Raw genomic sequence first — 111178 nt, 5'->3', positions numbered from 1 at the left:
GGATGTTTACATCGTCAGACGAGGAGATGGCAAGCTGACCGAAGCGTTCTTGAACACCCTGAATCAAAAGGGCATTGCAGCTATGGCTGAGGTCACTAATTAATTCTTTGAAAATTAAATAGCAAAAACAATGGAGAAAATGCCGCGTAGGTGGCATGAAAGAGTCAAAAGAAAAAACGTTCAAGGCGAAATGCTTTGAACGTTTTTGCGTGGATGAGGGTTACGTATGTATCAAATCTACGAGCTTCTCCAAGCCTTCAAGGATGCGTGGTGAAGGCCTGCAATAAAGCCCTTCTTCAAGCAGATGAACCTGCTTGTTGCGGATTGCCGTCACTTGCTGCCATTCCGGTCGCTCCGTAATCATCTGGGGCTTGATTCGCTTAAGCTCTATCCCGCACCAAACCACACATATATGGTCGGGATCACGCTCGGCAACCATTTCCCGGGTCGCTTTGACATTCGCTACGGGATAATCAGCAAATACATTGATGGCACCCGCAATTTCACTTACATCCGTCAGCCAGTTTTCCTGACCTGGCGTGTAGATCGGGTTGGGCCACCATTCCCAGTACAGCTTTGGACGAGTCTGCAATTTCGCTGCCTTTTGCCGGATGGTTTCCACTCTTTCGTCAAAATGAGCAGCGAGCTGTTCTGCCTTTTTTTCCGTTCCAGTCGCTTCGCCAACCAGACGAATATCTGCTGCGATTTCATGGATACGGGATGGATTCAGAACGATATGCGGGATTCCGAGTGACTGGAGTGCCTCTACGTTTTTCTCCATACCAGGTACGCTAAGCGAGGCCACAACCAGATCAGGGATGAGAGCGGCTACACGATCCATATCGATAGTCAGATCAGGTCCTACCCGTGGCAAGTGCTGCCACTGGGGAGGCCAGTCCGAATGATCGTCCAAGCCTACGACGTGCTCATCCAGTCCCAGGTAATAAAGAATTTCTGTATTGCTCGGACAGATGGAAACGATGCGCATGTCTTTCCCCCCTGTGGAATAATCCATAGTCAGTTCTTCTCGCTACTAAAAAAACGGATGGACCAATAGGGCGATCATGATTCCCAGCCAACCGCCAATGAGTACCTCGATAGGTTGATGACCGAGCAGTTCTTTCAGCTTTTTTGCTTTTTCCTGGTTGGGACGAACCCTGAATGATTTCATGCCTTCCAGGAGATGATTGAATTCGTCAACCAATTTGTTCAAGACCACTGCTTGCATACCAGCATGGCGGCGCACCCCGGCAGCATCGAACATGACGATTACGCCCAAAATAGCGGAGATGGCAAACATGTTACTGGAAAATCCCTCGCGTAATCCAACGGCGGTGGAAAGAGCTGTCACGGCCGAGGAGTGGGAGCTAGGCATTCCGCCAGTGCTCAGCATCAAGGACCATTGCCAGGTTTTTGTGGCAAAAAAATGCAGAGGAATTTTGATGAATTGGGCAATTCCTATGGCAAGCAGCGCAGCCCATAAGGGGAAGTTTTCAAAAATATCCGCCACGGAAAATCCATTCCTTTCTACTGTACGCTTCTCTAATTTATTGTAACAGAAGGGCGATCTCTTAATCCGTGAAGTTTTCGTTTGGATTTAAAGTCATTGCCAATCTGTGTTACCATGAAGACGAAAGGTGTGAAACGGAGGCGTGCATCCATGGGATATCCCGGGCAGTATCTTCAGTTCATTGAAAAATTCAATGAAGGCGAGTACTACGAATGTCACGATCTGCTGGAAGACATCTGGATGGAAGACAAAACCGACAAGTTTCTGCAAGGCTTACTGCAGTTGTCAGTCGGACTGTACCATCAGGAGTACGGCAATATTAAAGGGGCTCGCTGGATGTTTGGCAACGCACGAAAGTACCTGACCCGTTACGAACCTGTTCATTGGGGGCTGGACGTGTCTGGTGTCCTTCAATACATAGAAGCCTGCGAGAAATCATTGCCGGAGACTGATGTCATTTCGTATGCAGAGGCTAAAGCCATGTCGTTTCCGTCCTTGCGTTTGCATGTAAACACATCGTGATAAACACAAATGTGCCCATAATTGTATCCTATCACAGAGAAAGAGGGAAGAGTATATGGAAGTAACAGTGGAAAAACGATATCAACTTGTAAATATTGCATGTGATGAATTGATTGTCCCCTTATGGAATGGTGAAGAGCTGGCGCAGGTTTACCCGGATCTCGAAGCTGCTTTTGGCGGGACATTGAGTGGCTTGCAAGCGGATAAAGAAATCAGCGGGGAAGCAAAAGCTATCGCTGTTGTCCATGGCATGGGAAAAGTAGCAGCTAAAAAGCTGATGGTAGTCGGTATGGGCGCGCCCGAGAAGTTTGATTTTGTCGCAGCACGTAATGCATGGGGACGTGCAGCGAAAACGGTTGCGTCCAAAGGAGCGGGCAAAACTGTTGTGATCGACTTGCCAACCACAGAGCATCTGGGAGCAGACAGATTGGCGCAAGCGGTTACAGAAGCATTTGGGCTGGCTGAATACAATTATGAGGGCTACCGTCTAAAAGCGAAGCGTGAATCCGATCCAATCGCAGCCGTACGGATTTTAGCAGCAGACGATGCCGTAGAGGTCGTTCAGTCAGGTGTACATGTAGGTAAGGCGCTGGTAACCGGAACGAATATGGCCCGTACGCTGGTGAACGAGCCTGCCAACTATTTGACCCCGTGTGCCTTGAAGGATGCAGCAGTTTCTGTGGCGAAGCGTTATGGCATGGGCATCGAGATACTGGAAAAAGCGAAGCTGGAAGAGCTGGGCATGGGCGGCGTTCTCTCTGTTGCCAAAGGCAGTGAGCTCGAGCCGTATGTGGTTGCGATTAAATATCAAGGAAAAGACTCATGGGACGATGTCATTGGATTGGTTGGCAAAGGGGTTACTTTTGATACAGGCGGAATTTCCATCAAGCCGGTTGCAGGCATGGAGGATATGAAGTCTGATATGGGTGGAGCTGCTGCCATGATCGGTGCTATGGAGGCACTGGGCCAGATGAAGCCAAAAGTAAACGTGCTGATGGTGATCGGAACGGTAGAAAATATGCCTTCTGGAACTGCGTTCCGACCAAGCGATGTCATCACGACGATGAGCGGCAAAACCGTTGAGATCATTACGACTGATGCAGAAGGTCGTCTGGTGCTTGCAGACTGCATCACATACGCCAAGGAGCAAGGGGTTTCGTGTATCGTTGATGCTGCTACCTTGACTGGTGGGATCGTGGTTGCTTTGGGACACTTCTGCTCTGGTGCCATGACCAATGACAAAGCGCTGATGGATGAGCTTTTGGCAGCAGCAGATGTTGCAGGCGAACGCTTGTGGCAGCTCCCGACATTCGATGAGTACCGCAGCCTGAACAAGAGCCGTTTTGCCGATCTGAAAAACTCCGGAGGCCGCTTTGGCCACGGCATCATCGGCGGCGTTTTCCTGCAGGAGTTCGTTGGCGAGACACCGTGGGTGCATCTCGATATCGCAGGTACAGCCTACACATCCAGCACAGGTGATATGCAGCCAGCAGGCGGTACAGGTGTCATGACCCGGACGATTGCCCAGTTTGTAGCGAGCCGCAGCCAATCCTAATTGAAAAAAGGAGAGTTGAATCATGGTCCAAAATCCAAGTAACGAAGCGCGGAAGCAAATCCTGGAGGAGTCCAAAATCATCGCAGTCGTAGGTCTCTCCAACAAACCGGATCGGACCAGCTACATGGTTTCCGCTGCCATGCAAAATGCAGGCTACCGGATTATCCCGGTCAACCCAGTGATTGCGGGTGAGACCGTTTTGGGTGAGAAAGTCTTGTCCAGCCTCTCTGAAATCGATGAGCAGGTAGATATCGTCAATGTGTTCCGCAAAAGCGAGGATATCGTTCCAGTAGCAGAAGACACGCTGAAAATGAAGCACAAGCCAAGAGTATTCTGGATGCAGCAAGGGATCGCAAACGATGAGGCAGCAAAGCTCGTTGGCGACACCGGCATTGAGGTTGTTAACGATATGTGCATCAAAGTCGATCATGCTCTTTTACGTATTGGCAAATAAGCAATTGCTGCGAGGAGTGGGCACATATGTTTTTCAATCAGCAGACAGACACCAAGCGTGACCGAATCCCCCCTAACCAAAAGCAGACGACAGGCTTCCCTGTTTTGCACTATGGAGATGTCCCTGAATATACCGATCTCGGAGCCGAGTGGAGCTTCCGCCTGTTTGGGCTGGTAGAAGAGGAGGTCACACTCTCCTACGAGCAGATGATGGCTCTCCCCAAAGGCGGCACGACCAACGATATTCACTGCGTGACAGGCTGGAGCAAGCTGGATAACGAGTGGGAAGGCATCCCGGTAGAAGAAGTGCTGAAGCTGATCAAAATCAAGCCGGAAGCCAAATATGTGATGCTGCATGCCGAGCATGACTGGACCGTAAACATTCCACTTGCTGACTTCATGAAGGCAGGCAATCTGTTTGCGAGCAAGCATAATGGCGAGGACTTGACTCCTGAGCACGGTTGGCCGCTGCGATTTGTCATCCCGCATCTGTATTTTTGGAAAAGCGCCAAGTGGGTGCGCGGCATCGAATTCATGGAGAAAGACAAGCAAGGCTTTTGGGAAAAGAACGGATATAATATGTACGGTGACCCTTGGAAGTCTCAACGTTTCGCTTGGGATTAACTGGGAATAAAAAGAGGCGGGTGACCGCCTCTTAATTCGTTTCAAACGATATGATCTTGCATGGTACTCTTCGACCAGGTCCACCAACAGCTTCCCCATAAGTATCTATGATGATTCTTTCAAACACGGTTTGCATAATCACTTTCTTATGTTCGAGTTCAAGATGATACCAGCTTTCCTTTATATTTTTTGCAAATGCCATCACATCTTGTTTAGTTAGTTTTGACAATGGTTTTTCCGCAAATGGTTCTGATATGAGTTGCGCTCTCACAATCTCTTCGCGTTCATTTTCTTCTTGCATACGAATTCTGAGGTCATCAAGGTTAATCACATCATTAGCAAAAGCCAATTGCCATTTCTTTTTTCGTTTTTGTATTTCATTTAGTTCACGTTCTAATTGAATATGATCAGGAGATTCTGTAGCGACTTGATTATCGTTAATGATATCGATTTCTTTTTGCCATGAACCATCTATAATAAAATCGATTTGTTCAAGCATGAGTTTTTCAACTGTGTCTTCTGCGATTAATGGTATGTCGCATATTCCTTGAGCAAATCTACCACTACAACGATAAAACCTGTAATTTTGAAGCTTTTGTTTTTTCTCGCCACCTTGGAGTGGACTTCCGCATCGGGCGCATTTTAAGATTCCAGTAAACGGAAAGCATACATTGGTCTTCTCACGATATATTAGGCGTTTCTTAGTAAGGATAGCAACAGCATTGAAATCTTCTTCGGAAATTATAGATTCATGATCTCCATCAATCATGATTTCTTGGTTTGTCTTCTTACCCCCGCCTTGTCTATACATCCATCTCATCTTACCCATATAAACCGGGTTTTCAAGAATGTACCTTACTGTATATCCAGCCCAAAGTGCATCATTTCTAGTCCTGAGACCTTCTTGATTAAAAATTCTACTAATCTCACGCTGTCCTTTAGTTTTATACAACTCGAATATGCGCTTGACTATTGCGGCTTCCGGTTCGTGAATAACCAGCTTTCCATCCTCTAAGCGATATCCATATGGAGGTTCGCCGCCATTCCAACCACCTTTTCTGAAGTTTTTCTCCATCCCCATCTTTACACGCTCTCCAAGGTTTTCACGCTCCCACTGGGCAATCGCAGCAACTAACGTGATGAAGAAACGCCCCATTGCAGACGTGGTGTCATACACTTCAGTAGCTGACTTAAACATTACGCTATGCTTGTCTAGGTGTTCCATAACGCTGTACAAATCGATTACGTTTCGTACCATACGGTCTAATCTATAAATTAGGAGAACATCGAATTTCTTTTGTTCACAATCCTTTAATAATCGTTGCATGGCCGGTCTATGCAAATCTTTGGCACTATACCCATCGTCTATGTAAACCTCGGCCACTTCCCAGCCCTGTGACCGTACATAATCGAGAAGTCGATCCTGTTGTGCGCCTATGGAGTGACCTTCCTTAGCTTGCTCCTCTGTAGAAACGCGGATGTATAAGGCAACGCGCATGACCATCTCAAATCCTTTCGTTGGAAACTATTGGATTTATTAAAAAGGTGAGCATAAATGTTATACTGTGTATGTCGTGATACCACGACAATTTGGTCGCGAGTAGGTAGTAATCCTACTCTTTACCTGCTCTCTTCTTCATCGTAGAAGATTTCATAAAGGGATTCAACCGGACGACCTGTCGCGAACGCCACTTTTAGAGCGGTAGGTAGTGACATCGTTACATACCTTTTCCTGCATATGTCTGCAATGTGGCTTCGAGAAATGCCTGTTTTATCAGCTAAATCTTGTTGGGTCCAGTTCAATTCTTTTAGAATTTCTGGGAGCAGGCATCGACCAATATGCATACGATGCCCTCCATATATACACTTTCCATTATCATACCATGATTTACCTTATACTACTCGATGAGGCAGACACCATGAAAGATACGAATACGAAACTTGGAAACTGCATCCGTCAAAAAAGGTTGAAAAAAGGATTCACTCTCGACCAGCTAAGCATTCGAAGCGGCGTGAATAAGGGACACATCAGCGATATCGAAAATGGAAAGGTTTCTATGAAGTTGGAGACTATGGATGCATTGATTAATGCACTCCAAACTGATTATCGCAATTTATATAATATATACTTGTCAAAAATTGGAACTGTCGAATCATGCAGACAGTTTATATTTCGTTGTATAGAAAGGAATGACCATATCATTGCGAAACGTGGATTGCATAAGCTTTTTTTCATGTCTTCAAAGGGTCGGATCACTACAAACTCAGTTGACGAGCTTGTTATTTTTTTCGACATATAATGTCATAAAATGATTTTTTGTAAGTTATTATGTCGAAAAGTTCGGCTGTATTACAAGTTGTCACGACAATTTGTTAAGCTCCGAACGACAAGTCTCCCATTTTGATGTAAGTTGTTAGAAAACATTGACAACAAAAAGAAGGGATGATAAATTATGACACAAGTAAACTTTCCAACAAAATACATTGCACGGATATACCGGGCAGAATCCCTTCGAAGCACGAAGATAACTTGTTATCGAGGGGTATTCTGCCCTTTTTATTTTTCGTGCTGGAGGGGAGAAGTAACACTATGGTAAAGAGAGATGATCTTAACTTAATTGAAGTAATACGAGATGAGTGCGAGCAATTAAGTATCGATCCTGGAGGCATTAATCACCTCTCATTGTGGAAAAACGTGATATTAAAATACCCTTTGGAAGTGTTGATTGAAATTGATAGAGACATGAACAACAATTTTTTGAGGAGCGATCTACCGGGACTTATGCACCAAGTAGTTAAAGAACGTATTAAATCTCTGGCCACTCAAAATTGTCATGAGTTGACAGTATCTGAGGACTAAATCCGTTTGCTGTACAGGGGCTCGGCTGAGAAGTTAGATAACGAGAGAAAATCTTTACAGCAAATACCGAGCCCGTAACTCATTGAATGCAACCTTTTTAGATATAATGGGCCAAACCTTGGTTATACATTCGACTTAAGAACCGGTCAAAACGCTGCTTGGCGGTGCGCTCAGGAACGCGAAATAGCTGAGAAAGATACATTGGAGCCTCGTAAAGAGTAATTTGGAACGCAAATCCCTCAAACATGTAGAATGGCATGAGCAGATGCTCAGCAAAGTGGTTCGCTTGAGATTCTTGCCACTCGATCATAAGATCAGAGCAATTTGGCTGGATACCTACATGTAAGAGTAAGTGACCAAATTCATGTGCAATTTTTAACCTTTGGACATTGGGATGAAGTGTTTTATCTATCGCCATCAAATACCATCCAGGCCGAGTCGGGTGAGGTTGGATACGACTTCTGCCATTGATATTAATGATTTCGACTCGATAACTTTCGCACATACTGTTTAAGTCGATTTGATCTGGTTTTTGAATACCGTGGAACTGCATTAATGAATACACTTGTTCTTCTAAACGTGTCTGTGGTTGGTAGAGTGCAGTCAGCATGCAATCAGCTCCAAACGTATGTTCTTTTTTGTATAAAAAAGAAATGCCCCAAGGGAGAGCATTAATTAATTATTTAGACTGTGATGTTTGTGAAGGGGTAGAAACTGTTGAGGTAGGCGGTAAACTGGCTTTTAGTGCTGCCCATAAAGCGACTCCAACAGCCAAAATTGCCAGTACAGTGGCAATCCTTCCCCAAAAGTTTGTTGTAACCATCGAATGGACATGCTTAGTGGTAGCATCAATCCGTTCCTCAGCTCGGTTTACTGATTGCTTAATATCCTCAAGTTCAGCTTTTGTTTCAGTTTTTAACTCGGTTATTGTTTGCAAGAGTCTTTCTTCGCGCTCTTTTGCATCGTCGCGTTGTTGTTTGATAGCAGCCAAAATACGCTCCTCACGTTCTTTGGCCTCGTCACGATAACGTTTTTCGTGCTCGTGCATTTCAGCTTGTATGCGTGCATCACGATCACGTACTTCTTGTTTATGGTCACGAATATCTTGATCTAATCGATCGATAAGATATTTAACGGTATTATCATTCATGATATTTGCACCATCCTCTTGTGAGGCTGCGGCTTGCTCAGTAATGCCACTTTTAACCTCATTATAGCCTTTAGGTAGTGCATCATCAATCATGACAGAACTGTAATTTTTTGTTGAATTTTCAGGATACGATTTTCCTTGTCCTGGAATCACAGCGAATTTTCTTCCTGTACTCATATTCATCTTCCTTTTGCATTACGATCGACAACCCTAAAAGTTTGATCTTGAAGCTGTGCACCGTCTAAAGAAGTTTTAATAGTGTAATCCCCAGACATTTGTAATCTTAAGGCACCAATTGTCAGGCCAAAGTGTCCTTGCGCATAATTATTTGCTTTTTCAACTTCTTCAAAAATCTCCTCGGAAGTTTCATATATTATTTCTCCGTTTGGATCGAAGATTTTTACATTTAGAATATTTTCGTTCATAAGGTAAAAATCCAAAAATCCAATTGAAATAACTGCTCTGAGAGTGAAAGGCAAATCTACCTCAAACATAGTAAGCGGATTAAATAAAATAACTTTAGTACCGTCGAAAGTACGTAAAGAATCAGCGTCTTCACTAATGATGATGAATAAAACTTTTTGTTCTTTCACTTTTGACATCTCATCATTCTCCTTAATAAAAAAATGACATGCACACTTAGAATTTGTATGCGTGTCATGGTGTCATTGGTTTACTGTTTCTATATTGTTTCGATTGATTTAACTTGTCTGCTGTTTCGATAACGGCACTTTTGATTAGAGGAATATCAGATGCTTGCTCTGTAAGCGTGGCTACATCTGATTTAAGTACTTTCAACTCATTAAGAATCTATTTGAGAAAATCTTCCACACATAAAATCGCAGTTATTTCTCGTTTTTCTTCTCAATATCCTTTGTTATCTCGAATAAAGACGGAGCTTCCGCAACCTTGATATCATGTGCTTCTCTATGCTTTTTTGCAAGATACCAACTGCGACGTATTTCCTTCTTTTCTTCCTCTGATGCTTGCAGGTATCCGTCTAGGAATAAGAAGTCATCTGGATCATCGACCATTTCCTGTAGCAACTCTTTTGCGCTCTTACTGCTTTGATGTTCGTTCTTATCTGCGGGTAGATTATCTGTACTTCCAGTTATTAAAAATCCAACTGTAACACCGTACATCTCCGCCATTTTTTGTAATGTCTCATTATCAGGTTCAGAATGGTTATTTTCATATTTTGAAATGGTGGAGTAATCGAGCCCAAGTTTTTTGGACACTTGTTCTTGTGTAAGCTTTGCATTTTTTCTTGATTGCTTTAATCGTTGTCCAAAAGACATAGTAATCACCCACTTTCCGACTTTATTATAAGGCATTTGAATAATCTTCAAAAGATATGTGAAAATACTTCAAGTTTTAGTTGACATCTTGAATATACTTCAAGTATTATAAAGTCATAACTTGAATAAACGTCAAGAAAGATGGTGAAGAAATATAATGCCAAATCCACAGGTTCTTGAAAAGTATCGAAAAAAACGAAATCTATCTGTGAAGCAACTAACTGAAAAAATGGGGAAAACTCCAGGCTGGTACTCAAAAATAAAACGGGGTCACTTTAATCTGCCAAGCTACCATATTCCTACAATGGCTGAAGTTCTTGGTGTTAAACCTGATGTACTTGCGAAGGAGTATTTTTCTGAAATCAAACTTGAAGAAACGTCAAGTTTTGGTTTGGAGAAACAAAAACCAGCCTAAAAGGAGTGCTTACAGTGAAAGGTTCATTAGAAGCCTCAATTAATGCACTTGCTGAAATAGTTTTCCTTGGCAAAATACTTGAGGGCATCTACTTGGTACTTCAAGAAATTGAAGACGATCCTACTGCGGCACTACAAAAAGTTGCCGACGATCTGGTGGCTATTGCTAGATTGATCACCGAGAGAATTGGAGAACGAAATATCTAACAGGAGGCGACTGATTTGTCAAAAAGCGAGCGAATTGTCCCTAGTCCACAAGCGACGAAAAAGCTTGTATGCGAAATACTGCCGAAAATCTTGCTAGACCTTCAACGCAAAGGAAAGTACCCATTCCCTTCTGATAAATCGGCTGAAAAGACCGGATGATCAAGGGTTGGTAGATATCACACAACTGCCAAGACTCGACGCTGTATGCAGTTGTGTGATGAAAGCAAGGTGAATGGAAGATGCAGATTGAACCCCAAAAAGTAACTGTAACGGTTGAAGTAAACGGTCGCGAACAGTTACAAGAAGTATTGGCGGAAGCCAGTCAAACTATTGTCAAACTTCAAGAGTAGGAATCAGTCTTGGATCGCGTTATCGCCAAATCAGAGAAGTTGAGGCGCACCACAGGATAGGTACAAATTTTCTAACGAGTTAGTTCTTTTCTTCTCCTGTGACGCTAGTAAAGTGAATATCCGAGCTGCAACTCGGACGTTCAGTCAAACCCCCTTCTAAAAAGACCATACAAAGCGAGGTGATATCAATGTCTGAAAACAATCAAGTGCCGTTTCCCGAACTTGACGAAGCAGTTGAAAAGTACGTAAGCGATCTTGCAGCAAAAAACATCGAGATTATCATGTTGAAAAATGAGGTTACTGCCCTCTCGAATGACCTTTACATAAAAAACGTACTACTTACGGAAGGATCAGAACTGATTAGTTACTCGCAAATATGTTCTGTATCCATGAAGCACTATACACCACTCGCTACCAACCGAATGAGCGAAAGAAGTATCAGGATGTTCGTAGACTTCTTAGATAAAAAGAACACCCCATCGTAAGCAACGAGGGGGAGTCTGGAAGATGAGCTAACTTCATATTACACCGTAGTGAATTACTTGTGTGTTCTCATACTTGCTCTTTTGTTCCGATTTGGAACATTCAATGAATGAAAGGAAGAAAGGAACTATGGAGTTCGGTGCGATTTTGAAAGCGTGCCGGGTACGGTCAAAGATGACCCAAGATCAACTAGCAGAAAAACTGCATATTGCCCGGAGCTGTGTGAGCAAATTGGAATCAGGAAAAAAATTACTCGACGTCCCTACGCTGGTTAAATGGGCAGAAGCTACAAGTTCAAGAGAGGTTGTTGTTGCTTGTTTATACGGTATGGACGGATTGTCAATTCTACAGAACGTTATGGGTATGATGTTCACATTTTGGTTGATCTAGAAAGGAGAGAAGAAAAATGACTGCATATCTGGGGCCAGAAACATTGTCACTGTTGTCAGTTGCAGATCGCGACATCGTACACACAGCTCTGATCGAAGAGGCAAGACGCGATGCACTTACACCTATTGATCTGTTGAAAGATAAAAGATGGATACTCGCAACCAAGTTAAAACGTCAAGAACCAGTCGATGAGGAAGAGCTGGGGTGGATTATCAGATCACTTCGAGAGCGAGCAGACAGAACCGAGCGCAGAGGTATGGCTTTGAATCCGATTTGTGATAGGAGAATTGCGGATAAGGTTACGGAGATTAAACAAGCTCGTGAACAAGCGATGATCAGTAGTATCGAAGCTCGATATAAAGGAAAAACCGCCTGCAGCGAACAGACGGCTTAGAAAAAACTTGTACTGGAAGAATACCACAACTTCATACGGGAGGACAAGTCATATGAAACCATCACATATACGCATCCAAGAGTTGAAAAAGGAAATTGAAAATCTGTCTGCTATGAAAATTGAAGCATTGGCAGAGCATAAAGAGGCTGACGATCTGCAACTTCATTATCGAAATAAGCGTGATGCCGCAGATGTCCGCGTGAATGAATTTCAAGACGAGATCGAATACCGCCTTGTCGAAATTACCGAATTGGAGGAGGGAATGAAAATTGAACGTGCAACTGCTTGATTTTCCTGAACATGTTGAACGGACCGAACCAATACGCCAAAGGCAACAAGAACTACTAGCGTTTGACGTATCCGATGAAGCGTTGGAGAGCGAGATCAAAAAGCTAATGCTCGAGCTGGAGGACATAACGGATGCAGCAGCATCAGAAATACGGAGCGAGCTGAATAGCATTTGGGAGTTCAAGGACGACTATTCTGTTCAAGATAACTGGGGTGCTGTACAAGAGCAGAAAATAGAAATGAAAAAACTTGCATGAATGCGGGCTTCGGCCCTGCTTGCAGAATCAGTTGAACTGGTTTTGCAAGGAGGCTCGAACCTCCCTGGAACAAGAACGCTCCAGAACAATATACAGCGAGGCAAATGGTGGCGCAGTCCTTGGAGCTGCAACAGTCGCGTAGAGGATGGGGCGCGGCAGCCTCGTGACCAAGAAAGGAGGCTAGAATGTGGGACGGCATAGACCTCTCAAACCAAAAAAGCGAAACGATCTGATTGGACAAGTTGGGACACTCAATCACAAGGTCACCATAGTTGATGCGAACGAGAGTTTTCATGGAGTGGATGTTCAGGTACGTGATTTTAGGGGAGAAATATTTTGGACAAGCCTTGAAAACGTCAACCTGGACAACAAAAAAGACCCCGCTGCAACGGAGTCTAGATGTAAAACTTAAAAGATTTAGATTGCTTCTAGCTTAGCGTGATTACCCCTAAAAAACAAGAGGGAGGCAAAGAGCATGCAAGCTTTACGCTTGGTTAACACACTAAACATGCAGCATGCAGACTGGCTTGAGTATCGCCGTTTAGGAATAGGTGGATCTGATGCTGCGGCCATTTGTGGAATGAGCCGATACAAATCCCCTATGGGAGTTTATCTAGAGAAATTAGGTGAGCTACCGCCAGTCGAGGACAATCCAAAAATGAAAGCAGGTCGTAAACTGGAGCCTGTTATCGCTGATTGGTTCGCGGAGGATACCGGATATAAGGTGTGGAGACAAAACGCCATATTCCAACATCCTGAGCATCCCTTCATGCTGGCAAACATTGATCGTTGGTTACCAGGACTAAATGCAGGGTTAGAGTGCAAGAACACGTCCGAATATTGCAAAGACGACTGGTCCGGTACACAGGCTCCTACAGAGTACATTCTCCAATGCAATCATTACATGGCTGTTACAGGTGCAGATAGGTGGTTTATCGTCGTTCTGATTGGAGGATGGGACCTCCAATGGAGAGTGATTGAACGTGATGAAGAGTTAATCAAGAATTTGATCACCATCGAAAAGGGATTCTGGGAAGATCATGTGATGGCAAAAATGCCTCCATCCTTTTCTCATCAGGACACGGAGTACCTCAAGACTACTTTCGCAGAATCAGCTACAGATTCCTCAATTGAGCTCCCAGAGGATGCATATCCGATCATCCAGGAATTACACCGAGCTAGGGCCGATAAAAGCATTGCTGAGCAACGAGAAGAAGCAGCCAAGAACCAAATCAAGGGCTACATGCAAACAAGTGAAAGAGCATACTTTCAGGGGGATCTTTGCTTCACATGGAAAACGGGAAAACGCGGACGTACATTCCGCGTGATTGGAGGCGATGAGTAATGTCGGAATCCAAGACAGTCAATCAGTCGAATTTAGCCGGGCAATTGGCTCAACGTACTATGACAAAAGCTGAAAATTTTAATGCTGTCATCAAAAAGGAGCTTGCCGATAACTTTCAAGCAATAAAATCACTCGTTCCTAAGCATATGACACCAGAGCGTTTAGCGCGTATCACATTAACCGCCATCAGTAGGACGCCATTACTTGCTGAATGCACGCCAGCATCTATTGTAGGAGCAGTTATGAACTGCGCAACCTTGGGGCTTGAGCCTAACCTAATCGGTCATGCCTATCTTGTTCCGTACAAAAATAAGCAAGGCTTCATTGAGTGTCAATTTCAGATCGGATACAAGGGGCAGATCGATTTAATACGACGGACTGGGGACGTATCCAAGATTTATGCAGAGACGGTCTACGAAAATGACTTGTTTATTTACCTCAAAGGAGAGGATAAGCGGCTCCTTCATGTTCCTTTCGATATGTTACCAAACCTTGAGAACTTCACTCCAAATAAAGATGACTTCATGGATATTATGATTGCACAAGCTTTATCGGTAATAAAAGAGCGTGGAGCAAAGGATGAGGGTAAGCCAGTTCGTTATTATGCTGCTTACCACTTAAAAGACAAGGCATTTGACTTTGTGACCATGACAGAAGAACAGTGCCTAAAGCATGCAAATAAACACTCCAAATCAAAATTCAACGGTCAATTAACTGGACCTTGGAAAGATCATCTTCAAAGTATGTGCAAGAAAACGTGCATCAAAGAAATGGCAAAATACATGCCGATTAGCATTGAGGTACAAGAGAAGCTTGCGACTGACGAAGCAGTGCTGAAACTCAGAAAAGACAATGGAATTGAGTCTGACAACATCTTTGATGTGGATTACAAGGTAGTAGAACAGGATCAAGAAGAACCTGAACAAGAGGTAGCTGAGAAATGATAGAACGATGGTTTCCCCTCCCGGACTTGTATCGGCTGTATGACGATCCAGAGACGTTAAAGCGGTTCGCGAAAGCATATATGGCACGGAATTATCCAGGATGGATACCAATCAAGATTAACCAATATAGAGTGCTTGCACAAAGGCAAGGTGATGAAAATGGGCATGTTTGATGAAGTTCGTTCAGTACAGAAACCAAATCATAAGCGTCGTGTGAAGAAGCAAAAAGAACGTGGAAAAATCACTGCTGATGTACTTGAGCAGGTATGGGAACGAGATAAAGCCTGCTGCGTGATTTGCAGGAAGTCAGCAAGGCAAGTTTGGACACTGGAGGCACACCACATCCTATTCAGAAGCCAGGGAGGTACTGGGGAGCCTTGGAACGTTGCGCTGGCATGCGGTCCAGTTACACAAACGGGAACGTGCCACTGGAAGGCTCACAATACGCGAGCTGGTCGACAAGCATTTGTGGAGTATCAACAAAATGTGCTCCTTCCTCTATATCGAGTAGGGGCATCATGACACAGACGGGAGGAGAAATGGATGGCAAGAGCGAGAAATATCAAGCCAGGGTTCTTTAAAAATGAAGACCTGTCAGACCTGACCCCATACACAAGGTTGCTTTTTGTAGGACTTTGGTGTTTGGCTGACCGAGATGGTTTGCTGGAGGATCGCCCCAAAAGAATCAAAGGTGAGCTTTTCCCTTATGAGAATGTAGATATCAACCAATGCCTGCAAGATTTACACGAAGCTGGATTTATTCTCAGGTACGAGGTTGATGGGGAACGATTCATCAGTATTCCAAAATTTTCAAATCATCAAAATCCACATCATAGAGAGGCAATAAGTAAAATACCGAAGCTTGATCAAGACAAGGGCAAGCAACAGGCTGATCCAAATCAAGGCGAGGTAATGCCTAAGAACAGCCTAGGGCTTTCCTCGGAATTTCCCGACCAAGGAGAGGACAAGCCTACTAAAAGCCGTGCTGATTCTCTGATTCCTGATTCTCTGATTCCTGATTCTCTGATTCCTGATTCTCTGATTCCCCTACCACCTATTACTGATTCCAAGGATTCGCACAAAAAAGTTGTGGTAGTCGGTGATAGGGACCTGCATGTTTTCAATAGCGTTATTGACCAGTACAAACACTATTTCAACTTTGACCCTAATCCAACAATCAGGCAGTTGCTACACAGCTATCTCGATGACGGAATACAGACAGACATGATTGCCTGGGTAATGCGCTATGCAGCCGAGAAAGGTAAAGCTTGGGACTATGCCAAAGGCACTCTTGAGAAAATGTTCGTCCAAGGTGTCAGAAACGCTGAACAATCGGAGCAAGCTCACCAAGAGTACCTTCGACAGCAAACAGCTAAGAAAGTAGTTCCTATCAGAGGTAGCCACCCAAGAGAGGATCAACTGCCTGCATCGGTCCAGAAGCAAAAAGAAATGGAGTCATCTGGAGCATTCGAGGCGAAAGGTAAGAAAATTGCTGATGACCCCGAGCTTTCAAAGATGCTTGCTAACTTAAATGGTCAAAGAGCTGCTGGCAAATAAACAACCAAAGGAGGCCATCATGACAAAACTTGTTTTCATAGAGAATGGACGAGCCGTAACAGACAGTCTGACAATCGCAGATGTATTCAATAAGGATCATCGCAATGTGCTACGGGATATAGAGATTCAAATCGAAAAGCTAAACGAAGCTGGCGAGAGACGGTGGGGGGTGCTCAACTTTGAGCAGACCCAGTATCAACACCCACAGAACAAGCAATGGTATCCAAAATTCAACATGACAGAAGATGCTTTTGCACTGATAGCGATGTCATATGTTACACCGGAAGCCATGAAAATGAAGATAATGTTCATTCATGAATTCAAAGCTATGCGGGAGCAGATCACCTCAAACATTGTGCCTTTGGATGAACGAAGAGTGAGGATGGAGCTATTCAAACAAGCTATCGAACATGAACAACGGCTGGACAGTGTAGAGCAAAAGATATTGGAAATCGACTACAAGGTTGAGACACAAATCACCCTGAATAGTCGTGAACAGCGGATTTTACGAAAGGCAGTTCAAAAGCGCGGTATGGAGCTCGCAGAACAAGTAACTTTTCGCCAACTGACAATGGTCCGGGATGGAATCGGAGAGGACATTCAAAAGATTCGATCGCAGTTATTCCGAGAGATCTACCGTGATCTATGGGACCGTTTTGGAGTAAGCAGCTACGCTGACGTTCTCAAGAAGGATTTGGATGCTGCACTGGGATATGTGAGCAATTGGATACCGCGCCAAGTGGCGTAAGAGTGGGGGGGAACGTCATGCAGCTGAAAACGAGCCAAGCCAATCGAGGCAAAGGATTTGAAGACCTTCTGAACTACGCGAATGAACAATATGAACGCGCTAGTGTTGCGCTCATCCATAAGCGGCCTACGCCGATCAAAGCAACCAAGACAAAAGGAAGTCGCATTCTATCAGGGTACTTCGAGGAGAAGTCAACCGTTGATTACGATGGAGTTTACCGTGGACGAGCTGTTTACTTTGAGGCGAAGAGCACCCGAGATCGAACAAGGTTTGACCTTGATAACATCAGCAAACACCAGATTGAGCACTTGGAGAAAACAGAAAAAATGGGTGCTGTATGCTTCCTCTTGATCGAGTTTTCAGCATTAAAAGCAACCTATTTTGTGTCGTTATCCTTCATCCGAATGGCAATGCTCCACGCTCAAAACGGTGGACGTAAAAGCATCCCCATCGAGGACTTTGACGTATATGGATGCCTGGTTACTCAAACGAAAAGAGCTGTACTGGATTATCTAGTCCATGTGGACAAGCTTATCGGCATAGACGCTGCGTAAGAGCAGAGAGGGGAAGTGTGGAAGATGAGCAGAGCAATACGTACCCCAAATAGATATGGTACGGATATGAGAGCAAGAAAAAGAGATGAACACATAAACCCACTTGTGAGTGAGTGTATTACAAGGCCAATGACAGAGGAAGAACGAGCCAGACTAGAATCACTGCCGAAGCCTCAACCAAAAGATAGGATTGTTGGGATTAATATCACGGTTGAGAAAGCGATGCGGAAAACGAGCTACTCCGGGTAGCGTAGCCCGTGACCGTTGAAAAGCTCACGTACATGGTTATAGACACGCACATTCAAGTCAGGAAAAACGATAGCAACTTCGCCGGGAGACAGCTGCAAACGGTCCGATGGCTGCTCAATCAAGTAAGGCACCTCGATAGCATCTAAAGCATCTTTCAGATAGCTAATTTCTCCCCAGTTGACCGAATAGTAAAACGACTTTTCCATACGAAACACACTCCTTTACCACATCATATCGCACCTGGGAGGGTATCGCATGAATATCGTTGAGCCAATCCGTAGAAAGAAGAAGCTAAAGCAGATGAAAAAAGTCTTGAAGTTCCAGTCTGCACGAGATGGGTTCATGTTCGTATTTGGGATAAATACGGGTCTGCGCATCTCGGATATATTACCGTTACGGGTTTGCGATGTAAGAAACAAGAGCCACATTCTGATTGCGGAGAAGAAGACGGGTAAGAGGAAGCAATTCTTGATCAATGACAAGCTGCGGAAAGAAGTTGACAAATATATCAAGTACAAGGATGACAGTGAATTCCTATTTGCTTCAGAACGGACAAGCAAGCCAATTACTAGAGTCAGAGCATACCAAATAATCAATGGTGCAGCGAAGAAAATTGGTCTAACAAGCATCGGGACACACACATTACGCAAAACCTTTGGGTATCACTTCTACCAACGTACGCGGGACATTGCGACTCTCCAAATGATTTTCAATCACTCGCATCCGAGCATCACTCTTCGCTACATCGGAATTAACCAGGACATGATGGATGATGCGGTGGACAAGTTCAGTCTATAGGTAACACAAGCTCAATTAAGTTAAATTGGCATCCAGAAGGGAGGCATTCGAGGTGAAAATGCCACGAATCCTGCACTACCCAGGAAGCAAATGGAATACCGCGCAATGGATTATTGAAAACATGCCAGCGCATGAGACATATCTGGAACCATATTTCGGTAGCGGAGCAGTTCTGTTCAACAAGCCGCGATCACCAATCGAAACAGTGAACGATCTAGATGATGACATAGTTAATCTGTTTGAGGTTATTCGGGATAGGAAAGCGGATTTGGCTGACTTGGTACGATGGACACCCTACTCCCGGGAGGAATATAACCGGGCTTATGAATACTCAGAGGACCCATTAGAACGAGCTCGTAGATTCTTGGCAAGATGTTGGATGGCCAGATGGGTAAAAACCACTCGAAAAACGGATTGGCGTCATGTAATTGACTTTGCAGCACGCCCTTCCTCACCGGCAATTGAGTGGACGACCTTACCAGATAAAATCATTGCTGCAGCAGAGCGCCTTAGTGGAGTGCAGATTGAAAAACAACCAGCGGCGAAGGTTATCACTAGGCATCGACGTTCAAATGTGTTGATTTACTGTGATCCTCCTTACCTATTAGATACCAGGCGAGGCCCGATGTACAAGTATGAAATGACGGTAGACGATCATATTGAACTGCTGGAGGTTCTGGAAAAACATACGGGTCCTGCAATCATATCCGGTTACTCTCATCCTCTCTACGATGAAAAGCTGAAGAAGTGGGAGCGCAAGACAATAGGAGTTACTGCAGAGGCTGGTGTAAGAAGAACGGAAGTAATCTGGATCAATCCAGTGGCAGCAGAGCACGGGCAGCAATCAATTTTCTCGCTGCCGGGGGTGGAAAGTCTATGAGGATGCTATCACTATTCGCTGGCATCGGCGGGATCGATTTAGCAGCTCATTGGGCCGGTATAGAAACGGTAGCGTTCTGTGAGATAGAGCCGTTTTGCCAGCAGGTTTTACAAAAGCATTGGCCAGGAGTGCCAATATTTGATGATGTGAGAACAATCAATAAGCAGCAGCTCATAGAAGAGGGGGTCATAGGTGATGAGCGAGCAATTGACATTATTTGCGGAGGATACCCTTGCCAGCCTTTCAGTAATTCCGGGCAACGCCTTGGCGAAGAAGACGACCGTCACCTCTGGCCAGAAATGCTTAGGCTTATCAGAGAACTCAGGCCCACTTGGGTCCTTGGAGAAAATGTTGATGGACACGTCACTTTGGGACTCGACACTGTGCTTGCTGACATGGACAAAGCGGGTTACACCGCAAGGGCGTTTGTTATTCCAGCTGCAGCCGTCGGTGCCCCGCACCAAAGAAAAAGGGTCTTCGTTGTGGGCTACTCCAAACGCAGCAGACGCAGTTGGGAGCCACGGAGGGGGACAGAGCAGATCACTGCGGACGGACATATCGAATTGGAAGAAGGGGTTTTGGCCGACGCCAAATGCCTCAGACAATCGAGACAGAGGAAACCTATCAAATCCTTGTATAAAACGCCGAATCGAGAAGGGGAAACAAGTGGAACTATCGATGTGCGTTTCAGAAGTAAGTGGTCAATTAAATCCAGAGTGGGTGGAGATCTTAATGGGCTTTCCGATTGGTTGGACAGATTAAAATGGCCGGCAGCCAAAGGAGAAGAACAGCATGACTGGGAGCCACCACGCGTAATTTCAGGTTTGGAGAGTAAAGTCCGGGAAGCACGTTTGAAGGCGCTTGGTAACGCTGTGAATCCTGCTCAAGTGTTCCCGGTGCTTTGGGGGATAAAGCAAATAAGCTTACAGGCTAACGCCTAATTCGGCCCTTATGATTTTAAGCAATTGTCTCGCTGAATCTTCATTAAGCTGAATTGTTTGACTCACCTTTTGGGTAGGACGGTTCTCAGAACCATATGTATTGATTTGGATGTACTTTTGACCATCTTGAACAACGACGTTGTAGTCTGCTTTCACTTCTTCATGAACTCTTGCATTAATAACTCGTTTTTCAAGATTGCGAATGAGTGCCATGTTAACTCTCTCCCAACATTTGTATATAGTTCGATCTTACTACAAATCTTGGGGAAATGTTGGTAATAGATTCACTTAACACAATGCTCAGGGAGATAAGAAACTTGAGGCAAAATAATAAAAACTCCCCCGGGATCGGAGGAGACTTGCATCTTACTATATTGGTGCAACACGAAACATTCCTGTTAAAGCAGGGTACTGCTTAAATTCGTATTTCTCATAAAGTTTCTTACCTTCCGTAGAAGAAAAGAGACCAATGAAAGCTTGGTCGGGAGCATTCTCTTTTAGATAGGACATGAGTTTGTCCATAATCATTGTACCAATCCCCATTTTTTGAAACGTCGGAAGTACAACAATATCTTGAAGGTAAAAATAAATGTACCCATCGCCGATAATTCGGCCCATACCAATTATTTTACTTTCGAAGAGTACAACAACTGAATACAAAGAATTTTCAAGTGAGTCTTGGATCACTTTGAAATTCATCATCTTTTCCCAACCAACTGAAACGCACAATTGATGAAACTCTTCATGAGTAGGGGTTCGTTCTTTAATCTCAAATGACATATAACTCCTCGCTTTCAATTTTTCTATGTCTGAGGATATAACTTCATTTGAGACACCCCCTAAGTGTTGATTATCAAAATATTACCATTTTCCGCTTTATAAACTCAAGTATTTGGACTCTCATAAAGAGCAATTTATCAAAATGTGTAGGGAGGAAATAGGGATATGAAAGTTTGGAGTAGCTTCTCCAGCGAGTCGCGCAAATGTCGTGGTTGCGATGTGAAAACCGGAAATTACAAGGTATACGATCAATCAGAAATTGCAATTCGCATTCCATTGTGTGATGACTGCTACGGAAAAGTGGATGTAGAAAAGCTGAGCAAGCCGTTTTTAACAACGTTGAGAAAAGCAATCGGCATCCAAGTGAATGGGGATTTATCACAATAGTTAGGGAAGAAAGGGGGCGAGATCCTAATGTCCAAAACGAATTTCAACCAAGGTGTCTTCTTTAATCCAGAAACGGTTACGAATGTTTGGGAAACGCCCCAGGACCTGTTCGATAAGTTGAATGAAATATTTCGCTTCACCACTGACGTTTGCGCGCTACCGGATAATGCAAAATGCCCGCAGTTTTTCACACCGGATCAGGACGGACTAAAGCAGGAATGGACAGGAACCTGCTGGATGAACCCACCTTACGGCAGAGAGATCAGCAAGTGGGTTCAGAAAGCATACGAGGCAGCGCAGCAGGGTGCCACGGTGGTTTGCCTGGTACCAGCGAGAACGTGCTCAGAATGGTGGCACAGGTACTGCATGCAGGGAGAAATTTGGTTCATAAGGCATCGGTTGAAGTTTGGCGGCAGTAAGATTAACGCGCCATTTCCGAATGCAGTCGTGATCTTTAGAGCAGGAACAGACGGTCATTCATACAAAGCAATCGACAGGCATGGGAACTTTATCTCAGCTTGATTTAACACTTCGGTAATTTTGATTAGAAGGAGGGATAGATGGTGATAGCAGTAAACATGAATGAACGGTGCAGCGTGCGGTTGACGGGATATGGGATGGAAGTGCTTAAGATGCATTACGGGCGGTTCATAAGCGGAAAGGAACTTGAAACTCAAATTTCTCCTGATCCACTTGGATATAACTACTTTCAGCTATGGGAAATAATGCAGATTTTCGGGGCATCAATGTTTAACGGAATGAATGAAGTTCCGTTCGAAGACAACGTATTCTATTTCAATTAGCAAACACTTTATCACATCACACGATTGTTAGATAGGAGGGAAGGATTTATGGATTGGAAAGAAATTGAACGGATTGGTCGTGAAACCTACAACCTGTCGGAAGAATGGGTCTTATGTGCTGCTGATGCATCCGATCCTCACGTCATGAAAATTGAGTTCGGAAAGAAAGGGCCGCGTGGAGGTTGGCTCAAAGGCATGGAAAACAGATTTCGCGGGTACATCAGCAACTACAGGCAATATATGTCTGCTTAACAAACCACACGATGTGATAAAAAAGAGATTCTAAATGCCGTAGTCCCGACACAAAAAATACCCTCGGGATATCCCGAGGGCCGTTGATGGCTGTCTAAAATTCGCTACTGAATGGCGTTTCATAAGTAATATTTCCACTCATATCTTTTACAGCACCTGAAACAAATTTGACTTTATAAGTAAATCCAGTGTGCCATGTTTCAGGGTTATAACCCATGTGAATTTTAAGAACAGGGTTTCCGGGGTTACTAGTATCCCATTCAATACTTTGATTAATCGCAGGATTTTTGAGGTTCGCTCCATTTTGATTGCTAATGTGGGTGATTAACTGATTGATATCATTGATCGTTAAAGTATCATCTGATAATTCTTCATTGAAGCTAATCAGTAAAATGCTCGCATTCAAAAGAGTGATTGTCCCAACTGCTGGCGTTTCATCAATGCTATTCTCGACTTATTCCCTTCTCTTTTTGAGGGTTTTCGTTCGAGCCTACACCGTGCGGGCGATTTTCATCGCACACGGCGTTCCATCAACAGATAAGAAAGATAGTTTAACAATGGGCAAACGTAAGGTTACACCATCCCAGTTTTAATGTCTGCTAACTAAAGTTATAAGTTTCTGTGATCCTGTTTTCAAAAAGCTGATTTAACAAAACATTACTTGAATAAAAAAAGCAGCCTAAAGGCTGCCTCTGCTTACAAATCAGGTCTAGTAGTCTTTCCGATTACTATAAATCCGCGTCGCTCCCAATGAGGGATAAATTTTAAAGTAGCTTTTACTTCTGCACCGAACTTTGGGTTCCACAGCTTGAACCAGTCTTCAGTCGTTGTGTTTCTTGACATAAGGAACACGTTCCTCAAATTGTTGAGTATCGACGCATCTCAGCTCAAAGTGAGCGTCTCCATTGTCGCTTCGATCTAAAAAAATTATAGCATTTGGATTATGCATTTTCAAATTATCGAGGTTTTCGCGATTGACTGAAACAAATTCTGACGAATGCACTCAGGGAGGGTAACGGGATGCAAGCAGGACGTGAGATGAAGTTACTGGCGTGGGATAAAGAACAAAACATAATGATTGGCCCAAACTTTGACAAAGAGCAATACGCCATCGTTTCTTATAACGGATTGGCTTTGCTGGATATAACCAGGGAAGATGAAGATGGATACGACTACGAGATGGATGTTGAGTGGCTACAATACGTAGGCCATCGTGACATTAACGGGAAAGAGATATATGAGGGCTATATCACCAGAAATAAACGCGGAGCAATCGGTGTAGTGAGATTCCACAACTACTGGGGAGGATTTTACTTCGCTACAGTGTTTGGACACGACGAAGATGGAGAATTGGTTCGCAGCACTAGTTCGGTACCAATGTGGAATGAGTGGGGTACCTTAGAAGTCATCGGCAACATCTACGAGAACCGCGAGCTGATGGAGGTGGGCAAGTAATGGAGGCAGGGCGTGAGTTGGATGCGAAAGTGGCGGAGGCGTTGGGGTGGATGGAACGAATTGGTGGTTGGATAAAATTCACTGATAACGGGCCGAGATTCATTGAAGATAAGCATTTTAGACCATCAACGACTTGGAGCGGCATTGGTGTACTGGTGGAGGAAGCAGAAAAGCAAGGCATTTACCTCAATTTCGAGCACTTTCGGGAAGGTAGATACTTGGGACGAGCTTATAAGTTCTGCGAAGCCTCTCAGGAGTGGGTGAGAGTTCCTAGTGGCATTGATGGTAAACCACCAATCGCGGGAACAGTGTCCCATGCGGTCAGCCTAGCCTTCTTGAAGGTGAAAGGAATCGCAATTTAACAAAAGAGAAATTGTGATAATCTGAGGGAAATATCCTTCAGGAGTGGTTCCTTTGCAAATGATAACAGTAAATTGGTATGGTCCATACAGTTTGGACGAATTTGACCAGTACGAAATCTCCTTAAGAAAAGGTATTTATGCAATCTATAGAGTCTATGGCGGTAAAGAGAAACTGATCTATATTGGAAAAACAACAAGAAGTTTCTATCAAAGAATGAGAGAACATAAAAGAGACTGGCTTTGGAATATCAGAGGTCAGTTACAGGTGAGAGTTGGTTTACTTGAGTTCGTTGAAAAGCAAAGATACTCGGATCGTAAGCTTGCAGATGTTGAGGCTTTATTAATTGTAACGCACGCACCACCCGAAAACACAACGAATGCACAATATTATTATGGTCGTGAGAAATTGAGAGTTGTAAGTAAGGGGAAAAGGGGAGAGATAAGAAGGTTAGTAAGTACAGAAGTTCATCTTGAGGGTGTTTAGCAAGATGTACGTAATTTTACTTAATATTTCGGGAGTAAAAAAGAAAAACCACGCTTCAATTAGAAACGTAGTTACGAGGATTAGTTGCTTTTTGCCATGAAGCACATAGCTAGTAAAGTCATTGTACCAATTATTCCAATAATGGCTATGTCACTTATCTCAGGAGTCAAAGGAATTACGGGCATAGCATTACCTCCTAAAAAATAGCCCCCAGCCGGGAGCCCGAATATGCGTTCGACAACCATATTATACCACGGGCAACCGGACAGGGGGAACGGAAGATGAGCGTAGTTATAGAGAAAAGCATGTTGATTGAAAAGGTATGCGAGAAATGCCCTGCAACACGCTGGGGACAAAAAGCAATCTGCAGTGTCCATAGCCTCCACATCGGTGAAATTGAATGCTGCCCAGAGTGGGACAAGCATATGGTCAATGAACAAGGATTAAAGGAGCATGATGGTCAGATTGCTTTCATGGACCTGGAACCGGCAATGGAATGGGTGCAACGGACAGAAGAAGAGCTGAGAGACTACCACTTCATGTTAAGAGAGATAGATAGACTACAAGGATACCTGGAAGACGCAGGCGAAGGCACAGTCGGAGCGTATGGGATTGATGCCTCTATGCCAAAAGGAAAGGGCAAGAACGGCGATAAAACACACGCTGAGGTAGTAAGAAGGGAAAGAAAGTGGAAACGCCTAGAGAAGCTACAGGATGCCGTAGAACGCATTGAACGTGCAGCTGAGAGCATAACTGACGAAAAGGAAAAGACTGTCCTTGACGCTATCATGGACGGGGAGAAAAACAATTTCATTGCCCGCCAGATTGGGGTAAGCAGACAGCGATACTACGAGATCAAGAGGTCAGTCATCATTCAAATGGCGTGGCTAATGTATGGCAACAACGAAGCAGCTTGAAAGGTTGACACTTTAGACAAAACAGACACTTTTTACACTTTCAGCAGGCTTCAAATCAAGCGTGATACAATCGCATCAGGGATCGGAGTTAATCCGGTCGAAAACGCAGCCACTCGGAAACGGGTGGCTTTTTGTATGGGGTGAAACGAATGGGAATGACTCTGGTCAAGATCACGATGCCAACAACTCAAGACGGAGATCTAGTGCACTGGGAAGCTTGTATTCAGGCTTACCGAGAAAAAGAAAAGCGCAAGTGGCAACGAAAACTTGAAGGTTATCCTGTCCAGCGAATCCGCAAAAAGTGAGCAGCATCGGACAGGGGATTACATGCGAGACCTACGGTTCCGGCCCCTCGCCCCTTGTCCAGTACTTCTCATTACCGAAATAGAGAACGGAGACCTCCCAGTGTGCAAGGATGGAACTAAAGATAACTGGAAGAGCTACCAAAAAGTTAGGGCAGAATAACTGATGAAGATGAGACATAGGGAGAGAAGTAAATGCGCTGAAAGAGGAGGGAGGATTAATTTGGAAACGGGAGAATTGACTGCTTATTGCTACATGGTACATAGGGGAAAGCCTGCGGCAATGATGCCATTCCAAGAAAGGTTTCGTGAAGATGTCATCACTTTCGTGACTAATCAAGAACTAAAAGTATATACCGAGCCTTTGGCAGAGGGCTGGTTTACCTTGTGGATTTATAAACATCCACATATTCTTGATGTCATACAAAGCGTGCCGCAGGTCCCTACGTCTGTCTTTGATCACTGGATACTTGGAAAGCTGTTTGGTTACGAAGAGTCAGCAATCCAAGAATTTTTGACTAAGACTTAACGATATTCTGTCCCATTGCATTTAGGGCATGGAGGCAGCGTATCTGTGTGATCGTCAAGAGTAACAGATTGACCACAACTTTTGCAGATGTAAGTACCTTTTCCAGGTTTTTCACCGGTAGTTGGCATATATGTCACCTCCTTTATGATACACAATTGGATAATGTGGGTATTATATCCTTCTGAATGTCGGTAATTGTCGGACGAAAGATGTAGGAAAATAGCCATAAGTGACGAATTTATGTCGTTGGAGGAGGATGATACATTGATTGAATTGGATTATAACCTTTGGCCATTTACCCGCTTGTTAATTGCAATGTTGATATGTATGACCATTTCTGTCGTTATAGTTATGTTTATTACAAGGAGATTACCTAATGCATTATCACGACCATTAACGTACATATCACCGTTTGCAGGTGCTTATGTATTTTTCAAATACGTTTCTCCACTAATTAACTAAGAGAGCATTCCCGAACAAGGGAGTGCTTTTTTCTTTTGCAAAACAACTCAAACAATGGTGGTGGTGATCATGTAGTGGCAAGAGCACGTAGTCCGAATCGAGAACGAGCAGAAGCACTTTACTTGGAGAGCAGAGGTAAGCTGCTGTTAAAGGATATAGCTGAACAACTTGGAGTAAGCGACTCCCAAATTCGTAAGTGGAAGAATCAAGACAAATGGGACGATAAATTGAATGGTAACGTTACTATTCGAAAAGGTAACGTTACTAATGAAACAGCCAAATCAAAAGTAACAAAGAAGACGCCAGTTGAAGCCGAACCGGAGACATCCGAATTAAGCGATAAACAACGTCTTTTTGTTATGGAATATATGCGAGACTTCAACGCTACTCGAGCTGCAATGGCAGTTGGCTACAGCAAGAAGACAGCTTACGCAATTGGCTGGGAGAACTTGAGAAAACCTCAGATTCAAGCAGAGATTAAGCGACAGAAAGAAGCGATAGTCGATGACCTTGGAGTTGGCGTTCAGCGAGTCATTGCGGAATACATGAAGATAGCTTTCGCTGACATATCTGAGTACGTGGAGTTTGGGCAGCAAGAGGTGCCGATGTTCACCGAAGAAGGCATGCCTATTAACGATCCAAAGACAGGCGAACAGATGACCTACAAACGCAATTTTGTTGCAATCAGGGATAGTGGAGAGGTCGACGGAACGCTAATCAACGAAGTGAAACAAGGCAAGGACGGCGTAAGCATCAAGTTACACGACAAGATGAAGGCGCTGGAGAAGCTTGAAAAGTACATTGGTTTCATGACCGAAGAGCAGCGTTTGAAGCTTGAGAAGCTGAAAGCTGAGATCAAGGAAATTGAAAATAAAGGCGGCGACAACGATGGTGGCGGCAATATTGATCAGCTCGCGGAAACAATCGCCAAAAGCGCTGCTTTGATTAAGGGTGATTCCTGATGGAATTTCAACTGTTTGGCGAGAAGATAACAAGATTTATCCTGAGTCCAATCGAGAATGACGCCAGGATAAACATTTTGGAAGGCTCAGTCCGTAGCGGCAAAACGGTTGGGATGATTCCGAAATGGATCAATTACATCAAAAATGGTCCTAAAGGATTGTTGGTCATTACCGGCATATCGAAAGAGACCATCTTTGATAACGTACTTCAGGATTTGTTTGATACGGTTGGATCTGCTAATTATAAATACAATCATCAAACGGGTCTCATTCAGATGTTTGGACGGAAGATTAAGGTGATTGGGGCCAAGGATGAGGGATCAGAGAAGTACCTTCGTGGTAAGACGTTAGCAGGAGCTTATTGTGATGAGCTTACGCTGATGCCAGAGAAGTTTTTCAAGCAGTTACTGAACAGGCTTTCGGTTAAAGGTGCGAAGCTCTATGCTACGACAAACCCGGATCACCCGTACCATTACCTATATACTGAGTACATCACAGATGAGAAAAAGCTCAAAAGCGGTATGGTCAAGGTCTACCACTTTGAATTAGACGACAATCCCAATCTAGATGATGAGTACAAAACATTTATCCGTGGCGCGTACACGGGTTTTTGGTATTTGCGCATGATCGAGGGCAAGTGGGTTGTTGCTCAGGGCGCGATCTATGATATGTGGGACAAAGAACAGAACACTTTCGTGGATGAAGACCTGATACCCGGATTCAAGAGCCTGGCACAGCGCTATATCGCGATCGACTACGGTAGCCAGAACCCTACCGTCTTCCTTGATTGTTGGGATGACGGTGATACGGTGTGGGTATTGGATGAGTACTATTACGATGGTCGAAAAAAAGGGGAGCAAAAGGAAAACTCTGAATACGCGGATGATCTGGAAAAATTCATTGGCAAGGACTATCCGATATATGTCATCGTCGACCCGTCTGCTGCTGCCTTTAAGACTACGTTAAGAAATCGAGGTCTTCGGATCAAAGATGCAGATAACGAAGTGTTAGAAGGCATTCGGATGACATCAACTATGATAAAAAAGCGGAAATTCAAGGTGCACCGAGAGCGATGTCCTAACTTCCTGAAAGAAGTATCAAGTTACGTATGGGATGAAAAGGCAGTCATGCGCGGAGTAGAGCAACCGCTAAAGCATGCAGATCACTGTATGGACGCTGGAAGGTATTTTGTAAAAACGATCATTAAGCCAAGAAGGTTAGAGTCTTGATGAAAGGAGGATGACGATTGAGTAGACGTAAACGGAAGTTTGCAAAGGACGCGCGGCAACCTCCGGCTAAGAAGCCCAAAAATACCGCTGCAAAGATGCCCCCTGGCCTGACAACGGACGCATTCTCGAATGTGCTTGCGCGCCTGGGTAGCGGAACACCAAACCTGATGGAAGGAACCGAGTATACACTGACGCGGTTATCCAAGAACTATCAGTTATTGAATACTCTGTACCGCGAACACTGGATCATTCGGAAGATAATTGACGCTATACCAGAGGACATGACTCGTAACTGGATTACGATTACTTCAACGATGGAGCCCGACAGAATCAGAAAGCTTGAGAAACTGTGGCGTGTACGCCGGGTTAAGTCAAAGATTCTTGAAGGTCTCAAGTGGGGACGCTTATATGGCGGTGCAGTCGGTCTGATCATGATCGATGGACACGACGATATGCTGCACCAACCGTTAGATTTCGATTTGATCATGCCAGGCTCGTTTAAAGGCTTGATGATTCTTGATCGCTGGTCCGGTGTGTATCCAAACGGTGACTTGGTAAGCAATATTGATGATGTGGAGTTTGGCTTGCCAGAGTCCTATCAGGTAACCATGGATGCTGGACAAACCTTGCAGGTCCATCACAGCCGCATTCTCCGATTCTCTGGTCGTCAGCTACCATATTGGGAAAAGATCGCAGAGACCTATTGGGGCGCTTCTGAGGTCGAGGTCGTGTTTGATGAGCTGAAGAAACGAGACAATACCAGTTGGAACATTGCGCAGCTCATTTTTCTTGCGAATCTCCGCGTGATGAAGAGCGAGGATTTGGGTGAAATGCTTGCCATCGGAGACCAGCGGATGCAAACGGATATCTACAATACTATCCAGGCTCAAAACTGGCTGATGAGTAATATGGGAATGCATTTAATCGGGAAGAATGATGAGTTTCAAACACATCAGTATTCCTTCTCTGGGCTAAACGACATCTACGAAAGTTTCATGCTCGACATTGCGGGAGCAAGCCAGATACCCGTTACCAAGCTCTTTGGCAGGTCACCAGCTGGTATGAATGCGACAGGCGAAAGCGACATGCAAAACTACTATGAGGTAGTCCAGCAGCAGCAAGAGAGCACTCTGGGACCGATCCTTGATAAGCTCCTACCGATCATGTGCATGTCCGAATTTGGTGTTATCCCTGACGATCTGGATTACACCTTCAATCCGATCAGGACGCCTGATGATGAAGAAGTAGCAGAACTGGCTGACAAGAAAACGAAGTCCATTGTTGAGGTTTATAACGCTGGTCTCATCAGCCAGAAGATTGCACTCAAGGAATTGAAACAACTGTCTGATTCTACAGGTATGTTTAGTAATATCTCTGATGAAGACATTGAGAAAGCAGACGAAAGCACCCATCAAGGCGAGCTTGGATTTGGTGGTGAATTAGGATATGGCGACGAAATCGAAAACCCTTTGGGCGCCGAAACGCCGTATAGAGCAGGCTTACCGCAAGGCGATTCAAGCGGCTTTGAAAAGTTTAAGCGAGTCTTTGACCAATTTAGAAGACGTCGAAGAAATTCTTAGCCGTATCAGGAGCTTCACCTACGATCCGAAGTTTATGGAATACGCTAATGCCGAAGCCTTGAAAATGGTGACGCACCTATTCAGTGATTCGGGGAAAACATGGCGGCAGGCTGCAAGAACGAATAGCAGAGGACGCCTAATCTATCAGGCACTCCAAAAGGAACTACAGGGACCGATTGGTGCAGACCTACGCTTCCAAGCTGAGAGAAATGCATCTCTAATCAAGTCGTTGCCACTCGATATAGCCAAACAGGTTAATGAACACGTACTCCGTGAGGCAATGAAAGGAACGCGGTCCAGCGAGATTGCGCAGCAGATAAAGGAGTTCTTTCCAGAAGCATCACAAGCAAAGGCGAACCTGATCGCTAGGACAGAGGTAAGCAAGACTTCTACAGCATTGACTCGGGCGCGCTGTCACTTTGTTGGAGCTGATTGGTATGTATGGAGGACAAGCGAGGATTCACGCGTTCGTAGCTCCCATGAAATCATGGACGGTGTGATCGTCAAATGGAGCAATCCTCCAAGTCCCGAAAGCCTGGACGGAGAGACCCGGACAAATGGATATTACCACGCTGGTGAAATCTTCAACTGCCGATGCTATGCCGAGCCTGTCATTGATCTGGATTTGATCACCTGGCCTGCAAAGGTGTACCACGGCGGGCGTATGCAGCGCATGACGCGGAAACAATTTGAAAAGATTGTGTGAGGTGAATTCGAAATGAAATACAGTCCCGGTGATGAAGTGGTCATTGTCGATGACCCTCTAAACTTTGGATTGCCTTTGGACCACCATGCAATTGTGATGAGAGTAGATTTAAATACATTAGAATTGCGTAGGTACCTTATCCGTGTTCCATTGGAAAGAAAGGAATATTGGGTATCTGAAGGTTGTATCGGTTTAGCTTCAGAAGTTAACGCAAAATGTGCCGAGGATGCTTTACGAAACCATATGGTGAATATTTCTTTGGACAAAAGGGACAAGTCTTTATTCGAGCATGCGATAAACCTTGATAGAAAATAACCGAACGTAGAGGCCAAATGCAAAGGCTTCTTTTTTATTGCCTGAGAGGGGGTGAGAAACATTAGAAGAGCATATTACGGTTCACGGTTTAGTAAGAACATGACGGCAACGCCAGAGGGCTTCCTGATCTGCCACAACGTGCCCATTGCCCGTACTGGATGGTATGACTACCTGGGGAAAGAAATAGGAGCAGAAGACAAACGCGATGAGCTAGTGAAGGTGTATCGAAGCCCGGAAGAGGTATTTAGCCCGGCGGCTATTGCTAGTTTCGAGGGGAAAGTCCTAACGGATGAGCATCCAAACGAAGCCGTGACGCCAATAAACGCAGTACGGTACACCAAAGGAGTCATCCAAAACGTACGACGAGGTTCAGGCGCAGATGATGACCTCCTGCTGGCTGATCTGGTCGTGTATGAGCAAAACCTTATCGACGAGATACAGGAAGGCAAACGGGAGGTCTCATGCGGCTACGATTGCGTGTACGAGGCTATGGAAGATGGCACATACCATCAACGGCAAATTTGCGGGAATCATGTCGCTGTCGTACATAGCGGCAGAGCTGGTGACCGCGTTGCAATACAAGATTCAAAATCCCAATCGCTTGGGAATACTCAGAATCCGAAAGGAGATACAAGCATGCCAGGTACAGATCAAAAGATCGTTTTACCAAAGAAAACACAATCACTTTCACGTATCACTGATTTACTTGCAGCAGTCGGCTTGAAGCACTTTGCAAAAGATGCTGAACCACAAGAAATCAAGGAGGCAGTAGATGCCCTCGTTGAGGAAAGGGGTGCCGAGGATAACGAGCCAACCGAGCCAACAAGCCCGCCAACATCTGACAACCAAGACCCTGCTGTTGCTGCCCTGGCCGATCAAGTAGCCAAGCTCACCGAACTCGTCACAGGGCTTGTGCAAAGCAATGCAAATAAAGACGAGAAGCCAGAGGATGCAATCGACAACGCCATTGCAGAACTCGAAAAGGCTAGTGGTTCCGAGGCAGCTGACGATGAAGAAGAGAGCCACACCATCCCAGTGGAAAACATGGACGAAGAAGGTCCTATCTCTGATCCAGAAGACCGACCAAAGAGTGCTCTGACTGCGGATAATGCGCTTAAGATTGAAGCCTTGAAAGCCATTAAGCCGATTATCGCTGCTATCCCTGATGCAGCAGAGCGCAAGCGAGCAACTGATGCAGCTATTGCTAGCATTAATAAGAAAAGACCAGGAAAGAGCTCCTATGCTGCCATTCAACAGAGAAAGCCTACAGCTGATAAAAAAGCAGAAGACCGTCAGCAAAAAATCGCAGGGCTTGGTCAGGACCTCGCCAAACAATATAACCCACATTACAAGAACCGTTCTTAATATGAGCGGTAAGGAAGGATGGATAAATAATGCCAGGTAAAGTAGTTGGAAAATCTCTCAACCTTGGATATCCCGGTACTGTTTCACGAAGTGCCGATGCCATTATAACGGCACGCTTGGTACGTGATACGGATAAAGAACCAATCTCTTTTGGTGATGCGGTCGTTTTAAACGGGGACAATTCTTATTCGAAGTTCGGTGAAGATGGTACAGCAGATGCATTTGTTGGTGTTGCGGTACGAGAAGTAAAGCAGAGTACAGATTACTTCTCTGAACAAGTTTCCTATAAGCCTGGTCAACCGTGTGACGTACTTGAGCGTGGTTCAATTACGGTCCTTTGCAATGCAGGAACGCCAACAGCTGGGGGCGCTGTATACCTTCGTATAACAGCGAACGCATCGATTCCTACTGGTGTGGTTGGTGGTTTTGAGGCAGCAGCAGACGGTGCAAACACCATCAAGCTGCCAGGGGTTAAATGGAAAACAGGCAAACTCGACACAAACAAGGTCGCTGAAATCACAATTCTGTCGCGGAATAATCCGTAAGAGGGGGATAAACGTACATGAATGCATCTATGGGAAGAAAAATCCACACGATTGATAATCTTGGACCATCCATGTTGATGACTGATGCTGCTGCAATTGGCTCCGGCATGGCGTTTTTAGTTGGAGAATTAGAGAAGCGAGATCCAAGACTATTAGAGCCATTGAGCAGCTTTACTTGGATGCGGGATATCGTGTCTATAACTGGCGGTGGCTGGGTTGACTACGTTTCCAATCAATTCGTAGATTATGCCACGACAGGTGGTAACGAGGACGGGATTATCGGCGGTGCGACAAATGATATTCCTGTCATGCAGGCCAATACTTCAAAAGATGTATTCCAGGTTTTCAACTTCGGAAACATTTTGAAGGTTCCATTCATTGATCAGCAAAAGCTACAAAAGATTGGTCGTAGTCTCGATGACATTTTGGATAAAGGTATTCGCCTGAACTACAACAAGTCAATCGACAATATCGTATATACTGGCGTGCCTCGTGCAGGTGTTTACGGCCTTGTTAACAATCCAAATATTACGGCAGCGGCAGTAGCTACTGGAGCAGCTGGACAAACCAAGTGGAACAAGAAGACTCCAGATGAAATTCTGGCAGACGTTAACGCGATCATTACAGCGACTTGGGAAGCATCTGAATACGACCTAACTGGTATGGCGAATCACATCCTGATTCCACCCCAACAGTTTGCACACCTGGTTGGTACCAAAGTAAGCGAAGCAGGTAACGTATCTATCCTGAAATTCTTGGAAGATAACAATATCGGAAAGAACCAAGGAATTGACCTGGCGATTGTTCCGTCTCGCTGGTGCTCAGGTGCAGGTACGGGTGGCACTGATCGAATGGTAGCGTACGTCAACGATGAAGACCGCGTTAACTTCGATCTGACAGTCCCACTTAGTCGGGTAATGACGCAACAGTCGGTAACGGAAATGGCTTATCTGACTGGATACGCAGCTCAAATTGGTCAAGTTAAATTTCTTTATACCCAGTGCGCTCGCTATGGCGACGGCATTTAAGGAGGAGTTTTACGATGCTTATTATGTCTAAGAAATCATTCCAATTTGATCACCCGGCAGGACAAGAACCTGTCGTAGTAGTGCGAGCGCATGAATTTGTTGAGGTACCAGAATGGGTGAAACAATCTTCAATGTTTAAGCTTGCAAGTCAAGCAGGAGACGTCACAGTAACGGAAACCAAGCAGGCCGTAAAAGATGCAGAGACAGGGAACAAAACCAAGTCAGCAGCACAGCTAAAGGCAGAAGAGAAAGCCTTGAAAGAAGCCGAAGAAAAAGCGAAGGCTGCTGCGGAAGCTGGTCAAGAACAATAAAGCAGGTGAGCAATTATGTCGATTGCTAATGATCGCAACTTGAGCGCTGCTGGACTCATAGGGGCTGCTTCCAACATCAGAACTGGGAGCAACCCTACTTTTGCTTTCGAAGACTTCATTGCTGTATATCCGCAGTTTGGACCAAATGCAGAGGGTGCGTACGTGATTCCGCAGCTTGTTGTGCAAATGTACATTGATTTAGCGAGCGCCAGCATCCAGGAGGCAAGATGGCATTCCTACTGGACAGTTGCTATGGGGTGGTTTATCGCCCATTTTTGCACGTTGTATCTGCAAGGCACTGCCGATCCAAACAGTGGAGCTGCCGGCGTGTTAAAAGCCGGACAAACTCGCGGGCTGGCAACCTCGAAGTCGGTTGCTGACGTTTCTGTGAGTACCGACTACTCCGCGATTGCTCAGGACCTTGACGGCTGGGCAGCGTGGAAGCTGACGATTTACGGGCAACAGCTGGCGACCATTGGCAGGATTGTAGGCAAAGGCGGTATGTACGTGTACTAAGGGGGTAAGGGCATGTTCAACCTCTTTGGACAAGTCACTACTGGGATTGATAAAACAAACGAGATTAAGAAAATTATTGATGACCTGGCAAACAGGCAAGTGTACGTGGGGATTCCGGAAGGAGAGTCAAGTCAAAGAGGACAGGGTGATCCTATTTCCAATGCTGAGCTGCTATACGCCCATACTCATGGTATCCGTCAAAAGGCTATGCGTGATGAGATGAACCCAAGGGTTGAAAGCGGCGAAATGACGTACAGCAAAGCGTATGAATTATGGATACAGACGCATGGCTCACCTCTTTGGCGTTCGCCGCCACGTCCCGTACTCGAACCAGCGATTGAGCACAACAAAGAAGCTATCGCCAAGCAGTTGGGGAAGGTATCAGAGGTTGCGTTGGATGGTGGCGATCCAGAACCCGAACTACATAGGGCAGGTCTGATGGGACAAAATTTTGCCCGAGGCTGGTTCACCGATCCACAGAACAACTGGGCGCCAAACTCTCCAATCACAGAAGAGAGAAAAGGCAGTGACAGACCACTCATTGATAAGGGCGAGCTCCGCAAGGCTATCACGTATGTTGTGAAGTAGGAAGGATGAGTACATGTGATCGATGTTAGCGAAGTGATTACCGACCCTGATTTTGCGCAGCCATTCACTGTTCATCGAAAAGGTGGTGACTGGGTAAAAGGACGTTGGGTATCCTCAGACGTACCACCAATCAGGATGACAGGCGTGGTCATTGTAGCAGACGCAAAGACACTTGAGCAGTTGCCAGAGGGTGACCGCGTTACCGGGCTGATGAGTTTTTACTCGACTCAAGAACTGTTTGAGACCCGGGAAGAAGGTACGTCGGATCAAATTGAGTGGCGCGGCGAGCGCTACCGAGTCAAGCGTGTTTTCCCGTATGTCGACTATGGATACTACAAAGCAGTCGCAGAAAGGGTGAAAGGTAAGTAGATGTCAGATATTGCACTTTCCCTTACAGCGATCGAAGATATTTTTCAAGCTTGCACGCTTAACATTCTTGGTCTTGATCCTGAAGCAGAAGAGAATCAAAACCGCATTCGCATTGGTTACCCGGCAGATGGTGCCCCCGCATGGGAGCGTACCGATGATGTCGGGTTTATTATTGTCTCGCCTGCAAATGACCCATACGCACAACCAGTAGAGCGAAGCTATTCCCAGACAAGCGAGACAACTGCCGATAATGTATCGAGCTATACCCGTGTCCATCAAGTGCAATGGACGTTCTACGGACCGAGCAGCTTTGATGATGCAGACAGAGTACGCGCGGGCCTGTTCAGGAGTCCGCTGCTATTCTCGCCCATGCATCTTGTAACCGATGTGCCTACTCCCGTTCGATTGCCTGAACTGTTTGGCGGGCAATGGTGGGAGCGAACGTCATTTACAGCCAGATTCAATGAAAAGGTTGTCCGTAGTTCTACTGTTCATTACATTGAGGCAGCAGAAATAAAAGTAGTTCCAGATAGATAAGAAAGGCAGGTGTTTTGATTGGCACTTTCTCTTGATGAAATTGTACGCGTGAATGTCATAGTGTCACCCATGGCGCAGAGCGCTGGAACCTTCGACATCGGTTTGATCGTGGGGAAATCGACAAACATTCCCGTAGAAGATCGGGTCAAGATATATTCTAGCCTCTCAGACATGAAGTCGGACGGATGGAAAGAATCTGATCCTGAATGCGCAGCTGCTACCATTTATTTCAGCCAAGACCCAACTCCGGTTAAATTGGTAGTCGGTAGGTGGGATGATGCTAATGCTGAAACGGCGGTTGAAGCAATCACAGCTTGCCGAGCAGCTAACAATGATTGGTATAGCTCCTACATCGTGAATACAACATCAGCGGAAATCGAGGCAGTAGCAGCAACCGTTGAAGCAATGGAACCAGCGTCCACGTACTTTTACACGACCGATGATGAAGCCGTAAAAGCAGGAACCACGGGAAACATCATGGAGATTTTGAAAAACAAATCGTATAAACGAACGTTTGGTCAATATAGCACCACTCCGCATGCAGCCGTAGCAGCAATGGGTTATGCGATGGGCGCTAACACGGGTGGTGCAAACTCGGCATATACACTGGCTTACAAAACACAAGTCGGGGTTACACCTGAGAAGCTATCCACTACAGAAGCTTTGAAAATTCGTGAGCTAAACGGGAACGTGTATACCAATTTTGGACCAAAATTCAAGCTGCTTACACAAGGAAAGATGGCAAGCGGTGTTTCCTTCGACGAGGTATTGAATCTCGATATGCTCCAAGCAGAAATCCAGATTGGGGCAGTCAATGCCTTGGTCATGGCAAAGAAAATCCCGCAAACAGAGGATGGACTGTCTCTCTTGGTGAGTGCAATTTCAGAGCAGTGTGATAAATCAGTGATCCGCGGTGCGATTGCTCCTGGCGTGTGGAAGGGCTCTCCGATCCTCACCCTTCAAAGGGGAGATACGCTGTCCAAGGGCTATTTGGTTCTTGCGGAAAGAATCGCAGATCAAACACAAGACGAACGAGATAAGCGAGTTGCACCGCCTATTTACGTTCCAGTCAAGATGGCTGGGGCTATTGAGCATGTTGTTGTTAACGTGACGGTGAATCGCTAGAGGAAGGAGGGAATGTAAGTGTACTCTACTTATAGCTTTGCTGACCTTGCAGGGGTACTTGCACACCCAGCTGTGGGTCAGTATGTAGCGACAGGCGAAGGTACTGGTAGCATTTCGGTATCTATGACGACCGATCGTTCCGCTCATGACGTTGCTGCTGATGGTGCTGTCATGGTATCGAAAATCAAAGGGCGAAATGGCACGATTACGATTTCGGTACAACAGACATCTGCCCTGAATAAGTGGCTGTTGAAATTGTACAACTACCTGGAGCAAGCCCCTTCATCGGAATGGGCTGGTATTTCGATCACGCTTCGTTCATCCACGATGCAAGATTTGATTCGAGCAACAGGAGTCTCTTTTCAAAAGCTACCGGACAAGCCATTCCAAGCACAAGGGCAGCAGGTTTCTTGGGTGTTCATGGCGGCAGATATCGATCAGTCAGTGGCTTAATTGAATAACACAAATACGGGGAGCTGAGGGGCTCTTTTTTTAATGGGGAGGTTCAATCATGCAAGCACCAGTTAAGCATAAAGACGTGGAAATCGGCGGTCGGAAGTTCCGTATTCGGAAGTTTCCGGCCAGATCGGGTTCTTTCATCCTGATCAAATTAACGACAATCCTGATGCCTATTTTCACATCATTAATGCCACTGTTCAAAAGTGGATTAATGAAGGATGCAAAGGAGGGCTCCTTCGATGATTTCAAAGTTGATGACAAAGTAATCTCGGCAGTAATGAGCCAACTTGGAAATATCGCTGAGCAAGACTTTGCCTACATTCAGGACCAAGCGTTGAAGGTTTGCTACGAGTCACTGTCAGCGGGTCTAGCCCCTGTACTAAATGAGAATGGCACATTTGGTGTTGCAGATCTGGAGGACGACACAATGTTGGTAATGGGGCTTACCATCCATGCACTTGTGTTTAATCTGACAAGTTTTTTTCAAGGCAGCGGCCTGGGTGGAATCGTTCCGGGCCTGATTTCGTCCCGGCAAGACTAGAAAACGTTGACGAGTTTCTATTCGCTCCCGTTCTTGCTGGAATGTGGGACCATCGCGACGTGGTTCAAGATGTATACGACCTCGACGACTTGCTCGACGCTCACGAAATCCTTGACGTGAAACAAGAGAATAAACGCAGAGCAGACGAAATTGCCGACCTGCGCCAGAGGGGGTTAATCGGATGATTGATGTCATCAAAGAGTATCTGGTCTCTCTCGGCATGAAGGTGGACAAGGATTCTTTCCAAGAGGCATCCGATACAATGCAGGCTGTTGAAAATGGAGCCAAAAAGTTCATCGGTACTGCATCAAAAGGATTTGCTATCGCAGGCACAGCAATCGTCACTTCGATGGTTGCTGCAAACGCTGGTATCTATTCCTTTCTTAGCAGTTTGGCAACGGCTGACCTCGAAACGGAAAAGTTTGCTCGGAAAATGTGGATGTCCAAAGATGCAGCTTCTGAGTTACAGAGCACGCTCAAAGCAATGGGTGCTACGATTGAGGACCTATACTTGAGCCCTGAACTAATGGGCGACTTCAAGTCTTTACGAGCAACGATTAAAGATATGAAGCCCCCTGCGGAGTTTGCAGACCAAATGAAATTCATTCGGGGCATTCAATTTGAGTTCCAACAACTTAAATTGTCTGGCAGCTACGCCCTCCAGTGGATTGGTTACTATCTGTTCAAGTACATGGAGGGTCCTTTAAAGCGAACCAAAAATACCCTTCAGGACATCAACAAGAAGATCATCAAGGACATGCCGCACTGGACAAAAAATGTGGCGCAGGCCATAAGCTGGGTAGGCCGGCTAGGGTTCACGATTGTAAAGGCTGGTACGGATATATACAGGTTATTTTCTAAATTGGGTGAGAAAATTCCGCAGGAAATCAAGGTAATTGGAGCAGCGTTACTGGGCTTAGGGTTAATTTTACGAACCGGGCCGCTGGGGATTGCCTTTACTCTTCTAACGAGCATCCTTTTGCTACTTGATGACTTCTATACCTACCTTGAAGGTGGCGAAAGTGCTTTTGGTCCCTTCTGGAAAAAGCTTATGGATTTCATCAATTTGCTAAAGAACAACGGGACGATCAAACGATTCGGGGAAGCCATCCAAGAAGTATTCGGCAAGATTGGAACAGGTGTACTTGATGCAATTGGATGGATCGAACGGCTCTACAAAAAGTTCGAAGAAGACGGGACGATAGATAATTTCAAAGAAGGTATCCTAACCAACCTATCCACGGCTACTGAAGCTTTTAAAGACTTCGGTTCATGGGTTGGGGAAGTCTTTGAAAATATAAACGAAGAAGGTCATTTAACTGGGCTGATTAACTCCCTAGCTGATTTAGGTAGAGAACTTTCCTATATATACTCCGAGCTTTATAAAGGGGTATCAAAGTTCGTGAACGAGCTGTACGGGCTTGAGGAAACGAAACAAGTGCTGACGTGGATCGGTGATTTCTTAGAGGGACAGCTGAAATTTGCTCTTCAAACCATTAACGAGACTATCAAGGCAGTCACATTTTCTCTCAAGTCAGCCAGGGCATTCATCACAGGCGATGATGCGCTAATGGAAGAGGCAAAAAGGGACTTTTTCGGGGAAGATGAGAATCCCGCAGCACCTGAGAGTGGCTCCACCGGATACAAACGGCTGCCGAGGGAAGCGCTACGGGAAGCAAAGGAACAGGGATCGAAAACGCAGGATACCCGCCTTGAATCGAGCATTAACAGTTTGCCGCGGGGATTGGAACCGTCATTCAAAAAAGCGTTGAATGATTCCGATCTAGTGAAAGGTTTCCGCAATTTCAACCAGGACCTAAACGAGGGTTTCACTCGAATGGCTATGATGATTAACCCCGAGGCATTCCAACAATACGAGGCCATGGCGAGCGGAATGTATGCCAATAGCTACATGTACAACACAACCTCGTCGTCTAAACAAACGCTCGTCTACAACACCAACAACCCCGTATTCAACATCGCCAGCTCACAGCCAGGGGAAGTTGCACGAGAGGTAAACAATCAATGGTCAGACTACAATCTTAATCAACGTTCTATGCGAAATCCTTACTAATGCGGAGGTAGAAAGATGGCACAGAATCCTATTCTTGATCTTAATTCGCCTCCCATATCGTCGCTTGTCTATTTGAAAACCAACATTGGCGGCTGGTTCTTCGACGCATTCTTGCGATCGACGCACACTAGCCGCCTTAAAATTACAGATCACCCTGTTCAAACTGGAGCTGCACTTACAGATCACTCTTACCTTGAGCCACAAGAACTGACGATGGAGATCGGTATGTCGGATGCGGCAACGAGCCTGATACCTGGGCAGTTTACTGGCGGTTGGAGCCGATCTGTTCAGGCGTTCAAGGTGTTGCAGGAGTTACAAGCTATCCGGGTGCCGATCCAAGTCCATTCAAGGCTTAGGCTTTATCAAAACATGCTGATCGAAGAAATATCAGCTCCAGACGATTTCACCACTCTGAATGCTCTACGCTGTACGGTCACATTGCGCGAGATTACCGTCTCACAAGTACGAACGGTCAAGATTAGCAGTAAGCCAGCTGTGACAGATCGGGCTAATAGAGGTAAGGGAGAGCCAATAAGAGATCAAAGCGTGGCTCATCAGATCAAACAAAAGCTATTAGGACAATAGAGGTGATAACATGGCATATACCATTTTACCCATCGCACCTTCTATTAATCAGAATTTTACTTGTACACTACCTATAGGTTCACAGAACGTCACTTTGGACTTCTCACTGACATATAACACTCCAGGAGGTTACTGGTTCATGTCGATTTCTAATCATGATTCGGGCGAGAAATTGATCGATGCTCTTCCACTTCTCCCTGGAGAATACCCGTCAGCGAACCTGTTAGGACAGCATAGTTATCTCAAAATTGGCAGTGCTGTAATCATATCTGTTTCAGGAAACAGCCTCATTCCTACTTTTGATTCATTAGGAAAAGATCATTTAGTAGTATGGAGTGACAATGCAAATTAGACGTTACCCCTTCGGTGACGTCTCTTCTGCCTTTCTATTGGCTATCATAATTTCAAGCAATCTACAGAATTCGACAAACTATTGAAGACCATATGTGTTAGCATCAATTTATTAAAATTAAGTCGGAGGTGTTTTGATGAAGAGTAAAATATTACTCCTTCTTATTGCACTGATTTTTTCTGTCTCATTCGGGACAAACACATTGGCAGCCACTACACCGGTAGCGAGTAATACTCAAAAGATTCCTCCAAATGTTAAGACGCTTGACGATCTTCTAAATCACCTGATAAGTAACGGTGTCATCAAGAATATGGAAGACGCAAGGAACTACATGGAAAATAATAAGCAAGTGATTTTAAATATAAAACCTAATATTATTGATTTCGGATACACAGTAAGACTTTACGAAGAAATCAACTCTGCTGCACGCAAAGATGGCTTGAAAAAATTAGTTTATGGAAATAAAGAGATACAACAGTGGACAATACCTGTTGTGGTGATGAATCATGATTCTCAACCACAAGAAATTAGCAAAGAAAATTTCGCACTGGTTCCTAATTTACTTCCAAAGGACAATGAATTATACGTACTGGCATTAGACGCAGAATACATAACAGATGACTCATCTGGAAAAACTCTCGATAAAGTAATTATTCAGCCAGATAAAGAGGTTTATCTCAATGTAACGTTTTATGTCTCCCCCATGACATTTATGCAGAATGTGAAGTTAAGGATGTATGATGGCAAAGATCATACAGATATAAAAATTACGAAGTAATGCCTAGTTTCATATTTTCTGTTAAAACGCTCCTGATTGGGGCGTTTTTTATTTTGGGTCATCCAGATGGGGAGGTGGTAGATATGGGGGATATTCGAAGTATTGCTATTTACGAAGCCCAAACGCAAGGCGTCGACGTTAACATTGTGCTGGCAACAATTGAAGCGGAGACGAATTTTACTAATAAGACTGGAGACCAAGGGCGTTCATTAGGACCCGGACAAGTTCAACCACGATGGCACAACGATGATTTCGTATGGGCAGCAAATCGGTTTAGACTTAATTGGCCATCTACTCTACAAGAACAGACAAATCTAGTACTTAGCAATGATCAGTTTGCTGTAGCTGTAGCAGTACGAGTAATCGGTAAGACGTGGCGTGCATCTAAACAGAACTTTCGAGAATTCTCATTGATCTACGTTGGGAAGAAGATACCGGATAGTGATTACTTGCGCCGTCTTAAGATTTACCAAAAATATGCTGGTGGGGGCGCAGGTGGTTCGTGGACCCCTTCTGCTTCCGCACCAAGTGGTGCAATAGGAGGACTCGGAGGTGGAGGGCAATCCGCGAATCTCATCAATGATATTACTTTGCCATCCACTAACTATGGTATCGTCGCAAATAGTCAGAAGGCCGGTAATGTTCTGTACGGGCGAAGATATCGAGTGCTCATTTCTAACGGTAAAAGTACTGCGTTGGACGTTTCTGACTTGAGATGTGTGTTTGATATCAAAAAAACGCTCACGCCGCAACCGAACTTTTCAACGGTCACCATCTACAACTTGAATACAGAGACAGAAAACCAAGTCATCAACGAAGGAGATACCGTCATTGTGGAGGCTGGATACGAAGGCGAGCAATACGGACTCATCTTTCGTGGTGATGTGATTCAAGCGATACGTGGGAAAGAAGATGGTGTCGATTACAAGTTAATTCTTAACTCTGTGGATGGCGATCGATTCTTTAATAATGGAATGGTCAATATTTCGGTTGCCAAAGGACAGACAGCGCGTAGTCAAATTGGTATTGTTACCAGTCAGGCAAAAGTGCCCACGCAACAAGGTACCATTTCGAATTATTTACAGCCTGCAGCTCTTACAAGAGGGAAAGTGTTTTTCGGGTTGGGTAAAGATTACTTGCGACAGATTGCTCAATCAAACGCAGCTACGTTTTACCTCGAAGATGGCAAGGTGAATATCATCACAGCTCAGGACTACCCACCAAACGAGATTGTCGATCTTGCACCAGAGTCTGGATTGATCGGTACTCCGATGCAAACGGACTTTGGAGTGAGTTTTAAGTGTCTTCTTAATCCGCGATTGAAAATAAATTCGCTTGTTCGGATCGATAACAGTCAAATACAGGCGCAGACCTTTCAATTCGGACAAATTCAGCGAGGGTTGGATGCTGCCGGTATCTATCGCATCATTGGCATTCGGCAGAATGGTGATACGCGTGGAGATGCCTGGTATACAGAGTGCGATACAGTGTCGCAGGCAGGTGGCGTCATTCCAAGTCTGATGCCATCCGGTGGAGCAAATATTTGGAGGTGATCACATGGGGGTTTCCGTACCCGAACGGCTAAAGGAAAACGACGTCGATTTTTATCACACGATGATGGATAAGATTTTCAGTACAATGAGGGTCAGCGTTCCCGGGATCATCAAGAAATTTGATGCTGATAAGCAGACGGCCGAGGTTCAGGTTGCACTGAGAGAACATGTGCAAAAAGAGAACATGGAGTATGAATGGGTGGAGATTGACGTCTTGCTAGATGTCCCAGTAATGTTCCCGCGCGGCGGAGGCTACGTCCTTACCTTTCCAGTTCAGAAGGGTGACGAGTGTCTTGTCGTTTTCTCTGATATGTGTATTGATGCATGGTTTTCGCTCGGTGACATTCAAAACCAGATAGAGAAGAGGCGGCATGACCTTTCAGATGGGATTGCGATCCTTGGTCTGTGGAGCCAGCCGAAGAAGCTGGAGGACTTCTCAGAGAAACATGTGGAGCTCCGCAATGAGGACCGGAGTGAATTCATCCGTATGAAGCCAGGTGCCATTGACCTTGTTGCTCCTGCTGTTCGTGTGAACGGTGTAAATATGACCACGCAGGAAAGGTATAACGAGTGGATCGGTGGGGGAGGGAGAGTGGACACATGAGGTACAGAGAAATGGTCGGCGGTGACTATACGATGGGCAGGCCGTTTCTGACGAAGGCAGCAGCGGTCGGACAGGCAATCTATACCCGGTTGAAACTCTTCATGGAGGAATGGTGGGAGCAGCTGGACGATGGCTTGCCACTCTTTCAAAACATCCTAGGGACGATAGGTCATCCAGATAACATAAAAGGTGTGGACCTGTTGGTACAAGCAAGGATCATTGAGACGCCACATGTAAGCCAGATCACAAATTTCCAGAGCACATATGAAGATCGAACCTACAAGTTCCAATGCACGGCTGAAACAGATTTTGGCGAGGCCATTCCGATTACAATGGCGTTCGGAGGGAGGGAGATTTAATAAATGGCATACTTTGCGCCGTACATTGATGAAACGGGTTATCATATGCCCTCCTATACAGACATTAGAGATGACCTGATCAGTCAAGCGAAACAGATTTTTGGGCAAGACATTTATCTCGGAAATGACAGTCAGGATTATCAGTTCATATCTGCCTTTGCCAATAAGTTATATGACTCCTATCTGATTTGCCAAGCCGTGTACAACAGTCGAGGACCAGCTACCGCGATGGGGCCAGGTTTGGACGTGATCGTTGGAATCAACGGCATTAAACGATTAGGGGATGCGTATTCAAAAGCACCTGCAGTCGTCGGCGGGACTCCGGGTACGGTTATAAAGGATGGCATTGTTTCTGATAATGCTGGGAACTTCTGGTCCCTTCCTTCGTCTATCACGATTGGATCAGATGGGATCTATGCCACGACCGCAACCTGTCAGACGCCAGGACCCATTGAAGCAGAAGCCAATACGATTACAGGAATCGTCACTCCTACATTAGGATGGACCAGTGTCACAAACCCGGAAGCCGCCGTCCCTGGTAAATATACCGAGAGTGACCCTCAGCTGAAAGCACGCCAAGCCATTAGTACAGCCAATCCAAGCCGAACGGTGCTAGAAGGCATAAAAGGTGCTATCGCCGGACTGAGTGGCGTAACAAGGTACGTCGTATACGAGAATGACACAGGCCAAACGAACGAGCTGGAACATCCTCCGCACTCTATCACAGCAGTAGTTGAAGGTGGCGACGATCAGGAGATTGCACAAACCATTGCCAAGCGCAAAACGCCCGGAGGTTATACGAACGGAACCACAACTAAAATGGTGACGGATATGTACGACGAACCCACACCCATTCGTTTTTATCGTCCTACCTATGTAGAGATAGCTGTCGCTGTACAGGTGAAGCGACTCAGTGGATTTACCACTCAGACCGAGGATGACATTAAGAGTTATGTTGCCGACTTTATTAATAGTGTGTTCCTAGGTAACACGACTCTGGTCATTTCGAGTTTGTGGGGAGCTGCTTTGCAAGCCAATAGGGTACTGACGAGCCCCACCTTTTCCATTACAAGTTTGACAGCGGCACGTCTGGGAGAAGCTCAATCATCAGCAGATATCCCCTTGAAGTTTTATGAAGCTGTTCGGGGATCCAAAGTCAATGTCACCGTGAATGTAGTGGGGTGATCAAAAGATGGCGATAGAACCGTATCGTGATTTAATCACTTCACAACACTGGAATAAAGACAAATTCATGCGCTGGCTAACCGTCATGTTAGAGAAAGAGGATGAAGCCGTAAAAGTAGCCGAAAACATACCGGAAGCCTTCTCGGTTGAAAAGGCAGTCGGTGTCCAACTCGATACAGTAGGAGATTTGGTGGGCAGGTCAAGGTACCTGCCTTTTCAATTGGAAGATGGAACCTCACCTGTCATGGCTGACGACATATACCGTATCGCGCTGAAAGCAAAAATCGCCCAGAACCAGTGGGACGGGACGCTTCCGCAAATATATGAGATGTGGGACAATCTGTTTCCAACAGCGCGCCTTAAAATGAACGACAATCAGGACATGACCATGAAAGCAATCATTCGCGGAGACTTAGGGTTGAATAGCGTATTGCTTGTCACGGTGGGATACATCATTCCTAAACCGTCCACCGTCCGAATTAACATTGCATGGCAATCAGAAGTGGAACGAATGGATTACGTAGGCATGCTGGTGACGGGTAAAGACATTACCACGATTGAATCTGAAATGCCCCAAGAGTGGTGGTTCTCCGAAGCGAACAGAATGGATCATGTCGGAGGGATCGTGTCGGGTAAGGATTGGGTAACGATTAAATCAGAAGCTTTATAAGGAGGGGAGAACTGAAATGGCACTTTATCCTATTATGGTCATTACACAACAAGGAAAGAATCTATACGCAAAAGCCCAGTCAGGCATTGCGATCAATTACACGCGTATGCGGATTGGATCGGGTTCATACAGCGGTGATCCAGCTGTTCTGAACGATCTGGTACAGCCTATTGGTTGGGTACCGATCTATGGATTTAGCAGAACGGGCGCGACCGCCCATGTCAAAGGTCGCTTTGAAAACACAGATATTAAACAATCTACGTACTCGTGCGAGATTGGTATTTATGCGCAAGACCCGGATTTGGGAGAAATCCTGTACGGATATACAAATGCGGGAACAAAGGGTGATTACATCCCACCCATTTCAGCTGGACCATTTTCACGAGAGTTTCAGGTAAACATCGCTGTAGGTAGCGCGAGTCAAGTAACGGCTGTCATTTCGCCAAGTGGATTTGTGACGTATGAAGAATTTGAGGACCATATTAAGAACACCGTCAAACATTCGTTATACGGAGTGACGTCCGGATTACCTAATACCAATAGGTATACTATCTCTTTTCCCGTAACACTATCCTATGTCGATGGAATGCAAATCGTTCTGAGGCTACATGCAGATTCAAATGGAACGTCAACAATCAACGTCAATAATCTTGGAGAAAAGTCACTGAAAAAGGCAAACGGACAATTTGCGTTAAATTTAAAGGCGAATGGAATTTATACTTTCCGGTACAATGCGACAACGGGAAATTTTATCTTACAGGGTGAAGGGGGGGCAGGAAATGCAACGCCAGGCGATATTTTGAGTGGAAAAACAGCATCAACGGATGAGGGAGACATCGTTGGTACATTAACGCTAACAGGAACAGCAACAGACGCCGATGTGCTGGCGAGTAAGACTTATTACAATACCGACGCCAAAACAAAACGTACAGGTACAATGGTCAACCAAGGCGCTAAAGGCGTAATCATGCCAACGACTACAAGGCAAAATTTCGGAACTGGTTATTATCAGGCGTTTTCTGTCGAGGGTGACATCAATTTGAATTCAGCAAACATTTTGTTTGGTAAATCTATTTTTGGAGTAACAGGTAACCAAAAACCATACCCAACCAAAGTGCGGAACGTCAAATTAGGTGATCCAATTTGGACAAAAGCATATTCCTGGACTGGACCAGGAAACGTGGAATCACGGATATATATCCCTGATAAATTTGACGCTTATATTTACATGACGAGTGATACCGCCAATAAGGTACTTGAAAAGAGGGCACAAAGCAACGGTGTGCTTGCATGGAGCAGCACTTTGCCTGAATTCATCCAGGATGCAGTGTTAGATTCGCAGGATAATTNTAGCAGTACAACGGCAAAACTTATCGATAAAGGCGTAGTTACGAAGGATGGAACCATTTATTCCGGAAGTGGAGGATACTTTTACAAGACGGATAAAGACTTACTCAGTTTTGTGCAAGTATCGGGGTTCAGATATGCAACGGCTCTTGTAAAGGACGAAAACGACAACTTGTATGCCGCGGACGATAACGCTACTAATGGCATTGTTATTGCGCTAAATAGAGACTTATCAAGACGGACAACGTATGTTGTTGCCGGAGCAACTGCAAGCCCAAGAGGATTTGGGATAACCAAAAATGGTCGTCTAATTTTCAATGCGCGAAGCGAAATGCAATTCTATGATTTAGAATGGCCTATATTTGAATAAAAGAGAGGGGTTGTAATTATGATTTATATTCAATTTGAGAAGGAAACGGAAACAAGGGCGTTAGTCACCTTCATCCATTACAATCCACTTGATCCCAGCGAAGGATTAGGTAAAACAGCAGATGAGCTTTCAGTAACAGGTATATTAATCGAGTCGTTGCCACAAGCAGAAAGAAAAGAAGGCAAGGACGCAAAACTTTATTTCAACCCACAGACGAAAGAAGCCTGGTATGAATATGTAGACCATCCACGTCCAGAAGCAGACAGAATTACTCAGGTAGAAATTGCGACAGAGGAAAACAAAAAAGCAAACTTAGATACACAAGAAGCTGTTTTACAACTATACGAAATGGTAACCGGACCACTGACATAAGCCCACATAGAAGGAGGCGCGCGACATGCTTCAACGACTATGGATATGGCTTATTTTTTTATGCTTGAAAGGAGGTGAAAAAACAATGGTATTGGTATGCGTTAGCTTGATTATCAATGGTCGCCGTACATTTGACCAGATTCCTGCAAACCTGAAGGATGCTGTACAAACTGACCTGGAGTCTATGGGTCTGGGTACAGACGGTAAGCCTTTGGCGTAACGCTCTTTCCAAACAGGAAGGGCGTTTTTAGGGGGCTCGGCACTCCATTAGAAGTTTCCTTGTTTATTCTTTGTTGATTGTAGCTTGATAGAATGGACATGCCCATTGTAAATCTTCAACTTTTTATTCGTTGATGGAACGCCGTGTGCGATGAAAGTCGCCTGCACGGTGTAGGCTCGAACGAAAACCCTCATTAAGAGAAGGGTATAAGTCGAGAATAGCGAACTGCCAGCACCAGATATTAATGCGATAGGAACCCTCAGTAGAGACGTGGCATTCTTTTTCAGCGCGGATGCCGATGGAGAGGCTTGGAGAACAAATATCACTGGTATTTTTTTAGGCGGTACTGATTATTTTCAGTATTTTACGATTAATACTGCTGGAATCATAGCGACTGACAACCTGGGATGGTCAGCAGGATCAACATTTACATTTACTATAAAGTCCAATGGTTATAATGATGTTGTAAAAACTGTGACCATTCCGTCAGTTTAATTAATTGCAGTGTTCATCAACGATCCCTTGGGAGAAATCTCAGGGGATTTTTCTTTATACACAAGGACCATGAAGCCAGCCTCGATCCGATCGGGGCTATTTTTGTTGCCCCGAGGGGGTGAGGAAGGTGAGCAGAGTATATGAACGCTGAATTATTGGCACTCATTTCTGTAGTATCAGCACTAACTGGTATTGCACTAGGTTGGCTAGGTCGGGCGAGAACGATTCGACAGGATGCAGCCCAGCAAGCCGGGACTGACGCAATGCAGCGAGCAGACGTGGATTACCTTAAACGTGGGGTAGATGATATCAGGCTTGAACAGCGCGCGCAAGGGCAAAAGTTCGATGCGCTATCTGAACGTGTTACTCGTGTAGAGGAATCTGCAAAACAAGCACACCACAGACTGAACCGTTTAGACGGAAGAAAGGAAGATGGAGAATGATCGAAATTGGATTGGTAATCGCAGTTGTAATGGCAATTGGTAGCTGGCTGAAGACCCAAGAGTGGTACCCTAATAGTTTCATTCCGTTGGCGATCGTCTTCTTGGCGGTCGCTTTTAATTTGGGCAACGCATTTTTATTCCACGGAGACTTTCTGGAAGCTGGCAAGCTGGCCTTTATTGAAGCGCTTGGGGCAATTGGAATTCACAGCGGCATGAAAAATACATTCCAGTGGCGGGAGAGTGATCAAAAGTGATTCCTGCAATGCAAGAGTACCGAGTAACATCGCCGTTCGGCTGGCGTTCAGGCCCGATCAATGGAAATCGTGAATTTCATACAGGCATCGATTTGGTCAAAAGTCACCAAGCACCTATAAACGCTTTCGTAGCCGGAGAAGTCATTCATGCAAAGGAAGGTGTCGCAGGGAGTGGTTTCGGCGGTTACGGGATTGTAGTGGCAATTTGCGATCCAGAAACGGGCCATTTGCACTGCTATGCCCACCTGGACAGTGTTGCTGTAAAAGTGGGTGATAAAGTAAAACAGGGACAATTGATCGGGCGCCAAGGTAACACTGGGCAGAGCACTGGAAGCCATCTACACTATGAGATTCGTAAAAGCTCATCGCCACAATACGGATGGATCGCGGATCGCGAAAAAAATTGCTTCGAGCCTGTAAAGTACCTGGATGATTACTTTACCAAAGTACAAAATAATCCCAAACCTGTTGTTAAACCTGTGAATAAACAACCAGACGAGAAGACAAAAGAGGCGTTGAAGGTGCTTCAAAGCGAACAAGTCATTCAGTCACCGGCATATTGGCTAGAAAATGCATTTGAAGGCGGGACAGTACGGGGAGACTATGCGGCTTTGCTCATTCAAAACATGGCGAAGAAGCTGGCGACATCAGTACCGGAGACACCGATACCAGAGCAACCGAAGCCAAAACCGGAACCAGAAAAGCCAGATAAGCAGCCGAAGTCATGGGCAGAAATTGAAAAGCTCACTCAGGCTGCAAGTGTTCATGTGGATGTAGGTGGTGGCGGCACAGGGGTACTGTTAAAAGGCGGACTACTGCTTACAGCCAAGCACGTATCTAAAGGCAGGGAGTCCATCCGGTTTAAGACAAATTCACGTCATTGGTATACTGCTGCTCTGGTTTCTGAGCATCCGGGAGTCGGAAAGGATGCAGTGGATCTAGCCTTGTATCGGATCGAGAATGCCCCGGCAAACCTACCGTATCTGCCAGTGAATACAGAACCACTTATCACAGGACAAAAACTTTTGACTGTGCAAGCAGAGTACACAGAATGGATAACACGTAGCGGACAGTTATGCCAAATCAGTACAGAAAAGGAACCATGGGAATTTGACTGTTCCATTCCTGCTCAACACGGTAACAGTGGTGGAGCTGCGGTTAATGAATATGGCGAGGTAATTGGAGTCATAGTCAATTTGGCTTCTGTGGGAATCCAAAAAGGAAGCGTGAGGGAAAGTGTTCCCGGATGCGAGGCCGTAAATTTGATTTATCCAGCAGTAGTAGGATGGTTGAAAAAATACATGTAAATGGCGATGCCCTCTTTCCAAAATACCCGGTGGGAGGGCTTTTCTATTTTTTGGTATGAGGCGTGAAGTTCAGCTTACATTTACTTACAGAAGTTTACGCTTACAGATTTTCCTATAAAAAATCTGTCTATCTGGTAGACTATAGACACATCAGGAACAGTGGCGGACACGGGAATGTCCAATATAGTTGCAAAAAGGTTAAAGTATCATTTGTGAAGGGCTGTGACTCTCCTATCGGAATACCGGAGGAGGGCTTTTTTCGTTGATGTAGAGTTATCTTTTTTAGATAAATAGGAAAAAAGTAATGACCGCTCTAGGAAAATTGTGTAAAATTTACTGGTATTGGACAAGATGAATAGGAGGCCTAGACTGATGGCGTCAGTACCAGTACCTCGTATTGAAGTTAACGCATTCTTAAAACAGCTCGGACAAGGCGTTAGCGCACCTGTACTCATCCTTGGAAGCGATTCAAAAAAGTACATATTGAAGACTCAACATGTAGTAGAAAATGGTGTTCGTAAAGAATATAACTGTATGTTCTTTAATGAGATGCTGGTATATCAAATTGCCAAATATCTGAATGTTCCTATTCCAGATGTTGCTATAGCAAACGTGGAGAAAGAACATTTAGATCATGGTCCATCCCTTTTGTTTGTGCATCGTTTTCATGAGGGGCTCTTATTTGCTTCAAAAGAGGTTGAAGGAAATGAGTCTAACCTTCTAGAAGGATATCAAAAATTAATCATGATGAACAAGCCATATGTCCGTCGTTCATGGAATGCTTTTTTCTCTAGAATAACGAATGGCGCAGACATTCCAAAAATCATTGCGATGGATCTCTTAATAGCTAACTTTGATCGTTTTAGTAATGATGGAAACCTATTAGTTGCATCAAATTCAAGTGGGCGTAGAGTATTTGTAATTGATCATGGTCACGCTTTTTTTGGTCCTACATGGGAAATCCATAAGAGAAACATACTAAGGGGAGTAAACGATTACAGATCATATTTGCCTTTCCATCTGAATACTTTCTTAGAAGTTAGTGACGATGGGGGACAAATTTTCAGTGGACTAGGTGAAATCTTCAAGTCTATTGAGGGATATGTTGATCTGACAGACCCAGAAGCCCATTCCTTTCTTGATGTAGTTGACCAAATTGAAGCGATAAATGAGGGTCTTATCGATAGTTGGTTCGAACAAATACCGGATTCATGGTTCGTAAATAAAAGAGAACAGGTAGCGGAGCACAAGAACTATCTTCTCAAACAAAAAGATTATGTTAGAATTTTAATACAGCAACTTGCTTCATCCAGAGCGTTTAACAACTATCGAGGAGGTGTATTGCAATGGAACGGAAGGAATGCTGGTACAGTGTAATTCGATACTGTAGTGATCCTACTGCTGGAGAAATTATTAATGTGGGTCTTATTCTCCATTCTTCCTCTGACATGCATATTCTCCGGCATAGGTTACTGGATGAGAATAACGTAAAAATTAAAGGTATTGCTAACACTAAAGTTGATCTGGACATGTACAAGATATCCAAAGAGTATATTGAGTACCTGCTGGAGACAACTACTTCAAAGTTATTCATTCAAGATGAGTCGCAGGAAGAGTATAATTCAGCATTTGAACGCTATTATCTACATGGATTGTACAAGTCCTTAGATGGCGAAAAGATGTTTATTTCCGAGCCGACATTTGCTAAAACAGGAGATGTAGATCAACTATTTGATTCCTTATTTGCAACGTATGTGGGATCAAAGTTCATGATAGCCGAACATCGAGAGATGAATGTTAAGAAATACTTGCGGAATACTTTTGAAGAAAAGCACCTCATGAAAAAAATACGTAAAGATTTCACGGTCAAACCTATCATAGGCCTTGATGACGTGATTAAGGTCCCTATTGATTTTGGATTTAAAAATGGTGTTTGGAACTTTATGCAAGTAGTTTCCCTAAAACATTCAGGTGGTACTCGGAATACAGATTGGTTTGCAAAAACAAAGCTATTAATTGATACGTATGCTGATGATATGAAGCTCTATTTAATGTTTCAGACAACTCAGGATATCGAATCAAATATTGAGACTGTACAAGTCGTTGATTTCTTCCGTAAATCTGATGAACGGGTAGTTCCTTTAGACATCACCGATCAATTCAAACTTGATCTGCTGTGCCAACGAATTGAAAATGAAGCGCATGATTTAACGGAGCTTGTTTCCTAATATGGTACGTTTTGCTGTTTCAAGAAACATTTAAACGATAAAAGTGAGGTGGTAAAATGTTACACCAATCTTTCAATCTTAGAGTAGAATGTCCAAATCAGATGATGATTTTAATAGAAGATGGACCAGGATGGTTTTTTGATGCAGGTGAACGTGGTTTTCCTCTTAGCTTTGAGATCGGTGAAAGAGGGCAAAGCAATCAAGTAGATGGCGGTCCAGGATGGCATTTCTGCGGACCTCCTGATGGATGGGGAAATCTCATAGTTGGACCTCCAGAAGGCTGCGGAGGAATCGTGCTCCACTAAAAAGTGGGGCTTTTTTATTTGTCTGTTCGCATGTTGTTCGCATATAATACGACTAACGATTTGTGAGCAGAAAGGATGCTTTCATTGGAACCGAATGATCTTGTAAAGGAATGGCTGATATGGCATCAAGCAGTCAAGTATATACAAAATGATCTTTCTCACCTTGAGTCTGTGTCCATGACATTCCCCGAGCTGGGTACTAGTATTTTACGGCATCTTGGCAGCCAAATGTATAAGCAGAAGAAGCTTGCAGCAAACGAGCTCCAAAAGAACGGAATAAGAGTCATTAAGGAAAAAGAAGAAGCAAACGAGGTTTTAATTGTGTGGTCACAGCGCGGTCAGGTGGACATTCTGCGGGAACATGAGCTGACCTTACGCTTAGAAGTACAAAAGAGATTAAAAGAGACTAAGCAAAAGTTTATAGATGAGAGAACGGACATACAGCCACTGTCGCTGGAGTCCGTGATACACGAAGTATTTACCAGCGTTCGCAAGCGACTCAATTGATACAATTAAATCGGTGATGCTATATGGAATTTATATACCCGATGCTGCTTGAACAGATAGATAAGCCGTTTTCAGATGGTCGCTACGTCTTCGAACCAAAAATAGATGGCCATAGATTAGAGTTATCTCGAAGTAACGGAAAGACTCGCTTGTTCACCCGGCACAACAACGATGTAACATTGAAATACCCTGAGCTGGTCACCGATGGTCCGGATCTTATTCTCGATGGCGAACTTGTAGTAATGGACCCGGAAACGGGATTGCCGGATTTTGAATTAACGATGTCACGCTTCCAGTCGAAGAAATCGCGGTTGCCAATTTCCTACGTCGTGTTTGATATATTGCAGTATGATGGAGCTGATCTGCGTGATCAGTCATTGATGGAACGCAAGGCGATTCTCGATAGGGCGATCACGGATACGTCAACAATGAGCAAAATTGCTTATATTGATGGGCGTGGTGAGGACCTTTACGACCTGATCGTAAAACGTAATATGGAAGGCGTAGTCGCAAAAAGAAAAGACAGTCGCTACCATGCCGGAAAACGTACAGACGATTTCGTAAAGATCATCAACTATTCGTATGCAGATGTCAGTATTGCGGGCTGGCGTAAGGGTGACTTTGGGTGGCTGGCGCATGTGAACGGACGACCTGCAGGTGTGATCGAGCTTGGAGTACCACCCACTCATAAGAAGGCATTTTATGGAGTAGCAAAACCTCTGATTACAGGAGAAGATCGCGATTATGTATTCGTTCAGCCGCTTATCAAAGCCCGTGTCAAATTCCGTAATTGGACTAAAAGCGGTATGCTGCGGTCACCAGTATTCGTCGAATTTATTCTTAATGCATAAAGTGAGCCTATAACTACAGCGGTGTTTAAAAATTTGAGGCACCTTCCAATTGTGTGGGAAGGTGCCTCATCTCATTATTTGCTGTATTCCATTACTTCAAATGATTGAATCTTGCTGAAAGCTACATAATCTTTTCGAGCAGTAAAAGGTCCTTTGTTAAAGTCTTTTTCAAACATGTATGCCTCTTTACCACGACCATCTGCACGGTTGTTGTACCAGTCAATAAAGTCCTCCACCTCAGAGGAAGTCAAGTCAAATTCTTTCTCGAGCCCACTTATCATTTTGATAACCAGCAGCGAGTTATCGCTTTCTGGGCCAGGGTCTGTACCAGGATCAGTACCAGGGTCTGTTGAGTTTGATTTTTCCATCATTTCTAAGTGTGTGATACTAAGATTATTAGTGTCAAATCCTTTAGATATATTGAGTCTATATTTTTTAAATGAAGAGCTGTTTGAAAATGTAAATTCTTTCTTCGCACTTGCATTAAAGAGCACAGAAGTCTGAGTATCTAATGTAATCCAATTCGAACCATCCCAAGCTTCGAAGGTCCAATCTTTTGGTGCAAGATGGTTAGACTTAGGAAGGATACTATATTTTTGAATTTTTTTTGGCGTTTCAAACTCATACTCTAGCCAAACTGGAATTTTATCTGAGAAAAAGTGGTTATAATATTTCCTGTCAAACGCATAATAAGCCGGGAAATCTCCATAAACATTGCTCGCGGATGCTTTTCCGCTAGGAGAAGTATCGCTTGTCATTTCAGGAATTACATTCTCAGAAAACTGCTCCTCTGCAAAAACAATGTTCTGTCCAGTTAGAAGAACAGAAAAAGCTAGGACTAGACTAAATACTAACTTATAGAACTTCATGACTACCTCCAAAAATGAAAGATTTAGGAAAAACTTACTACTAAAATATAGCGAAGGTATCAGGATTACACAAAACATTAATTACAAGTTTTTACATTTATAGATGTAAATCTCCATCGTTATAAAAAAATAAATTTCGCCAAAATTCGACGTGTGCAAAGATTTAACTGAGTGTATACAAGAAATAGCAGCAGACCCGTCCCTTTTTTAAATAGAGACGGGTTTTCTTCATTATAAATATCTGTCCATGTAGTCTGATGTATAAACAAACTGCTTTCCCCCGGACAACATGTAACGTTTCAATTTCTCTCTAAACGATCGATCCGCAAGAGCCAGTTCCACGATGAATGCCTGCGCGCTGCCAAGTGACCTATTTCGTTTCGCTCGCCCGTTGAATATTGGATTCCGGAAGTCCAAGTTATCAGCGACTTTGATCAGGTTTCCGTACATCGTCCTCGAATGTGTCGATGTTACCCGCGGCAATTCTTCGTGTGTCTCCCCTATGTCCATACTCTCTCCCCTTCACGCAACAATTTCAAATCGTCAGAATTTACCCTTGGTTCAAAAACATCATTCAGCACACTGCACACTAAGAGGCTCTTTCTTTTTGAGCAGAGGATATGTAACGCAACATAGCACCATTAACGGCGAATGACATCTCCACGCTTGATCGATCCGTCCAGAGCTGCTTTGACAAGTTTCTGATCATCAAAGCTTACCCGTTTCCCTGTCCCGACTTCTTCCGCATGCAGTCGACCGCGGCTTACTGATACCACCCGATATCGGTCATTAGATGATAGTGGAGCTGCTGGAGTGTACAGAGAATGAGCGATGGAAAGCATAACGCCGAAGCTCAGCACAGCCAGCATCCCCCACGACACTTTAGATACCGTTCTGTCCAGATCCTCCGGCTCGTCATCGTCATCTTCCCATTCCTCTTCGTCTCTGTATACGGGACGTCGCCGTTCCTCTCGGTAGTACCTACGTTGACGGGGCATCTGCAGCCACCACCCTCCGGACAGGTACGGGAACGCCAACTCTCTTAAGCTCTTTGTTAGCATGGCGTTCAGCGATCCGGGCTAAGGCAATAGGTTTAAGATGCCCTTTTGCCCAGGCGCTAAAGTTCAAGGTCTTGGATATCTCCCACATTTCCTTTTCCAGCGGATCATTTACATTGAAGCAAACAGGCTTTCTTTCCGTTGCCATCACAGCACCTCCAGGATGGTGTTATGCATCGCAGCGTTGTGTAAGGCTGCGTGCTGTTGTGTTACTAAGTGATGCGCAACGGATTGTCCAATATTCGGCTTTCTCCGAATATTTTTTCACAACCTTGTCCAGACTGTGGATGAGGTGAGGATTATGTCTGGATTGAATAAACCTAGGACAAAGGCAGGGAAATATATTGACCTTCATGAAATTAGTCATACATATATCGCTCAAGAGACAGGTCTGAGCATGGATACTTTGACGAGGATTTTTACAATTGGTAAAAAGACACAAAATCCTACCCGATCTACACGCAAATTGATTCTTGATGCAGTGAAAAAGAAAAAGCCAGATGCTAATCCATCTGACCTTTGGTAATAAAACGGTTACACAGTAATATGTACGGTGATCCCTGGAAAGAGCAGCGCTTTGCCTGGGATTAAATTAGGAATGAAAAGGGGCGGACAACCGCCTCTTTTTGTTGTGCCTTAAGGGCCAAAATACATAACTTTAGTTAGAGGAAATACTTACACACTTTTTGTTACACTAACATCGCCCATTGTAGTAGAAGCCTCGCTTTTCATCCGTTGATGGAACGCCGTGTGCGATGAAAGTCGCCTGCACGGTGTAGGCTCGTTATAAGTCCATAGAGAGATAGAGGAATAAGACGAGAATAGCAATCATGCACCGAGAGTGAATGCAAATGCTTTTACAGGTGAGCTTCAGTACTTTGCTGTGAACACTCCTGGGATGTATATGGTGGTAGGAATCGACCAAAAGCCGGAACAAAGCTGGTTCATCGACGATGATGGTGACAGCTTAACTTACACAGTTACTTCCAGTAAGTCTGACGTTGTGGACGTAATGATTGGACATGAGAGTTATACAGATATTTTTGGCCAATTATTGACGGATACAAGGATTTTGGTCACAGCAAAGACAGTTGGTACTTCAGTCATAACGCTTACCGCAGATGATGGTAAAGGAGGGATAAAATCTGTGACGTTTGATATAGAAGTAATATAGCCTTAGATCTTCAGCGTTCTACACGTACATCTGATTTTAACCTCACCTTTTGGGTGAGGTTCTTTTTTTGAGGAGATATCAAGGATAGATTGTTAGTGAAGCGTGCTGCCTATAAAAGAATGAGGCTCCTTCCGTTTTAATAGAAGGGGCCTCATCGAATTATTTGCTGTATTCCATTACCTCGAAAGATTGGATTTTGCTAAATGCTACATAATCCTTTCGAGCAGTAAAAGGGCCTTTCATGTCTTTTTCAAACATATAGGTCTCTTTACCACGACCGTCAGCTCGGTTGTTGTACCAGTCAATGAATGTATCTACCTCAGTTGAAGTTAAGTCAAATTCTTTTTCCAATCCACTAATCATTTTAATAACAAGAAGTGTATGATCACCAGTTGGCTCTGGCTCTGGTTCTGGCTCCGGCTCGGGACTAGTCACTTCTCCCAATAATTCCATTTCTCCGATTCCGATGGTGGTAAGTGGAGCCCATGAATGATAACTATCAAGAATATTAATTCTATAGAAAGAATAGGCATTTTCAGTTTTGATTTGATACGTATTCTTAGCATCATCTGGTGGATTTATGTCAGACGAAAGTAGCTCCCAATTCTGATCGTCATTTGATCCATAGAGCTTCCAATTCTTAATAGATGCACCCGTTTTATTTGAGTGAATATAAAAGCTTTTCAAAGAGATTGCATCAATTTTTTTAACGGCTCCAAGATTAATTTTCAGAAAGTGACCACCTTCAGGTTGAGGTCTACCTTCTACGTACCATCCAGAGGTTGTTTTATTATCAAATGCATACCAGCCATAGGATTCCTTACTAACAGCACTAACTGTTATTTCGAACGGTGCAGGCGTATTGTATCCAAGCATTTCAGGGACGATATCCTGTAGATTTTCTTGGTTCGCTGATACAGGCTTAATCTCAGAGTAAAACGCAGTAAGAAGGATTGCGAAACACAGTATATACTTACTATACTTCATCATATATTTCATGAATGATCTCCTTTAGAAAAAATTCTCGATATAGGCCCATATCCATTTAGAAATATATTACAATTAATCCAGTGGTGCAAAACAGTAAATGGGATAAATTGAATTTAAAGGATGTGAATGGGATGAAAAATGAAAGAGGAGACGGGAAAACTGCCTCCTCATTTATTTCAAAGGAACCACTTATCTGGTGAACGATATACGTTTCTAAGAATTCTAGCACCTGAATCAGTCTGACAAAGCATGTTTTTGCTGCATGCTTTTTTGTCTTGCCTCTTTCTTTATCCATGAAAATAATAAGAACGAAGCGGCGACTGCAACTGCCACACCGACCATCCCGAACCATGTGATCGATGACAAGGAAACCCGATCCACGGCGAGACCGCCGATTCCCGCTCCTGCGGCCATCGATAATTGCATCGTAGACTGGTTGAGCCCAAGCATGATTCCCGAATATTTCGGTTCAATTCGGATCAAATTATATTGCTGGGTAGGACCGGACGACCATGCTGCAAATGACCATAATACGAGGACGACGACAATGATTCCCCAAGAACTCGTTAGACCAACAGTAACAGAAAGTAACAGGAAGGCCGCGATGTGCAGGAGCATTCCACCGATTAACGTGAAAGAAACTCCCCATTTATCCGTACTGTAGCCGCCAAATTTGGAACCGATTAAGCTGGCCAAACCGAACGCCAACAATACTCCGCTGAGCACTCCTTCATTTAAACCCGCAACCGTGAGCAGATAAGGAGAAATATAGGTATATGCGATTGAGTAGCCGCCGAGCCAAAAGAACGTGATCGCCAGACCAAGAGCGACTTTTTTGTTTTTGAGTAGAGCTAGTTGTTTGGTTAAAGGTACGGGAGCATCCCCGATTACTCGCGGGATTGTTCGATAGAGAACAAAAATAGCCAGAAGTCCCAGGATAGCAATGAAACCGAACACCGATTTCCAGCCGTATGCCTCAGCAATCATGCGTCCGAGCGGAACCCCGATAATTAAGGAGGTAGTAAATCCCATCACTACGGTTGCAATCGAGCTGGCCTGTTTCCCTTCGGGTGCGATTTTCGCTGCTATATCCAGTGCGGTAACAACAACCATTCCTGCGCCTAAAGCCATCAGCACGCGCGAAAACACAAAAAGTCCAAAGCCCGGCAAAACAAAAGACATTATGTTAGCTAACACGAAAATCCCCAGTGCACCAACGAGCAGCTTTTGTCTCTCGATTTTTGCCGTCAGAGCCATCAAGATAGGAGTACAAATGGCATATACGAAGGAAAAAATGGTCACAAACTGCCCAGCCGAAGTAATGGAGATCCCCAACGTATCCGAGATCTTGTCTAAAATACCCGAAATAACATACTCGGATGTCCCGACTAAAAAACTAACAATCGCTAAAAAATATACCCTCCAACTGCTCGTATTCAATTTCACCACTCCTAATTTTTTCACATCTATATATTATAAATTATCGATGTGTATTGCTTTAAAAAAATCTACACATTGCAATATATCGATGTGTAGATTTGAAGCAAACCGAATCCTCAGAAGAGCATTCAGCTTGTACTTCTTACATTTCGTTATTGAAAAACGCACCGATTTCGCGTATCGCTTCTTCGTTTCTTTTGAAATACGTATACTTTCCGATCCGTTCCGCTGTGACCAGACCTGCCCGCTGGAGTATCGATAAATATTGGGAAGTTGTGGACTGTGTCATCTTCAGCGTATCCGTGATTTGACAAACACATACCCCGATTTTCCTCATATCAATCCCTTCGTGGGGCGTGAAATGTTTTTCCGGATCCTTTAACCAATGCAAAATTTGCAATCTAGACTCGTTGGACAGCGCTTTAAAAATTTCAATTGGTTCCATACACATTATAATATCGGAAAATGTCGATGTGTCAAGCGCTCTGAATTCGAGAAAATTGTCTTGGAGAAAATATCGCCTTCATTGGAAAGAGCATTGTGTCATCTCTATGAACGATACCTTTGCCCATATTCCCTCGCGACGAAAGGCCCGCCCATAAGCAGTTCTTCCACCGGATCGTCAGTAGCGTTTGTAAGGTGATTTCTTGTGATTTCGGCGGCAAAAGCTTCGGCATTATCGCGGGGCTTATAGCCCAAGCGTTCAGCATCAGGGTTAACAAACCATGATCGTTCGTTGTCAGATACGCCGTACAAAATGGAAAACCCAACCGATTCGGCTAGAATGCAACGGCGAAAAAGCTGGACCGCATCGTCATGGCTGAGCCAGGTACTGAGGTGGCGAAGGTCTTGTGGCCGTTCTTCGAAGCTGCAGATGCGAATGCAAACAGACTCTACGCAGTGTTTGTCAAAGTACAGCCGTGCAAGATTTTCGCCAAATGCTTTGCTTACACCGTACAACGTATCGGGCCGAGGCATGACGGACGAGTCAATGGTCTCACTCCGCGAATAAAATCCGACGGCATGTATGCTGCTGGCAAAAATGATCCGCTGAACTCGGGCCTTTCTTGCAGCCTCGAAGACATTGTATGTACCAGCAATATTCACCTGAAGAATATGGGCGAACTCGCTTTCGTCAGGAATTCCGCCCAAATGAACCACAGTATCAATTCCTTGCATGGCAGCTTCCAATCCGTCTACATCAGCCAGGTCCAAGCGAATAAAATCCTCATCCGTCTGCAAATCTTGAATTGAATGAATGTCGGTTAGCCGCAAACGGAATTCATCCCGTAAACGGATTCGCAAAACGGTGCCAATACGCCCAGCTGCTCCTGTAATCAATACCCGTTTCATCCAAATTCCTCCTAAAATCATTTTCAACTACTATTCTTGGATGACTTGCGGAAAACCTTTTTCATGCTACTTACCATTGGTGAATGATGGTGTAGTTTTCATGACAAGCTCAATTTCCACATCAAAAGATGATTTGTAAAATATGTTTTTTGATATATGATTATAAAGTAATGGGATAATTTGTAATTTGTTGAATGGGATTAAATCCGTAATGATCGGATGAATGATTAAGGAACAAAGATAGGAGGCAGATGTGTATGAAGAAAAGGGGTCGGAAAGGATTTTGGAGCAGAATGTCGATTCTCATGCTTTCATCCGTATTGGCACTAGGCATTATTGAAGATGGGGGAACTCTGGTACAGGCAGCTGAGCAACAATCAGATAAAATTCTATCAGAACAAGAGGCTATCAAATTCGCGAAAAAATGGATGGCTGTTCCCGCACGTTTTGAGTATAACTATGGACAATACGTCGAGCCATATGAAGTGTTACGTACACCTTATGGAGCATGGGGCCTTTCTTGGACTCATCCAAATCGATCATTTATCACTTATAAAATTCATCCTGTCTCGGGGAGATTGCTGGGGTACAATTATCATGACGAATATAGCGAAGGCAATGGTCCTAATGGCCCTGCAATAATGAATAGTAAACTTGCACTTGAGGGAGCGATGCAGTTTCTCACAAAGGTTTTGCCTCCTGAGGAACTAGCTAATCTGACAAAGCCAGAAGTATATGTCTACCAAAGTAAAGGGTATTATTTTGAGTTTCAGAGGAAAGAGAATGGCATTCCTTTTGAGAAAAATTGGATATCTGTGATCACAAGAGGAGACGGTAAAGTTCTGAATTTCAAGCGGATATGGTCTGAAGGAGAGATGCCTGACACAACCAAAATGATTTCTGAAAAGAAGGCACGCGAGCTGTTGGAGCAAAACACGCAGCCAACCATGAATTATGCACGTGTTTACAGCGGAAAAGATGAATGGAAATACATGTTGGTTTATAATTATCTACCCACTGATCCGCAATTTGTAGATGCGATCTCAGGCGAGATGATTGATGGCGAAGGTAGGGTGGCGAAACCCAGACCGATCAAGAGCTTGAAGGAAATGCCCCCTGTGGCAGCCCCAACAGAGGGGAAAGGGTTTAGCGGTGTCTTTACCTATGAGCAAGCAAAGGAAAGCGCAATCCATCACTTGCAAACGACGTACCCTGATCTGCAAGCAGATATTTATATGCTTGATTCACAATCAGATGATATAGATTCGTACGATGGCAAACCGCGTTGGCAGGACTATTTTGTAGATTTTGGATGGTTGAAAAATGGTAATCTGATTGGGGATCGAGATACAAATTTTACCTTATATATCACTCCGCGAACTGGTGAAAGTGGATTGAGGAATGGCCCACTTACTCCACCATTGATTGAGGATAACAACAAGCAGATCGTAGACATGGCATCTGCCAAAAAAACGGAGCAGGCCATGAAAAAATCACTTGAACTTTACTACATTCAGCCAGAGAGAGACGTAAACGAGGTCGTAGAGCCAAAACCGCGGCTTGTATACCGCCTCAGCGGAGCCTTTGGAGTCGTCGACGCGCATACAGGGAAATGGATCGGTAATTAATGAAAACGGCAGGAATGCAGCTACAATTACGTTTATACAAAAAAAGCAAAGCTACACAACGCTTTGCTTTGCTCTAAACATGTTAATGAAGTAATCTATGACGAGTCCAGCTAATAGGAAAGTACCAAAGTGTATGAGGTAGGCAGGGAATTGCAAGCTGATGAACACGCTACTTTCCACCCATTTGGTACTTTCCGCATCTACCATCCAATTTGTAAATGGCTCTTTAAAAATAATCATATCGATAACGGGATTCAGTCTTACAAGAACGATGTTTGCCAAGGTACTTCCCCAATAATCGCTTAGACAAATCAAAACACTCATCATGGCGAGACCATAGGAACATTTATTCAAGCGAAATATGATTGCCACCTCCCAATCAACTCTATATTTTGCGAATAACAATTTTTCGATACATACCGTTAAATAAGCTGGGGGAATCTTCCTCTATGACAATACTTTTCGCATAAGGCATAACAATTTGTTCAAATCGTCGCCCAATATCTGTGCCCAGCATCCCTATGATGGGACGCAAGATTTTCATGATAAGGGACAACTCTTGATTCAAAGGGACAAACTTATCAAAAATAACGATCTTCCCCCCAGAGCGGGTCACGCGTATCATTTCTCTAAAGCATTGATCCGGATCAGGGACTACCGACAGAATAAGATTGGCGATAACGAAATCAAACGATTCAGATGGAAACTCCAGGTCTTGAGCATCCATGATCTTGAACGTGATCGACGGCGATTCATATTTTTCCTTGGCTTGGTCAAGCATCTCGGGTGACAAGTCGATTGCAGTGATAGAAACAACTTTCTCTATCACGAACGGCAAGTCTGCGCCTGTCCCGACGCCCACCAGAAGAATCTGACTGTTTGTTGGAAAGGTAAGGTCCTCAAAAATCTTTTTCCTAGCCTTTAGAAAAGACCCGGAATTAAAGAAAGTATCATAGAAGGGCGCCCACACCTGATAAATCACTTTATTCCAAGGGTTATTCATAGGTAATCAATTCCCTTTCAATCCAATTGAATATGGTATATGGGGTATATTACCATATTAAGTTACTTGATTTAACACAATATTCTTACGGGGACACTTCCTAGAGGTCTCCACTTAAAAGATAATTTATGGAATATGTTTCTTGATATATAATTAGAAAATAATGGAACAGATTGAATTTATTTATTGCAGTTACGCCCATAATAGTCAGCTAAACGAATAGGGAACAAAGATAGGAGGCAGATGTGTATGAAGAAAAGTGACCGAAAACGGTTTTGGAAAGGGCCGTCGATTTTTTTGCTTTCATCCACCCTGGCACTAGGCATTATTGAAAATGGGGGAACATGGGTACAGGCGGCTGAGCAAAAATCAGATAAAATACTTTCAGAACAAGAGGCTATCAAATTTGCAAAAAAATGGATGGATGTTCCCGCCCGTTTTGAGTATGGCTATGGACAATACATTGAGCCGTATGGAGCGATACGTACACCCTATGGAGCATGGAGCCTTTATTGGTCTCATCCAAATCAAGCATCTATCGGATATAAAATTCATCCTGTCACAGGAAGATTGCTGGGATACAGTTATCAAGACGAATATAGCCAAGCCAATAATCCTGCAATCATGGATAGTAAGCTTGCACTTGAGGGAGCAATGAAGTTTCTCACAAAGATTTTGAGCCCAGAGGAACTACTGGAGCTGGCGGAGCCAGAAGAGGATGTGTACGAGAGTAAAGGGTATTACTTTAAATTTATGAGAGTAAAGAATACGATTCCTTTTGAGAGGAATTGGATCTCTGTGATTACAAGAGGAGATGGGAAAGTTCTGCATTTCGAGCGGGTATGGTCTGACGGAGAGATGCCCGATACAAGCAAAATCATTTCGGAAAAGAAGGCACGCGAGCTGTTGGAGCAAAACACGCAGCCAACCATGCAATATAAGCGTGTTTATACTGGAAAAGATGAATCGAAATACATGCTGGTTTATGATTATCTTCCTACCGATCCACAATTTGTAGATGCGATCACAGGCGAGATGATTGATGCCAAAGGAAGGGTGGCGAAACCCAGCCCGATCAAGGGATTGAAGGAAATGCCCCTTGTCTCAGCTCCAACCGCGGGGAAGGGGATGAACGGGGTGCTTACTCTTGAGCAGGCAGAGGCAAGCGCAATCTATTTCCTACAAACGACGTACCCTGATCGGCTAGCAGATATTTATATGCTTGATTCGCAACCATATTATGTAGAGTCGTACAATGGGAGCCAACGCTGGGAGGACCATCATGTCAATTTTGGATGGTTAAAAAATGGCATTCTAATCGGGGATAGGGATTCAAATTTTTCTCTATATGTTAACCCACGAACAGGTGAAAGTGGTTACGGGAAAGACCCACTTGCTCCACCAGTAATTGACGACAATGACAAGCAGAGAGTTGACATGGCAACTGCCAAAAAAACGGAGCAAGCCATGAAAAAATCACTCGAACTCTACTATTTTCAACCAGAAAATGACGTATATGAGGACGAGGAGCCAAAACCACGGCTTGTATACCGCCTCAGCGGAGCCTATGGAGTCGTCGACGCGCATACGGGGAAATGGATCAGCTCTCAATGATTGCGGATAGACAATGAGTCATCTTGACAGTAGTGAGGTAGATTTTACCAAAACAGAAGGAAAGGTTGGGCCAGTGCCCAACTTTTTTCGTTGCAGAATTTTGTAAAAGTTTTTCCAAAATTCAGGGGAAAAGTAGATGGACTCAGGAAAAATGACTACTATAATGGAAATAACAGACATACATAGAACCACACTATCGGATGTGAATCTGAATCAGTTTTAGTAGAAAATCAGTTTGAGGAGGAAGCCTGTGGGAAGATCATTCGCAAATTTGCACATCAAGTCGGAAAACCTTGAGAAGTCAGTCGAAGCATTAAGGGAGCTAAGTGCAGAGCACCCCGAAGTATTAGGCAACCCAACCATAGCTGTTATGTACGTAAGCCAAAGCAACGAGAACTGGATTAGCGTGCTCAACGAATTTTTGGTATGGGGCACTGTGAAAAAGGTCGGCAAAACATTATCCCGGCTGATCGAGGAACCAGTGATGACGGCAGGTTATATCAATGAGGAAATATTTGAGTTGTCGATTTTTGAAAATGGAGCCATTCAAGCCGAAAGAATCTTTTGCGCGGAGTGGACGAGAGATGAGTATGGTCTCAAGGAAGAGCGGCTTCAAGATGACTGTTTTCGAGAAGTCTTGGCTATTAGTGCGGAGGATTTTGACGACTTCATAGGGATTACGAGCCCGTGGCAAGCCGTAGACAAGCTGTCGGAACTCGTAAGGATATCGATTTGGAGTGATTCGGAGTGGATCCCACATGACGAAAATCTCCGAAATCGCTTTGGGAAATATGAATTTCATTTTGAAAATACTTGAGCCCGCCAGTGATGGCATGCTTAAGATGAAAAATAGGAAGAATGGTGGTGAACCAGGAATGGCGAGAGAAGTCTGGGACAACATTTTAAAACAAATCCAAACGATATCACAACCGATTTTTTCTACGGTTAATCCTCCTGCGACAGAGGATGAAATTAACCTCTTGGAAAACACATTGAGCGTTCACTTACCGATTTATTTTCGGAATTATCTGTCTGTTTGTAATGGACAACAAGAGCAAGTGCCTTTTATCGGGTACAACTCCTTTTTGTCTATTCCAGCTATCATCGAAACATGGTCCATGATGAATGATTTGTTTGAGGAAGAAGAACAGGTGGATTGGATCAATGAAGACCGTATCAAGCCTCTAATCTGGAGCAAAAAATGGATTCCGTTTACCGATTTTGAAGGGTCCACACATCTGATTCTGGATGTAGATCCGGGGAAAAACGGCGTCTCAGGACAGATTTTTAAATATCACTCGGGGATGAGTTATCAAAAGGTGATTGCAAACTCATTCGAAGAGTTTTCCCATGAAATTTTCAAGAGGCTCCAAGCCAACCAAATTTCGTATTCGGATGGTGTGATTGCGTTTGAAGATCTGTACTTTGTTTAAAATGTCCCGCTTTATTGGCTAAGGAGGCATAGATGAATCTAGCCTTTTTACTGAATACATATGGAACGTGTGTAGGCAAAGCCCTATCATATAATTGACAAAGGCTGTGAAATACTAGAGGAACCATAGTAGCGAAAAGAGGCGGGAGACCGCCTCTTTCTTTTTACATGATACTATTTCAAAAAGGTACCCGTTTATCAGTAATTTTGCAGTTAACGAGCTATGCTAGCTGACCACAATCGTAAACTTAGATCAAGTAAAAACAGGTCATCTGTATCAACCAAAGATCGATTGGTTAGCGTTTCGATTTTCTTCAATCGATAAAGTAAAGTATGTCGATGTAAATTTAATGCCCGTGCGGTTTGACTGACATTCCCTTGATTTTGAATATACGCTTTCAACGTTGTAATCAGATTGAGTCCGCGTTGTTCTTCGTATTTAATCAGAGAACCGATAGTCAAGTAGGTAATCTCCTGTATTTCCGAATTGTTGGCAAGCGTGAGCAGCGCCCGATAAAAACTGGTGCTGGAATAAGTGCTTCGATGACCAGGCCCTTTTTGACGAGAACCGATATCAAGCGCATTTCTGGCATCAATAAAGCTTTCGTGAAATGTTTTGACACCAGCATGATTTTCACCAATCCCCCAAGACAAAACGAGGCCAGGTACAGCTTGTGTAAGCTTACTTTCGATACAATCGAGAAATTGCTTCACATAATGCTCTACTTGTAGATTGGACACCTCGAAAAAAATGATAAAGCGTTCTTGCTGATACGTCTTCATTGTTGCACGCTTTAAGAAATTTCCAGCAAGTGATATTTGTTCTTCGACTGAATTGATTAACGAATACAACCATTGTTCATACGAGGTTTCGAGTGTTTTTTTCTCACGGTTCTCGTACAATTTCTCGGCATTTTCAATCGCACCAATCATACAAACATACGGGAGAGCCAGGTTGTAACCCATTGATTTCGCACGTGAAAAAACGGTGTCCCACGAATCGATTTCTCCTTTTGCAAGACTCCATACAAAATCGTCTCGAAGGCGCATTTCCACTTCCTGTACAGCATGTTCCCTTTGAAACCACAGGGTGAGTGTTGCAATGATATTACTCATCATGTTTATTTTTTCGTTACTAGTATGGTTTGTTGTTTCATGATCCAGGGACATCAGTAAATAACCGAACAGCCTGTCAGCGGATTGAATTTTGTACTGAATAATAGATGGATCAGAAAGGTCTGGTTGAACAAGATGTTCTGAGTTTTTGCTCTTCCCCTTCACTACACCCTCGTGATTGACGATAACAATCGGAATCCCCGAATCCTGATAGATAAATGCTGCGGCATCGGAAAGCGGGGAACCGTTAATAAATAGATGGAGCAGCTGCTTCTGCAATTCTTCAAATTGCTGAAATTTCGTTTGCCGCCAATTGTGCACTTCGGTTAACACCGCTTCCGTAATATCAGCAAAACGGATTTCCCAAGGGATTTCAATGATCGGGAAGTGATGTTGTTCGGCCAATTGAAGGATTTCCTCCGGTATTACTTTTATATAACGACCTGTCGCAATCGCCAAGGCAACTGCTTCTGATTCGATGATATCTTGAACGAATTCCTTTAAAGTCCCTGAGTCATTACAGCCGATTGCTGTGGTTAAGACCAATTCGTTTTTACGTATGAAATCTTCGACTGGAAGCTCGATTACCGATATCGTTTCGATTGAACGCGAGGTCAGAGACGAAGAGGCCGTTCGAACATTTGCTTGTTGCATGACGGGGATATGCAATAGATCGATTAAGGTTAACGGCATTATGACCTCCTGATTTTCAAGTAGGAATGAGTGGATATTGACTCAAAGAGGTACGTTAAACTTGATAATAATCTGCTACGTGGACTATTTCTTGTTTCGATTTGACACAGAACATTATAATTGATCCTTTTAAAAAAGAGTTAACTGTTTTTTGAATTATCTATTTTATCCATAAAAACGGAATCAAACTTCATACAGGTTGTTGGATGTTATCACCTCCAAACCTCACTAAGATAATCATATGGATTCTATCCTAAAACTCTTAGTTAAGGAGATGACAGTCTTGAGTAATCAAAATTTTAACGATATTCAAATTGGGACAAAAACAGTTTGGGCAGGGGAAAAAGAAGTACTCGTACATGGTGCATCACAAGTGCCTGTTGTGGTGAGCGTCGCCTACACATACGACGATATGGATGCATGGTTTGATGTCGCAATAGGAAAAAGACCTGGACATATTTACGGGCGAAATACGAATCCGACGGTACAGGCATTCGAGGACAAAGTCCGCGTACTCGAAAATGCTGAAGCGGCTACAAGCTTCTCCACGGGAATGGCTGCCATTAGTAACGTTTTGCATACTTTCTTAAAGCCTGGAGATCGGGTTGTCACGATCAAGGATACGTATGGTGGAACGAACAAAATTTTTTCGGAGTTTCTACCTAAGCTAAACATTGAAGTGACACTGTGCAATACTGGCAACCATGAAGAGATGGAGGCTGAAATTGCCAAAGGATGTACAATCGTCTATCTGGAAACGCCAACAAATCCTACTGTAAAAATTACCGATATTGAGCGCATGGCAAAAGCGGGAAAAGCCGTTGGAGCATTGGTGGTCGTTGATAATACTTTCGCCACACCAATTAATCAAAATCCTTTGCAGCTGGGGGCAGACCTGGTTCTACACAGTGCAACGAAATTTTTGGGTGGACATGCCGATGCATTGGGTGGCGTTGTATGCGGTTCAAATGAATTAGTAGAGCAAATATACCATTATCGTGAAATTAACGGAGCGACAATGGATCCTTGGGCTGCTTATCTTCTGCTAAGGGGAATGAAGACGTTAAAGCTACGTGTAGAGCAACAAGCGAAGAACGCTATGGCCATCGCCAAATATTTGGAGCAGCATGAGCTCGTCGAACAGGTATTCTATCCAGGGCTGGAAACACATGTACATCACGATATTGCAAAAAAACAGATGAGAGGATTTGGCGGCATGCTAAGCTTTTCACTTAAAGGTGGCATGGATACGGTACGGGTAGTTCTTCCCAAATTGAAATACGCCAATCGTGCTGCAAACCTCGGAGCAGTTGAAACGACTTATGGACCTGCGCGTACAACGAGCCACGTGGAATGCACGGTAGAAGAAAGAAAAGCACTGGGAATACCAGAAGGTCTTGTGCGTTTGTCTGCTGGTATCGAGGATACGGAAGATTTAATTGCCGATTTGGAACAAGCCTTCCAGTCTCTTTCACAAGCATCTTTAAGAAGCTAAGGAGAGCTTAATGCTTTACAAAGATATTCGCTAAACAAATTGGGTAGTCAATTGACTACCTACTTTATTTCTCTAGTTGGGAGTGCTAAAGATGGCAACGAGAATTGCACTACTTGGTCTTGGAGTAGTTGGGCAAGGTTTGTTAGAGATTTTAAAGGACAAAGGAGATGCGCTGCGAAACGGTATCGGGTTTGATGCCAAAATCGTTGCCATCTCCGACGTGATGAAGGGTTCGATTTATAACCCCGACGGACTCGATATTTCAGAGGTGCTTCGGGTTGTGAAAGAGACGGGGAAGCTAGACGGTTATCCGGAAAGCCCTAGTCTGATTAGAGGGTGGGATAGCTTTCAGACGATTCGAGAAAGCAACGCTGACACCATCATTGAAATTACATTTACCGATGTGAACACGGGCCAGCCCGCTATTGACCACTGCAAGACTGCATTTGAATGCGGGAAGAATGTCGTGATGAGCAATAAAGGACCTGTTGCATTAGCTTTCCATGAATTAAGTAAGCTTGCATCTAAAAATGGAGTGCGCTGGGGATTCGAGGGTTCTGTCATGAGCGGTACTCCCGCTATCAGAATGCCGCTCACTAGCCTTGCCGGAAACGAGATTCGAGAGATTAGAGAGATCTTGAATGGTACGACCAACTTCATTCTTTCTCAAATGGAAGAAGGGTTATCCTACCAGGAAGCACTAACCCAAGCGAAAGCACTTGGATATGCAGAGGCAGATCCGACAAGTGATGTGGACGGTTTTGACGCATTGTATAAAATTGTCATTTTAGCCAATGTTGTCATGAATGCTCCGCTGGTCAGAGAGGATGTCGCAAGAGAGGGAATTCGCAATGTAACTCTTGAGCAAATTCAACAAGCGAAGCAGGAAGGAAAACGCTGGAAGCTGATTGCCAAAGCAAAAAGGGTGGGTAATCAGGTCGAAGCCCAGGTCGGACTCGAGGCAATACCAATGACGGATGCCTTGGCCGGTGTTTCAGGAGCGATGAATGCTGTTACCTTCGATTGCGACCTTGCCGGACCTATTACATTGATCGGTGCAGGAGCAGGGCGGACCGAGACTGGATTTTCCATTCTCATCGATTTGTTAAATATGAGCCGGAGCCAATTGTAGAACGGATCATTGAAGTTCGACACAGAGATTATGGAGACGGAGGGCTACCGTTGTGATGACGAAAACTTTCATGAAGAACAAGATGTTTTTAGCTGGACAGTGGGTTTCTCGGGAAAATGAAATGAATGTTTATAATCCGCAAGACAATAGCATGATTGGTACGGTTCCAGCCGCAAGTGAGCATGATGTACAGTTTGCCATTGAAGAGGCGAAAAGTGGCCAAATGATCGCAGCATCACTCCCGGTTCATGAGCGTATGGCCATACTCAATCGTGCAGCTAATTGGATTTACGAGCATAAAGAACAATACGCGACCGTCATCGCACTAGAAAGTAGTAAAACGATTCGGGAAGCAAGAAAAGAAGTAAGGCGTTGCATAGAAACGCTCCGAATTAGTGCGGAGGAAGTCAGGAGAATGAATGGGGAAACCATTTCATTTGATCAAATGCCAGGCAGTGAAAACCGTGTGGGCTATTATTATCGCTTTCCGATCGGAATCATCTCAGCGATTACTCCTTTCAATGATCCGCTTAATCTTGTCGCACATAAAGTGGGCCCAGCGATTGCAGCAGGGAATGCAATTCTAGTAAAACCGGCACCAGCGACACCGTTGAGTGCGCTATTGCTAGCGGAAGCGTTTGATAAGGCGGGACTGCCACCAAAGATACTCTCTGTTATTACCGGACATACGAGTGACATAGGGGATGCATTGATTACACATCCAGCGATTCGAATGATCTCGTTTACCGGTGGGCTAGCAACAGGAGAAATGATCATGAAAAAAGCCGGTTTAAAGAAAATGAGCATGGAATTGGGCTCGAACTCCCCTGTCATCGTTATGAAGGATGCCGATTTGGAATTAGCTATAGACTCCTCGGTATCGGGGGCGTTTTGGGCAGCAGGACAAAATTGTCTTGGTGTACAGCGGATTTATGCGCAAAATGAAATATTTGAGGAATTTGTAGAGCGGTTCGTCAAGCGTACGAAACAATACCGGGTAGGAAACAAATTATCAGAAGAAACAGATATGGGACCAATGATATCTGAAAATGAAGCAAAACGAGTGGAGTCATGGGTGAACGAAGCGGTTCAAAAAGGAGCGACCTTGCTTTGTGGTGGAAAACGAACGGGTGCCTATTATGAACCGACCGTATTGATTCATGTACCTTCAGACTGCAAAATCTCGAAAGAAGAAGTATTTGGTCCAGTGGTTTCCATCTTTAAGGTTTCAGATTTGGACACAGCGATTCATGAAGCCAATCATGTCCCTTTTGGGCTGCAAGCGGGGATTTTCACGCAAGATTTGGATAAAGCATTCCAGGCAATCCAAAAGCTTGATGTTGGCGGTGTAATGATTAACGATAGTTCAGATTACCGTATCGATGCGATGCCGTTCGGGGGAGTAAAGGGATCGGGCATTGGTCGCGAGGGAATTTCCTTTGCTATTCAGGAGATGACGGAGCCTAAAGTGGTATGCTTTAAGCTTTCTATGCAATAAATACCTTATCCAATCTATTTGAATCCATCACGAAGATGATTTCGTTTACTGATCCATGAATCATACCAGGGGGCATAAAAAGATGAGGATAGCAAGGAAGAAAAGTCTCGAAAGCATCAGGAACGAATCGGAGCAAAGTAAATTAAAAAAGAGCTTGAGGGCCAAGGACTTGGCGCTTTTAGGTATGGGGAGTGTGATTGGAACAGGAATTTTTGTTGCTACTGGACAAGGGGCACATATGGCAGGTCCAGGCATCATCCTATCCTTTATCATAACTGCGATCATAAGCGGGTTATGCTGTCTCATGTACTCAGAGCTTGCTACCATGTTTCCGGTTTCGGGAAGTACCTATTCATACTCATATATTGCCTTCGGTGAATTCACTGCCTGGATAGTCGGATGGGATCTGATTTTAGCCTATTTAATTAATGCGAGTGCAGTAGGAGCAGGATGGTCTGCAACTTTTGTTGGATTACTACATTCGATAGGAATAGACCTTCCCAAAGCGCTAACCGTATCACGAATTGCTGATCCACAAGGATTTGTTGATCTTCCCGCCATTTGCATAACATTGCTAGTTACGTATATTTTGTTTATTGGTATTTCGGAAAGTGCAAAGATGAATAATCTTATCGTCGTTATAAAAGTAGCTGTGATTCTTCTATTCATTGGTTTAGGCGTAAGCCACATCAACCTCTCAAACTTACAGCCAATGATGCCTTTTGGATGGACGGGAATTATGTCTGGCGCAGCCATTGTTTTTTATGCCTATACAGGTTTCGATTCCATTTCCACAGCTGCTGAAGAGTCAGTGAATCCTGCAAGAGATGTCCCACTCGGACTGATTATTTGTCTGGGGACAGTGAGTGCTTTATATATTGCTGTGGCATTAGTTCTAACGGGAATGGTTCCTTTTAATAAAATCAATATACTGGAAGCACTTCCAGCAGCACTCTCGAGTGTGGGGATTCACTGGGGTTCTGACGGTTACAGGTTCAGTAATTTGAATACCGACACTCATGTAGAATCGATTAAAGAATAGCAGTCTTATTTATGAAGGACTCTTGTGAGAATTTTGTGAGACGCATTTGATAGCATGAAAATGCCCATTGTAAGATTCTTGAAGAAAGGAGTCCTTTTCCGTTGATGGCACGCCGTATGCGATGAAAGTCGCTCGTACGGTGTAGGCTCGTTATAAAACCCCGAGAGGAATAAGACGAGAATAGCGTAACGCCGATTTCTGATTTAGCGGCTACACTAGAAGGTGGGCTCATTTATAAACTCACCTTCAGTAAGCCAGTAGGTGCAACATCCGTAACGTTAATGCAGTCCGTTGACAATGGTAGTACATGGGTTCCATTTCCGGCTCCACTAACTGCTGATTCTACTTCAGTTTCTGTTGCAGCGATATTTATAGGAACCATAAAGTACAAATTGATTGTAGTAGGTGGAAGTCTGGCAGGCGACTCGAACGAAATTGATGTCGTAGGAACAATTCCACCGCCGCCAGCACCTTAAATTCAATGCCCCAAGGATTCTTCCTTGGGGTTTTTCCAGGCTTGCAATATAGGAAAAAATAAGTAATAACTAATTTTAGTTAGATAATCTAATTAGTGTGCAAAGGTGATGTCATGGCAAAAAACGACGAATGGGAGCATCGAAAAAAGGTTGGCAGTGGGAAGATCATTTTTTTGTTAAAGTAATTAGATAAACTTATTATATTTGAAAGAAAGTCAGGTGATGAGATGAAATCCGGTTCCCAACGTTATCTATTGTTTTCGGAAATGTTCAGGGAGGTGTTTTTTCAAGCAAGAGGGCAATGGAAGTTTATTTTGATAGCAGCTCTCTCTATTTTAGTGATTTCAGCTCTTGAATTTATCATTCCGCAGTGGACGAAAGTGGTCATTGATCAGGTTATTGTCGATCAACAATTTGCTGCATTGTTTGAGCTAGGGGCATTGATCATAGGGGCAGCATTACTTTTGGGGGTGTTTCGGTTTATTAGCAGCTTTGTGATGACAATTGTTAGCCAAGGAGCTATTTCACAGCTGAGGAATAAGCTGTACCGACGTACCGTGAACCTGGATTTGAACTTTTTCGATCGCAACCGTACCGGCGATCTCATGTCCAGATTGACGAGTGATGTCAATCAGTTGCAGGATTTGGTTTCTGCTGACACGTTATCGATTGTGGCTGATTTCTTCACGTTTATTGCAATATGCGCTTATTTATTCTATGTCGACTGGCAATTGGCGCTTTTACTAGTGAGCACATTTCCCTTTCTGTTCTTTACTTCGCGGTTTTTCATTGGGCGAATCAAGTCTCTCTATCGAACAGTACGTCAATCTTCTGCGGAAATAAGCAATCATTTACAGGATTCGCTATCAGGGATTCGAGGATTAAACCATCTGCCAGCGAGAACGATGAAATAAATAGATTCGCTGGATTAACCGAGAACAATCGGGCTGCAACAGTGAAAGCTTCCCGGCTGTCGGCTTCCTTCCCGCCGATTATTGAATGGATCAATTACATTGGAATGACGCTCGTACTGCTTTTTGGTGCGTGGCAGGCGATGCAGAATCAAATGACGGTAGGAGACATTGTCGCTTACTTGGCATACTTACGTTTACTGCAGGGTCCTATTCGTTCCTTCAGTAGAATGGTTAGTAAAATTCAACAAGCTTCTGCGGCGTATGAACGAATCCATGAAGTGTTGGAGACAGTGCCAGTGGTTCGGAACAAAAAGAGAGCAATCAACTTACCACCTTTGCAAGGAGATGTTCTCTTTGACAATGTTGATTTCGCATATGAAAAAGGCGTGCCAGTCCTGCAAAATTTTTATTTGCGCATAGAGCCCAAACAAGTTACCGCACTGGTTGGCTCGTCTGGTTCCGGGAAGTCCACCATCGCCCATTTGATTGCCCGTCTGTATGATGTGCAAAAAGGAGCAGTCTTCGTGGATGGTTATCCATTAACAGATGTCACGCTAGAATCACTTCGCACGCAAATAGGCATTGTATCGGCGTTGCTGATTCATCGGGAAACTCCTGTAGAAACAGTAGTAGCCGGGAAGTAAGTACAGGAAATACAAGAATGGTAAACATAAAAGGAGTGCAGGAGAACATGAATCCTGTACTCCTTTTGTATTACAATGGAGGAGAAATTGTGGAATTTTACCATAAGTGACATACCGGCAAACTATGATTGAAGCGAGGCATACATGGTGAAAATCGACGTTAATCAGTTAGCAGAACATTTCGCACACATTCCTTTTCAAGTAGAAGGAGTATATCGATATGCCAGAAATCCTGGAGTGCCTCACGCTGACTATACAGATTCTTTTCCTGGATTTGTGTTTCCACCTACAGGGAAGGTGCAATTTCAATTTAACGGTACGCCGTATATTTTTTCCCCAGGAAAAGTGGTACATGGCGGTGCAAAAATGACTCTGGCTCAAAAAATGTTTGGTAAAACCAACTGGGAATATATTCTTGTCCAATATCGGATATGCAACGCAGAACTGGAAGAGTCTAGCTTTTCTCATCAGCATTTTGAATTATTAACAGGACAATCCCCTCGTCTGATTGAATTAATCATGCGTCTTTGGCATGTCTATAATCAGCCTGGAGGCCTTTCGAAGTTTCAGACCGAAATGCTGTTTCGAGATGTACTGAATGAAGCCTTAGTATGTGTTGCGAGTAGGCAAAATAGCAGTGAATCACATGCTTTGTTCGAGCGAGTCTCTCATTATATTCATGAATACTATGATCAAAGTCTTACAATAGCATCGCTTGCAGAGCAATATGACGTGAATCGAAATCGACTTTCTTATGTATTCAGAAGACATGCAGGTATGGGACCAGCAGAATATTTATTAAAATATCGGATCAACAGGGCGCAAGAAATGCTATTCACAAGTGATGTGCCCGTACAGCAAATTGCGCAAACGGTTGGAATTGCAGATCCCTTTTATTTTAGTAGAGTGTTCAAGAAACAATTAGGCATTTCTCCGACTGAGTATCGAGAGAAGTTCATCAATAATCCATGCTAATTTCAACAGGCATCCATTCTCTTCAAAAAATGGCTTTACTATACTAATGGCAAGCCAAAGAAATCATCATGTCGGAGGAATTGCCTATGCAAAAGATGAAAGGCTTGCTAATCTCCATGCTATTATTAGCAGGCATTCTAGCAGGTTGTAATGGAACACCTGCTGAAAATAAAGGCACAACTACAGAACGTGCATCTACACCAGAAGGGAATGTAGAGGCACCTGGTTGGCCAAGAACATTTAAGGATTCATTAGGGAAAGAAATTGTGATCGAGAAAAAACCGGAAAAATTGGCCGCACTCTGGTACTTTTATCCTGAAATATTAGTTGCATTAGGGGAACCACCTGCTGCTTCTACTGAAAAAGAGTATCTGTCCTCTTTATCTTATTTAAAAGGAAAGCTGGATTCTGCTGAAGAATTGGGAGATAAAGTGTCTCCTAGTATCGAGAAGATTCTTTCTATAAATCAAAGTAATGTCTGGAATAATCTGAATGCCGTGAAGAAAGGCCACGTCTATTTAATGGATAGTTCCGCTATTACTGGTGGCCCATTAGCGATTGAATACGCTTTGCAAAATATAACAGGTGCCTTGCGCAAGCCCTAAAAATAAGGAGGGATTCATATAAATTACCAAGCGATTAATCTGAATGAGCAGCTATCTAAATTCAACGATCTCTGGTCTCCAAAAGTCATTGGTGAAATAAATGACTATCAAATAAAGATTGTTAAGATTGCCGGGGATTTTGAATGGCACGAGCATCAAGGTGCCGATAAGATATTTATGGTGCTAGAAGGCGAGATGTTCATAGATTTTCGTGATGGTCAGGTGAAAATTTCCAAGGGGGAGATATTTATTGTCCCAGGGGAAGCCGTTCAAAAGCCCTTCGCCGAAAAGGAATGCCATATCATGATAGTGGAGCCGAAAGAGTAGAAATTAACAGCAGCCAATGATAGTTGGATCTAGGAGCGGTTCGGCATTTTGTTGCAGCAATTCCTTAAATCACGATTGAATCGACTACCCCTGGGAGAATTCCTGGGGGTTTTTTCTTTCAAATGACGCAGCGTGCCTTCAGCTCTTGGATTTGTTCGATATGTCGCTGTTCATGTACATACAACAGCTCCACCCATTGATCTAAAGGAAGGTGACCTAAAACTGGGTGCGTTACCGCTACTGTTTTCAAAATCGCTCTGTCTTCTACTTTACTCAAGACATCCAAAAAATTTTGCCTGGAGTCATGGAGCATTTGAATGATTTGCTGGACTTGAAAAGGCTCGGAGCTTGGCTCTGTTATTTCAGGTGCCTGGATCTTATTGGATCGGTCTGCCACAAATTCAATGGGAACAAATTCTGTGTTGGTTGGATTCATTCGCTTGAGCCCATGCACGATTGCTTTTGCGAACAACGTGTCGATAATGACCAAGTGATGACAGACCTGTGCAATGCTCCACTTATCCTGTTCAAGTCGCCGATTGAAATCCTCAGCACGTACAGAGGAAATTTCAAGTAGTAGCTGTTCTCTGGTTTTCGATAAGTTCTCTTCATAGTGATCCATTAAGACCCCTCCTGCAAATTCAAGTATCTTCCATTTATTATAACAAAATTCCGAATAGAAAGTACTTTCGGATCATGAAATCGTAAAGGCATACAAAGGGAAAATCCAATATTTACAAAATACAAAAATAAACTTATTATATAAATAAGTTTATTAAATATACAAAGAAGAGAGGCGAGACCAGATGATCAGAGGCTTGTACGAGGCTCATTTACCTGTTAAAAATTTGGAGGCTTCAATCGAGTTTTATCAAAGGCTTGGGTTAAAATTTGCCTGGAGAGATGATGAGACTGCTTTCTTTTGGATGGAGGAAGGAAAGAGCTGGCTGGGTATATGGGAAGGAAAAGAGCATGAGACCCCTTACCATCCTTCCTTGCGACATATTGCCTTTCAGGTAACCTATGACGATTTGAAGCGATCCCTGCAATGGTTGGAATCGATTCAAGTACAGGCAGTTCCCTTTGGCAGAAGAGACTCGGCTGCTCCATTTATTCGCCCTCATCAAGGGAACGCGTCCGTGTATTTTAACGATCCAGATGGAAACAGCTTGGAATTGATGTGCGCAGTGGAAGTGCCTGATGATCTCAGACATCTTACAAATAAAATGTCCTTCGAAGAGTGGGAAGTACTGTTGGCTAAACACAAGACAAAATCTAATTAATGATGATACTCTCGAGAGTTCCCCTTTTTATCAACAAGCAATGAACCATCTTCCTGGAGTTCAGCATAAAAAACTTCATGTAACGAATATACACCATGCTTTTCGAGCTCTTGGAAAAGCCATTCCTTGGTCAAGCCAAACTCCTTCAGATTTTTCTCAACAATGTTGCTATCCACGATAAGCTCTGAGGGAAAAACATTTGTTGCTGGTTTTTGAATGTGCAAGTCGTCCCGTGATACACTTTCGGCACCTTTTTTTTCATCACACTTAACTGTCCATTTGGCTCAAGAATCGCGTAAGCAACATCTTTGATTGAAAAAACGTCTTCTTTCCGCAGCATCATGCTCAAGTCATCCATATTCAGTCTGCATTGAGCTAAAGCTTCTTCTAATATTTCTCCTTTTTTTATAACAAGGGTTGGTTGACCGTCCAGTAAAACTCTAGCCTTACTCGATTTCAGACTCAAAAATTCTACAAGCACAGTTAAGATCGCCCATAAAGCAAGCGAAACAAGTCCTTCGAAAAAATTGGTATCTGGTTCAATCACCATAGAGGCTGTAAGGGACCCAATGGTAATTCCGGTTACGTAGGTAAAGAAAGTGACGTTGCTGAGCTGCTTTTTGCCAAGCATTCTTGTCAGCAGCAAGATTACCACAAACCCACAAAGTGTTTTCACTGTGATTTCAAGGAAGTGAAAATCGGTCCCCATCGAATTTCCTCCATATGGAAGTTTTCATTAGTATTACCGTCTTCAAAAGGGATCTATCCAGAGATAGTGGCTTTTTCCGCTGTACTGGCACGTGTTTGTTATCCGAGGAATAGGCTCATAATGGGCGTTTTTTGACGGTACTTGCCCAAAAGAAAAGGGTCCACATTCCGTTTATTCCAGCTCGGAAAGGAATTGTATGCATGGTTTTCTCGGACAAAATGAACGGGCTTCATAGCAGATCAGCCATATTTCTGGCGGCCATGTGTTATCAGACGTATCTCCTCTATTTTGAAGGAAAACTAATTCTGCCAAAGGGGTTTAGACTTCGATCAATCATCCGTGCCTTTGCGAACGTAGAGAATCCTACGGAAAATGTGTATGGATTCATAGCGGAGTCAAAAGATCAAATCATCATCGCTTTTAGAGGCTACGCGGCTTATCCAGCGGACCTGTTGGCAGCCTATGACATTCTCCAAGTATCCTATCCTTTTGTGCCGGATGGGGGCAAAACCTCTCGTGGATTTACCTGTCTTTATCAATCAACAAGAAATGAACTGCTTAGAAAATTGAGCCATCTATCTGCTTCGAAAAAGCTGTTTATTACTGGCGACAACTACGGTGGAGCTTTGGCAACATTAGCTGCTTTAGATATTGCGGTAAATACAAAGTTTGAAGAGCCGTTTATCTTTACGTATGGCAGCCCACGGATTGGAGACCCTGTTTTTGCCCACAGGTTCAATCAGTTGGCAAAAAATAGTTTCCGCATTGTAAATATTCATGATCCATTTCCGACGTTTCCAGATAAAAAATATCCGCCTCCTTTTACGGAGAAGGGAATTGCGTATGAGCATATAAACACCAAGTACTCGATCGCTTTTCAACTAAACAACACGCCCCGAAACAATGCCATTTCCTGCTATTTTAAAAGTCTCAGTCAATTAGACCCAGATTTCTCACAAGTGTTATGCGCTGAAAATCCGGGCTTTTGTCCTGATACGGAAATGTGCTTCCCCTTTCAAGGTGGATGCAAGTATCCGAAGGCTTGAGGATAAGGGGGAGGCCAATATGGAAGGATCAAGCGTAGATCGGATTTTTAAGAGCGAAGACGCGATATTGCTTTCAGCCATGATCTATCAGTCATACCAGCTGTTTGAAACGGAATCGCTTGCTTTGCCAGTGGGGTACAGCCTTCGACATATCATACGAGCATGTGCTGGGGTAGAGGAGCCGGAGCTGGAGGTATTCGGTTTTATCGCGGAGTCGCATGATAAGATCGTCGTAGCTTTTCGAGGAACCCGAACATTTCAGGATAATGAGTCGGACCAGGATTTATTTCAGGTGCGGTATCCTTTTGTCAAAAATAGTGGAAAAACTCATCGAGGGTTTACGTGCATTTATCAATCGGCCAGAAATGAGCTGATCACTGCTTTAAACCAGCTATCCAAATCGAAAAGAATCTTTATCGCCGGACACAGCCTGGGTGGAGGACTCGCAGTACTAGCTGCTTTTGATATTGCAGTGAATACGAAGTTTAAAAAGCCTTTCGTCTATACGTATGGCAGCCCTCGTGTTGGAAGCCCTGTATTTGCTTCCCGATTCGACGAAACGGTAAAGAAAAGCGTTCGAATTGCAAATGTGCATGATATCATTCCTACTTTACCTGCTAAAGCGTATCCGCCTCCTTTTACAAAGCTGGGATTATTCTATCAGCATGTTCGTACCAAATATTTATTGTCATTCCAGTTGAACAGCGTAGCCGCACGAAATCACGAGATTGTTTGCTATTTTAAGTACTTGAGCAAGCAAAATCCGGATTTTACAAGCGCCTTGTGTGAAGAGAACCCGGATTTTTGTCCTGATACAGCATTATGTGTGCCGTTTTTAGGAGGATGCGGTGAGAGTAAGTAATAAGTCTAAATCCTGGATATAATGGAGGGGAAAAGCGCGAAGAAAGGATGTGGTTCCATATGGCAGCCTCGAATAAAGAAAGAAGAACTTGTAGCAAAGGACACGAATATTTGAAAAGCAGCGATTGTCCTACCTGCCCGATCTGCGAGCAAGAACGTAAGCCTGGTAGTGGGTTTCTGTCCCTTCTTTCGGCACCTGCCAGACGAGCGTTGGAACACAATGGAATCATTACCTTGGAGCAGCTCTCTACTTATAGTGAAAAAGAAATTCTGCAATATCATGGTATGGGACCAGCGTCTTTACCGAAGCTCAGAGCTGTTTTGCAGGAAGCGGGATTATCGTTCAAGAACTGAAATAGGGGTAATCTGTTGGTGCAATGTCTCATGGAACAGATTGGAAAATCGCCAGACTTTTTTCGCAAAGCACGTAAGTAAGTAGGAATATTCGGGCATACTAGCTCTCATACACTGTTAACAACCTTTTTCAACCCTCACGAAATAGTGGGGGACTTTTTCATTTTCAGTGGGAAAACAGTTGAGGTGAGAGCAATGTGTGGACGCTTTACGATCGTTTTTGATTCCGACGAGCTCATAGAAAGGTTTGAAGTAGAAGAGGTTCCGTACGAGTGGAAAAAACAATACAACATTGCCCCGGGGCAGCTTATTCCTGCCATCATTGAGGATCGGGGTCAGCGGCGGCTGGGACGACTAAAATGGGGACTTGTTCCTTACTGGGCGAAAGATGAGAAAAGCGCCTATAAGCTGATCAATGCCAAGTCTGAAACGATTCAGGAGAAGCCTGCCTTTAAACAATTGTTTGTTCGCAAGCGATGCATCATCCCGGCAGATGGTTTTTATGAGTGGAGAAAGGTAGGAAGTGAGAAACAGCCGATGCGGATCATGATGAAGACAGGGGAGCCTTTTGCCTTCGCGGGCTTGTTCGATACGTGGACAAATCCGGCAGGGGAAAAGCTGCATACGTGCACGATCATCACGACAAAGCCCAATCAGATTGTCACGGATATCCATGACAGAATGCCGGTCATTTTGCAAAAACAAGACGAAGCGATCTGGCTGGATCGTCAAAGCTTTGATGCAGATCGCTTGCAATCTTTGCTTGTTCCATATGATTCAGAAAAGATGAGAGCCTATCCCGTACCCTCTATTGTCGGCAGTCCTAAAAATGACATGCCTGAATGCATTGAGGAAATAGCTGCGCCGTACCTCTTTGAATAGAAGATTGAGAGGACTAACAACGCTCATCTCTCCAACGAATAAAAACAGTCATTCACTAGCCTGCCATTGATTTCAGTGCACTCGGAAGCAATCTCATCGAGGGTCATCCCGGCCTTTTCCAATACACGGCGTGACGCGATATGCTCCTCGGAACAAACAGCGGTGAATCTATGGAATCCGTGTGTATCGATGGCGAAATGAATGACTCGTTTAATTGCTTCCGTTGCATACCCCTTCCCTTGGGATGCTTCCAGCAAAATAAAGCCAATTTCCGCAGTGAGTTTTTCTCGATTGCGGGTACAGATGCTGATTAAGCCAACTTCGTTATCAGAAGCTGTTTCACGGATGATCCAGGTGAGCCAATGGGTAGATTCCAGGCTCCAGGGAGCGAGCTCCTTGTCAAAGTTGCGGCGAATGGCATCCTCGCTCATCGTTGATCCGATGTGATTCATGAGTGCCGGGTTGGTGTAGATAGAGCGGATGAGTTCCCAATCATGTGAAGCCAGTTTTGTGAGTGTCAGGCGGTCGCTAAACAGTTGGCTGTTCATCGTATTCTCCTTTAAAAACAGGATGGTTGGGAACGGGTAAAATGAATGAGATGGATGGAGCTTATCAAAAAATATATCGAAACGAATGGCGTATGGCTACAAAAATTTCCAGGAAGTAAAAAAGAAATGCACCCCCGATTGGGTGCATGAACAGCCTGCCTTTATTTTTTTATGCGGATGATGGTTCCCGAAAGCACAAAGCTACTGACAAGAATACCGATGATGGCGATTAGCCGTATAAAACCATTTGAAACGGATGTGAATACGACAACAAGTGCAATGATGGCAATCACCCACAGAACAACCTTCTGCAATGACATGAGCGATCATCTCCTTTTTGGCTCCATCTTAACGCTATGAGCCAGATGTTCGGGAAATACCCATGGTCAATGCCTAACCAAGCAAGGGCAGTGAATGTGACGAAACAAGCTGTTACGGAGCGAACCCGTAAAACAGGAGAATAAAAATAAACATTAGAACATAACCAATCGTTGCTGCAAATAAAAGGTACAGGATGCCGAGCAACGAGCTTAGAAAGAGCGAGAGACCCTTGCGTCTAAAAAAGCGGATGACGGCAAGCAAACCGATAATCATCAGAGGTACGATGAAAAAATAAGAAGAAAAGCTAACCCAACTAAATAACCGCTGAAATGCTTCCTGAGGAACTGGTCCCTCACTCATTTTGTACATATTCATAATGTAGGATCGACCACTTAAAAAGACGATCGTCAGAATCACATAGTAAATAATGACGGTTTTCATTTTGAACATAAGATTCACTCCAAATGTATTTTTCTAGCCTATCTACATTAAAAGTGAAATTGGAAATAACAAAAAGTACCAACTTTCATTGGTACCCTCCCTGTATTTTTAGGGACTGATGCCCCTCATAAAAAAAGAGGCATCAGCCTTGGCGTAACTGCTAGTTTTGACGAGACACGCCATCTGCACCAAAGAAACGCTTCAAGATGGTACGTCTCTTCGCAGATACACGTTCAAATACAAACGCGACCTGTTTATCATGTGGCTGCAAATGATAGTGTGTTATGCCAAGCTGCGAAAGCCCATGACTGAACCGCAGTGCATCATTGAGACTTACGATAAAGTACAGATGCTCTGTCATAGAAATCACCCCCTTCCGCAACTAACCGTAGCAGAAAGGGGAAGCCAACAAAAAGAAATAGCCCTTGTTCGGGAAGGAGAGTGTAGCAAGGCAGCACATTCTACGTCTTTTGATCGGATTATTTATTGCAGGTGGTATGATAGGATATAGTGAATAGAGCAGCTACAGTTATGCCTAATGGGGAGAAGGAGAATAGACGAATATGCAAAAAGCAACTTTTGCTGGTGGATGCTTCTGGTGCATGGTAACGCCTTTTGATCAATTGCCTGGAATTGGAGGCATTGTATCAGGATATATAGGGGGAACGACGCCTAACCCAACTTACGAAGAGGTCAAAAAAGGTACAACTGGGCACGTTGAAGCTGTAGAAATCACGTTTGATCCTGAACTGTTTCCGTATGAAAAATTGTTGGAGCTTTATTGGCAACAAATTGATCCAACGGACGCTGAAGGACAATTCCAAGATCGCGGAGCTCAGTATCGAACGGTCATTTTTACACACAATGAAAAACAGTATGAATTGGCGCTCCAATCAAAAAAGGAGATGGAAGCAAGTGGTCGCTTTACCAAACCGATTGTAACGGAAATCGTATCTGCCAGCTTCCCTTTCTATCCTGCAGAAGACTACCATCAAGACTACCATAAGAAAAATCCAAAGCATTACAAGGAAGATCGTGAAAAGTCTGGTAGAGATCAGTTTATTAACGAGCATTGGGAAAAGTAACACGGTCATAGAAAAAGGGCAACGAATGCGTTGCCCTTACCCATTAAAAATGATTGCGTGCCGATCTCATAAGGCATAATGAAAGATCAATTCCTCGCCATACTCTCCTTCATATCTCAGTCCTTTATCCAGAAAGCCAGCCTTCAGATACAAGTGCCTTGCGGGAGCATTGGTGTGATGCACGGTTAACACAATCTCGTTTTTATCGGGAAAATACTGTTTTGTCAGGTCAGGCAATGCTCGTAAGGTTTCGAGGGCGTGTCCTCTTTTTTGATAACGAGCGTCAATCGAGAATGATTTTAGTAGAAGAGCATGCGGATTTTCGATGCCATACATGTGTGCCTGACGAGTATGGAGGGCAAAGCATCCCACCAGATTGTCCCTGGCATAAACAACAAAAGGTAGATTATTTTCATCCCGTGAAAATGTCTCGATAATAATTTGTGGCATAGACGTATAAATCGCTTGTTCTTCTGGTAATTGGTAGCTGAGAATTTGTGCATAATCCTCTTCTGCATATGCCCTGACCTGTAATGAAATCCAATCTGCCAAACGTTTCACACCCCAGTTCTTTCATCCATTTCGATGAAAATGATGATACACCAACTATACTCACGAGCACAGCCCGATAAAAAGAAAACCTGGTTTTTCAACCAAGTTTTTGACGGGTCCGACGAACATACAGTTTTTCTGCAAAAAAGCTGACAACTAATCCGACAATCAACGGGAGAAGTGAACCAGTTGTCATCATGAAGCCATTTTGGCTGGTAGTGAATTCGTGGTGAAACATGAGCGACGGGATCGTGAACCAATGTCCAATGAAGTAAAGCACTCCTGTGGTAGCTACCAGTGAGAAAAAGGTTACGACAAAGCTCTTTGCGTTCATCGCCAGCACCTCATTACCGTTATTTTTATAGGAATGTATATATTGGCTAATACGTAAAGCAGGGGGAAAAGGTAACAAAAAAGCCCCCATCGTAAAAAGCACAGCGGCTTCGATGGAGGCGGACTTTCTTAATATCCCTTTGTTTTTGTTTTTGCTGGTAAAACGGCACGCTCTGCTTTTTCATACAGCTCCAAGCATACTTGGACAATGCGTAGATTTGGAACGAGCATATAGACAGCCAAGGCAGAACCGATACTAATGAGGGCTCCCACCAGGACATCTGCCGGATAATGGACCCCTACCCAGATACGAGAAATGCCTACAAAAATGGCCAACAGTAACCACAAGATTCCTTTTTTCTTCTGAAATAGCAGGAACGAGATGCAAAAAGAAAAGAACAGGATGGTATGATCGCTGGGAAATGAATTGTCTACTGCTTTGAATACCAATTGATTTACATCCGCCAGCTCTGCAAATGGCTGAGCATTGTAGTGAAAGGTACCCGCAATTTTCCCCAGGATTTCAGCAAGAACAAACGTGATTGTCGCGCATATCACCATGATCCGGTTTTCATGCTTTCTGGTAAACCAATACAGCAAAGCAATCAAAGCCAAAAGGTACACGGTGTATTCCGCGATGAAGAAAAACACAGGATTAAGCGCTGGATATTGTTTACCCAGGTCATTAATCATACGGAAATAATGAATGTTCATCTCCATTCCGTTCATAATTTGTCAGCCCCTTTTTATATGTAGCTATGGCACAATAACACGAAAACGAGGTCTGTCAGTGAGCAGACCACGGTCGTTTTTTATATATAAAGTGTATCTTAGTCGATCTGGCGTAAATTTAAAAGGGATTTATCTTACACCAGATTACAATTTTGTAAGGTTAGCGAGTGCTTATATGTAACGATGAAAGCCTCACAGTCTCAAGTTTGTCTCAATGTTGCTCAAAACTATTTCGCGTGGAGAAATAGTACTTTATACTTAGGAAGCCCATTGTAAAAACAGTCTTTTCCGTTGATAGAACGCCGTGTGCGATGAAAGTCGCCCGCACGGTGTAGGCTTGACGAAATCCTTTGGGAGAAGGATAGTCAGGAATAGCTCAGTTTTAACTATTGCTCTTCAGAACCCACCATATGGTTTTATCACAATTAATAACGCAACAGACGATGATTCGGACCATTATTTTATTAAGGATTCGATTGGCAAACCAAGTGGCAGCAATGCTGGCGCAAAAGATCTCTCCGGATTAATCACTGTTACTAGCGATGCACAGGCAGCCACATTTGAATACGATGAAAATGAGGATCGCTATGATGTTGTTGACAATCATGCTGATACCGTCGGACATGTGACACTATCGAGGAATGCAGGGGAATTCGATCTTATCGATGGAGCTATTATTAACCCGAATGCAAACTTCACATCGGGATCAACAGGCAGCATCAAGGCAAAACTAACGAATCTAAATGGACAAGTAGTAGACTCCGTTCTAATTGACGTGAAGCGTAATTAAACACGTCAAACGTCAAGGTTTTATTTCATACCAGACATGCTTCGTGTCTGGTATTCTTTTTTTCCTTTACTATGGAGAGATGACACAGGATGGAGGAAGGCTATGAATATCAATTTGGAAAACGCAGCACGTTCGCTCGATAAATATAGAGCAATGATGTCACCGAATCATGTCCATCTGATTACACAAGAGAATAGCGACTACTTCGCTTTTGGAGCCGGTACTAATGCGACTGCCGTAGGCTATATATTGGTGAGAACGATACCCAAAGAATCGATGTCAAATGTGATTGCACTGGAAATTGACCAGAAGCTTGCCGGAATAGGGCTTGAGGAAGTTCTGCTAGATGCCGTAGAGAAAAAGTTGCGTGAAAAGAACTATCACACGCTTACCTTCGATTGTATCTTTCAGGAAAATGAGCCTGTGAGTAAAGCGTTCCTTAGCCCACAGGAAGGATGGGGAAAGGGGGAATTACTTTCCCATATTTATACTGGCAATCTTCAAGGAATAAGTCGTGCGCCATGGGTTACCAAACAGCGATTACCAAAAGGCTTTGAATTTTTTAGCTGGGATGAATTGACGACAGGCGAAAGGGAATACATCGCAACGGGCGGCGATCAATGGTATCCTTCCAAACTATCGCCACTGCAAGAAGCGCATTTGATGAACGCTCAGTTAAGTGTGGGGCTTCGTTATCAGGGAAGTATAGTTGGATGGAAGATTGTGCAAAGAACAGCGAGAAATATGGTTCTGTTCAAAACACAGTTTATTCGCGATGAATACAGGAGTCTGGGCAGAGGAGTTTTGCTTATTGCAGAAGGCATAAGAAAAACAATCCGAGTAGAAGGTATGGAATACGGCATGTTTGTTGTAGAAAAAGAGAATAATGACATGCTCCAGTTTACGAACCGACATTTTGCTCCTTATATCATCCGCCGAAAATCGCTGTTTTCATTTCGGAAAGTACTTGCCTGAATCATACAAAATAAACAAATGGCTGTCTTTGTCACGTCTCTTTTTGACCCAACAAGGAATAGCCATTTTCCTTTTTCCTACAGCTTTCGCGTTTGAAATTTTATTTTAATCCCGTTTTTTGTTATTGATATTTTATTTCAAACCGACATAGACATGTAATAAATTAACACTTGTTGAAAACGCTTTAATCACGGATGTAAAGGGGGGAATGAGGTGTTAAATGGCGGTTTGCTGCGTATCCGTGAATCGATGCACTTAATCAAACCGTCAGAGCAAAATGCGGCACGCTACATTCTGGCCAAACCGGAGGAGGTCATTCGTCTTTCCATAAAAGAGCTGGCGGAAAGAAGCGAGTCTAGTCAAGCTGCCATCATCCGTCTGTGCAAACGAATCGGTGTAGAGGGTATCCAAGAGCTGAAAATGCGGATTGCCGGCGATATTCAGTCCACGACCGAACAAGATGAATTCAAAGAAATTCGTCCGGACGCGGATATTCCCACATTGATTGAGTCTGTTTCGTATAACAACATTCATTCTTTGCGTGAAACGATCAAAATTCTTGAGCCGGATACAGTGGAGAAGGCGATTGAGGCATTGCATCAAGCGAATCGAATCGATTTTTTCGGGGTAGGCGCTTCGCAGCTAGTGGCACAGGACGCCCATCATAAATTTTTGCGGATCAATAAAATGTGCACGGCGCACTCGGATTCGCACTTGCAGCTTACCTCTGCGGTCACACTTGCAGCAGGGGATGCAGCAGTCGGCATTTCCAATTCGGGTGAAACCTCGCAAATCATCACGACGATGAAGCAAGCACGCAAATCGGGAGCGACCACGATAGGGATTACCAAATACGGTCATAATTCATTGGCTGAGGTTGTTGATATTCACTTAACCACGTTTACGACAGAGGCAGGAGAGCGGAGTGCCGCCACTTCCTCTCGAATCGCGCAGCTCAATGTGATTGATATTTTATTTCGTGGTGTCGCCGCCAGAAATTATGATATCTCTTCTGTTTACTTGCGTGAGACACGCAGAGCAGTCCGTGAGCAGTACAAATAGGCAACGGATAAATCCTTTTACCAGAGGGAGGTTTTCCATGAAAAAGAGAGGGTTATTGTCAACGATCGGTATTCTCGGCTTACTAACGGCCGTCCTATTTACAGGCTGTAGCAGCCAGCCATCGACAACAGAGGGTGGTCAAGTAGAGCTGTTTCTCGGCTATAGCTCCGATCCACCTACGAAGAAAAAGATGGAGGAAATTATCGCGAAATTCCAAACGTCACATCCGAATATCAAGATCAAAACAGAAACGGCTCCGTACGAGGACTTTTATCAAAAGCTGACCACACAAATTGCAGCAGGTACTGCGCCTGACATCTGGCAGAGCGATGGAACCAAAGTATTCGGGTTTGCCCAACGGGGAGCGATTCGCGACATTACCGATTATGTGACGAAAGAAGTCAACAAGGATGAGGTAAACGGCCTGGAATTCAATAAGGACGCGGACGGAAAATATTGGGGCGTGCCGCAGGGCATTCAGGTCGGGGCTCTTTTCTACAACAAGGATTTGTTTGACAAAGCAGGGGTGAGCTATCCGACAGCGGACTGGACCTGGGATGATCTGAAAGCTGCCGCAGCCAAGCTGACACTGGATGCAAACGGGAAAAATGCTGACGATCCTGCCTTTGATAAAAATTCGGTGAAGCAGTTTGGGTTTACCTTTTTCGGTAGCTCCCGCGGTGCCTTCAACATTTTGAAAGCATATGGTGGCGGTGTGCTCGATCCTACGATGACCAAATCGATCATTAACTCACCCGAGAATAAAAAAGCGGTCGAGTGGATGGCAGATGGTATGAAGCGGAGGCTTTTCCCCAACCCAGCTGATTTAAAAGCATTCCAAAGCAACTTCAAGGTATTCCTGAGCGGTGCCTCCGCCATGCAAATTGATATATACGCAGCGACAACCGCGATGAATGGTGCCGAGCTGAACTACGATGTTGCTCCGCTGCCAAAAGGACCGGATGGAAAGCGTTTCGCTCCGGTGATTGCCAACTCCTGGGTGATCAACAAAAAAGCAAACGAGCAAAAGGTGAAAGCAGCGCAGGAATGGATTACGTACTGGACGACCTCCGATGAAGCGCAAGTAGAGTGGACACAGGTAGGAGAAGCCATTCCAGTGAAAAAATCGGTAGCAAACTCCGACAAGTTCCTGACCAATAACACGAAGCCAGAGAACAAAAAGGTATTTCTCGACAGCCTGGAGTTTGCTGGTACAATCGACACCAACGCCGTCTTTGCCGAATGGGTAAAGGTATTTACGGATAATCTCTCCGATTTGTTCATGGACAAATACGGGGTGGATGAATATATCTCGAAAACAGATCAGGGGATTCAAAAAGTTCTGGATGATTTCTTCAAAAAGTAGGAAAGAATCCACCAGTGAGGATGTGTGATAGGCCATGCTGGAGCTGGAGAAGCAGCAACAGGCGCAGCCAAAAGCGAAGAAGCGAAAATGGTTGAATGGCGAGGGGAGATGGGGACTGCTCCTCGTCTCTCCCTATCTTGTTCACTTTATTGTGTTTGTAGTAGGAACCTCCCTCGCGTCACTCTATTTCAGCTTTTCCGACTACGATATCTTAAATCCGCCAAAATGGACCGGACTGGACAACTACGAAAAGCTGTTCCAGGACCCTCTATTTTATCGGGCTCTATGGAATACCGTTTACTTTACGCTGTTGTATGTTCCGGCCAAAACCTTTTTGGCGCTGCTTCTGGCGGTAGCGCTGAATCAAAAACTAAAAGGACTGAAATTGTTCAGGATGATCCATTTTTTGCCGGTGATTTCCTCCTGGACGGTGATTGCTTATGTGGCCGACGCTATTTTTAATCAGCGAATCGGGTTCGCCAATGCCGTTTTGGCCAAGTTTGGCATCGCTCCACAAAGCTGGCTGATCGACGAGGGCTGGGTCATTCCCGTTCTGGTGGTCGTCGCAATCTGGAAGAGTGTCGGGTATATGATGATTATATTTCTGGCAGGCTTGCAGGGGATTTCATCGGAGCTGTACGAAGCCGCATCCATTGATGGCGCCAACGCCTGGCAAAAATTTTGGCGGGTAACGGTGCCAATGATTTCGGGAACCACATTTCTTGTCGTGATTTTAAATACGATCTACTCGTTCCAAAACTTTGAGCAAATCTTTGTTATGACAGGTGGCTCTACGGAAGCAGGCTCGACGGGAGGTACAAACAATGCCAGTCTGGTTCTCATGCTTCTGATGTTCCGCCAAGGGTTCAGCTTCTACAAAATGGGCTATGCCTCAGCAATTGCTTGGGTGTTATTCCTGATTTTGCTTGCCATCACCTTGATTCAATTCAAGCTGCAAAAGAAATGGGTTCATTATGATTGAATTTGATAGAGAGAAGAGGAAAAGGAGGTAGCCATGCAAAGACGTTTTCCTCTGAGTAAAATCGCAGGTTATTTGTTTGTCATCATTAGTTCGTTGATCATGTTTGTCCCGTTTTTGACCACGATCTTTAACTCGCTGAAAACCTACAAGCAATACATGCAGTTTCCCCCGGAATGGCTGCCTGATCCAGTGAAATGGAGCAACTACACACAAGTGTGGGAGCAGGCCAATTTCAACAGCTACACGATGAACAGCGTGATTGTCGCCGTGCTCTCTGTTGTGGGAACGCTTTTATCTAGCTCCATGATTGCCTTTGCCTTTGCGCGTCTGCGGTTTCCTTTTCGGGATACGCTGTTCATGATCGTGCTGGGAACGATGATGATCCCCGGAATTGTGACGATTATTCCGCAATTTATCATTTTCAAAAATCTGGGACTGCTCGATTCACTGGCGCCGCTCTGGCTATTGGAGTGGCTGGGCCAGCCGTTTGCCATCTTCTTGATGAGGCAGGCTTTTTTGAGTATCCCCAAGGATTACGAGGAAGCGGCCAAGCTGGATGGCTGCAATCCGCTGCAAATTTATTGGAAGGTGTTTTTGCCGATGTGCAAGCCTTCTCTTGCGACGCTGGCCGTGTTTACCTTCATGGGAAAATGGAATGAAATTTTGGCCCCCGTTATTTACCTGATCTCAGAGGAAAATTTTACCCTTCCAATCGGGATTTTGTCCCTGCGCGGACAGTACAAAACGGATGACCAGCTCTTAGTGGCAGGGGCTCTGATCAGCTTGATTCCGATTTTGATCGTCTTCCTTTTTGCGGAGAAGTATTTTGTAGAGGGCTCGAAAACGTCTGGACTGAAGTAAGGCGATAGGAGGCAATGTAGAGTCATGCGCTATTTGCCCTGGGATGCTTCCTATCTGGAGGCGCTGTGTGAGCTGTGGAATCGGGAGCTGGGTGAGCGTTTTCCCATGAGACCTGAGCTTTTTCGGCAAAACAGCTTTGCTGACGAAAATGTACTGGATGCGGGATCATGGATTGCCTGTGATCCCGAAACACTGCGGCCGGTCGGATTCGTGGTGGCAAAATGCTGGCAGGAAAAGCTGGAGCTGCAGCTCGGGAATGGAGCGGGTTGGATACAGGTGCTGCTCGTCGCAAACGAATATCGCGGGCGAGGGATCGGAAGTGAATTGCTAGCAAGGGCAGAAGAAGCGTTGCGACGGCAAGGTGCTCAAAGCATCCTGCTGGGACGTGATCCGTACCATTATTTTCCTGGTATTCCCGAGGAGTCGCAAGAGGTGAAGGTGTGGTTTGCACAGCGCGGATATGTGGAGCTTGAACCTTTGGAAAATGACCTGCTCTGCCACTATCCGGATTCGGCCAAAGCAGAGCTTCCCCATGTGTCGGATGGTTGTTTTCGCCTGTTGACCGTAGCAGATAAGGAGGCCTTTCTTGCCTTTTTGCATCGCTGCTTTCCGGGGAGATGGGAATACGAAGCGATTCATTATTTCAGGCGCGGGGGCGAGGGAAGAGAGTTTGTCGTCTTGGAAAAACAGGGGGAGATCATCGGCTTTTGCCGCATGAATGATAGCAGGTCACCATTTATCGCACAAAACGTTTACTGGGCGCCGTTTTTTCATGACGAACTGGGGGGAATTGGCCCATTGGGAGTGGATTCAGCGCACAGGGGACAGGGCTTTGGTCTGGCGATGGTGGAAGCAGGCATCACCATGCTGCGAAAGCGCGGGATCAAACAAATCGTCATCGACTGGACAACACTTGTCGACTTTTATGCCAAACTCGGGTATCACAGCTGGAAGCAGTACGCCAAGTTCAGGAAAGACTTCGGCTGAAGGGAGGATTCCATGAGAGCCGAGCAGATGAGCGTAGAGCAAAAAGTAGGGCAAATTCTCATGATTGGCTACCAAACGATGGATATTCCTGCCGAGATGGAAGCATGGATCAAGCAGCACCAGATCGGCAATGTGATTCTGTTTAGCCGCAATATCAGTACCCCTGAAGAGACGTATGAACGAATGCGCGTGCTGCAAGTCTGGGCCAGAGAAGCAGAGCAACCGTATCCGCTGTTTATCGCGACTGATCAGGAGAACGGTGTCGTGACGAGGCTGCAAAAAGGAGCGACCCGTTTTCCTGGAGCGATGGCAATCGCGGCAACAGGAACTCCAGACAATGCTAGGCACGTCTATCAGGCAACAGGCGAGGAGCTGCGAGCATCAGGGATCTCGGTCAATTTTGCTCCTACGATTGATGTGAATCTCAATCCGCTGAATCCGGTGATCGGGGTGCGTTCGTTTGGAGAAGCTCCTGAATACGTCGCCCAGTTTGGCAAGGCTGCGGTCCAAGGATTGCTCTGTAGTGGTGTCGTTCCTGCTGTTAAGCATTTTCCTGGGCATGGTGACACGAGTACCGACTCCCACGAAGAGATGCCGATTCTCAGGCATGATCGTAGACGGCTGATGGAAGCGGAGCTGGTGCCGTTTCAGCATTGTATCAAGGCTGGTGTGCCGATGGTGATGATCGGCCACATTAGCTTACCTCTAATTGATGCAAGTGGATCGCCTGCATCGACCTCAACCGAAATTGTAACAGGAATCCTGCGCGATACGCTTGGATTTCAGGGGGTGGCTATCACCGATTGTCTGGAAATGTCCGCTATTGCTGGTTCCATCGGTGTACCCGAAGCGGCTGTGCGAGCCATACAGGCAGGGATTGATATGGTTCTCGTTTCTCATTCACAGGATATTCAGCAAAAGACATGGGCAAGGCTGATGCAGGCGATTCAACATGGAGAAATCTCGCTCCAAAGAGTGAATGAAGCCGTAGCTCGCGTGGCTCAGTTGAAAAAGCGATTTTTGTCATGGGAAGGTTGTCTGGCAGCGAAGGGACCATCCTTTGATCGAGAACGGCATGAAAAAATGGCGGAGGATATCCTGTCGCAAGCGGTTACCCTGGTGAAAAACGAGAATCAGCTTCTACCGTTGGCGAAAAATACGCATCCACTCGGAGTGGTTTTCCCGGGAGTCACGAATCTTACCTCGGCGGAGGAAAAACTGTCTCTCTCAGATAAGCTGGTGGAACCGCTGCGAAAATATGGTCAGGTAAATGGGTATTTTCTTTCCTCACTCGATCCATCAGAGAGTGAAGTGGAGCGCATCGCAACCGAGGTAGCCGATAGCAATATCGTTGTCGTCTTCACCTACAATGCTCACATCTACAAAGGTCAAGCGTTATGCGTACGGAAGTTGAAGCAGTCGGGGAAAAAAGTAGTGGCAGTGGCGCTGCGAAACCCGTATGACCTGACGGCGTTTCCAGAAGTGGATGCCTTTCTTGCTGGATATGATCACGGGAAAAAAGCAATCGAGGTCATCATAGACGTCTTGTTTGGAGAGCGTCAGGCGGTTGGGAAGCTGCCTGTTACCGTTCACTAGAATAGTCATTCGGAAATGGAGTAACCTCGGGCAAAATACAAACGGTCAAAGAAGCGTATTCTTTGGCCGTTTGGTTTTGGGTTATGGATTTGTTACGATTTCACATGCAGTCGGTTCGAGATTTCATCCAGCTTATGTATGATCGAAAATAATTGCTCGGAGGTAGCATCCAGTTCTTCCGCAGAAACGGATGACAAGGAAACCTGTTGATCGATTTTGTGCAACTGATTATTAATGCTCAGCAGAGAAGTATGTATGTCTTTCGAAGAGGCGTTTGATTTATCTGCTAGTTTTCGTACTTCATTGGCAACGACGGTAAAGCCCCGCCCGTGCTCTCCCGCTCTGGCAGCCTCGATTGCAGCATTGAGACCGAGCAGGTTTGTCTGGGTAGAAACATCTGCGACAAAGCCGCTGAGCTTCTCGATTTCTTCGTTTTGTTCCTTCAGCACGTGCATGGATTGGGCAATTTCATCATTTACTTCTGTCAGCTTGGTGGCGGACTGCGCAAAGACGGAGGAGATCCGAATAGCTTCCTGGGTAGTAGCTGTCAGCTCTGTTGCCATTTGCTCCATATTTTCGCGATATGTTCGATTTTCCCTCATGGTCTCCCCGATATACTGCTCCAGAATGATTGCAGCGTCAAAAAATACTCTTTTCGTCAGCGCCTGATGAAAGGCGGATGCGTTCGGCAAACAGGGGATTTTTTCTGCAAAAAGACGTAGATAAAGTGAATACCCACCCAAGAACCAGGAGGCCGATAGACCAATACGGGCATGGGTAGAGCCGATTCGTTGCCGGCTTTGAATATAATCTTCATCAAACGTGTCAGAAGCGAGGGTTTCCAGATACCACATCTGCACTTTTTTCAAGCTTTCTACCGATGCGTTTGCCTGAATGATTCGACTCAGGTTGGCGAATTTGTCCAATTCGTCGTAAAAGCAATCTACCATTTCTTCCGCATGCTTCATGATGAAGTCTTTGTGGGAGTGCAAGAGCTGTAAATCTTCATCCGTCAGATCATAGTACGTACACAGCTGGCTCCACTTATTTTCCAATGCAATCATGTTGATCCCTTCTTCTCTCTCTTTTACTATCAATACTTTCAAATTTTAACAAATCATGAACAGTTCAAAACTGAGCATTTTGTGAAATATTACATATTACGGAATCATATACACATGCATCGGTCGTCATAGAGATTGCCATAATCATCCAATAAGCATTACAATCTATGGAAAAAGGCGTTATACGCATCGATTGGGGAGAATGTTTTGTCAATTGCAAAAAGAATTTTTCTTACCTTTGCGATTATTTTAGCGATGTTCGCAGCAGTGGGTAGCTATCTTTATCTGGAATCAGTGACGCAATTGGAGACAACAACAGCAATGGAGTCCAAAATATTGAAGTCTGCTCTCTTATCGGAAGAAATGAAGCTGTCTGTGATTCAAGTTCAACAATGGTTAACAGATATGAGTGCAACACGCGGGTTAAACGGTTTGAATGACGGAATGGATAAGGCAAATGAATTTGCACAGCTTTTCCGGCAGCAGCTACAGGAAATGAAACAATTAAATCCCGAGGATGAAGGGCTTCTACAGGAGATGGAGCACGCATTCGAGGCTTACTATACGATTGGGAAAACGATGACGCAGGCGTATGTGGAAGGAGGACCTGAAGCAGGGAATCAGTTCATGGGCGATTTTGATCTGAGAGCAGAAGAGATCAACCAGGATATGGATGCTTTTCGGAAAGAAAAAATGGAGCAAATTACAGCTTCAGTAAGTAATATTCAAGACTCTATAACCTTATCGAATCGGCTGCTGATCATTTTTTTCATCTGTGTGCTGGCGGTGAGTGGAACGATTGCCATTTGGCTAGGCAAATCGATAAACCGCCCTTTACGCAAATTAAACCAATCGGCCATGCTCATTTCCCATGGGAAGCTTGATCAGCCAATTACAGCAGAGTCCAATGATGAACTCGGCCAATTAGCGAAGGTATTTGAACAGATGAGAGCCAATTTGCATGTCCTTATTCTCGGAGTAAAGAATACAGCAGACGAGGTTGCGGCAGCAGCAGAGCAGTTGTCAGCGGGGGCTGAGCAAACGGCTGCTTCATCAAGACTGATTTCAGATTCCGTCAATGAAATTGCGGAAGGAGCGCAAAAGCAGCAGCATGGGTCAGAGCGCAGTAAGATAAGTATGGCCGAAATGAATGCGGGAATTGAAATGATCGCAGGCTCCTCTTCTTTCGTAGCCACCCATTCATTAACGATGGCAAAGCTGGCGCAGCAAGGCGATGAAACAGTTGGATTGGTCGCCAAGCAAATGGACCAGATTCACGATCAAAGTCGAGAGGCAACGGAAGTCGTTCATCAGCTTGATACACGAACTGCACAAATCGAGGAGATTTTACAAGCGATGGATTCAATCACTGCTCAGACGCAAATCCTCGCACTAAACGCTGCGATTGAAGCGGCGCGGGCAGGGGAGCAGGGAAGGGGCTTCTCGATTGTGGCAGATGAAGTGCGAAAATTGGCTGGAGAGTCACAGGTATCGTCGGCGCGAATTGCCAGCCTGGTAGAGGAAATACGAGCGAGCATGACTATGGTGGTTGACGCTATGATGAAAAGCAATCAGGAAACAGCATCCGGAATGGAAATCGTACGTGAAGCAAATACCATCTTTGCTGGCATTCGGACTACAGTCGACGAAGTGACTGATCAGATTCAAGAGGTATCAGCATCCGCAGAGCAAATGACCAGTAATTCCAATCAGGTCAACGAAGCTGTCACTGTGATGAAACAAGTGGCTGACAGGACCCTCTCCCATGTACAAAAAACAGTAGATTCTGTTCAAACACAGCTTTTGTCCTGTGAAGAGGTTGCCAGCTCAGCAGGAAGACTCAACCGAGAAGCGCATCGCCTGCAAGAACTGGTCAGTAGATTTGAAGTCTAGCAAGATGGTGTAAGGATAGAGCATAAATAACAGGAAGAAAGGAAGGGTTCTGAGGGAGTTCTCAGACCCTTCCTTTTTTGAAGAGAGCGAGTTTTTGTATGTACATAAGAAAAGGACCACAGATGACTCTCCATCTGTGGTCCTTTAGGTAACTGTCACTATTTCTATCATTCACGTACTACCCCATACTGCTTCTCTATGTAAGTGACAGCTCCATAGTTAAGATATCATATTATCGTTATCTTGTGGGTAGATTTGTTGGCGATGGAAACAAATGGTGGGCACGAGGCTAGCTGGAAAAAGTAAAGCTGCCTTTTTCCAGTACTTTTACGTCGTCGATAAATACATCCGGTTTGTTTACGATTAAATCAATATGAACCCCCGCTTCAATCGTTCCCCCGAAAGTGATGTTGCTTCCAAAAGCGATATGAATCGTGCCGAACGCCTTTTCATCTTCCAAAACAATCCCGATAATACGCGCTTTATGATTGGTACCAATCCCAAATTCTGCAAGCATGCGTCCGTCATTTTCACCCAATGTCTGGAGCAGTCTGTCTGCTACGGGACCTTGCACGTCGATGAGCCGTCCGTCCTTGATGGTAAGCAAATGCGGCTCATCGACCATGCCGATTCCTGCAATGGAGCCATCGACGATAATTTGACCGTTTGCTGAGCCCTCTACTGGAGCGATATAGGCTTCACCAGAAGGCAAATTGCCTGATTGACCCGCTTCCAAATACATGCCAGTACTGGGAACTCCGTATCTGGTTTCGATGGAAAATTGGAGCTTGTATCCATCCTTTTCAATACGCACTTCTTTGCCATTTGTCAGGATTTGTGTCACGACCTCTGTGAGCCGCTTCACTTCGTTGTAGTCGGCCGCAATGGCCCCGTCCTTGAACATGTCCTCGGTAATGCCTGGCATGGTCGCTACGCGTGTGCCATTCGCTGCAGCAGCTTTTCTCGCCTGGGTGTGTGTCAAGGAATGCTTCGTAATGCAGATAGCTACATCCGCTTGCTTCATCGCTTCAGCAATCGCCTGAGGCGGCTCCTGGCCTGATTTTTGTCGCTCCTTCATCACCATGAGGACGGTTTCTGCCCCAAGCTGCTTGCCTGCCTGATAAAGTGCCTCAGCCAAAGGCCGCTTGTCTTCATCTGTTACGATCACGAGCTGTTCGTTTTCTTTTATCCCTAAACAAGTTGCAATCAAATTGCGGCTAATTTCAACCAAATGATTCATTTGGAAACACTCCCTGCTAAAAAAAATTGGAATCAATAACTGATTGTACTGAAATGAAACACTGTTCATCAAGATGAAAATTTTTAGATTTTTGAGTATTTACACTAAAATCATCAGGTGCTATAATCCAAAACGTAACACATATCGAACTACTGGTTCAATATTCGAAACACCTTAAACTACTGGGGGGATTCGTAGTGAGGAAAATTTTGAAGGGAAAAGCGTTGTTTTCTGCGGTAACGGTTGTTTCCATGCTGGCGCTTGCTGCTTGTGGAGGACAAAGCAGTGCTCCAGCAAAAGACGGAGGGGCCGCGGGTCAAGAGCAAGCCGCTGCCGGTACACCAAAAGATGGTGGGGTATTGAAAATCGGCTTGTCTTCTACAGCCAAAACATTGGACCCGATTGCTTACACGGGTGCTTATGAATCAAACATTATTCGTAGTATTGGTGACACACTCGTTCGCTATAGTGGTGATCTGTCCAAGATCGAGCCTAGCCTGGCTACCGAGTGGAAAGTATCCGATGACATGAAGGTGTACACGTTCAAGCTTCGCGACAATGTCTATTTCCAACCAGGTAAATATCAGGATGGAAGAAAAATGACTGCGGAAGATGTGAAGTACAGCCTGGAGCGTTCCTCCAAGGAATCCGCTCTCAAGCGTCTTCGCGGCGTAGAGAGTGTGGAAGTCATCAGTGAAAATGAAGTTGCTCTCCATCTGGATCAGCCAAATGCAGCTTTGCTGGCGATGCTGACAGACGGCGGTAATATCGTCGTTCCGCATGAAGAAGTAGAGGGATGGGGCGAGCAATTCGGCCAACATCTGGTCGGTACCGGTCCTTTCCAAATGGACAAGTTTAACCAGGACGATTCCGTAGCATTGAAACGCGCGGATAAATACTGGGGACCAAAACCACATCTGGATGGCGTCCAGTTCAAATTCATTTCGGATGCCAACATGATGACCAACGCACTGCGCTCCGGTGATATTGATGTTGTGACAGACGTAAAAGGTCAGAACCGCGCCGTTATTGAAAAAGACCAAAATCTGAATTTACAGACCAAACCAGGTCTTTCGATCGAATATATGGGCTTGAACCAAAATGAGGGTCCGACAAAAGACAAAAAGGTTCGCGAAGCCATCCGTATGGCAGTCGATGTAGAAGGACTCGTAAAAGGTGTGTTCAAGTGGGGAGGCGCAGAGAAGTCGTACCTGCCTCTGCCAAAAGCATCGTGGGGATATGACTCTTCGCTAGAAGCATCTGTTCCAGCTTTTGATCCACAAAAAGCAAAGCAGCTGCTTGCCGATGCTGGCTATCCAAATGGATTTAAAACAGAGCTGTACGTGATTGCTTCCCGTGTACCGCAAGCGACAATCGCAGCTCAGCAGCTCAAAGATAACCTGAATATCGATGTGGACATCAAAACGGTTGAGTGGGGAACCTTTAGCGATGTGGTCGCAAAAGGAAAAGCGCCGCTGTATATCATGGGCTGGTCCTGGTATCCAGATCCTGACTTCTTCCTCTATCAAATGTTCCACTCCAAACAAATCGGTTCTCTTGGAAACGGTTACGGCTACAACAATCCAGAGGTAGACAAGCTGCTGGATCGGGCAACTGCTGAAACAACAGACGAAGCAAAACGCAAAGAAATGTACGGCCAAGCAATGAAAATGATCAACGACGATGCTGTCCACGTAGAGCTCGGTCTGCTCGACGTAGCAACAGGCATGAAGAAGTACGTGGAAGACTACCAGGTACGTGCAGATAGCTCGATCTTCCTGGTGAACGAGGAAACAAACGTTTGGCTGAACAAATAAATCGATAGCAAATAGCAACAAGCGAAGAGAGGGATAACAGCCTCTCTTCGACCATTCTTTATCCGATGAGGCACCTACAATTTCAAGAAAGGAGGAGAGAAGGAATGCTTAAACTGATTCTCAGACGATTGGTCGACCTGATCCCGACGTTGCTCGTGGTTGCTACCACTGTGTTTATCATCACACGCATGATTCCAGGTGATCCGGCAGCGGTGCTTTTGGGCCCGCAAGCGTCGCCCGATGAAATTGCGAAGATGCGTGAGTCGCTCGGTTTAAACCAGCCGATGTACCTTCAATATATTGATTTTCTCGGTAATCTTTTGAAGGGGGATCTCGGGACCTCCCTTGGGTACCATCAGCCTGTTTTATCGTTAATTTTGGAACGCTTCCCGAACACATTACTTCTCTCCGTTTGTGCTCTTGCCATTTCACTCTTGATCGGAATCCCGGCAGGAATTATTTCCGCAACCAAGCAATACTCCCCATGGGATTACACGGTCATGATTTTATCTCTCGTGGGCGTATCGATGCCGATTTTCTGGCTCGGGGTCATGCTGGTTCTGTATTTCAGTGTTCATTTAGGCTGGCTGCCAGCGACGGGGATGGGTTCTTTATCTGAAGGATTTGGAAGCGTCATCACTCATCTTGTTTTGCCAAGTATTGCCCTGTCTACTATTCCGATGGCGACATTCGCACGTATTACACGCTCCAGCATGCTTGAGGTCATTAGACAGGACTACATCAAAACAGCTCGTGCCAAAGGTCTTCGTGAGTTTTTCGTCGTCTGGAAGCATGCTTTGAAAAATGCAATGACTCCGCTGTTGACCGTGATGGGGATGCAAATCTCCTCCATGCTGGGCGGAGCCGTTTTGACAGAGACCATTTTTAGCTGGCCTGGGATGGGACGCCTGGTCGTAGACGCGATCGAAAATCGTGACTTCGTTGTCGTCCAAGGAACGGTACTGTTCATCGCTGTGATTTTCGTCCTGATCAATTTGCTAGTCGATATTTTATACACCGTGGTCAACCCACGTGTGAAACTTTCCAATAAAGGGGAGGGCTGATACGACATGAGTAATCAAGCGCAAAATATCTCGCCAGTATCGGTCCCACTCGCCGAGAAGAAAAAGCGCAAAGAAAACAGTGTGTGGAGACGCTTGCTGAAAAACAAGCTTGCTCTGGTCGGAATGATCATTATTGCGATCATGATCATTTTTTCCGTATTTGCACCGCTCATTGCCACTCATCCGCCAAACGCAATGGATTTAGCCAATTCCTTGTCGGAGCCAGGGGTCGATGGACATATTCTGGGAACGGACAACTATGGACGGGATTTGTTCAGCCGAATCATCTATGGAACGCAAATCTCTTTGATCGTCGGTATTTTTGCGATCGGGCTAGGTGGCGTCATCGGAACCTTGCTCGGATTGGTGGCTGGCTACTACGGCGGAAAATGGGATGCCATCATCATGCGCTTGATGGACGGGCTGTTTGCCTTCCCGTTTATCCTGCTTTCGATTGCGCTGATGACGGTGCTCGGTGCCGGTTTGTTTAACGTGATTTTGGCGATCGGGGTTGCCAATATTCCAGGATTTGCGCGAATTGTACGCGGTCAGGTGTTGGCGGTAAAAGAGGAAGAGTACATCGAGGTAACGAGATCTCTTGGGGCGAATCATTCGCGCATCATTTTTCACCATATCTTGCCGAACTGTATGGCGCCGATCATTGTATACGCCACGATGAATGTGGCTGGAGCGATTATTTCCGAAGCGGCTCTGAGCTTTTTGGGTCTCGGTGTTCAACCGCCTACCGCTTCCTGGGGCAGCATTTTGAAGGACGGAAAAGATTTTCTTGTTCTCTCCCCGCATATGGCTACGTTTTCTGGACTGGCCATTCTGTTATCCGTACTGGGCTTCAACCTGTTCGGTGACGGTCTTAGGGATGCGCTTGACCCAAAAATGAAAGTGTAACGGGCACTACGTAGCAAAAATATCTTCACCATTACTTAGGCATTGGGGTGAAAGGGAATTGGCAAAACCAGATGTGCTTCTTAGTGTGAAAGATTTGGCTGTCTATTTTTATTCGTCTGGAGTCGTCAAGGCGGTAAATGGCGTGAGTTTTGACTTGAGACAGGGAGAGACGATCGGAATCGTAGGAGAATCTGGATCGGGTAAAAGCGTAACCTCTACTGCCATTCTTGGGCTGATTCCGTCTCCCCCGGGAAAAATCGAGCGAGGGAGCATCGTCTTCGAAGGCAAGGACCTGACGAAGCTACCGCAAAACGAGATGAGAAAAATTCGGGGGAATGAGATTTCGATGATATTTCAGGACCCGATGACATCTCTTAATCCGGTATTTACTGTAGGGAATCAAATTATCGAGGTTATCCGTCTGCATCAACAGGTAAACAAGAAAGAGGCTCGTATCAGGGCCATTGAAATGCTAAAGCTGGTCGGAATTCCAGAGCCAGAAAAGCGTTTGGAGCAATATCCGCATGAATTTTCCGGTGGGATGCGTCAACGTGTCATGATTGCTATCGCCTTGGCATGCAATCCAAAGCTGTTGATTGCCGATGAGCCGACGACCGCATTAGATGTAACCGTTCAGGCGCAAATTTTAGAATTAATGAAGAAACTGCAGGATGATTTGAAAACATCCATTATTATGATCACGCATGACCTGGGAGTTGTCTGGGAGAGCTGTCAAAAGGTACTCGTCATGTATGCCGGTAACACGGTTGAATATGCAAACGTAGAGGATTTGTACCAAAATCCGCTTCATCCATATACATGGGGATTGCTTGATTCCCAAATCAAGTCTGATACCGTAGGCAAATTGCCTTCCATTCCAGGGAATCCGCCTGATTTGCGCAACGACATTGCGGGCTGTTATTTTGCCCCGCGCTGTAAGTACGCGCAGGAAAAATGCTTTACCGAAAGACCGCCGCTTATAGAAGTAAGTCAAGAGCATATGGTAGCTTGTCATTTTCAAACGGTCGATCATCGTCTGAAGCGGGAAGGAGGAGAAGTGAGTGAGTGAAGCCATTTTGCAAGTCAAAAACGTCAAGAAGCACTTTCCCGTTAAGGATTCAGCCCTGTTCGCCAAACCTACCAAATTCGTCAAGGCCGTCGATGATGTCAGCTTTGAGGTGAAAAAGGGAGAAACGCTTGGGATCGTTGGTGAATCGGGTTGCGGGAAATCGACATTGGCTCGTCTCGTCATGCAGCTGATCCGTCCGACATCTGGCTCCGTTGTACTAAATGGTCAGGATCTCGCCTCTCTATCCGAGCAAGAATTGAAAAAAGCGCGTAAATCCATCCAAATGGTATTCCAAAATCCGTACGCTTCGCTCGATCCGCGAAAGACGGTAGAGCAGCTCGTGATGGAGCCACTTGTCATTCATCAGGTCGGGACTCATCAGGAGCGTGTAAAAAAGGTGCAAGAGCTGCTAGAGGTAGTAGGACTGAGCGATTATCACGCAACACGTTATCCGCATGAATTCAGCGGTGGACAGCGGCAGCGGATCAATATCGCCCGGGCGCTTGCTCTGCATCCGGATGTTGTCATCTGTGATGAGTCGGTTTCTGCCCTGGACGTTTCGATTCAGGCGCAAGTCATCAACCTGCTGAAAGAGCTGCAGGCCAAATTCGACCTCACGTACATTTTCATCTCGCATGACCTGAACGTCGTTCGCTACATCAGTGACCGGATTGCTGTCATGTATCTCGGGCGGGTCGTCGAGATGGGAACGTATGAAGAGATTTATCACAATCCACAGCATCCGTACACGCGAGCTCTTCTCTCGGCAGTGCCAAAAGAAAGCCCGCTGGTGAAAAAAGAGCGCATGATCTTGACCGGGGATGTACCAAGCCCGATGAACCCGCCTTCTGGATGCCATTTTCACAAGCGTTGTCCGTATGCCACGGATCGTTGCAAGACAGAAACACCTGCGCTGGAGTTGTTTGAAGGGCAGCATCTGGTTTCTTGTCATCTACTAGGAGATATATCATAATAGCAGAGGAGACTTGTTTTATGTCGTTCAAACATGTCATTGAAATGTATGATCTCATGGATAGTGCTTTTGTCAGCGGAAAAGACTTGAAAGAATATTTTGAGCAGCGTCATTTTTCGGGTGTTGAGGTAACTACCATTACCGGAAATAAAGGCAAGACTGATTTTGTAAAAGTAACGATTAAAGGTAAAAATGGGAAGAGCAGCGGTGGCAATGCACCTACACTCGGCGTTATTGGCCGTTTGGGTGGAATTGGCGCACGACCTGAGCAAATCGGATTCGTTTCCGATGGTGACGGAGCTCTTGCCTGCATGGCGACCGCTGCGAAACTAGCAGACATGCAGCAGCGTGGCGATATTTTGGAAGGGGATATCATTCTCACGACCCATATTTGCCCGGATGCTCCGACTCTGCCGCATGATCCGGTGCCATTCATGAATTCGCCGGTTGATATGATGACGATGAATCAGTACGAAGTAGTAGCAGAGATGGATGCAATTCTATCTATCGACACTACGAAAGGAAACATGATTCTCAACCATACCGGATATGCCATTACTCCTACTGTAAAAGAAGGCTATATCCTGCGCATAAGCACTGATTTGCTAGAAGTCATGAAGCAAACATCAGGCAATATGCCTGTGACGCTGCCGATTACGACGCAAGACATTACCCCATACGGAAACAATGTTCACCACATCAACAGCATTATGCAGCCGTGCGTAGTGACTGACAGTCCAGTCGTTGGAATTGCTTTGACGACACAAGTACCTGTAGCGGGTTGTGCGACAGGGGCTACACATCTCGTTCATGTGGAGCAGGTTGTGCGCTTCGTGATTGAAGTAGCCAAGCTCTACGGTATTGGCAAGTGTGAGTTCTTCGATCAAAAAGACTTTGAGCTGATGAGCTCTTTGTATGGAAGCATGAAGCATCTGCTGACTCTGGATGGGAAGGTGAGCGTATCATGAGCGAGCTCACCAATAAGCTGAAGGATCTGGCTATCGCTGCTGTTGAAGAGAACAAAGACGAATTGATCGATCTGTGCTGCCGCCTGATTCAATTTCCGAGTGAAAATCCTCCAGGGGATTCTGAGCCGATCAGCCGCTATATTCACGAATATTTGGAGCGGTTTGGAATTGAAACACAGTGGCATGAAGCTGGACCGAAAATGTTTAACCTCATCTCGCGGATTGGAAATGCAGATGTAGGCGGAAAACGTCTGATTTACTGCGGTCATACGGATGTTGTTCCGGCAGGTGATCTCAGCAAATGGGAATTCGATCCGTTTAGTGGCGAAGTCAAAGACGGCTGGATTTTGGGTCGTGGCGCTTCTGATATGAAGGGTGGACTGGCTGGTCTCATTTTTGCGGCTACGATCTTGAAGCGACTCGGCGTGGAATTGCCCGGGGAATTGATTCTGGCGATCGTGCCTGACGAGGAAACAGGCGGAGAGCTGGGGGTACCGTGGATTTTGGAGCGCAAGCTGGTAGAGGGAGACGGCTGCCTGATTGCAGAACCGTCCTCGCCTTATAACCCAACCTTGGGACAAAAAGGCTCTTGCTGGTTCCAGTTGACCGTTTACGGCAAGCCTGCACACGGCAGTCTCGGACCTATTGCCGGGAAAAATGCGATCATTGATGCAATGAGAGCGATTGAGTGCATTCGTACCGTATGGGATTATCCGGTTACCATTCCAGATGAAGTGAAGCCGCTCGTGCAAATTTCCAAAGAGTACATGCTGGGAACAGAGCGCGAGCCATACCAAGGCGTTTTGGAGCGAATCTCCTGCAACATCGGTACGATCCAGGGCGGAACGAAGTCAAATGTCGTCCCTGACACCTGCGTCGTCGAGGTGGATTGCCGCTTGCCGTTTGGCGTGACCAGAGAAGAGGTTATGGCGTATATTCATGGTAAGCTGGATGCACTGGAGATCGACTACGAAATCAAGTCATTTGGCATCATGAGCCATGCGAATTACACAGATCCGTCTGACCCTGTATGCCGCGCGATTGTCGACAACATCACGTATGTGACAAAAGAGCATGCGTATGGAGTGCAGCAATGGGCAAGCAGTGATGCGAGACATTTCCGTGACTATAACATCCCGGTCTTGCAATATGGACCTGCATACCTGCCAAGCATTCACAATTTCAATGAAAAAGTGCTGGTGGAAGACGTGATTCGTTGTGCAAAGGTTTATGTGGCAGCTGCCATTGACTTTTTGTATGAGAAAAAAGAGGCATAGTTCCCCACGGACTATAACCACTCTATAAATGGAATAAAGGGGAGTCGTCGTGTTAAAAACATTGGATCAATCACTTAAGCTACTGCAGTTGTTCACAAAAGAAAAGCCGGAGTGGGGGGCTCGGGAGTTGGCCAAGGAGACGGGATTGAATCATACGAATGTGTACCGTGTCTTGTCCACCTTTGAGGCAAACCGTTTTCTGGTGAAAGACCCTGAAACCAAAAAATATTCCTTGGGTATTCGTTTGTGGGAACTCGGTTTGACAATGAGCGAGTCGTTCCATGTTTCACGACTGATTCGTCCCATTTTAGAACGCATGATGGAGGAAGCTGGGGAATCGATCTTCTTGACCAGTCTGGACGGGGATGAAGGATTGACTCTCGATGCCCTGGAGCCTGATCATGTGGTGAAATTTTCCGTTTCCGTAGGCAGCCGATCGCCTTTGTTCGTCGGGGCATCCTATCGCTCGATCATGGCGTACTTGCCCAAAGAGAGAATCGAGCACATCATCCAGCAGGGCCTCAAGCAGTATACGAAAAACACGATTGCTGATCCTGATCAATTGCGTGCAGAGCTGGAGCGTATTTTGGAACAGGGGTGGGCGCGCAGTACAGGAGAATATACACCTGATGTATTGGCAATTGCTTGCCCGTTGTTCCATCCTGACGGTCATATTATGGGGTCGTTGACGATATCGGGACCTCATTACCGTATGCCGGAAGAGAAGATCGAAAAGTATCATGAAATCTTAATGCGCGGGCAAAAAGATATCGACAAGCTGATCAAAGAGTATCGAATTGATTTGGCTCGCTACTATGTGTTTGGTTAAATAACGCAAATAGAAAGTGTACCCTAGGTGTGAGCTAGGGTACACTTTTTTGTGAGTAAGGAGTATCTCATACATACGCTTACTCTAACATCCTCACTCCTGCCTCCGTCAATCTCGTCCCAAACCGCCCGCGATTTTTCACGATATACCCCCGCAGCTCCAGCACATCCAAACGGCTTCGAATCTGCTGCTCGCTCAATGGCCTTGTCCACTCTGCACTCATTTCCATTATCCTTCGTCGATTGGGAGTTTCTCCTCGTTTCGCTATGGTCTGAATACTTCGCAAGATGAGCAG

General features: G+C 44.7%; 145 protein-coding genes (2 of these 145 cut by a window edge). 107 read left to right on the top strand and 38 right to left on the bottom strand.

Features of this window, described 5'->3' with window-relative positions; genetic code table 11:
* Positions 1-103, top strand: the 3' end of a protein-coding gene (locus ADS79_RS27070; protein ID WP_049741563.1) for a 3D domain-containing protein. The gene continues 515 nt to the left of window position 1, outside the view; 103 of the gene's 618 nt are visible here — the last part of the coding sequence; the start codon falls outside the window, past its left edge; its stop codon occupies positions 101-103.
* A gap of 117 nt (positions 104-220) precedes the next feature.
* Here ADS79_RS27070 and ADS79_RS27065 read toward each other — a convergent pair whose 3' ends face one another.
* Together ADS79_RS27065 and ADS79_RS27060 are read right to left on the bottom strand one after the other, a co-directional pair.
* Entirely contained in the window at positions 221-988 is a 768-nt protein-coding gene (locus ADS79_RS27065; protein ID WP_049741562.1) for a cobalamin-binding protein, read from the bottom strand.
* Positions 989-1033: 45 nt separating this feature from the next.
* Positions 1034-1510, bottom strand: a complete 477-nt coding sequence (locus ADS79_RS27060) for a divergent PAP2 family protein (RefSeq protein WP_049741561.1) — start codon at positions 1508-1510, stop codon at positions 1034-1036.
* A gap of 150 nt (positions 1511-1660) precedes the next feature.
* Between ADS79_RS27060 and ADS79_RS27055 the strand changes: the two genes are divergently transcribed.
* Genes ADS79_RS27055 through ADS79_RS27040 form a run of 4 tightly spaced genes read left to right on the top strand, consistent with a single transcriptional unit; the run spans position 1661 to position 4664 of the window.
* The gene (locus ADS79_RS27055; RefSeq protein WP_049741560.1) at positions 1661-2032 is read left to right on the top strand and encodes a DUF309 domain-containing protein; all 372 of its coding nucleotides are present in this window, start codon (positions 1661-1663) and stop codon (positions 2030-2032) included.
* Positions 2033-2087: 55 nt separating this feature from the next.
* Entirely contained in the window at positions 2088-3587 is a 1500-nt protein-coding gene (locus ADS79_RS27050) for a leucyl aminopeptidase (RefSeq protein WP_049741559.1), read from the top strand.
* Between the two features lie 22 nt (positions 3588-3609).
* The gene (locus ADS79_RS27045) at positions 3610-4041 is read left to right on the top strand and encodes a CoA-binding protein (protein WP_049741558.1); all 432 of its coding nucleotides are present in this window, start codon (positions 3610-3612) and stop codon (positions 4039-4041) included.
* A gap of 26 nt (positions 4042-4067) precedes the next feature.
* Positions 4068-4664, top strand: a complete 597-nt coding sequence (locus ADS79_RS27040; RefSeq protein ID WP_049741557.1) for a sulfite oxidase-like oxidoreductase — start codon at positions 4068-4070, stop codon at positions 4662-4664.
* Between the two features lie 31 nt (positions 4665-4695).
* On the opposite strand, the gene ADS79_RS27035 is transcribed toward ADS79_RS27040, so the two are convergent.
* Complete coding sequence (locus ADS79_RS27035; protein WP_161807322.1) at positions 4696-6162, bottom strand: recombinase family protein; 1467 nt, start codon at positions 6160-6162, stop codon at positions 4696-4698.
* Positions 6163-6284: 122 nt separating this feature from the next.
* Positions 6285-6509, bottom strand: coding sequence for a helix-turn-helix transcriptional regulator (locus tag ADS79_RS27030; RefSeq protein WP_049741555.1), 225 nt, complete (start codon positions 6507-6509; stop codon positions 6285-6287).
* A 38-nt stretch (positions 6510-6547) separates the two neighbouring features.
* On the opposite strand from ADS79_RS27030, the gene ADS79_RS36795 reads away from it, so the two are divergent.
* Both ADS79_RS36795 and ADS79_RS27020 read left to right on the top strand, forming a co-directional pair.
* Positions 6548-6964 carry a helix-turn-helix domain-containing protein gene (locus tag ADS79_RS36795; RefSeq protein ID WP_084766091.1) on the top strand — a complete coding sequence of 139 codons (417 nt, stop codon included), beginning with the start codon at positions 6548-6550 and terminating at the stop codon, positions 6962-6964.
* Positions 6965-7254: 290 nt separating this feature from the next.
* Positions 7255-7524 (top strand): hypothetical protein, encoded by a 270-nt coding sequence (locus tag ADS79_RS27020; protein WP_049741553.1) that lies wholly within the window; start codon positions 7255-7257, stop codon positions 7522-7524.
* Positions 7525-7621: 97 nt separating this feature from the next.
* Here the strand turns inward: ADS79_RS27020 and ADS79_RS27015 are convergent, their stop codons facing one another.
* From ADS79_RS27015 to ADS79_RS27000, 4 genes are all read right to left on the bottom strand, one after another.
* Positions 7622-8134, bottom strand: a complete 513-nt coding sequence (locus ADS79_RS27015) for an ImmA/IrrE family metallo-endopeptidase (RefSeq protein ID WP_049741552.1) — start codon at positions 8132-8134, stop codon at positions 7622-7624.
* 69 nt (positions 8135-8203) lie between these two features.
* A complete protein-coding gene (locus tag ADS79_RS27010) occupies positions 8204-8851 on the bottom strand; it encodes a hypothetical protein (protein WP_049741551.1) in 648 nt (215 codons plus the stop codon).
* A 2-nt stretch (positions 8852-8853) separates the two neighbouring features.
* Positions 8854-9276, bottom strand: coding sequence for a hypothetical protein (locus ADS79_RS27005; RefSeq protein ID WP_049741550.1), 423 nt, complete (start codon positions 9274-9276; stop codon positions 8854-8856).
* A 243-nt stretch (positions 9277-9519) separates the two neighbouring features.
* A complete protein-coding gene (locus ADS79_RS27000) occupies positions 9520-9972 on the bottom strand; it encodes a helix-turn-helix domain-containing protein (protein ID WP_084766134.1) in 453 nt (150 codons plus the stop codon).
* A gap of 157 nt (positions 9973-10129) precedes the next feature.
* Here ADS79_RS27000 and ADS79_RS26995 point away from each other — a divergent pair, with 157 nt between their 5' ends.
* The 13 genes from ADS79_RS26995 to ADS79_RS26930 all read left to right on the top strand — a co-directional run bounded on the left by ADS79_RS26995 (position 10130) and on the right by ADS79_RS26930 (position 17903).
* Entirely contained in the window at positions 10130-10387 is a 258-nt protein-coding gene (locus tag ADS79_RS26995; protein WP_049741548.1) for a helix-turn-helix domain-containing protein, read from the top strand.
* A gap of 14 nt (positions 10388-10401) precedes the next feature.
* Complete coding sequence (locus ADS79_RS26990) at positions 10402-10593, top strand: hypothetical protein (protein WP_049741547.1); 192 nt, start codon at positions 10402-10404, stop codon at positions 10591-10593.
* 15 nt (positions 10594-10608) lie between these two features.
* The gene (locus ADS79_RS35370) at positions 10609-10752 is read left to right on the top strand and encodes a hypothetical protein (RefSeq protein ID WP_161807321.1); all 144 of its coding nucleotides are present in this window, start codon (positions 10609-10611) and stop codon (positions 10750-10752) included.
* A 379-nt stretch (positions 10753-11131) separates the two neighbouring features.
* Positions 11132-11428 (top strand): hypothetical protein, encoded by a 297-nt coding sequence (locus tag ADS79_RS26985; RefSeq protein ID WP_049741546.1) that lies wholly within the window; start codon positions 11132-11134, stop codon positions 11426-11428.
* A 103-nt stretch (positions 11429-11531) separates the two neighbouring features.
* Positions 11532-11816: a helix-turn-helix domain-containing protein gene (locus tag ADS79_RS26980; protein WP_307725633.1), complete on the top strand. Its 285-nt coding sequence runs from the start codon at positions 11532-11534 to the stop codon at positions 11814-11816.
* Between the two features lie 16 nt (positions 11817-11832).
* Positions 11833-12210: a hypothetical protein gene (locus tag ADS79_RS26975; RefSeq protein WP_049741544.1), complete on the top strand. Its 378-nt coding sequence runs from the start codon at positions 11833-11835 to the stop codon at positions 12208-12210.
* A gap of 52 nt (positions 12211-12262) precedes the next feature.
* Positions 12263-12499: a hypothetical protein gene (locus ADS79_RS26970; RefSeq protein WP_049741543.1), complete on the top strand. Its 237-nt coding sequence runs from the start codon at positions 12263-12265 to the stop codon at positions 12497-12499.
* A complete protein-coding gene (locus ADS79_RS35480; RefSeq protein ID WP_409362429.1) occupies positions 12486-12755 on the top strand; it encodes a hypothetical protein in 270 nt (89 codons plus the stop codon). The genes ADS79_RS26970 and ADS79_RS35480 overlap by 14 nt, the downstream gene beginning before the upstream one ends.
* Positions 12756-13230: 475 nt before the next feature.
* Positions 13231-14100: a YqaJ viral recombinase family nuclease gene (locus tag ADS79_RS26955; RefSeq protein ID WP_049741540.1), complete on the top strand. Its 870-nt coding sequence runs from the start codon at positions 13231-13233 to the stop codon at positions 14098-14100.
* Complete coding sequence (locus tag ADS79_RS26950; protein ID WP_049741539.1) at positions 14100-15044, top strand: recombinase RecT; 945 nt, start codon at positions 14100-14102, stop codon at positions 15042-15044. The genes ADS79_RS26955 and ADS79_RS26950 overlap by 1 nt, the downstream gene beginning before the upstream one ends.
* A gap of 543 nt (positions 15045-15587) precedes the next feature.
* A complete protein-coding gene (locus ADS79_RS26940) occupies positions 15588-16601 on the top strand; it encodes a DnaD domain-containing protein (protein ID WP_049741537.1) in 1014 nt (337 codons plus the stop codon).
* 19 nt (positions 16602-16620) lie between these two features.
* Complete coding sequence (locus ADS79_RS26935) at positions 16621-17349, top strand: Rha family transcriptional regulator (RefSeq protein WP_141261068.1); 729 nt, start codon at positions 16621-16623, stop codon at positions 17347-17349.
* Between the two features lie 17 nt (positions 17350-17366).
* A complete protein-coding gene (locus ADS79_RS26930) occupies positions 17367-17903 on the top strand; it encodes a Holliday junction resolvase RecU (protein ID WP_049741535.1) in 537 nt (178 codons plus the stop codon).
* Between the two features lie 236 nt (positions 17904-18139).
* Here ADS79_RS26930 and ADS79_RS26920 read toward each other — a convergent pair whose 3' ends face one another.
* Entirely contained in the window at positions 18140-18358 is a 219-nt protein-coding gene (locus tag ADS79_RS26920; RefSeq protein ID WP_049741533.1) for a hypothetical protein, read from the bottom strand.
* Positions 18359-18407: 49 nt separating this feature from the next.
* Between ADS79_RS26920 and ADS79_RS26915 the strand changes: the two genes are divergently transcribed.
* The 3 genes from ADS79_RS26915 to ADS79_RS26905 are packed head-to-tail and all read left to right on the top strand — an operon-like array spanning position 18408 to position 20771.
* The gene (locus ADS79_RS26915; protein ID WP_049741532.1) at positions 18408-18950 is read left to right on the top strand and encodes a site-specific integrase; all 543 of its coding nucleotides are present in this window, start codon (positions 18408-18410) and stop codon (positions 18948-18950) included.
* A gap of 58 nt (positions 18951-19008) precedes the next feature.
* Positions 19009-19830, top strand: coding sequence for a DNA adenine methylase (locus tag ADS79_RS26910; RefSeq protein WP_307725635.1), 822 nt, complete (start codon positions 19009-19011; stop codon positions 19828-19830).
* On the top strand, positions 19827-20771 hold the full coding sequence (locus ADS79_RS26905) for a DNA cytosine methyltransferase (RefSeq protein WP_049741530.1): 945 nt from the start codon (positions 19827-19829) through the stop codon (positions 20769-20771). The genes ADS79_RS26910 and ADS79_RS26905 overlap by 4 nt, the downstream gene beginning before the upstream one ends.
* On the opposite strand, the gene ADS79_RS26900 is transcribed toward ADS79_RS26905, so the two are convergent.
* Both ADS79_RS26900 and ADS79_RS26895 read right to left on the bottom strand, forming a co-directional pair.
* Entirely contained in the window at positions 20754-20984 is a 231-nt protein-coding gene (locus ADS79_RS26900) for a hypothetical protein (RefSeq protein WP_049741529.1), read from the bottom strand. The two genes, ADS79_RS26905 and ADS79_RS26900, sit on opposite strands and share 18 nt — an antisense overlap.
* Positions 20985-21140: 156 nt before the next feature.
* Positions 21141-21551: a GNAT family N-acetyltransferase gene (locus ADS79_RS26895; RefSeq protein ID WP_049741528.1), complete on the bottom strand. Its 411-nt coding sequence runs from the start codon at positions 21549-21551 to the stop codon at positions 21141-21143.
* A gap of 165 nt (positions 21552-21716) precedes the next feature.
* On the opposite strand from ADS79_RS26895, the gene ADS79_RS26890 reads away from it, so the two are divergent.
* The 4 genes from ADS79_RS26890 to ADS79_RS26875 are packed head-to-tail and all read left to right on the top strand — an operon-like array spanning position 21717 to position 22993.
* Positions 21717-21938 (top strand): hypothetical protein, encoded by a 222-nt coding sequence (locus ADS79_RS26890; RefSeq protein WP_049741527.1) that lies wholly within the window; start codon positions 21717-21719, stop codon positions 21936-21938.
* Positions 21939-21965: 27 nt separating this feature from the next.
* The gene (locus ADS79_RS26885; protein ID WP_049741526.1) at positions 21966-22460 is read left to right on the top strand and encodes a DNA N-6-adenine-methyltransferase; all 495 of its coding nucleotides are present in this window, start codon (positions 21966-21968) and stop codon (positions 22458-22460) included.
* A 38-nt stretch (positions 22461-22498) separates the two neighbouring features.
* Positions 22499-22741, top strand: a complete 243-nt coding sequence (locus tag ADS79_RS26880; protein WP_049741525.1) for a hypothetical protein — start codon at positions 22499-22501, stop codon at positions 22739-22741.
* Between the two features lie 48 nt (positions 22742-22789).
* Positions 22790-22993, top strand: a complete 204-nt coding sequence (locus ADS79_RS26875; protein WP_049741524.1) for a hypothetical protein — start codon at positions 22790-22792, stop codon at positions 22991-22993.
* Between the two features lie 94 nt (positions 22994-23087).
* On the opposite strand, the gene ADS79_RS26870 is transcribed toward ADS79_RS26875, so the two are convergent.
* Entirely contained in the window at positions 23088-23399 is a 312-nt protein-coding gene (locus ADS79_RS26870; protein ID WP_049741523.1) for a hypothetical protein, read from the bottom strand.
* 290 nt (positions 23400-23689) lie between these two features.
* Complete coding sequence (locus ADS79_RS35365; protein WP_161807320.1) at positions 23690-23836, bottom strand: hypothetical protein; 147 nt, start codon at positions 23834-23836, stop codon at positions 23690-23692.
* Between the two features lie 177 nt (positions 23837-24013).
* On the opposite strand from ADS79_RS35365, the gene ADS79_RS26865 reads away from it, so the two are divergent.
* From ADS79_RS26865 to ADS79_RS26845, 5 genes are all read left to right on the top strand, one after another.
* Positions 24014-24448: a YopX family protein gene (locus ADS79_RS26865; RefSeq protein WP_049741522.1), complete on the top strand. Its 435-nt coding sequence runs from the start codon at positions 24014-24016 to the stop codon at positions 24446-24448.
* The gene (locus ADS79_RS26860; protein ID WP_049741521.1) at positions 24448-24810 is read left to right on the top strand and encodes a hypothetical protein; all 363 of its coding nucleotides are present in this window, start codon (positions 24448-24450) and stop codon (positions 24808-24810) included. Before ADS79_RS26865 ends, ADS79_RS26860 begins: the two co-directional genes overlap by 1 nt.
* 58 nt (positions 24811-24868) lie before the next feature.
* A complete protein-coding gene (locus ADS79_RS26855; RefSeq protein WP_141261082.1) occupies positions 24869-25294 on the top strand; it encodes a GIY-YIG nuclease family protein in 426 nt (141 codons plus the stop codon).
* A gap of 281 nt (positions 25295-25575) precedes the next feature.
* Entirely contained in the window at positions 25576-26211 is a 636-nt protein-coding gene (locus tag ADS79_RS26850; protein ID WP_049741519.1) for a hypothetical protein, read from the top strand.
* A 525-nt stretch (positions 26212-26736) separates the two neighbouring features.
* Entirely contained in the window at positions 26737-27042 is a 306-nt protein-coding gene (locus tag ADS79_RS26845) for a hypothetical protein (RefSeq protein ID WP_141261066.1), read from the top strand.
* Here ADS79_RS26845 and ADS79_RS36790 read toward each other — a convergent pair.
* Positions 27039-27170, bottom strand: coding sequence for a zinc ribbon-containing protein (locus tag ADS79_RS36790; RefSeq protein ID WP_084766090.1), 132 nt, complete (start codon positions 27168-27170; stop codon positions 27039-27041). The two genes, ADS79_RS26845 and ADS79_RS36790, sit on opposite strands and share 4 nt — an antisense overlap.
* Before the next feature lie 369 nt (positions 27171-27539).
* On the opposite strand from ADS79_RS36790, the gene ADS79_RS26840 reads away from it, so the two are divergent.
* From ADS79_RS26840 to ADS79_RS26670, 37 genes are all read left to right on the top strand, one after another.
* Positions 27540-28466, top strand: a complete 927-nt coding sequence (locus ADS79_RS26840; protein ID WP_049741518.1) for a terminase small subunit — start codon at positions 27540-27542, stop codon at positions 28464-28466.
* Entirely contained in the window at positions 28466-29695 is a 1230-nt protein-coding gene (locus tag ADS79_RS26835; RefSeq protein ID WP_049741517.1) for a PBSX family phage terminase large subunit, read from the top strand. The genes ADS79_RS26840 and ADS79_RS26835 overlap by 1 nt, the downstream gene beginning before the upstream one ends.
* A gap of 17 nt (positions 29696-29712) precedes the next feature.
* Positions 29713-31275 carry a phage portal protein gene (locus ADS79_RS34675; protein ID WP_201783430.1) on the top strand — a complete coding sequence of 521 codons (1563 nt, stop codon included), beginning with the start codon at positions 29713-29715 and terminating at the stop codon, positions 31273-31275.
* A gap of 34 nt (positions 31276-31309) precedes the next feature.
* Positions 31310-31981: a phage head morphogenesis protein gene (locus ADS79_RS36305; RefSeq protein ID WP_201783429.1), complete on the top strand. Its 672-nt coding sequence runs from the start codon at positions 31310-31312 to the stop codon at positions 31979-31981.
* Between the two features lie 12 nt (positions 31982-31993).
* Entirely contained in the window at positions 31994-32296 is a 303-nt protein-coding gene (locus ADS79_RS26825) for a hypothetical protein (protein ID WP_049741515.1), read from the top strand.
* A gap of 99 nt (positions 32297-32395) precedes the next feature.
* The gene (locus ADS79_RS26820) at positions 32396-33661 is read left to right on the top strand and encodes a DUF2213 domain-containing protein (RefSeq protein WP_049741514.1); all 1266 of its coding nucleotides are present in this window, start codon (positions 32396-32398) and stop codon (positions 33659-33661) included.
* Positions 33662-33690: 29 nt separating this feature from the next.
* Positions 33691-34206: a structural cement protein Gp24 gene (locus ADS79_RS26815; protein WP_049741513.1), complete on the top strand. Its 516-nt coding sequence runs from the start codon at positions 33691-33693 to the stop codon at positions 34204-34206.
* Positions 34207-34223: 17 nt separating this feature from the next.
* Positions 34224-35234, top strand: a complete 1011-nt coding sequence (locus tag ADS79_RS26810) for a DUF2184 domain-containing protein (protein ID WP_201783428.1) — start codon at positions 34224-34226, stop codon at positions 35232-35234.
* A 14-nt stretch (positions 35235-35248) separates the two neighbouring features.
* Positions 35249-35545 carry a hypothetical protein gene (locus tag ADS79_RS26805; protein ID WP_049741512.1) on the top strand — a complete coding sequence of 99 codons (297 nt, stop codon included), beginning with the start codon at positions 35249-35251 and terminating at the stop codon, positions 35543-35545.
* A gap of 15 nt (positions 35546-35560) precedes the next feature.
* On the top strand, positions 35561-36061 hold the full coding sequence (locus tag ADS79_RS26800) for a DUF4054 domain-containing protein (RefSeq protein ID WP_049741511.1): 501 nt from the start codon (positions 35561-35563) through the stop codon (positions 36059-36061).
* A gap of 12 nt (positions 36062-36073) precedes the next feature.
* The gene (locus ADS79_RS26795) at positions 36074-36649 is read left to right on the top strand and encodes a phage virion morphogenesis protein (protein WP_049741510.1); all 576 of its coding nucleotides are present in this window, start codon (positions 36074-36076) and stop codon (positions 36647-36649) included.
* 15 nt (positions 36650-36664) lie between these two features.
* Positions 36665-37018: a hypothetical protein gene (locus ADS79_RS26790; protein ID WP_049741509.1), complete on the top strand. Its 354-nt coding sequence runs from the start codon at positions 36665-36667 to the stop codon at positions 37016-37018.
* On the top strand, positions 37019-37555 hold the full coding sequence (locus ADS79_RS26785) for a phage neck terminator protein (protein ID WP_049741508.1): 537 nt from the start codon (positions 37019-37021) through the stop codon (positions 37553-37555).
* An 18-nt stretch (positions 37556-37573) separates the two neighbouring features.
* Positions 37574-38680: a DUF3383 family protein gene (locus ADS79_RS26780; protein ID WP_049741507.1), complete on the top strand. Its 1107-nt coding sequence runs from the start codon at positions 37574-37576 to the stop codon at positions 38678-38680.
* Positions 38681-38698: 18 nt separating this feature from the next.
* Positions 38699-39133 carry a tail tube family protein gene (locus ADS79_RS26775; RefSeq protein WP_049741506.1) on the top strand — a complete coding sequence of 145 codons (435 nt, stop codon included), beginning with the start codon at positions 38699-38701 and terminating at the stop codon, positions 39131-39133.
* A 58-nt stretch (positions 39134-39191) separates the two neighbouring features.
* Positions 39192-39680: a phage tail assembly chaperone gene (locus ADS79_RS26770; RefSeq protein WP_049741505.1), complete on the top strand. Its 489-nt coding sequence runs from the start codon at positions 39192-39194 to the stop codon at positions 39678-39680.
* A gap of 59 nt (positions 39681-39739) precedes the next feature.
* The gene (locus ADS79_RS36445; RefSeq protein ID WP_255323562.1) at positions 39740-39865 is read left to right on the top strand and encodes a DUF6889 family protein; all 126 of its coding nucleotides are present in this window, start codon (positions 39740-39742) and stop codon (positions 39863-39865) included.
* Positions 39862-41754, top strand: a complete 1893-nt coding sequence (locus tag ADS79_RS26765) for a hypothetical protein (protein WP_049741504.1) — start codon at positions 39862-39864, stop codon at positions 41752-41754. The genes ADS79_RS36445 and ADS79_RS26765 overlap by 4 nt, the downstream gene beginning before the upstream one ends.
* A 15-nt stretch (positions 41755-41769) precedes the next feature.
* Positions 41770-42339, top strand: coding sequence for a phage baseplate protein (locus ADS79_RS26760; protein ID WP_201783427.1), 570 nt, complete (start codon positions 41770-41772; stop codon positions 42337-42339).
* A 10-nt stretch (positions 42340-42349) separates the two neighbouring features.
* Positions 42350-42691 (top strand): phage baseplate plug family protein, encoded by a 342-nt coding sequence (locus ADS79_RS36785; RefSeq protein WP_409362428.1) that lies wholly within the window; start codon positions 42350-42352, stop codon positions 42689-42691.
* Between the two features lie 136 nt (positions 42692-42827).
* Positions 42828-43469, top strand: a complete 642-nt coding sequence (locus ADS79_RS26750; RefSeq protein WP_049741502.1) for a hypothetical protein — start codon at positions 42828-42830, stop codon at positions 43467-43469.
* An 83-nt stretch (positions 43470-43552) separates the two neighbouring features.
* Positions 43553-45022, top strand: coding sequence for a phage protein (locus ADS79_RS26745; protein WP_049741501.1), 1470 nt, complete (start codon positions 43553-43555; stop codon positions 45020-45022).
* 4 nt (positions 45023-45026) lie between these two features.
* Positions 45027-45626 (top strand): Gp138 family membrane-puncturing spike protein, encoded by a 600-nt coding sequence (locus tag ADS79_RS26740; protein ID WP_049741500.1) that lies wholly within the window; start codon positions 45027-45029, stop codon positions 45624-45626.
* A complete protein-coding gene (locus ADS79_RS26735) occupies positions 45623-45985 on the top strand; it encodes a contractile injection system sheath initiator (RefSeq protein WP_049741499.1) in 363 nt (120 codons plus the stop codon). Before ADS79_RS26740 ends, ADS79_RS26735 begins: the two co-directional genes overlap by 4 nt.
* A gap of 3 nt (positions 45986-45988) precedes the next feature.
* Complete coding sequence (locus ADS79_RS26730) at positions 45989-47170, top strand: baseplate J/gp47 family protein (protein ID WP_049741498.1); 1182 nt, start codon at positions 45989-45991, stop codon at positions 47168-47170.
* 7 nt (positions 47171-47177) lie between these two features.
* A complete protein-coding gene (locus ADS79_RS26725) occupies positions 47178-47840 on the top strand; it encodes a baseplate wedge 1 family protein (RefSeq protein WP_049741497.1) in 663 nt (220 codons plus the stop codon).
* A 1735-nt stretch (positions 47841-49575) separates the two neighbouring features.
* Complete coding sequence (locus ADS79_RS26715) at positions 49576-49929, top strand: hypothetical protein (RefSeq protein ID WP_049741495.1); 354 nt, start codon at positions 49576-49578, stop codon at positions 49927-49929.
* Between the two features lie 85 nt (positions 49930-50014).
* Positions 50015-50149, top strand: a complete 135-nt coding sequence (locus ADS79_RS36440) for a CD1375 family protein (RefSeq protein WP_255323533.1) — start codon at positions 50015-50017, stop codon at positions 50147-50149.
* A gap of 270 nt (positions 50150-50419) precedes the next feature.
* A complete protein-coding gene (locus ADS79_RS36780) occupies positions 50420-50644 on the top strand; it encodes a hemoblobin-interacting domain-containing protein (protein WP_161807319.1) in 225 nt (74 codons plus the stop codon).
* Between the two features lie 140 nt (positions 50645-50784).
* Complete coding sequence (locus ADS79_RS26705) at positions 50785-51087, top strand: hypothetical protein (protein ID WP_049741493.1); 303 nt, start codon at positions 50785-50787, stop codon at positions 51085-51087.
* The gene (locus ADS79_RS26700) at positions 51084-51341 is read left to right on the top strand and encodes a hypothetical protein (protein ID WP_049741492.1); all 258 of its coding nucleotides are present in this window, start codon (positions 51084-51086) and stop codon (positions 51339-51341) included. The genes ADS79_RS26705 and ADS79_RS26700 overlap by 4 nt, the downstream gene beginning before the upstream one ends.
* Positions 51338-52648 (top strand): peptidoglycan DD-metalloendopeptidase family protein, encoded by a 1311-nt coding sequence (locus ADS79_RS36300; protein ID WP_236700118.1) that lies wholly within the window; start codon positions 51338-51340, stop codon positions 52646-52648. Before ADS79_RS26700 ends, ADS79_RS36300 begins: the two co-directional genes overlap by 4 nt.
* 372 nt (positions 52649-53020) lie before the next feature.
* Positions 53021-54025 (top strand): HipA family kinase, encoded by a 1005-nt coding sequence (locus tag ADS79_RS26690; protein WP_049741491.1) that lies wholly within the window; start codon positions 53021-53023, stop codon positions 54023-54025.
* Entirely contained in the window at positions 53995-54876 is an 882-nt protein-coding gene (locus ADS79_RS26685) for a DUF3037 domain-containing protein (RefSeq protein ID WP_049741490.1), read from the top strand. Before ADS79_RS26690 ends, ADS79_RS26685 begins: the two co-directional genes overlap by 31 nt.
* A 101-nt stretch (positions 54877-54977) precedes the next feature.
* Positions 54978-55181: a hypothetical protein gene (locus ADS79_RS26680; RefSeq protein WP_141261042.1), complete on the top strand. Its 204-nt coding sequence runs from the start codon at positions 54978-54980 to the stop codon at positions 55179-55181.
* Positions 55182-55265: 84 nt separating this feature from the next.
* Entirely contained in the window at positions 55266-55688 is a 423-nt protein-coding gene (locus tag ADS79_RS26675; protein ID WP_049741488.1) for a YhjD family protein, read from the top strand.
* 23 nt (positions 55689-55711) lie between these two features.
* A complete protein-coding gene (locus ADS79_RS26670; RefSeq protein ID WP_049741487.1) occupies positions 55712-56539 on the top strand; it encodes an ATP-dependent DNA ligase in 828 nt (275 codons plus the stop codon).
* 74 nt (positions 56540-56613) lie between these two features.
* On the opposite strand, the gene ADS79_RS36295 is transcribed toward ADS79_RS26670, so the two are convergent.
* From ADS79_RS36295 to ADS79_RS26650, 4 genes are all read right to left on the bottom strand, one after another.
* Complete coding sequence (locus tag ADS79_RS36295; RefSeq protein ID WP_236700117.1) at positions 56614-57408, bottom strand: hypothetical protein; 795 nt, start codon at positions 57406-57408, stop codon at positions 56614-56616.
* 231 nt (positions 57409-57639) lie between these two features.
* Positions 57640-57918 (bottom strand): hypothetical protein, encoded by a 279-nt coding sequence (locus ADS79_RS26660; RefSeq protein ID WP_049741486.1) that lies wholly within the window; start codon positions 57916-57918, stop codon positions 57640-57642.
* Positions 57919-58049: 131 nt separating this feature from the next.
* Positions 58050-58406 carry a hypothetical protein gene (locus tag ADS79_RS26655; protein WP_049741485.1) on the bottom strand — a complete coding sequence of 119 codons (357 nt, stop codon included), beginning with the start codon at positions 58404-58406 and terminating at the stop codon, positions 58050-58052.
* The gene (locus ADS79_RS26650; RefSeq protein WP_049741484.1) at positions 58390-58614 is read right to left on the bottom strand and encodes a hypothetical protein; all 225 of its coding nucleotides are present in this window, start codon (positions 58612-58614) and stop codon (positions 58390-58392) included. The genes ADS79_RS26655 and ADS79_RS26650 overlap by 17 nt, the downstream gene beginning before the upstream one ends.
* A gap of 153 nt (positions 58615-58767) precedes the next feature.
* Between ADS79_RS26650 and ADS79_RS26645 the strand changes: the two genes are divergently transcribed.
* A complete protein-coding gene (locus tag ADS79_RS26645; RefSeq protein ID WP_049741483.1) occupies positions 58768-58992 on the top strand; it encodes a hypothetical protein in 225 nt (74 codons plus the stop codon).
* 381 nt (positions 58993-59373) lie between these two features.
* Entirely contained in the window at positions 59374-59640 is a 267-nt protein-coding gene (locus tag ADS79_RS26640; protein ID WP_161807318.1) for a hypothetical protein, read from the top strand.
* Positions 59641-59799: 159 nt separating this feature from the next.
* Here ADS79_RS26640 and ADS79_RS34660 read toward each other — a convergent pair whose 3' ends face one another.
* The 4 genes from ADS79_RS34660 to ADS79_RS26620 form a co-directional block, all read right to left on the bottom strand.
* Positions 59800-60639 (bottom strand): discoidin domain-containing protein, encoded by an 840-nt coding sequence (locus ADS79_RS34660; RefSeq protein ID WP_084766088.1) that lies wholly within the window; start codon positions 60637-60639, stop codon positions 59800-59802.
* 225 nt (positions 60640-60864) lie between these two features.
* Positions 60865-62070 (bottom strand): MFS transporter, encoded by a 1206-nt coding sequence (locus tag ADS79_RS26630; protein ID WP_049741481.1) that lies wholly within the window; start codon positions 62068-62070, stop codon positions 60865-60867.
* Between the two features lie 142 nt (positions 62071-62212).
* Complete coding sequence (locus tag ADS79_RS26625; protein ID WP_049741480.1) at positions 62213-62515, bottom strand: ArsR/SmtB family transcription factor; 303 nt, start codon at positions 62513-62515, stop codon at positions 62213-62215.
* Positions 62516-62619: 104 nt separating this feature from the next.
* Complete coding sequence (locus tag ADS79_RS26620) at positions 62620-63423, bottom strand: NAD-dependent epimerase/dehydratase family protein (RefSeq protein WP_049741479.1); 804 nt, start codon at positions 63421-63423, stop codon at positions 62620-62622.
* Positions 63424-63680: 257 nt separating this feature from the next.
* On the opposite strand from ADS79_RS26620, the gene ADS79_RS26615 reads away from it, so the two are divergent.
* The gene (locus ADS79_RS26615; protein WP_049741478.1) at positions 63681-65051 is read left to right on the top strand and encodes a YcdB/YcdC domain-containing protein; all 1371 of its coding nucleotides are present in this window, start codon (positions 63681-63683) and stop codon (positions 65049-65051) included.
* A gap of 51 nt (positions 65052-65102) precedes the next feature.
* On the opposite strand, the gene ADS79_RS26610 is transcribed toward ADS79_RS26615, so the two are convergent.
* Together ADS79_RS26610 and ADS79_RS26605 are read right to left on the bottom strand one after the other, a co-directional pair.
* On the bottom strand, positions 65103-65405 hold the full coding sequence (locus tag ADS79_RS26610; protein WP_049741477.1) for a hypothetical protein: 303 nt from the start codon (positions 65403-65405) through the stop codon (positions 65103-65105).
* A gap of 31 nt (positions 65406-65436) precedes the next feature.
* Positions 65437-66054, bottom strand: a complete 618-nt coding sequence (locus ADS79_RS26605; RefSeq protein WP_049741476.1) for a class I SAM-dependent methyltransferase — start codon at positions 66052-66054, stop codon at positions 65437-65439.
* A gap of 249 nt (positions 66055-66303) precedes the next feature.
* Between ADS79_RS26605 and ADS79_RS26600 the strand changes: the two genes are divergently transcribed.
* The 3 genes from ADS79_RS26600 to ADS79_RS26590 all read left to right on the top strand — a co-directional run bounded on the left by ADS79_RS26600 (position 66304) and on the right by ADS79_RS26590 (position 69101).
* The gene (locus tag ADS79_RS26600) at positions 66304-67668 is read left to right on the top strand and encodes a YcdB/YcdC domain-containing protein (protein ID WP_049741475.1); all 1365 of its coding nucleotides are present in this window, start codon (positions 66304-66306) and stop codon (positions 67666-67668) included.
* A 250-nt stretch (positions 67669-67918) separates the two neighbouring features.
* Positions 67919-68485, top strand: coding sequence for a hypothetical protein (locus ADS79_RS26595; RefSeq protein WP_049741474.1), 567 nt, complete (start codon positions 67919-67921; stop codon positions 68483-68485).
* Positions 68427-69101 (top strand): SMI1/KNR4 family protein, encoded by a 675-nt coding sequence (locus tag ADS79_RS26590; protein WP_049741473.1) that lies wholly within the window; start codon positions 68427-68429, stop codon positions 69099-69101. Before ADS79_RS26595 ends, ADS79_RS26590 begins: the two co-directional genes overlap by 59 nt.
* A gap of 212 nt (positions 69102-69313) precedes the next feature.
* Here ADS79_RS26590 and ADS79_RS26585 read toward each other — a convergent pair whose 3' ends face one another.
* Positions 69314-70909: a PucR family transcriptional regulator gene (locus ADS79_RS26585; RefSeq protein WP_049741472.1), complete on the bottom strand. Its 1596-nt coding sequence runs from the start codon at positions 70907-70909 to the stop codon at positions 69314-69316.
* A gap of 283 nt (positions 70910-71192) precedes the next feature.
* Here ADS79_RS26585 and ADS79_RS26580 point away from each other — a divergent pair, with 283 nt between their 5' ends.
* The 9 genes from ADS79_RS26580 to ADS79_RS26540 all read left to right on the top strand — a co-directional run bounded on the left by ADS79_RS26580 (position 71193) and on the right by ADS79_RS26540 (position 80017).
* Entirely contained in the window at positions 71193-72404 is a 1212-nt protein-coding gene (locus ADS79_RS26580; RefSeq protein ID WP_236700115.1) for a cystathionine gamma-synthase family protein, read from the top strand.
* 91 nt (positions 72405-72495) lie between these two features.
* On the top strand, positions 72496-73536 hold the full coding sequence (locus ADS79_RS26575; RefSeq protein WP_049741471.1) for a homoserine dehydrogenase: 1041 nt from the start codon (positions 72496-72498) through the stop codon (positions 73534-73536).
* A gap of 55 nt (positions 73537-73591) precedes the next feature.
* Positions 73592-75034, top strand: coding sequence for an aldehyde dehydrogenase family protein (locus ADS79_RS26570; RefSeq protein WP_049742148.1), 1443 nt, complete (start codon positions 73592-73594; stop codon positions 75032-75034).
* 82 nt (positions 75035-75116) lie between these two features.
* Positions 75117-76076: an APC family permease gene (locus ADS79_RS26565; RefSeq protein ID WP_049741470.1), complete on the top strand. Its 960-nt coding sequence runs from the start codon at positions 75117-75119 to the stop codon at positions 76074-76076.
* A gap of 790 nt (positions 76077-76866) precedes the next feature.
* Positions 76867-77466, top strand: a complete 600-nt coding sequence (locus ADS79_RS36290) for an ABC transporter ATP-binding protein (protein ID WP_255323529.1) — start codon at positions 76867-76869, stop codon at positions 77464-77466.
* A 41-nt stretch (positions 77467-77507) separates the two neighbouring features.
* Positions 77508-78110, top strand: coding sequence for an ATP-binding cassette domain-containing protein (locus tag ADS79_RS36285; RefSeq protein WP_049741468.1), 603 nt, complete (start codon positions 77508-77510; stop codon positions 78108-78110).
* Positions 78111-78257: 147 nt separating this feature from the next.
* Positions 78258-79085, top strand: coding sequence for a helix-turn-helix domain-containing protein (locus ADS79_RS26550; protein ID WP_049742147.1), 828 nt, complete (start codon positions 78258-78260; stop codon positions 79083-79085).
* Between the two features lie 86 nt (positions 79086-79171).
* Positions 79172-79690 carry an ABC transporter substrate-binding protein gene (locus tag ADS79_RS26545; RefSeq protein WP_049741467.1) on the top strand — a complete coding sequence of 173 codons (519 nt, stop codon included), beginning with the start codon at positions 79172-79174 and terminating at the stop codon, positions 79688-79690.
* Between the two features lie 18 nt (positions 79691-79708).
* On the top strand, positions 79709-80017 hold the full coding sequence (locus tag ADS79_RS26540) for a cupin domain-containing protein (protein WP_049741466.1): 309 nt from the start codon (positions 79709-79711) through the stop codon (positions 80015-80017).
* A gap of 118 nt (positions 80018-80135) precedes the next feature.
* Here ADS79_RS26540 and ADS79_RS26535 read toward each other — a convergent pair whose 3' ends face one another.
* Positions 80136-80639, bottom strand: a complete 504-nt coding sequence (locus ADS79_RS26535) for a DinB family protein (protein ID WP_049741465.1) — start codon at positions 80637-80639, stop codon at positions 80136-80138.
* Positions 80640-80823: 184 nt separating this feature from the next.
* Between ADS79_RS26535 and ADS79_RS26530 the strand changes: the two genes are divergently transcribed.
* Positions 80824-81300: a VOC family protein gene (locus ADS79_RS26530; RefSeq protein WP_049741464.1), complete on the top strand. Its 477-nt coding sequence runs from the start codon at positions 80824-80826 to the stop codon at positions 81298-81300.
* Here ADS79_RS26530 and ADS79_RS36775 read toward each other — a convergent pair.
* Both ADS79_RS36775 and ADS79_RS26525 read right to left on the bottom strand, forming a co-directional pair.
* Positions 81297-81476, bottom strand: coding sequence for a YetF domain-containing protein (locus tag ADS79_RS36775; protein WP_307725628.1), 180 nt, complete (start codon positions 81474-81476; stop codon positions 81297-81299). The genes ADS79_RS26530 and ADS79_RS36775 overlap by 4 nt on opposite strands.
* Positions 81446-82009, bottom strand: a complete 564-nt coding sequence (locus ADS79_RS26525; RefSeq protein ID WP_307725627.1) for a DUF421 domain-containing protein — start codon at positions 82007-82009, stop codon at positions 81446-81448. The genes ADS79_RS36775 and ADS79_RS26525 overlap by 31 nt, the downstream gene beginning before the upstream one ends.
* Positions 82010-82209: 200 nt before the next feature.
* Here ADS79_RS26525 and ADS79_RS26520 point away from each other — a divergent pair, with 200 nt between their 5' ends.
* The 4 genes from ADS79_RS26520 (at position 82210) to ADS79_RS26505 (ending at position 85152) form a co-directional block, all read left to right on the top strand.
* Positions 82210-83055 carry a lipase family protein gene (locus ADS79_RS26520; RefSeq protein WP_049741463.1) on the top strand — a complete coding sequence of 282 codons (846 nt, stop codon included), beginning with the start codon at positions 82210-82212 and terminating at the stop codon, positions 83053-83055.
* Positions 83056-83074: 19 nt separating this feature from the next.
* A complete protein-coding gene (locus tag ADS79_RS26515) occupies positions 83075-83917 on the top strand; it encodes a lipase family protein (protein WP_049741462.1) in 843 nt (280 codons plus the stop codon).
* Between the two features lie 59 nt (positions 83918-83976).
* A complete protein-coding gene (locus ADS79_RS26510) occupies positions 83977-84270 on the top strand; it encodes an RNA polymerase alpha subunit C-terminal domain-containing protein (RefSeq protein WP_049741461.1) in 294 nt (97 codons plus the stop codon).
* A 195-nt stretch (positions 84271-84465) separates the two neighbouring features.
* Positions 84466-85152, top strand: coding sequence for an SOS response-associated peptidase (locus ADS79_RS26505; protein WP_049741460.1), 687 nt, complete (start codon positions 84466-84468; stop codon positions 85150-85152).
* Between the two features lie 23 nt (positions 85153-85175).
* Here the strand turns inward: ADS79_RS26505 and ADS79_RS26500 are convergent, their stop codons facing one another.
* From ADS79_RS26500 to ADS79_RS26490, 4 genes are all read right to left on the bottom strand, one after another.
* Complete coding sequence (locus tag ADS79_RS26500; RefSeq protein WP_049741459.1) at positions 85176-85700, bottom strand: GNAT family N-acetyltransferase; 525 nt, start codon at positions 85698-85700, stop codon at positions 85176-85178.
* A gap of 161 nt (positions 85701-85861) precedes the next feature.
* Positions 85862-86020, bottom strand: a complete 159-nt coding sequence (locus tag ADS79_RS35745; protein WP_162839550.1) for a hypothetical protein — start codon at positions 86018-86020, stop codon at positions 85862-85864.
* Between the two features lie 112 nt (positions 86021-86132).
* A complete protein-coding gene (locus tag ADS79_RS26495; RefSeq protein ID WP_049741458.1) occupies positions 86133-86471 on the bottom strand; it encodes a hypothetical protein in 339 nt (112 codons plus the stop codon).
* Positions 86472-86622: 151 nt separating this feature from the next.
* Positions 86623-86823: a hypothetical protein gene (locus ADS79_RS26490; RefSeq protein ID WP_049741457.1), complete on the bottom strand. Its 201-nt coding sequence runs from the start codon at positions 86821-86823 to the stop codon at positions 86623-86625.
* Between the two features lie 202 nt (positions 86824-87025).
* Here ADS79_RS26490 and msrA point away from each other — a divergent pair, with 202 nt between their 5' ends.
* Entirely contained in the window at positions 87026-87547 is a 522-nt protein-coding gene (gene msrA, locus ADS79_RS26485) for a peptide-methionine (S)-S-oxide reductase MsrA (protein WP_049741456.1), read from the top strand.
* 66 nt (positions 87548-87613) lie between these two features.
* Here the strand turns inward: msrA and ADS79_RS26480 are convergent, their stop codons facing one another.
* The 3 genes from ADS79_RS26480 to ADS79_RS26470 all read right to left on the bottom strand — a co-directional run bounded on the left by ADS79_RS26480 (position 87614) and on the right by ADS79_RS26470 (position 89161).
* Positions 87614-88099 (bottom strand): GNAT family N-acetyltransferase, encoded by a 486-nt coding sequence (locus ADS79_RS26480; protein WP_236700114.1) that lies wholly within the window; start codon positions 88097-88099, stop codon positions 87614-87616.
* Positions 88100-88196: 97 nt separating this feature from the next.
* Positions 88197-88433: a hypothetical protein gene (locus ADS79_RS26475; RefSeq protein ID WP_049741455.1), complete on the bottom strand. Its 237-nt coding sequence runs from the start codon at positions 88431-88433 to the stop codon at positions 88197-88199.
* Positions 88434-88561: 128 nt separating this feature from the next.
* Complete coding sequence (locus ADS79_RS26470; protein WP_049741454.1) at positions 88562-89161, bottom strand: undecaprenyl-diphosphatase; 600 nt, start codon at positions 89159-89161, stop codon at positions 88562-88564.
* Between the two features lie 340 nt (positions 89162-89501).
* Here ADS79_RS26470 and ADS79_RS26465 point away from each other — a divergent pair, with 340 nt between their 5' ends.
* The 8 genes from ADS79_RS26465 (at position 89502) to ADS79_RS26430 (ending at position 97783) form a co-directional block, all read left to right on the top strand.
* Positions 89502-89954 carry a hypothetical protein gene (locus ADS79_RS26465; RefSeq protein WP_049741453.1) on the top strand — a complete coding sequence of 151 codons (453 nt, stop codon included), beginning with the start codon at positions 89502-89504 and terminating at the stop codon, positions 89952-89954.
* 102 nt (positions 89955-90056) lie between these two features.
* Complete coding sequence (locus ADS79_RS26460; protein ID WP_049741452.1) at positions 90057-90929, top strand: hypothetical protein; 873 nt, start codon at positions 90057-90059, stop codon at positions 90927-90929.
* A 213-nt stretch (positions 90930-91142) separates the two neighbouring features.
* A complete protein-coding gene (locus ADS79_RS26455) occupies positions 91143-91991 on the top strand; it encodes a MurR/RpiR family transcriptional regulator (protein ID WP_084766087.1) in 849 nt (282 codons plus the stop codon).
* A gap of 37 nt (positions 91992-92028) precedes the next feature.
* Positions 92029-93357, top strand: coding sequence for an ABC transporter substrate-binding protein (locus ADS79_RS26450; protein WP_049741451.1), 1329 nt, complete (start codon positions 92029-92031; stop codon positions 93355-93357).
* Positions 93358-93391: 34 nt separating this feature from the next.
* Positions 93392-94339, top strand: coding sequence for a carbohydrate ABC transporter permease (locus ADS79_RS26445; RefSeq protein WP_049741450.1), 948 nt, complete (start codon positions 93392-93394; stop codon positions 94337-94339).
* A 33-nt stretch (positions 94340-94372) separates the two neighbouring features.
* Positions 94373-95200, top strand: a complete 828-nt coding sequence (locus ADS79_RS26440) for a carbohydrate ABC transporter permease (protein WP_049741449.1) — start codon at positions 94373-94375, stop codon at positions 95198-95200.
* Between the two features lie 24 nt (positions 95201-95224).
* Positions 95225-96187, top strand: coding sequence for a GNAT family N-acetyltransferase (locus ADS79_RS26435; protein WP_049741448.1), 963 nt, complete (start codon positions 95225-95227; stop codon positions 96185-96187).
* A 12-nt stretch (positions 96188-96199) separates the two neighbouring features.
* Entirely contained in the window at positions 96200-97783 is a 1584-nt protein-coding gene (locus ADS79_RS26430; protein ID WP_049741447.1) for a glycoside hydrolase family 3 protein, read from the top strand.
* Positions 97784-97875: 92 nt separating this feature from the next.
* On the opposite strand, the gene ADS79_RS26425 is transcribed toward ADS79_RS26430, so the two are convergent.
* On the bottom strand, positions 97876-98847 hold the full coding sequence (locus ADS79_RS26425) for a globin-coupled sensor protein (protein ID WP_084766086.1): 972 nt from the start codon (positions 98845-98847) through the stop codon (positions 97876-97878).
* A 207-nt stretch (positions 98848-99054) separates the two neighbouring features.
* Here ADS79_RS26425 and ADS79_RS26420 point away from each other — a divergent pair, with 207 nt between their 5' ends.
* A complete protein-coding gene (locus tag ADS79_RS26420) occupies positions 99055-100740 on the top strand; it encodes a methyl-accepting chemotaxis protein (protein ID WP_049741446.1) in 1686 nt (561 codons plus the stop codon).
* A gap of 289 nt (positions 100741-101029) precedes the next feature.
* Here ADS79_RS26420 and ADS79_RS26415 read toward each other — a convergent pair whose 3' ends face one another.
* Positions 101030-101980 (bottom strand): aminopeptidase, encoded by a 951-nt coding sequence (locus ADS79_RS26415; RefSeq protein ID WP_049741445.1) that lies wholly within the window; start codon positions 101978-101980, stop codon positions 101030-101032.
* Between the two features lie 197 nt (positions 101981-102177).
* Between ADS79_RS26415 and ADS79_RS26410 the strand changes: the two genes are divergently transcribed.
* The 8 genes from ADS79_RS26410 (at position 102178) to ADS79_RS26375 (ending at position 110883) form a co-directional block, all read left to right on the top strand.
* On the top strand, positions 102178-103797 hold the full coding sequence (locus ADS79_RS26410) for an ABC transporter substrate-binding protein (RefSeq protein ID WP_049741444.1): 1620 nt from the start codon (positions 102178-102180) through the stop codon (positions 103795-103797).
* A 104-nt stretch (positions 103798-103901) separates the two neighbouring features.
* Entirely contained in the window at positions 103902-104861 is a 960-nt protein-coding gene (locus ADS79_RS26405) for an ABC transporter permease (protein WP_049741443.1), read from the top strand.
* Positions 104862-104867: 6 nt separating this feature from the next.
* Positions 104868-105767: an ABC transporter permease gene (locus tag ADS79_RS26400; RefSeq protein ID WP_049741442.1), complete on the top strand. Its 900-nt coding sequence runs from the start codon at positions 104868-104870 to the stop codon at positions 105765-105767.
* A gap of 58 nt (positions 105768-105825) precedes the next feature.
* Positions 105826-106836 carry an ABC transporter ATP-binding protein gene (locus tag ADS79_RS26395; RefSeq protein ID WP_049741441.1) on the top strand — a complete coding sequence of 337 codons (1011 nt, stop codon included), beginning with the start codon at positions 105826-105828 and terminating at the stop codon, positions 106834-106836.
* Positions 106829-107809, top strand: coding sequence for an ABC transporter ATP-binding protein (locus ADS79_RS26390; RefSeq protein WP_049741440.1), 981 nt, complete (start codon positions 106829-106831; stop codon positions 107807-107809). The genes ADS79_RS26395 and ADS79_RS26390 overlap by 8 nt, the downstream gene beginning before the upstream one ends.
* Positions 107810-107829: 20 nt before the next feature.
* Positions 107830-108777 carry a DUF1177 domain-containing protein gene (locus tag ADS79_RS26385; protein ID WP_049741439.1) on the top strand — a complete coding sequence of 316 codons (948 nt, stop codon included), beginning with the start codon at positions 107830-107832 and terminating at the stop codon, positions 108775-108777.
* Complete coding sequence (locus ADS79_RS26380) at positions 108774-110054, top strand: M20 family metallopeptidase (protein WP_049741438.1); 1281 nt, start codon at positions 108774-108776, stop codon at positions 110052-110054. Before ADS79_RS26385 ends, ADS79_RS26380 begins: the two co-directional genes overlap by 4 nt.
* Before the next feature lie 49 nt (positions 110055-110103).
* Positions 110104-110883: an IclR family transcriptional regulator gene (locus ADS79_RS26375; RefSeq protein ID WP_049741437.1), complete on the top strand. Its 780-nt coding sequence runs from the start codon at positions 110104-110106 to the stop codon at positions 110881-110883.
* 79 nt (positions 110884-110962) lie between these two features.
* On the opposite strand, the gene ADS79_RS26370 is transcribed toward ADS79_RS26375, so the two are convergent.
* Positions 110963-111178, bottom strand: the 3' end of a protein-coding gene (locus ADS79_RS26370; RefSeq protein WP_049741436.1) for a sigma-54 interaction domain-containing protein. It continues 1827 nt past the right edge of the window; only the last 216 of its 2043 coding nucleotides appear in the window; the start codon falls outside the window, past its right edge; it ends in the stop codon at positions 110963-110965.

The organism is Brevibacillus reuszeri, assembly GCF_001187725.1.
Lineage (GTDB): Bacteria > Bacillota > Bacilli > Brevibacillales > Brevibacillaceae > Brevibacillus > Brevibacillus reuszeri.
Note: the sequence above shows the minus strand (reverse complement) of the source record. Positions and strands in the feature narration are given on the sequence as shown.

What these genes read in the sequence shown, in the direction of transcription:
- ADS79_RS26520 (WP_049741463.1), top strand. Translation starts at nt 82,210, where the DNA reads ATGGTTTTCTCGGACAAAATGAACGGGCTTCATAGCAGATCAGCCATA.
- ADS79_RS36795 (WP_084766091.1), top strand. Translation starts at nt 6,548, where the DNA reads ATGATTTACCTTATACTACTCGATGAGGCAGACACCATGAAAGATACG.
- ADS79_RS27030 (WP_049741555.1), bottom strand. Translation starts at nt 6,509, where the DNA reads ATGCATATTGGTCGATGCCTGCTCCCAGAAATTCTAAAAGAATTGAAC.
- ADS79_RS26590 (WP_049741473.1), top strand. Translation starts at nt 68,427, where the DNA reads ATGACGAAAATCTCCGAAATCGCTTTGGGAAATATGAATTTCATTTTG.
- ADS79_RS36295 (WP_236700117.1), bottom strand. Translation starts at nt 57,408, where the DNA reads ATGAAGTTCTATAAGTTAGTATTTAGTCTAGTCCTAGCTTTTTCTGTT.
- ADS79_RS27055 (WP_049741560.1), top strand. Translation starts at nt 1,661, where the DNA reads ATGGGATATCCCGGGCAGTATCTTCAGTTCATTGAAAAATTCAATGAA.
- ADS79_RS26785 (WP_049741508.1), top strand. Translation starts at nt 37,019, where the DNA reads ATGTCAGATATTGCACTTTCCCTTACAGCGATCGAAGATATTTTTCAA.
- ADS79_RS36790 (WP_084766090.1), bottom strand. Translation starts at nt 27,170, where the DNA reads ATGCCAACTACCGGTGAAAAACCTGGAAAAGGTACTTACATCTGCAAA.
- ADS79_RS26605 (WP_049741476.1), bottom strand. Translation starts at nt 66,054, where the DNA reads ATGAATAACCCTTGGAATAAAGTGATTTATCAGGTGTGGGCGCCCTTC.
- ADS79_RS27020 (WP_049741553.1), top strand. Translation starts at nt 7,255, where the DNA reads ATGGTAAAGAGAGATGATCTTAACTTAATTGAAGTAATACGAGATGAG.
- ADS79_RS26565 (WP_049741470.1), top strand. Translation starts at nt 75,117, where the DNA reads ATGAGGATAGCAAGGAAGAAAAGTCTCGAAAGCATCAGGAACGAATCG.
- ADS79_RS26515 (WP_049741462.1), top strand. Translation starts at nt 83,075, where the DNA reads ATGGAAGGATCAAGCGTAGATCGGATTTTTAAGAGCGAAGACGCGATA.
- ADS79_RS26890 (WP_049741527.1), top strand. Translation starts at nt 21,717, where the DNA reads ATGAAAGTTTGGAGTAGCTTCTCCAGCGAGTCGCGCAAATGTCGTGGT.
- ADS79_RS26400 (WP_049741442.1), top strand. Translation starts at nt 104,868, where the DNA reads ATGAGTAATCAAGCGCAAAATATCTCGCCAGTATCGGTCCCACTCGCC.
- ADS79_RS27045 (WP_049741558.1), top strand. Translation starts at nt 3,610, where the DNA reads ATGGTCCAAAATCCAAGTAACGAAGCGCGGAAGCAAATCCTGGAGGAG.
- ADS79_RS26505 (WP_049741460.1), top strand. Translation starts at nt 84,466, where the DNA reads ATGTGTGGACGCTTTACGATCGTTTTTGATTCCGACGAGCTCATAGAA.
- ADS79_RS26850 (WP_049741519.1), top strand. Translation starts at nt 25,576, where the DNA reads ATGAGCGTAGTTATAGAGAAAAGCATGTTGATTGAAAAGGTATGCGAG.
- ADS79_RS26805 (WP_049741512.1), top strand. Translation starts at nt 35,249, where the DNA reads ATGCTTATTATGTCTAAGAAATCATTCCAATTTGATCACCCGGCAGGA.
- ADS79_RS26955 (WP_049741540.1), top strand. Translation starts at nt 13,231, where the DNA reads ATGCAAGCTTTACGCTTGGTTAACACACTAAACATGCAGCATGCAGAC.
- ADS79_RS26895 (WP_049741528.1), bottom strand. Translation starts at nt 21,551, where the DNA reads ATGTCATTTGAGATTAAAGAACGAACCCCTACTCATGAAGAGTTTCAT.
- ADS79_RS26615 (WP_049741478.1), top strand. Translation starts at nt 63,681, where the DNA reads ATGAAGAAAAGGGGTCGGAAAGGATTTTGGAGCAGAATGTCGATTCTC.
- ADS79_RS26815 (WP_049741513.1), top strand. Translation starts at nt 33,691, where the DNA reads ATGCCAGGTAAAGTAGTTGGAAAATCTCTCAACCTTGGATATCCCGGT.
- ADS79_RS26900 (WP_049741529.1), bottom strand. Translation starts at nt 20,984, where the DNA reads ATGGCACTCATTCGCAATCTTGAAAAACGAGTTATTAATGCAAGAGTT.
- ADS79_RS26625 (WP_049741480.1), bottom strand. Translation starts at nt 62,515, where the DNA reads ATGGAACCAATTGAAATTTTTAAAGCGCTGTCCAACGAGTCTAGATTG.
- ADS79_RS26470 (WP_049741454.1), bottom strand. Translation starts at nt 89,161, where the DNA reads ATGAACGGAATGGAGATGAACATTCATTATTTCCGTATGATTAATGAC.
- ADS79_RS26860 (WP_049741521.1), top strand. Translation starts at nt 24,448, where the DNA reads ATGGAGGCAGGGCGTGAGTTGGATGCGAAAGTGGCGGAGGCGTTGGGG.
- ADS79_RS27050 (WP_049741559.1), top strand. Translation starts at nt 2,088, where the DNA reads ATGGAAGTAACAGTGGAAAAACGATATCAACTTGTAAATATTGCATGT.
- ADS79_RS26855 (WP_141261082.1), top strand. Translation starts at nt 24,869, where the DNA reads ATGATAACAGTAAATTGGTATGGTCCATACAGTTTGGACGAATTTGAC.
- ADS79_RS26620 (WP_049741479.1), bottom strand. Translation starts at nt 63,423, where the DNA reads ATGAAACGGGTATTGATTACAGGAGCAGCTGGGCGTATTGGCACCGTT.
- ADS79_RS27010 (WP_049741551.1), bottom strand. Translation starts at nt 8,851, where the DNA reads ATGAGTACAGGAAGAAAATTCGCTGTGATTCCAGGACAAGGAAAATCG.
- ADS79_RS26570 (WP_049742148.1), top strand. Translation starts at nt 73,592, where the DNA reads ATGACGAAAACTTTCATGAAGAACAAGATGTTTTTAGCTGGACAGTGG.
- ADS79_RS26810 (WP_201783428.1), top strand. Translation starts at nt 34,224, where the DNA reads ATGAATGCATCTATGGGAAGAAAAATCCACACGATTGATAATCTTGGA.
- ADS79_RS26705 (WP_049741493.1), top strand. Translation starts at nt 50,785, where the DNA reads ATGAACGCTGAATTATTGGCACTCATTTCTGTAGTATCAGCACTAACT.
- ADS79_RS26600 (WP_049741475.1), top strand. Translation starts at nt 66,304, where the DNA reads ATGAAGAAAAGTGACCGAAAACGGTTTTGGAAAGGGCCGTCGATTTTT.
- ADS79_RS27065 (WP_049741562.1), bottom strand. Translation starts at nt 988, where the DNA reads ATGCGCATCGTTTCCATCTGTCCGAGCAATACAGAAATTCTTTATTAC.
- ADS79_RS26910 (WP_307725635.1), top strand. Translation starts at nt 19,009, where the DNA reads ATGCCACGAATCCTGCACTACCCAGGAAGCAAATGGAATACCGCGCAA.
- ADS79_RS36785 (WP_409362428.1), top strand. Translation starts at nt 42,350, where the DNA reads ATGGCATATACCATTTTACCCATCGCACCTTCTATTAATCAGAATTTT.
- ADS79_RS26740 (WP_049741500.1), top strand. Translation starts at nt 45,027, where the DNA reads ATGGGGGTTTCCGTACCCGAACGGCTAAAGGAAAACGACGTCGATTTT.
- ADS79_RS26820 (WP_049741514.1), top strand. Translation starts at nt 32,396, where the DNA reads ATGACGGCAACGCCAGAGGGCTTCCTGATCTGCCACAACGTGCCCATT.
- ADS79_RS26930 (WP_049741535.1), top strand. Translation starts at nt 17,367, where the DNA reads ATGCAGCTGAAAACGAGCCAAGCCAATCGAGGCAAAGGATTTGAAGAC.
- ADS79_RS35365 (WP_161807320.1), bottom strand. Translation starts at nt 23,836, where the DNA reads ATGTCAAGAAACACAACGACTGAAGACTGGTTCAAGCTGTGGAACCCA.
- ADS79_RS26765 (WP_049741504.1), top strand. Translation starts at nt 39,862, where the DNA reads ATGATTGATGTCATCAAAGAGTATCTGGTCTCTCTCGGCATGAAGGTG.
- ADS79_RS26545 (WP_049741467.1), top strand. Translation starts at nt 79,172, where the DNA reads ATGCAAAAGATGAAAGGCTTGCTAATCTCCATGCTATTATTAGCAGGC.
- ADS79_RS26685 (WP_049741490.1), top strand. Translation starts at nt 53,995, where the DNA reads ATGGAACGGAAGGAATGCTGGTACAGTGTAATTCGATACTGTAGTGAT.
- ADS79_RS26970 (WP_049741543.1), top strand. Translation starts at nt 12,263, where the DNA reads ATGAAACCATCACATATACGCATCCAAGAGTTGAAAAAGGAAATTGAA.
- ADS79_RS34660 (WP_084766088.1), bottom strand. Translation starts at nt 60,639, where the DNA reads ATGAAATATATGATGAAGTATAGTAAGTATATACTGTGTTTCGCAATC.
- ADS79_RS26795 (WP_049741510.1), top strand. Translation starts at nt 36,074, where the DNA reads ATGTTCAACCTCTTTGGACAAGTCACTACTGGGATTGATAAAACAAAC.
- ADS79_RS27005 (WP_049741550.1), bottom strand. Translation starts at nt 9,276, where the DNA reads ATGTCAAAAGTGAAAGAACAAAAAGTTTTATTCATCATCATTAGTGAA.
- ADS79_RS26865 (WP_049741522.1), top strand. Translation starts at nt 24,014, where the DNA reads ATGCAAGCAGGACGTGAGATGAAGTTACTGGCGTGGGATAAAGAACAA.
- ADS79_RS26650 (WP_049741484.1), bottom strand. Translation starts at nt 58,614, where the DNA reads ATGGCAACGGAAAGAAAGCCTGTTTGCTTCAATGTAAATGATCCGCTG.
- ADS79_RS26750 (WP_049741502.1), top strand. Translation starts at nt 42,828, where the DNA reads ATGAAGAGTAAAATATTACTCCTTCTTATTGCACTGATTTTTTCTGTC.
- ADS79_RS26875 (WP_049741524.1), top strand. Translation starts at nt 22,790, where the DNA reads ATGGATTGGAAAGAAATTGAACGGATTGGTCGTGAAACCTACAACCTG.
- ADS79_RS35745 (WP_162839550.1), bottom strand. Translation starts at nt 86,020, where the DNA reads ATGTCATTGCAGAAGGTTGTTCTGTGGGTGATTGCCATCATTGCACTT.
- ADS79_RS26495 (WP_049741458.1), bottom strand. Translation starts at nt 86,471, where the DNA reads ATGTTCAAAATGAAAACCGTCATTATTTACTATGTGATTCTGACGATC.
- ADS79_RS26585 (WP_049741472.1), bottom strand. Translation starts at nt 70,909, where the DNA reads ATGCCGTTAACCTTAATCGATCTATTGCATATCCCCGTCATGCAACAA.
- ADS79_RS26725 (WP_049741497.1), top strand. Translation starts at nt 47,178, where the DNA reads ATGGCGATAGAACCGTATCGTGATTTAATCACTTCACAACACTGGAAT.
- ADS79_RS26415 (WP_049741445.1), bottom strand. Translation starts at nt 101,980, where the DNA reads ATGAATCATTTGGTTGAAATTAGCCGCAATTTGATTGCAACTTGTTTA.
- ADS79_RS26915 (WP_049741532.1), top strand. Translation starts at nt 18,408, where the DNA reads ATGAATATCGTTGAGCCAATCCGTAGAAAGAAGAAGCTAAAGCAGATG.
- ADS79_RS26735 (WP_049741499.1), top strand. Translation starts at nt 45,623, where the DNA reads ATGAGGTACAGAGAAATGGTCGGCGGTGACTATACGATGGGCAGGCCG.
- ADS79_RS26660 (WP_049741486.1), bottom strand. Translation starts at nt 57,918, where the DNA reads ATGGACATAGGGGAGACACACGAAGAATTGCCGCGGGTAACATCGACA.
- ADS79_RS26405 (WP_049741443.1), top strand. Translation starts at nt 103,902, where the DNA reads ATGCTTAAACTGATTCTCAGACGATTGGTCGACCTGATCCCGACGTTG.
- ADS79_RS26745 (WP_049741501.1), top strand. Translation starts at nt 43,553, where the DNA reads ATGGGGGATATTCGAAGTATTGCTATTTACGAAGCCCAAACGCAAGGC.
- ADS79_RS26445 (WP_049741450.1), top strand. Translation starts at nt 93,392, where the DNA reads ATGCTGGAGCTGGAGAAGCAGCAACAGGCGCAGCCAAAAGCGAAGAAG.
- ADS79_RS26880 (WP_049741525.1), top strand. Translation starts at nt 22,499, where the DNA reads ATGGTGATAGCAGTAAACATGAATGAACGGTGCAGCGTGCGGTTGACG.
- ADS79_RS26700 (WP_049741492.1), top strand. Translation starts at nt 51,084, where the DNA reads ATGATCGAAATTGGATTGGTAATCGCAGTTGTAATGGCAATTGGTAGC.
- ADS79_RS26885 (WP_049741526.1), top strand. Translation starts at nt 21,966, where the DNA reads ATGTCCAAAACGAATTTCAACCAAGGTGTCTTCTTTAATCCAGAAACG.
- ADS79_RS26490 (WP_049741457.1), bottom strand. Translation starts at nt 86,823, where the DNA reads ATGACAGAGCATCTGTACTTTATCGTAAGTCTCAATGATGCACTGCGG.
- ADS79_RS26690 (WP_049741491.1), top strand. Translation starts at nt 53,021, where the DNA reads ATGGCGTCAGTACCAGTACCTCGTATTGAAGTTAACGCATTCTTAAAA.
- ADS79_RS26645 (WP_049741483.1), top strand. Translation starts at nt 58,768, where the DNA reads ATGTCTGGATTGAATAAACCTAGGACAAAGGCAGGGAAATATATTGAC.
- ADS79_RS26425 (WP_084766086.1), bottom strand. Translation starts at nt 98,847, where the DNA reads ATGATTGCATTGGAAAATAAGTGGAGCCAGCTGTGTACGTACTATGAT.
- ADS79_RS27000 (WP_084766134.1), bottom strand. Translation starts at nt 9,972, where the DNA reads ATGTCTTTTGGACAACGATTAAAGCAATCAAGAAAAAATGCAAAGCTT.
- ADS79_RS26380 (WP_049741438.1), top strand. Translation starts at nt 108,774, where the DNA reads ATGAGCGAGCTCACCAATAAGCTGAAGGATCTGGCTATCGCTGCTGTT.
- ADS79_RS26975 (WP_049741544.1), top strand. Translation starts at nt 11,833, where the DNA reads ATGACTGCATATCTGGGGCCAGAAACATTGTCACTGTTGTCAGTTGCA.
- ADS79_RS26940 (WP_049741537.1), top strand. Translation starts at nt 15,588, where the DNA reads ATGGCAAGAGCGAGAAATATCAAGCCAGGGTTCTTTAAAAATGAAGAC.
- ADS79_RS26715 (WP_049741495.1), top strand. Translation starts at nt 49,576, where the DNA reads ATGATTTATATTCAATTTGAGAAGGAAACGGAAACAAGGGCGTTAGTC.
- ADS79_RS26450 (WP_049741451.1), top strand. Translation starts at nt 92,029, where the DNA reads ATGAAAAAGAGAGGGTTATTGTCAACGATCGGTATTCTCGGCTTACTA.
- ADS79_RS36440 (WP_255323533.1), top strand. Translation starts at nt 50,015, where the DNA reads ATGGTATTGGTATGCGTTAGCTTGATTATCAATGGTCGCCGTACATTT.
- ADS79_RS26950 (WP_049741539.1), top strand. Translation starts at nt 14,100, where the DNA reads ATGTCGGAATCCAAGACAGTCAATCAGTCGAATTTAGCCGGGCAATTG.
- ADS79_RS27040 (WP_049741557.1), top strand. Translation starts at nt 4,068, where the DNA reads ATGTTTTTCAATCAGCAGACAGACACCAAGCGTGACCGAATCCCCCCT.
- ADS79_RS26770 (WP_049741505.1), top strand. Translation starts at nt 39,192, where the DNA reads ATGCAAGCACCAGTTAAGCATAAAGACGTGGAAATCGGCGGTCGGAAG.
- ADS79_RS27015 (WP_049741552.1), bottom strand. Translation starts at nt 8,134, where the DNA reads ATGCTGACTGCACTCTACCAACCACAGACACGTTTAGAAGAACAAGTG.
- ADS79_RS26670 (WP_049741487.1), top strand. Translation starts at nt 55,712, where the DNA reads ATGGAATTTATATACCCGATGCTGCTTGAACAGATAGATAAGCCGTTT.
- ADS79_RS36305 (WP_201783429.1), top strand. Translation starts at nt 31,310, where the DNA reads ATGGAATACGCTAATGCCGAAGCCTTGAAAATGGTGACGCACCTATTC.
- ADS79_RS26430 (WP_049741447.1), top strand. Translation starts at nt 96,200, where the DNA reads ATGAGAGCCGAGCAGATGAGCGTAGAGCAAAAAGTAGGGCAAATTCTC.
- ADS79_RS26835 (WP_049741517.1), top strand. Translation starts at nt 28,466, where the DNA reads ATGGAATTTCAACTGTTTGGCGAGAAGATAACAAGATTTATCCTGAGT.
- ADS79_RS26730 (WP_049741498.1), top strand. Translation starts at nt 45,989, where the DNA reads ATGGCATACTTTGCGCCGTACATTGATGAAACGGGTTATCATATGCCC.
- ADS79_RS26760 (WP_201783427.1), top strand. Translation starts at nt 41,770, where the DNA reads ATGGCACAGAATCCTATTCTTGATCTTAATTCGCCTCCCATATCGTCG.
- ADS79_RS26435 (WP_049741448.1), top strand. Translation starts at nt 95,225, where the DNA reads ATGCGCTATTTGCCCTGGGATGCTTCCTATCTGGAGGCGCTGTGTGAG.
- msrA (WP_049741456.1), top strand. Translation starts at nt 87,026, where the DNA reads ATGCAAAAAGCAACTTTTGCTGGTGGATGCTTCTGGTGCATGGTAACG.
- ADS79_RS26510 (WP_049741461.1), top strand. Translation starts at nt 83,977, where the DNA reads ATGGCAGCCTCGAATAAAGAAAGAAGAACTTGTAGCAAAGGACACGAA.
- ADS79_RS26535 (WP_049741465.1), bottom strand. Translation starts at nt 80,639, where the DNA reads ATGGATCACTATGAAGAGAACTTATCGAAAACCAGAGAACAGCTACTA.
- ADS79_RS26980 (WP_307725633.1), top strand. Translation starts at nt 11,532, where the DNA reads ATGAATGAAAGGAAGAAAGGAACTATGGAGTTCGGTGCGATTTTGAAA.
- ADS79_RS26905 (WP_049741530.1), top strand. Translation starts at nt 19,827, where the DNA reads ATGAGGATGCTATCACTATTCGCTGGCATCGGCGGGATCGATTTAGCA.
- ADS79_RS26525 (WP_307725627.1), bottom strand. Translation starts at nt 82,009, where the DNA reads ATGGGGACCGATTTTCACTTCCTTGAAATCACAGTGAAAACACTTTGT.
- ADS79_RS26825 (WP_049741515.1), top strand. Translation starts at nt 31,994, where the DNA reads ATGAAATACAGTCCCGGTGATGAAGTGGTCATTGTCGATGACCCTCTA.
- ADS79_RS26575 (WP_049741471.1), top strand. Translation starts at nt 72,496, where the DNA reads ATGGCAACGAGAATTGCACTACTTGGTCTTGGAGTAGTTGGGCAAGGT.
- ADS79_RS26530 (WP_049741464.1), top strand. Translation starts at nt 80,824, where the DNA reads ATGATCAGAGGCTTGTACGAGGCTCATTTACCTGTTAAAAATTTGGAG.
- ADS79_RS26680 (WP_141261042.1), top strand. Translation starts at nt 54,978, where the DNA reads ATGATGATTTTAATAGAAGATGGACCAGGATGGTTTTTTGATGCAGGT.
- ADS79_RS26655 (WP_049741485.1), bottom strand. Translation starts at nt 58,406, where the DNA reads ATGCCCCGTCAACGTAGGTACTACCGAGAGGAACGGCGACGTCCCGTA.
- ADS79_RS27035 (WP_161807322.1), bottom strand. Translation starts at nt 6,162, where the DNA reads ATGCGCGTTGCCTTATACATCCGCGTTTCTACAGAGGAGCAAGCTAAG.
- ADS79_RS26800 (WP_049741511.1), top strand. Translation starts at nt 35,561, where the DNA reads ATGTCGATTGCTAATGATCGCAACTTGAGCGCTGCTGGACTCATAGGG.
- ADS79_RS26475 (WP_049741455.1), bottom strand. Translation starts at nt 88,433, where the DNA reads ATGAACGCAAAGAGCTTTGTCGTAACCTTTTTCTCACTGGTAGCTACC.
- ADS79_RS26985 (WP_049741546.1), top strand. Translation starts at nt 11,132, where the DNA reads ATGTCTGAAAACAATCAAGTGCCGTTTCCCGAACTTGACGAAGCAGTT.
- ADS79_RS26500 (WP_049741459.1), bottom strand. Translation starts at nt 85,700, where the DNA reads ATGAACAGCCAACTGTTTAGCGACCGCCTGACACTCACAAAACTGGCT.
- ADS79_RS26440 (WP_049741449.1), top strand. Translation starts at nt 94,373, where the DNA reads ATGCAAAGACGTTTTCCTCTGAGTAAAATCGCAGGTTATTTGTTTGTC.
- ADS79_RS26385 (WP_049741439.1), top strand. Translation starts at nt 107,830, where the DNA reads ATGTCGTTCAAACATGTCATTGAAATGTATGATCTCATGGATAGTGCT.
- ADS79_RS26460 (WP_049741452.1), top strand. Translation starts at nt 90,057, where the DNA reads ATGAATATCAATTTGGAAAACGCAGCACGTTCGCTCGATAAATATAGA.
- ADS79_RS26995 (WP_049741548.1), top strand. Translation starts at nt 10,130, where the DNA reads ATGCCAAATCCACAGGTTCTTGAAAAGTATCGAAAAAAACGAAATCTA.
- ADS79_RS26935 (WP_141261068.1), top strand. Translation starts at nt 16,621, where the DNA reads ATGACAAAACTTGTTTTCATAGAGAATGGACGAGCCGTAACAGACAGT.
- ADS79_RS26920 (WP_049741533.1), bottom strand. Translation starts at nt 18,358, where the DNA reads ATGGAAAAGTCGTTTTACTATTCGGTCAACTGGGGAGAAATTAGCTAT.